106 protein-coding genes and 1 pseudogene (2 of these 107 only partly in view) are annotated in these 115,343 nt (G+C 63.4%); 24 read left to right on the top strand and 83 right to left on the bottom strand.

Annotation, left to right across the window (positions count from 1 at the left end):
• A protein-coding gene (locus AUR_RS13370) for an exo-alpha-sialidase (RefSeq protein WP_062095054.1) crosses the window boundary here: on the bottom strand, positions 1-1,509 show its 5' portion. It extends 1,464 nt beyond the left edge of the window; only the first 1,509 of its 2,973 coding nucleotides appear in the window; the start codon lies at positions 1,507-1,509; its stop codon lies off the left edge, out of view.
• A 234-nt stretch (positions 1,510-1,743) separates the two neighbouring features.
• Here AUR_RS13370 and AUR_RS13365 point away from each other — a divergent pair, with 234 nt between their 5' ends.
• Positions 1,744-2,679 (top strand): NAD(P)-dependent oxidoreductase, encoded by a 936-nt coding sequence (locus AUR_RS13365; protein ID WP_062095049.1) that lies wholly within the window; start codon positions 1,744-1,746, stop codon positions 2,677-2,679.
• A 71-nt stretch (positions 2,680-2,750) separates the two neighbouring features.
• Here the strand turns inward: AUR_RS13365 and AUR_RS13360 are convergent, their stop codons facing one another.
• Entirely contained in the window at positions 2,751-3,041 is a 291-nt protein-coding gene (locus tag AUR_RS13360; protein WP_021471672.1) for a DUF1540 domain-containing protein, read from the bottom strand.
• A gap of 161 nt (positions 3,042-3,202) precedes the next feature.
• The gene (locus AUR_RS13355; RefSeq protein ID WP_062095047.1) at positions 3,203-3,388 is read right to left on the bottom strand and encodes a hypothetical protein; all 186 of its coding nucleotides are present in this window, start codon (positions 3,386-3,388) and stop codon (positions 3,203-3,205) included.
• A gap of 284 nt (positions 3,389-3,672) precedes the next feature.
• Here AUR_RS13355 and purS point away from each other — a divergent pair, with 284 nt between their 5' ends.
• Genes purS through purL form a run of 3 tightly spaced genes read left to right on the top strand, consistent with a single transcriptional unit; the run spans position 3,673 to position 7,002 of the window.
• Positions 3,673-3,924, top strand: a complete 252-nt coding sequence (purS, locus tag AUR_RS13350; RefSeq protein ID WP_011773385.1) for a phosphoribosylformylglycinamidine synthase subunit PurS — start codon at positions 3,673-3,675, stop codon at positions 3,922-3,924.
• Between the two features lies 1 nt (position 3,925).
• A complete protein-coding gene (gene purQ / locus AUR_RS13345; RefSeq protein WP_062095045.1) occupies positions 3,926-4,696 on the top strand; it encodes a phosphoribosylformylglycinamidine synthase subunit PurQ in 771 nt (256 codons plus the stop codon).
• Positions 4,693-7,002: a phosphoribosylformylglycinamidine synthase subunit PurL gene (gene purL / locus AUR_RS13340; protein ID WP_021471675.1), complete on the top strand. Its 2,310-nt coding sequence runs from the start codon at positions 4,693-4,695 to the stop codon at positions 7,000-7,002. The genes purQ and purL overlap by 4 nt, the downstream gene beginning before the upstream one ends.
• Before the next feature lie 45 nt (positions 7,003-7,047).
• Here the strand turns inward: purL and AUR_RS13335 are convergent, their stop codons facing one another.
• The 3 genes from AUR_RS13335 to AUR_RS13325 are packed head-to-tail and all read right to left on the bottom strand — an operon-like array spanning position 7,048 to position 10,054.
• Complete coding sequence (locus AUR_RS13335; protein WP_021471676.1) at positions 7,048-8,379, bottom strand: putative bifunctional diguanylate cyclase/phosphodiesterase; 1,332 nt, start codon at positions 8,377-8,379, stop codon at positions 7,048-7,050.
• A complete protein-coding gene (locus AUR_RS13330; RefSeq protein ID WP_021471677.1) occupies positions 8,376-8,879 on the bottom strand; it encodes a hypothetical protein in 504 nt (167 codons plus the stop codon). Before AUR_RS13330 ends, AUR_RS13335 begins: the two co-directional genes overlap by 4 nt.
• Entirely contained in the window at positions 8,876-10,054 is a 1,179-nt protein-coding gene (locus AUR_RS13325) for a GGDEF domain-containing protein (protein WP_021471678.1), read from the bottom strand. The genes AUR_RS13330 and AUR_RS13325 overlap by 4 nt, the downstream gene beginning before the upstream one ends.
• A 214-nt stretch (positions 10,055-10,268) precedes the next feature.
• Here AUR_RS13325 and AUR_RS13320 point away from each other — a divergent pair, with 214 nt between their 5' ends.
• On the top strand, positions 10,269-10,562 hold the full coding sequence (locus AUR_RS13320; protein WP_021471679.1) for a DUF503 domain-containing protein: 294 nt from the start codon (positions 10,269-10,271) through the stop codon (positions 10,560-10,562).
• On the opposite strand, the gene AUR_RS13315 is transcribed toward AUR_RS13320, so the two are convergent.
• The 15 genes from AUR_RS13315 to AUR_RS13240 form a co-directional block, all read right to left on the bottom strand.
• Complete coding sequence (locus tag AUR_RS13315; protein WP_021471680.1) at positions 10,563-10,883, bottom strand: putative quinol monooxygenase; 321 nt, start codon at positions 10,881-10,883, stop codon at positions 10,563-10,565. It lies immediately after the preceding gene.
• Between the two features lie 138 nt (positions 10,884-11,021).
• Positions 11,022-11,915: a carbohydrate ABC transporter permease gene (locus AUR_RS13310; RefSeq protein WP_021471681.1), complete on the bottom strand. Its 894-nt coding sequence runs from the start codon at positions 11,913-11,915 to the stop codon at positions 11,022-11,024.
• Complete coding sequence (locus AUR_RS13305; protein WP_021471682.1) at positions 11,915-12,946, bottom strand: carbohydrate ABC transporter permease; 1,032 nt, start codon at positions 12,944-12,946, stop codon at positions 11,915-11,917. Before AUR_RS13305 ends, AUR_RS13310 begins: the two co-directional genes overlap by 1 nt.
• On the bottom strand, positions 12,943-14,352 hold the full coding sequence (gene ngcE / locus AUR_RS13300; protein WP_021471683.1) for an N-acetylglucosamine/diacetylchitobiose ABC transporter substrate-binding protein: 1,410 nt from the start codon (positions 14,350-14,352) through the stop codon (positions 12,943-12,945). Before ngcE ends, AUR_RS13305 begins: the two co-directional genes overlap by 4 nt.
• 177 nt (positions 14,353-14,529) lie before the next feature.
• Positions 14,530-14,925 carry an MmcQ/YjbR family DNA-binding protein gene (locus AUR_RS13295; protein WP_021471684.1) on the bottom strand — a complete coding sequence of 132 codons (396 nt, stop codon included), beginning with the start codon at positions 14,923-14,925 and terminating at the stop codon, positions 14,530-14,532.
• 38 nt (positions 14,926-14,963) lie between these two features.
• Positions 14,964-15,827: a polysaccharide deacetylase family protein gene (locus tag AUR_RS13290; protein ID WP_241650923.1), complete on the bottom strand. Its 864-nt coding sequence runs from the start codon at positions 15,825-15,827 to the stop codon at positions 14,964-14,966.
• 83 nt (positions 15,828-15,910) lie between these two features.
• Entirely contained in the window at positions 15,911-16,336 is a 426-nt protein-coding gene (locus AUR_RS13285; RefSeq protein ID WP_062095040.1) for a CoA-binding protein, read from the bottom strand.
• Between the two features lie 60 nt (positions 16,337-16,396).
• Positions 16,397-17,224, bottom strand: coding sequence for a hypothetical protein (locus AUR_RS13280; RefSeq protein WP_062095038.1), 828 nt, complete (start codon positions 17,222-17,224; stop codon positions 16,397-16,399).
• On the bottom strand, positions 17,221-17,775 hold the full coding sequence (locus AUR_RS13275; RefSeq protein ID WP_021471688.1) for an RNA polymerase sigma factor: 555 nt from the start codon (positions 17,773-17,775) through the stop codon (positions 17,221-17,223). The genes AUR_RS13280 and AUR_RS13275 overlap by 4 nt, the downstream gene beginning before the upstream one ends.
• Positions 17,776-18,230: 455 nt before the next feature.
• Complete coding sequence (locus AUR_RS13270; RefSeq protein WP_062095036.1) at positions 18,231-19,649, bottom strand: MFS transporter; 1,419 nt, start codon at positions 19,647-19,649, stop codon at positions 18,231-18,233.
• A 508-nt stretch (positions 19,650-20,157) separates the two neighbouring features.
• The gene (locus AUR_RS13260) at positions 20,158-21,237 is read right to left on the bottom strand and encodes a LacI family DNA-binding transcriptional regulator (RefSeq protein WP_082694485.1); all 1,080 of its coding nucleotides are present in this window, start codon (positions 21,235-21,237) and stop codon (positions 20,158-20,160) included.
• Between the two features lie 38 nt (positions 21,238-21,275).
• On the bottom strand, positions 21,276-22,181 hold the full coding sequence (locus tag AUR_RS13255) for a carbohydrate ABC transporter permease (RefSeq protein WP_062095035.1): 906 nt from the start codon (positions 22,179-22,181) through the stop codon (positions 21,276-21,278).
• Positions 22,178-23,059, bottom strand: a complete 882-nt coding sequence (locus AUR_RS13250) for a carbohydrate ABC transporter permease (RefSeq protein ID WP_021471692.1) — start codon at positions 23,057-23,059, stop codon at positions 22,178-22,180. The genes AUR_RS13255 and AUR_RS13250 overlap by 4 nt, the downstream gene beginning before the upstream one ends.
• Before the next feature lie 64 nt (positions 23,060-23,123).
• Positions 23,124-24,461 (bottom strand): ABC transporter substrate-binding protein, encoded by a 1,338-nt coding sequence (locus AUR_RS13245; protein ID WP_069696298.1) that lies wholly within the window; start codon positions 24,459-24,461, stop codon positions 23,124-23,126.
• A 47-nt stretch (positions 24,462-24,508) separates the two neighbouring features.
• Positions 24,509-25,954 carry a glycoside hydrolase family protein gene (locus AUR_RS13240; RefSeq protein WP_021471694.1) on the bottom strand — a complete coding sequence of 482 codons (1,446 nt, stop codon included), beginning with the start codon at positions 25,952-25,954 and terminating at the stop codon, positions 24,509-24,511.
• Positions 25,955-26,190: 236 nt separating this feature from the next.
• On the opposite strand from AUR_RS13240, the gene AUR_RS13235 reads away from it, so the two are divergent.
• Complete coding sequence (locus tag AUR_RS13235; protein WP_062095031.1) at positions 26,191-27,750, top strand: glycoside hydrolase family 32 protein; 1,560 nt, start codon at positions 26,191-26,193, stop codon at positions 27,748-27,750.
• A 15-nt stretch (positions 27,751-27,765) separates the two neighbouring features.
• Here the strand turns inward: AUR_RS13235 and AUR_RS13230 are convergent, their stop codons facing one another.
• From AUR_RS13230 to ilvD, 3 genes are all read right to left on the bottom strand, one after another.
• A complete protein-coding gene (locus AUR_RS13230) occupies positions 27,766-27,999 on the bottom strand; it encodes a DUF6480 family protein (RefSeq protein WP_021471696.1) in 234 nt (77 codons plus the stop codon).
• 102 nt (positions 28,000-28,101) lie between these two features.
• Entirely contained in the window at positions 28,102-29,022 is a 921-nt protein-coding gene (locus AUR_RS13225; RefSeq protein ID WP_062095029.1) for an NADP-dependent oxidoreductase, read from the bottom strand.
• Positions 29,023-29,059: 37 nt separating this feature from the next.
• Positions 29,060-30,922: a dihydroxy-acid dehydratase gene (gene ilvD / locus AUR_RS13220; protein WP_021471698.1), complete on the bottom strand. Its 1,863-nt coding sequence runs from the start codon at positions 30,920-30,922 to the stop codon at positions 29,060-29,062.
• Positions 30,923-31,008: 86 nt separating this feature from the next.
• On the opposite strand from ilvD, the gene AUR_RS13215 reads away from it, so the two are divergent.
• Positions 31,009-31,836, top strand: a complete 828-nt coding sequence (locus tag AUR_RS13215; RefSeq protein ID WP_062095027.1) for a helix-turn-helix transcriptional regulator — start codon at positions 31,009-31,011, stop codon at positions 31,834-31,836.
• A gap of 48 nt (positions 31,837-31,884) precedes the next feature.
• Here the strand turns inward: AUR_RS13215 and AUR_RS13210 are convergent, their stop codons facing one another.
• Complete coding sequence (locus AUR_RS13210; protein WP_241650922.1) at positions 31,885-33,300, bottom strand: MFS transporter; 1,416 nt, start codon at positions 33,298-33,300, stop codon at positions 31,885-31,887.
• Positions 33,301-33,426: 126 nt separating this feature from the next.
• Here AUR_RS13210 and AUR_RS13205 point away from each other — a divergent pair, with 126 nt between their 5' ends.
• Positions 33,427-33,966 (top strand): hypothetical protein, encoded by a 540-nt coding sequence (locus AUR_RS13205; protein ID WP_031216292.1) that lies wholly within the window; start codon positions 33,427-33,429, stop codon positions 33,964-33,966.
• On the opposite strand, the gene AUR_RS13200 is transcribed toward AUR_RS13205, so the two are convergent.
• The 3 genes from AUR_RS13200 to AUR_RS13190 all read right to left on the bottom strand — a co-directional run bounded on the left by AUR_RS13200 (position 33,963) and on the right by AUR_RS13190 (position 35,906).
• Positions 33,963-34,703, bottom strand: a complete 741-nt coding sequence (locus tag AUR_RS13200) for a GAF and ANTAR domain-containing protein (protein WP_062095025.1) — start codon at positions 34,701-34,703, stop codon at positions 33,963-33,965. The two genes, AUR_RS13205 and AUR_RS13200, sit on opposite strands and share 4 nt — an antisense overlap.
• A gap of 65 nt (positions 34,704-34,768) precedes the next feature.
• The gene (locus AUR_RS13195; protein WP_021471703.1) at positions 34,769-35,278 is read right to left on the bottom strand and encodes a hypothetical protein; all 510 of its coding nucleotides are present in this window, start codon (positions 35,276-35,278) and stop codon (positions 34,769-34,771) included.
• Positions 35,279-35,396: 118 nt separating this feature from the next.
• A complete protein-coding gene (locus tag AUR_RS13190; RefSeq protein WP_021471704.1) occupies positions 35,397-35,906 on the bottom strand; it encodes a MarR family winged helix-turn-helix transcriptional regulator in 510 nt (169 codons plus the stop codon).
• A gap of 183 nt (positions 35,907-36,089) precedes the next feature.
• On the opposite strand from AUR_RS13190, the gene AUR_RS13185 reads away from it, so the two are divergent.
• A complete protein-coding gene (locus tag AUR_RS13185; protein ID WP_021471705.1) occupies positions 36,090-37,454 on the top strand; it encodes an MFS transporter in 1,365 nt (454 codons plus the stop codon).
• Positions 37,455-37,540: 86 nt separating this feature from the next.
• Here the strand turns inward: AUR_RS13185 and AUR_RS13180 are convergent, their stop codons facing one another.
• Entirely contained in the window at positions 37,541-38,635 is a 1,095-nt protein-coding gene (locus AUR_RS13180) for a LacI family DNA-binding transcriptional regulator (RefSeq protein WP_021471706.1), read from the bottom strand.
• Positions 38,636-38,856: 221 nt separating this feature from the next.
• On the opposite strand from AUR_RS13180, the gene AUR_RS13175 reads away from it, so the two are divergent.
• The 5 genes from AUR_RS13175 to AUR_RS13155 all read left to right on the top strand — a co-directional run bounded on the left by AUR_RS13175 (position 38,857) and on the right by AUR_RS13155 (position 43,544).
• Positions 38,857-39,681 carry an ABC transporter substrate-binding protein gene (locus tag AUR_RS13175; protein WP_062098984.1) on the top strand — a complete coding sequence of 275 codons (825 nt, stop codon included), beginning with the start codon at positions 38,857-38,859 and terminating at the stop codon, positions 39,679-39,681.
• Between the two features lie 85 nt (positions 39,682-39,766).
• Positions 39,767-40,555 carry an amino acid ABC transporter permease gene (locus AUR_RS13170; RefSeq protein WP_021471708.1) on the top strand — a complete coding sequence of 263 codons (789 nt, stop codon included), beginning with the start codon at positions 39,767-39,769 and terminating at the stop codon, positions 40,553-40,555.
• Complete coding sequence (locus tag AUR_RS13165) at positions 40,552-41,349, top strand: amino acid ABC transporter ATP-binding protein (protein ID WP_021471709.1); 798 nt, start codon at positions 40,552-40,554, stop codon at positions 41,347-41,349. Before AUR_RS13170 ends, AUR_RS13165 begins: the two co-directional genes overlap by 4 nt.
• A complete protein-coding gene (locus AUR_RS13160; RefSeq protein ID WP_062095022.1) occupies positions 41,349-42,392 on the top strand; it encodes a Gfo/Idh/MocA family protein in 1,044 nt (347 codons plus the stop codon). The genes AUR_RS13165 and AUR_RS13160 overlap by 1 nt, the downstream gene beginning before the upstream one ends.
• 39 nt (positions 42,393-42,431) lie before the next feature.
• Complete coding sequence (locus AUR_RS13155; RefSeq protein ID WP_062095020.1) at positions 42,432-43,544, top strand: NAD(P)/FAD-dependent oxidoreductase; 1,113 nt, start codon at positions 42,432-42,434, stop codon at positions 43,542-43,544.
• 85 nt (positions 43,545-43,629) lie between these two features.
• Here AUR_RS13155 and AUR_RS13150 read toward each other — a convergent pair whose 3' ends face one another.
• From AUR_RS13150 to AUR_RS13115, 8 genes are all read right to left on the bottom strand, one after another.
• Positions 43,630-44,058, bottom strand: a complete 429-nt coding sequence (locus tag AUR_RS13150) for a hypothetical protein (protein ID WP_128397176.1) — start codon at positions 44,056-44,058, stop codon at positions 43,630-43,632.
• A gap of 81 nt (positions 44,059-44,139) precedes the next feature.
• Positions 44,140-45,291 carry an App1 family protein gene (locus AUR_RS13145; RefSeq protein WP_021471713.1) on the bottom strand — a complete coding sequence of 384 codons (1,152 nt, stop codon included), beginning with the start codon at positions 45,289-45,291 and terminating at the stop codon, positions 44,140-44,142.
• 66 nt (positions 45,292-45,357) lie between these two features.
• Positions 45,358-46,620 (bottom strand): MFS transporter, encoded by a 1,263-nt coding sequence (locus AUR_RS13140; protein WP_062095016.1) that lies wholly within the window; start codon positions 46,618-46,620, stop codon positions 45,358-45,360.
• Positions 46,617-47,123 carry a MarR family winged helix-turn-helix transcriptional regulator gene (locus tag AUR_RS13135; protein ID WP_375338539.1) on the bottom strand — a complete coding sequence of 169 codons (507 nt, stop codon included), beginning with the start codon at positions 47,121-47,123 and terminating at the stop codon, positions 46,617-46,619. Before AUR_RS13135 ends, AUR_RS13140 begins: the two co-directional genes overlap by 4 nt.
• Positions 47,124-47,222: 99 nt before the next feature.
• Positions 47,223-48,104 (bottom strand): SMP-30/gluconolactonase/LRE family protein, encoded by an 882-nt coding sequence (locus AUR_RS13130; RefSeq protein WP_062095014.1) that lies wholly within the window; start codon positions 48,102-48,104, stop codon positions 47,223-47,225.
• Positions 48,105-48,129: 25 nt separating this feature from the next.
• A complete protein-coding gene (locus tag AUR_RS13125; protein WP_062095011.1) occupies positions 48,130-49,611 on the bottom strand; it encodes an MFS transporter in 1,482 nt (493 codons plus the stop codon).
• 176 nt (positions 49,612-49,787) lie between these two features.
• Positions 49,788-50,039 (bottom strand): hypothetical protein, encoded by a 252-nt coding sequence (locus AUR_RS13120; protein ID WP_021471718.1) that lies wholly within the window; start codon positions 50,037-50,039, stop codon positions 49,788-49,790.
• Positions 50,040-50,208: 169 nt separating this feature from the next.
• Positions 50,209-51,498, bottom strand: a complete 1,290-nt coding sequence (locus AUR_RS13115; RefSeq protein ID WP_062095009.1) for an adenylosuccinate synthase — start codon at positions 51,496-51,498, stop codon at positions 50,209-50,211.
• Between the two features lie 349 nt (positions 51,499-51,847).
• Between AUR_RS13115 and AUR_RS13110 the strand changes: the two genes are divergently transcribed.
• Entirely contained in the window at positions 51,848-52,480 is a 633-nt protein-coding gene (locus AUR_RS13110; RefSeq protein ID WP_021471720.1) for a uracil-DNA glycosylase family protein, read from the top strand.
• A gap of 150 nt (positions 52,481-52,630) precedes the next feature.
• Here AUR_RS13110 and AUR_RS13105 read toward each other — a convergent pair whose 3' ends face one another.
• The 5 genes from AUR_RS13105 to AUR_RS13085 all read right to left on the bottom strand — a co-directional run bounded on the left by AUR_RS13105 (position 52,631) and on the right by AUR_RS13085 (position 57,134).
• Positions 52,631-53,053, bottom strand: a complete 423-nt coding sequence (locus tag AUR_RS13105; protein ID WP_021471721.1) for a DUF3151 domain-containing protein — start codon at positions 53,051-53,053, stop codon at positions 52,631-52,633.
• Positions 53,053-54,072: a class II fructose-bisphosphate aldolase gene (fbaA, locus tag AUR_RS13100; RefSeq protein WP_021471722.1), complete on the bottom strand. Its 1,020-nt coding sequence runs from the start codon at positions 54,070-54,072 to the stop codon at positions 53,053-53,055. The genes AUR_RS13105 and fbaA overlap by 1 nt, the downstream gene beginning before the upstream one ends.
• Positions 54,073-54,259: 187 nt before the next feature.
• Complete coding sequence (locus tag AUR_RS13095) at positions 54,260-55,087, bottom strand: hypothetical protein (RefSeq protein WP_241650921.1); 828 nt, start codon at positions 55,085-55,087, stop codon at positions 54,260-54,262.
• Between the two features lie 237 nt (positions 55,088-55,324).
• Positions 55,325-56,008: a TrmH family RNA methyltransferase gene (locus tag AUR_RS13090; RefSeq protein ID WP_062095005.1), complete on the bottom strand. Its 684-nt coding sequence runs from the start codon at positions 56,006-56,008 to the stop codon at positions 55,325-55,327.
• 31 nt (positions 56,009-56,039) lie between these two features.
• On the bottom strand, positions 56,040-57,134 hold the full coding sequence (locus AUR_RS13085) for a hypothetical protein (protein ID WP_062095002.1): 1,095 nt from the start codon (positions 57,132-57,134) through the stop codon (positions 56,040-56,042).
• A gap of 202 nt (positions 57,135-57,336) precedes the next feature.
• Here AUR_RS13085 and AUR_RS13080 point away from each other — a divergent pair, with 202 nt between their 5' ends.
• A complete protein-coding gene (locus AUR_RS13080) occupies positions 57,337-58,167 on the top strand; it encodes an HAD-IIA family hydrolase (RefSeq protein ID WP_031216301.1) in 831 nt (276 codons plus the stop codon).
• Positions 58,168-58,176: 9 nt separating this feature from the next.
• Entirely contained in the window at positions 58,177-58,917 is a 741-nt protein-coding gene (locus AUR_RS13075) for a tyrosine-protein phosphatase (protein WP_021471727.1), read from the top strand.
• A gap of 81 nt (positions 58,918-58,998) precedes the next feature.
• Here AUR_RS13075 and AUR_RS13070 read toward each other — a convergent pair whose 3' ends face one another.
• From AUR_RS13070 to AUR_RS13005, 14 genes are all read right to left on the bottom strand, one after another.
• Entirely contained in the window at positions 58,999-60,147 is a 1,149-nt protein-coding gene (locus AUR_RS13070; RefSeq protein ID WP_128397174.1) for an alpha/beta hydrolase family protein, read from the bottom strand.
• Positions 60,148-60,277: 130 nt separating this feature from the next.
• Positions 60,278-60,709: a type II toxin-antitoxin system VapC family toxin gene (locus tag AUR_RS13065; RefSeq protein ID WP_062094998.1), complete on the bottom strand. Its 432-nt coding sequence runs from the start codon at positions 60,707-60,709 to the stop codon at positions 60,278-60,280.
• Positions 60,710-61,079: 370 nt separating this feature from the next.
• Complete coding sequence (gene pyrE / locus AUR_RS13060) at positions 61,080-61,652, bottom strand: orotate phosphoribosyltransferase (RefSeq protein ID WP_062094996.1); 573 nt, start codon at positions 61,650-61,652, stop codon at positions 61,080-61,082.
• Between the two features lie 56 nt (positions 61,653-61,708).
• Complete coding sequence (locus AUR_RS13055; RefSeq protein WP_062094994.1) at positions 61,709-63,982, bottom strand: gluconokinase, GntK/IdnK-type; 2,274 nt, start codon at positions 63,980-63,982, stop codon at positions 61,709-61,711.
• The gene (gene manD, locus AUR_RS13050; RefSeq protein WP_062094992.1) at positions 63,972-65,201 is read right to left on the bottom strand and encodes a D-mannonate dehydratase ManD; all 1,230 of its coding nucleotides are present in this window, start codon (positions 65,199-65,201) and stop codon (positions 63,972-63,974) included. Before manD ends, AUR_RS13055 begins: the two co-directional genes overlap by 11 nt.
• Before the next feature lie 216 nt (positions 65,202-65,417).
• Positions 65,418-66,914: a glucuronide transporter gene (gene uidB / locus AUR_RS13045; protein ID WP_082694486.1), complete on the bottom strand. Its 1,497-nt coding sequence runs from the start codon at positions 66,912-66,914 to the stop codon at positions 65,418-65,420.
• 278 nt (positions 66,915-67,192) lie between these two features.
• The gene (locus AUR_RS13040; RefSeq protein WP_062094990.1) at positions 67,193-68,578 is read right to left on the bottom strand and encodes a mannitol dehydrogenase family protein; all 1,386 of its coding nucleotides are present in this window, start codon (positions 68,576-68,578) and stop codon (positions 67,193-67,195) included.
• The gene (gene uxaC, locus AUR_RS13035; RefSeq protein WP_128397173.1) at positions 68,575-69,975 is read right to left on the bottom strand and encodes a glucuronate isomerase; all 1,401 of its coding nucleotides are present in this window, start codon (positions 69,973-69,975) and stop codon (positions 68,575-68,577) included. The genes AUR_RS13040 and uxaC overlap by 4 nt, the downstream gene beginning before the upstream one ends.
• A 113-nt stretch (positions 69,976-70,088) precedes the next feature.
• Positions 70,089-71,135, bottom strand: coding sequence for a LacI family DNA-binding transcriptional regulator (locus AUR_RS13030; protein WP_031216309.1), 1,047 nt, complete (start codon positions 71,133-71,135; stop codon positions 70,089-70,091).
• Between the two features lie 167 nt (positions 71,136-71,302).
• Complete coding sequence (locus AUR_RS13025; RefSeq protein ID WP_062094984.1) at positions 71,303-71,812, bottom strand: flavin reductase family protein; 510 nt, start codon at positions 71,810-71,812, stop codon at positions 71,303-71,305.
• 45 nt (positions 71,813-71,857) lie between these two features.
• The gene (locus AUR_RS13020; RefSeq protein WP_062094981.1) at positions 71,858-73,216 is read right to left on the bottom strand and encodes a GMC family oxidoreductase; all 1,359 of its coding nucleotides are present in this window, start codon (positions 73,214-73,216) and stop codon (positions 71,858-71,860) included.
• A gap of 121 nt (positions 73,217-73,337) precedes the next feature.
• Entirely contained in the window at positions 73,338-74,513 is a 1,176-nt protein-coding gene (locus AUR_RS13015) for an ABC transporter ATP-binding protein (protein ID WP_128397172.1), read from the bottom strand.
• Positions 74,514-74,531: 18 nt separating this feature from the next.
• A complete protein-coding gene (locus AUR_RS13010) occupies positions 74,532-76,370 on the bottom strand; it encodes an ABC transporter permease (RefSeq protein ID WP_164888682.1) in 1,839 nt (612 codons plus the stop codon).
• Positions 76,371-76,454: 84 nt separating this feature from the next.
• Positions 76,455-77,687, bottom strand: a complete 1,233-nt coding sequence (locus AUR_RS13005; protein WP_082694488.1) for a cytochrome P450 — start codon at positions 77,685-77,687, stop codon at positions 76,455-76,457.
• 279 nt (positions 77,688-77,966) lie between these two features.
• On the opposite strand from AUR_RS13005, the gene AUR_RS13000 reads away from it, so the two are divergent.
• Positions 77,967-78,557: a PadR family transcriptional regulator gene (locus AUR_RS13000; RefSeq protein WP_062094975.1), complete on the top strand. Its 591-nt coding sequence runs from the start codon at positions 77,967-77,969 to the stop codon at positions 78,555-78,557.
• An 87-nt stretch (positions 78,558-78,644) separates the two neighbouring features.
• Here AUR_RS13000 and AUR_RS12995 read toward each other — a convergent pair whose 3' ends face one another.
• Together AUR_RS12995 and AUR_RS12990 are read right to left on the bottom strand one after the other, a co-directional pair.
• Complete coding sequence (locus AUR_RS12995; RefSeq protein ID WP_062159993.1) at positions 78,645-79,901, bottom strand: acyl-CoA dehydrogenase family protein; 1,257 nt, start codon at positions 79,899-79,901, stop codon at positions 78,645-78,647.
• 52 nt (positions 79,902-79,953) lie between these two features.
• A complete protein-coding gene (locus AUR_RS12990) occupies positions 79,954-81,099 on the bottom strand; it encodes a WD40/YVTN/BNR-like repeat-containing protein (RefSeq protein WP_062094971.1) in 1,146 nt (381 codons plus the stop codon).
• A gap of 404 nt (positions 81,100-81,503) precedes the next feature.
• On the opposite strand from AUR_RS12990, the gene AUR_RS12985 reads away from it, so the two are divergent.
• Positions 81,504-82,739: a multidrug effflux MFS transporter gene (locus tag AUR_RS12985; RefSeq protein WP_062094969.1), complete on the top strand. Its 1,236-nt coding sequence runs from the start codon at positions 81,504-81,506 to the stop codon at positions 82,737-82,739.
• A gap of 443 nt (positions 82,740-83,182) precedes the next feature.
• Here AUR_RS12985 and AUR_RS12980 read toward each other — a convergent pair whose 3' ends face one another.
• On the bottom strand, positions 83,183-84,232 hold the full coding sequence (locus AUR_RS12980) for an extracellular solute-binding protein (protein WP_062094967.1): 1,050 nt from the start codon (positions 84,230-84,232) through the stop codon (positions 83,183-83,185).
• 567 nt (positions 84,233-84,799) lie between these two features.
• Here AUR_RS12980 and AUR_RS20740 point away from each other — a divergent pair.
• From AUR_RS20740 to AUR_RS12965, 4 genes and pseudogenes are all read left to right on the top strand, one after another.
• Positions 84,800-85,285 (top strand): annotated as a pseudogene (locus tag AUR_RS20740) (NAD(P)-dependent oxidoreductase); the annotation flags it as partial.
• On the top strand, positions 85,286-85,732 hold the full coding sequence (locus AUR_RS20735) for an NAD-binding protein (protein ID WP_263884862.1): 447 nt from the start codon (positions 85,286-85,288) through the stop codon (positions 85,730-85,732).
• The gene (locus tag AUR_RS12970) at positions 85,729-87,201 is read left to right on the top strand and encodes an aldehyde dehydrogenase family protein (RefSeq protein WP_062094963.1); all 1,473 of its coding nucleotides are present in this window, start codon (positions 85,729-85,731) and stop codon (positions 87,199-87,201) included. Before AUR_RS20735 ends, AUR_RS12970 begins: the two co-directional genes overlap by 4 nt.
• 122 nt (positions 87,202-87,323) lie before the next feature.
• Positions 87,324-88,775, top strand: coding sequence for an MmgE/PrpD family protein (locus AUR_RS12965; RefSeq protein ID WP_062094961.1), 1,452 nt, complete (start codon positions 87,324-87,326; stop codon positions 88,773-88,775).
• Positions 88,776-88,837: 62 nt separating this feature from the next.
• On the opposite strand, the gene AUR_RS12960 is transcribed toward AUR_RS12965, so the two are convergent.
• From AUR_RS12960 to AUR_RS12845, 24 genes are all read right to left on the bottom strand, one after another.
• The gene (locus AUR_RS12960) at positions 88,838-89,749 is read right to left on the bottom strand and encodes an SAM-dependent methyltransferase (protein ID WP_062094959.1); all 912 of its coding nucleotides are present in this window, start codon (positions 89,747-89,749) and stop codon (positions 88,838-88,840) included.
• A gap of 113 nt (positions 89,750-89,862) precedes the next feature.
• Positions 89,863-91,449: a GMC family oxidoreductase gene (locus tag AUR_RS12955; protein WP_062094957.1), complete on the bottom strand. Its 1,587-nt coding sequence runs from the start codon at positions 91,447-91,449 to the stop codon at positions 89,863-89,865.
• Positions 91,450-91,456: 7 nt separating this feature from the next.
• Positions 91,457-92,920 carry an aldehyde dehydrogenase family protein gene (locus AUR_RS12950; protein ID WP_062094956.1) on the bottom strand — a complete coding sequence of 488 codons (1,464 nt, stop codon included), beginning with the start codon at positions 92,918-92,920 and terminating at the stop codon, positions 91,457-91,459.
• Between the two features lie 205 nt (positions 92,921-93,125).
• Positions 93,126-94,157: an ABC transporter substrate-binding protein gene (locus AUR_RS12945; RefSeq protein WP_062094954.1), complete on the bottom strand. Its 1,032-nt coding sequence runs from the start codon at positions 94,155-94,157 to the stop codon at positions 93,126-93,128.
• Between the two features lie 59 nt (positions 94,158-94,216).
• Positions 94,217-95,002: a D-glutamate cyclase family protein gene (locus AUR_RS12940; protein WP_164888681.1), complete on the bottom strand. Its 786-nt coding sequence runs from the start codon at positions 95,000-95,002 to the stop codon at positions 94,217-94,219.
• Complete coding sequence (locus AUR_RS12935) at positions 94,999-96,606, bottom strand: FAD-binding protein (RefSeq protein ID WP_206616246.1); 1,608 nt, start codon at positions 96,604-96,606, stop codon at positions 94,999-95,001. The genes AUR_RS12940 and AUR_RS12935 overlap by 4 nt, the downstream gene beginning before the upstream one ends.
• 50 nt (positions 96,607-96,656) lie before the next feature.
• On the bottom strand, positions 96,657-97,820 hold the full coding sequence (locus AUR_RS12930; protein ID WP_082694490.1) for a zinc-dependent alcohol dehydrogenase: 1,164 nt from the start codon (positions 97,818-97,820) through the stop codon (positions 96,657-96,659).
• The gene (locus AUR_RS12925; RefSeq protein ID WP_062094951.1) at positions 97,810-98,007 is read right to left on the bottom strand and encodes a DUF4177 domain-containing protein; all 198 of its coding nucleotides are present in this window, start codon (positions 98,005-98,007) and stop codon (positions 97,810-97,812) included. Before AUR_RS12925 ends, AUR_RS12930 begins: the two co-directional genes overlap by 11 nt.
• 77 nt (positions 98,008-98,084) lie before the next feature.
• Positions 98,085-99,359 carry a Rieske 2Fe-2S domain-containing protein gene (locus tag AUR_RS12920; protein ID WP_062094950.1) on the bottom strand — a complete coding sequence of 425 codons (1,275 nt, stop codon included), beginning with the start codon at positions 99,357-99,359 and terminating at the stop codon, positions 98,085-98,087.
• Between the two features lie 105 nt (positions 99,360-99,464).
• The gene (locus AUR_RS12915; RefSeq protein WP_062094949.1) at positions 99,465-100,493 is read right to left on the bottom strand and encodes an amidohydrolase family protein; all 1,029 of its coding nucleotides are present in this window, start codon (positions 100,491-100,493) and stop codon (positions 99,465-99,467) included.
• A 29-nt stretch (positions 100,494-100,522) separates the two neighbouring features.
• Positions 100,523-101,521 (bottom strand): PDR/VanB family oxidoreductase, encoded by a 999-nt coding sequence (locus tag AUR_RS12910; protein WP_082694491.1) that lies wholly within the window; start codon positions 101,519-101,521, stop codon positions 100,523-100,525.
• A gap of 11 nt (positions 101,522-101,532) precedes the next feature.
• Entirely contained in the window at positions 101,533-102,186 is a 654-nt protein-coding gene (locus tag AUR_RS12905) for an RraA family protein (protein WP_128397170.1), read from the bottom strand.
• Between the two features lie 173 nt (positions 102,187-102,359).
• Positions 102,360-103,352 (bottom strand): substrate-binding domain-containing protein, encoded by a 993-nt coding sequence (locus AUR_RS12900; protein ID WP_128397169.1) that lies wholly within the window; start codon positions 103,350-103,352, stop codon positions 102,360-102,362.
• Positions 103,353-103,418: 66 nt separating this feature from the next.
• Entirely contained in the window at positions 103,419-104,228 is an 810-nt protein-coding gene (locus tag AUR_RS12895; RefSeq protein ID WP_062094945.1) for an enoyl-CoA hydratase/isomerase family protein, read from the bottom strand.
• A gap of 50 nt (positions 104,229-104,278) precedes the next feature.
• Positions 104,279-106,462, bottom strand: coding sequence for a xanthine dehydrogenase family protein molybdopterin-binding subunit (locus tag AUR_RS12890; protein WP_062094943.1), 2,184 nt, complete (start codon positions 106,460-106,462; stop codon positions 104,279-104,281).
• Complete coding sequence (locus AUR_RS12885; RefSeq protein ID WP_062094941.1) at positions 106,459-107,346, bottom strand: FAD binding domain-containing protein; 888 nt, start codon at positions 107,344-107,346, stop codon at positions 106,459-106,461. Before AUR_RS12885 ends, AUR_RS12890 begins: the two co-directional genes overlap by 4 nt.
• On the bottom strand, positions 107,343-107,822 hold the full coding sequence (locus tag AUR_RS12880) for a (2Fe-2S)-binding protein (protein ID WP_062094939.1): 480 nt from the start codon (positions 107,820-107,822) through the stop codon (positions 107,343-107,345). Before AUR_RS12880 ends, AUR_RS12885 begins: the two co-directional genes overlap by 4 nt.
• Positions 107,823-107,824: 2 nt before the next feature.
• Complete coding sequence (locus AUR_RS12875; RefSeq protein WP_062094937.1) at positions 107,825-108,466, bottom strand: enoyl-CoA hydratase/isomerase family protein; 642 nt, start codon at positions 108,464-108,466, stop codon at positions 107,825-107,827.
• A gap of 48 nt (positions 108,467-108,514) precedes the next feature.
• A complete protein-coding gene (locus tag AUR_RS12870) occupies positions 108,515-110,677 on the bottom strand; it encodes an acetate--CoA ligase family protein (RefSeq protein WP_062094935.1) in 2,163 nt (720 codons plus the stop codon).
• A 46-nt stretch (positions 110,678-110,723) separates the two neighbouring features.
• Positions 110,724-111,770, bottom strand: a complete 1,047-nt coding sequence (locus tag AUR_RS12865) for an ABC transporter substrate-binding protein (RefSeq protein WP_062094933.1) — start codon at positions 111,768-111,770, stop codon at positions 110,724-110,726.
• A 77-nt stretch (positions 111,771-111,847) separates the two neighbouring features.
• Positions 111,848-112,726: a class III extradiol dioxygenase family protein gene (locus AUR_RS12860; protein ID WP_062094931.1), complete on the bottom strand. Its 879-nt coding sequence runs from the start codon at positions 112,724-112,726 to the stop codon at positions 111,848-111,850.
• Positions 112,719-113,090: a protocatechuate 4,5-dioxygenase subunit alpha gene (ligA, locus tag AUR_RS12855; RefSeq protein ID WP_062094929.1), complete on the bottom strand. Its 372-nt coding sequence runs from the start codon at positions 113,088-113,090 to the stop codon at positions 112,719-112,721. The genes AUR_RS12860 and ligA overlap by 8 nt, the downstream gene beginning before the upstream one ends.
• 2 nt (positions 113,091-113,092) lie before the next feature.
• Entirely contained in the window at positions 113,093-113,794 is a 702-nt protein-coding gene (locus tag AUR_RS12850) for an RraA family protein (protein WP_082694493.1), read from the bottom strand.
• Positions 113,791-114,519, bottom strand: a complete 729-nt coding sequence (locus AUR_RS12845) for an RraA family protein (RefSeq protein ID WP_206616244.1) — start codon at positions 114,517-114,519, stop codon at positions 113,791-113,793. The genes AUR_RS12850 and AUR_RS12845 overlap by 4 nt, the downstream gene beginning before the upstream one ends.
• A gap of 200 nt (positions 114,520-114,719) precedes the next feature.
• On the opposite strand from AUR_RS12845, the gene AUR_RS12840 reads away from it, so the two are divergent.
• Positions 114,720-115,343 carry the 5' portion of a PucR family transcriptional regulator gene (locus AUR_RS12840; protein WP_062094924.1) on the top strand. 603 nt of this gene lie beyond the right edge of the window, so only the first 624 of its 1,227 coding nucleotides appear in the window; the start codon lies at positions 114,720-114,722; the stop codon falls past the right edge of the window.

The raw sequence follows: 115,343 nt of genomic DNA, 5'->3' as shown, positions 1-115,343 counted from the left end.
GAGGCTGCGCGGGCCACTGGCGTCCGCCGGTGCGGTCAGTGCAACGGTCACGGTGACGGACGCGCCGGGGGCGACGTCGGGCACGGGCACCGTGGTGGCAGACCACCCCGACGGCGTATAGACAGTTGCGGTCGCGCCGGAAAGCGTGGTTGCTTCCTGGTTAGTGACGGTCACCGGAACCTCCTGCGTTGCGCTCGGGGCGATGTTGACTGCCGGTACTGCCAAGGGAGCGCAGACGTAGTTCAACCACGCGTCGTCGAAGGTGGCGAAGGGCATGTTGTCCGTGTAGTTGCCCTCGTAGAGGACGCCGAACTTTCCGTCCGCCAGGCGGGTCACTGTTGAGTAGGCCGAGAAGCCGGAACGGATGGTGCGGACGCCCGGCCAGGTTTCGCCGTCGTCACAGGAGACCCGGGCCGAGACGTTTTCGCGGCCGGTCTTGGAGTTTGCGTTGGTGAAGATCAGTTTCTTCGCGTCTGCGGAGCCCTGCGCCGCGTTGGGGAACATGCGGGCGATTGCACCGTTGTTGGCAGGGTCCGGCAATTCCGTGTCCTGGCTGACGGGGCCGTACGTGGCTCCGCCGTCCGTGGAGACGGCCACCTTGCGGTAGCCCCGGTTGGCGTTGTCCCGGGAGTTGAGCAGGACCCGACCGTCGGACAGTTCCACAGTCTTGTTCTCGTCCATCCGGTCGCCCACGTTGGCACCCTTGTGCCACGTGACGCCGTGATCGTCTGAATAGACGCTGTAGGCCTGGATCTTGTTGCTTCCGTCAGCTTGCCGCACGTCGCCGGCGTACTGCTGGATGAGACGGCCCTTGTGCGGGCCGTATTTGAGCTGGATGCCCTCACCGGAGGAGGCAAAGTTGGAGCGGACGTCGCCGGCTGCCGGGTTGGTCTTGCTGGTACCCGGCTTGGTGACGGAGGTGATGAGGCGGGGCTGGCTCCATGTCACGCCGGCGTCGGAAGACTCGATGACGGCGGAGGAAATGACGTTCCGGTCCGCGTCGTCGTTGCCGAACTGACTGCCGCCAAAGCCTTGGTCCTTCGAGTACACGAAGAAAGCGAAGACCTTGTTGGCTTCCGCGTCGTAGATGTACGAGGGATCGCTGTAGCCGTATCGAGGGCCGCTGGCATCGGCGACGTGGCCTGCGGCGATCACTTGGACCGGCCCCCAGGTCTTGCCACCGTCCGTGCTTCGGCGCTGGACGATCGAGTTCGGGTTCGGGGCGTCCGCCGCCGAACCCGGGCGACCGTCCCACGCTGCAAGGACCACGTCGTTGCCAAGGTAGGTAAGCGCGGGAATCCGGTAGAAGAAATTCGCCGCCGTGCGGTCGGCCGCCAGATTGGTTTCAGAGAAGCTGCCCGGTGGAAGCGTGGGCGAATTGGGCGGAGTGGGGGCCGCCTGGGCGGGCAGTCCCAAGCCGGCCAGCAAGCCGATGCTGACCGCGCAGGTCAGTACGCCGGTTGCGGCTCTTCGGACTAGCGATGGTGCGGAGGTGCTGTTGGATCTCAAATCCGTGTTCCTTCCTCTTTCCGCTCACTGCGGAGGTGCTGGTGGATCATTCGCGCAGACTAGATACCTCGTATTACGTGCCACGTCGAACGTCCTACAACCATAAAGTGCTGGCCGTCACATTGCTAGCGATGACGCTGAATCAAGTTTTTGTCCGCCAAAGCAGATAACGTCGAGCACAAGCCCTCCACCAGAGCAAAGACCATGACCCGCGAGCAGTAACGGAGTTCCGCCTTGAAGATCCTCGTCCCCAATACCATCGAGCTGGACCTCGGAACTTCGGGCGAAGAGGTCGCGTCCTACCAAGTGGACCAACCGATTCCGGACGAACACATCGACGCCGAGGTCCTGGTGACGTGGCAGAACACCAGCGGCAACCTGGAGGACGCTGCCCGGCGGCTCACAAACCTGCGGCTCGTCCAGACGTTGGCAGCCGGCCCCGATTCGGTGCTCGCAGCCGGGTTCCCGGACAATGTGCAGGTCACCTCAGGCCGCTCGCTCCACGACGGTCCGGTGGCGGAACACGCACTGGCATTGGTGCTGGCAGCCGTGCGCCGCTTGGACGTGCTGTTCGAAGGGCAGAAGTCGGCACTCTGGGACCGGGAGTACAACGCGGCCCAGTCCGCCCCGGACACAGAACAGCTCTACACGCTCGACGGCGCCAAAGTCACCATTTGGGGGTTCGGCTCGATCGCAGGACGCCTCGCTCCCCTGCTGGCCGCGCTGGGTGCGGAGGTCACCGGCGTCGCGAACTCTGCGGGCGAGCGCTACGGCTTTCCCGTGGTCGCAACCGGGGATCTCCCCGGGGTCCTGGCCACAACGGACGTGCTCATTTCCATCCTCCCGGCCACCCCCGAGACGGAAAATTCGCTGAACGAAGAGATTCTGGATGCCCTGCCGGATACGGCTGTGTTCGTGAATGTAGGACGCGGCGCCACCGTGGACGAAGACGCCCTGCTGGCCGCCCTTCGCGATGGCCGCCTCCGCGCAGCGGCAGTGGACGTCACCAAGACAGAGCCCCTGCCGGCCGGGTCGGAACTATGGTCCGCACCCAACTTGATCATCACTCCGCACGTCGCCGGGAACCGGCCCAAGGGCGGGTCAGCCCTCGTATTGTCGAACATCGCAGCGCTCCGCGAGCGCCGTGAGCTGAAGAACCTGGTTCGCTGATTCAACCCTGCGTTTGACGCAAAAAGAGCGGGCGCGCCCGGCAAGGGCGCACCCGCTCTTTTGACGAAGGATCACGTGTGCTCGTACGTCAGGCAGTCCGCGGAATCTGCGCCGGGTCCCACCTTCACGTCGTGTGCTTCACACATGAGGTTGTTGTTATGCACGCATTCGGAACGTTGGCAGGCGCCGACGTGGGCGAGGACCTTTGGAAGTCCACCCATGGCGTTCGTGTCAATGAACGTGGCGCAGGAAGCGTGGTCCTGGGTGCCACCGATGGTGATGCCGAATGCCGTGCATCCGTCATGATTGAATCCGCAACTGCCAACGCTACAGGCGGATACTTCTGCAATGTGGTCCGTCATTGTTCCTCCTGGTCGGGTCTTGGTGGCCCCGGCAAGGGACCGGCGTGTAGGACCTAAACTACGCCGGAATCCAAGAGTTTAACCCGTTGCATTAGCGCATTTGTACGTTCGCTATTACTGCGGTGCGCTACCCGTAAGCCGCCGGTGCTGCCCGACGGACATTATTTGCCTGGCGTCCTGATCGCCCGGCTGATCCGTTCCCGCGTCTCCTTGTCCAGTGCAGTGGTGACCCGCTGGCTTCGTGCAGCCTTGTCTGCCTTGATTCTTTGGAGGACCATGCGCCCCAGCCCGGCAAAGACTGCGGCACCCACAATGCCCAACACCATCGACTTCGGTTTCTCAGCCATGCCGCCATCCTAGTGACGCCCGGCACCTGCTGCCATACCGCCGTCGGGCCCTCCAACGCAGGGAATTTCCACCGAAACGGCCCGGGCTCCTCGCGCAATTGCGCTGAATAGGGTATGCGCGCGACTCCCGGTAGGATAGATGTGCAAGCTCGCGGAGCGCCCCCACACCGTTTCAGGACACCGTTTTCAGGACACAGTTCGAACGCGGCTGACCGGCGTGAGACGGCACCCTCCGCGGCAGCCTTATTTAAAGGTTCACCCAACTCACGCACAGGAGTTACCGGATGCCCCGGATCGTCGTTGACGTCATGCCCAAGCCCGAGATTCTGGACCCCCAGGGGAAAGCCATTGTGGGTGCACTGCCCCGCCTTGGCTTCAACAGCTTCAGCGCAGTCCGCCAAGGCAAGCGCTTCGAACTGACGGTTGACGGCGAGGTGACCGACGCTATCCTGGCCCAGGCCCGTGAAGCTGCCGAGACTCTGCTCTCCAACCCTGTCATCGAAGACGTAGTCAACGTCGAGGTCGTCGAGGCCTGACATGACTTCAATCCCCCTGATTGGCGAGGCGGTGGCTGTCGCCGCGGAACCCCGCTTGGCAGGCGCCAAGATCGGCGTCGTCACCTTCCCCGGTACCTTGGACGACCGCGACGCCGCCCGTGCAGTTCGGCTTGCAGGCGGCACGGCGGTGTCGCTTTGGCACGCAGACGAAAGCCTCGGTGACGTTGACGCCGTCATCATTCCCGGCGGTTTCTCCTACGGCGACTACCTGCGCGCCGGTGCCATTTCGCGTTTCGCGCCGCTGATGTCCAAGATCATCGATGCCGCGAACTCCGATGCAAAGCTGCCGGTCCTCGGTATTTGCAATGGTTTCCAGATCCTGACCGAATCGCACTTGCTGCCCGGCTCCATGATCAAGAACGACCACCTGAAGTTCATCTGCCGCGACCAGGTGCTGCGCGTCGAAAACGCCAACACTGCCTGGACCCTGGACTACCGGCATGGCCAGGAAATCACTGTGCCGCTGAAGAACCAGGACGGCCAGTACATCGCCGACGAGAAGACCCTCGACGCCCTTGAAGCCGAGGGCCGCGTCGTCTTCCGCTACGTGGGCTTCAACCCGAACGGCTCCCGCCGTGACATCGCCGGGATCTCCAGCGCCGCCGGCAACGTGGTGGGCCTCATGCCGCACCCCGAGCACGCCGTTGAGGCCGGCTTTGGTCCCGAAGCGCTCGATGGAGCAGCGTCCGACACCGACGGACTCGGTTTCTTCACCTCCGTACTGACCAAGATTGTGGGAGGCGACAAGTGACCACGGAAACCACCAAGAAGTTCAACATCGATACCGTTGAAAACGCCGCCAAGACCCCGGACACGGAACTCCCGTGGGCCGAACTGGGCCTGAAGCAGAACGAATTCGACGAGATCGTCAAGGTCCTCGGCCGCCGCCCCACCGGTGCCGAGCTCGCCATGTACTCCGTCATGTGGAGCGAGCACTGCTCCTACAAGTCTTCCAAGAACCACCTCCGCCAGTTCGGCGAGAAGGTCACGGAGGAAATGAAGAAGGACATGCTGGTGGGCATCGGCGAGAACGCCGGCGTGACCAACCTCGGCGACGGCTGGGCCGTGACCTTCAAGATCGAGTCCCACAACTCGCCGTCGTTCGTTGAGCCCTACCAGGGCGCTGCTACCGGCATCGGCGGCATTGTCCGCGACATCATCTCCATGGGTGCCCGCCCCGTAGCCGTCATGGATCCGCTCCGCTTCGGCGCGATCGACCACCCGGACACCGCACGCGTCATGCACGGCGCCGTTGCCGGCATCGGTGGCTACGGCAACTGCCTCGGCCTGCCGAACATCGGCGGCGAAATGGTCTTCGACTCCGTCTACCAGGGCAACCCGCTGGTGAACGCGCTGGCTGTCGGTGTCATGCGCCACGAGGACATCCGCCTGGCCAACGCCTCCGGCAAGGGCAACAAGGTTGTCCTCTTCGGCGCCCGCACCGGTGGCGACGGAATCGGTGGCGCTTCGGTGCTCGCATCGGAGTCCTTCGACGACTCCAAGCCGTCCAAGCGCCCCGCAGTCCAGGTTGGCGACCCCTTCGCGGAGAAGGTGCTCATCGAGTGCTGCCTCGAACTTTTCAAGGGTTCCCTGGTGGAGGGCATCCAGGACCTCGGCGCCGCGGGCATCTCCTGTGCCACGTCCGAGCTCGCTTCCAACGGCGACGGCGGCATGCAGGTTGAACTGACGTCCGTCCTGCTGCGCGACCCCACGCTGACCCCGGGCGAGATCCTCATGTCCGAGTCCCAGGAACGCATGATGGCAATCGTCACGCCGGAGAACGTGGAAGCGTTCGAGGCCGTGATGGACAAGTGGGCCGTGGAGTACTCCTGGTTGGGTGAAGTGACCGATACCGGCCGCCTCATCATCACCTGGGAAGGCGAAGTAATCGTCGACGTCGATCCCCGCACCGTTGCGCACGACGGCCCGGTCTACGACCGCCCGTTCGCCCGCCCGGAGTGGCAGGACTCGGTCCAGGCCAACGCCTTCACGGGTTCCGTTGAAGACGCCAACCGTCCGTCCGCTCCCTCGGAGCTGGCAGCGGCGGTCACCGAGCTGGTTTCCTCCCCGAACATGTGCAGCAAGTCCTGGATCACCAAGCAGTACGACCGCTATGTTGGCGGCAACACTGCCATGGCGTTCCCGGATGACGCCGGCGTGGTCCGCGTTGACGAGGAAACCGGCCTGGGCGTGGCCCTGGCCACCGACGCCAACGGCCGCTACACCTACCTGGACCCCTACAAGGGCGCACAGTTGGCACTGGCCGAGGCCTACCGCAACGTCGCCACTTCCGGTGCCGTTCCGATGGCCGTGAGCGACTGCCTTAACTTCGGCTCCCCGGAGGACCCGGACGTCATGTGGCAGCTCGCCGAAGCCATTCGCGGCCTCTCCGATGCCTGCATGGAGTTGGGCGTCCCGGTGACCGGCGGCAACGTCTCCCTGTACAACCAGACCGGCACCACACCGATCCATCCCTCCCCCGTGGTGGCAGTCCTGGGCAAGCTCGACGACGTCGCCCGCCGTACGCCGTCGGGCTGGCGCGAGGACGGGCAGGCCATCTACCTGCTGGGCACCACCGCGGCTGAGCTGGATGGTTCCGAATGGTCCAACCTGCGCGGACACCTCGGTGGCCAGCCCCCGAAGGTCGACCTGGCAGCTGAGCGCCAGCTTGGTGAGATCCTCATCAACGCGTCCCGCGACGGCATGGTTGATGCCGCACACGACCTCTCCGAAGGTGGCCTCGCAGCCGCACTCGTGGAGTCCTCGCTGCGTTACGGCGTCGGTGCCCGCATCGCGCTGGAAGAACTCATGGAACGCGACGGTGTGGACCTCTTCACCGCGCTGTTCTCCGAGTCCCAGGCACGTGCGATCGTGTCCGTTCCGCGCTCCGAGGAAGTCCGATTCAAGGACATGTGCACGGCCCGCGGTTTCGCGCACCTCCGGATCGGCGTCGTGGACGCGGCCGGTGGAAAGCTGGAGATCAACGGCGTGGACGAGCTCTCCTTGGAGGCCCTCCGCGAAGCCCACGAAGGCACTCTGCCGAAGTACTTCGGCTAGCACCCGAAAAACGCGGGACCACTCATGTGGTCCCGCGTTTTGCGTTTAAGCGGGCCAGGTTTCCTGCCGCTTCAGCTGTGCCGTGAACTCGGTCCCGGAAACCGGGCGGCCAAAGTAATAGCCCTGCCCGCTGGTGCAACCGATGCTCCGCAGCGCTTCGGCCTGTTCGGCGGTCTCTATTCCCTCCCAGATGCCGTCGAGTCCGCAGGAGCGGATCACGTTCTGAATGGCGGCGAGGAACTGCAACTGGGTGTCGTCCTTACCCAGGTCGCGGACGAACTCCCGGTCCACTTTGACGTGGTCCACCGGCAGCTTGCGTAGGTAGCCGATGGATGAGTATCCGGTGCCGAAGTCATCTATCTCAAGGCCCACACCCAGCCGGTGGAGGCTCATCAGCGTGTAGCGGTCCAGTTCGTTGTTCTGGATGATGGCGCTTTCTGTCAGCTCCAGCACCAGCGACTCCGGCGGAAGGCCTGCCGTGGACAGGGCTTCCCGGACATCATCGACGAACTCCAGGCTCTGCAGATCCGGTGCCGATACGTTGATCCGCATGGAGAAATCGTGGTGTGCGGTGGCCGGGTCGCGCCGCCACGCGGCAAGCTGGGCCACGGAATTGCGCAGCACCCAACGGCCCAGTTCCGCAATCAAACCCGTGGCCTCGGCAACGGGAATGAACTTGTCCGGCATGATGAGTCCACGTTCGGGATGGTTCCACCGCACCAAGGCCTCGCTGCCTTGGAGCCGGCCGGTAGCCAGCTCCACAATCGGCTGGTAGAAGAGCACAAGCTGGTCCGACCCGATGGCATGACCCAGCTCGCTGACGATCTGCCGCTCGAGTTGGCGCGCCAGCAGGGTGGCAGGATCGAACGTCCTGACCTTGTTCCGGCCCTCGGCTTTGGACTCCCCCAGGGCAAGGTCTGCTTCCATCAGCAGCTCGGCAGGGGTGCGGCTGGGATCGGCGGTCCTCAACCCCATGCTCGCTGTGCAGCGCACGTTCGCGCTGCCGAGATTGATCTCGGGTTCGACCGCAGCCAGGATGCGGTTCCCCGCGGACACGGCCCGGGCCAGCGGTGTTGCCGGCAAAAGGATTCCGAACTCGTCGCCGCCCAGGCGGGTGACGACGTCGTTCTCCTGCACTGCCGCCCTGATACGCGAGGCGACGGTCTGCAGGATAAGGTCCGCGGCGGCGTGGCCAACCGAGCTTTTGACGGCTTTGAACCCGTCCAGGTTCAGCAGCAGCAGGGCAGCCGGCGATGTTCCGTTTGACGCGGCCGCTTGGGCATCCCGCAAGGCGTCCTCGAGCACCAGCCGGTTGCCGAGGCCCGTTATAGGGTCGGTTTCAGGGTGGTGGCTCGCGGCCGTGCGGGGTTGTTTCAAGAGAGGTCCAGGTACCGCAAAGTGTCGTCAACCACGGACTTCGGCTTGGCGACCGGGTTGTTCCGTTCGTCAAGGAACAAACGGTAGGAAGCGATGTCCAGCTTCCCGTCGGGCTGCGCGGGTGTCCCGGCGCGGTAGACCTGAGGCAGCCAGGAGCGTCCGAGGATGGCTTCGACCCATGCGTCGCATTCCCCCAGGGGCAGCGGGACCCGGGTTCCCGTGGTGCGCCGGTGGCCTGCGATCGAGAGAGTGATGCAGCTTCCTTGCAGCCCCTTGTCCGCCGTGAGCCAGGCGAGTCCCTGAACATCTGCGACGATGGTCAGGTTGGCGCTGGCATCCTCTACGGAGTGGACGGGATTCATCCGCACCGAGCGCCTGGCCGTGTTGAGGGTGGTGGACGTGCCGGCCTGGTAGGGCGGGCTGGTGATGTCCTGACGGAACGCGGCCAGTTCCTGGTTGTGCTGGATCTGGATCTTGGTGGTCAGCTGGTTGATGGTCATGATCGTGCCTCATCCGCGATAGTTGCCGCCTCAAGGCGGTTGGCTCCGACAATCCGGTTCCTGCCCTGCGCTTTGGCGCTGTAAAGGGCTGCGTCCGCAACTTCGATCATGAAGGTGAGGTCTGCGGTAGCTGGAGTGCTGGATGTGACTCCGTAGCTGACCGTGGGGAAAGCGCCGCCTCCGGGCACTTCCATGGTGGCCATCCGTTTGCTTATTTCGAGGGCAATGTCTTCTGCCCTTTTCTGCGTGGCACCAGGCAGGAAGAGGACAAACTCTTCCCCGCCGTAGCGCCCCACCAGGTCCGTGGACCTGACGCTTTCCCGGCAGGCCTCCGCGAAGGCCTTCAGTGCTGCATCTCCCGCGCGGTGGCCGTGTTCGTCATTGACGGCTTTGAAGTGGTCCAAGTCGGCAAGGACGACGGCGGCACCCGAACCACTGGCGCGCAGGCGCTTGAGCTCCGCCCCTGCCAGGTCCATGAAGGTTCCCCGGTTGAGGAGCCCGGTGAGGTGGTCGCGGCTGGCCCGTTCGCGGAGCCCCCTGATCAGTTGATCGTTGCTGAGCGTCGTCATGGTGAACGAGGCGGCGACCAGCAGGACAGTGGTCACCAGGCCCAGCGGTCCTGCACCGAAATAGCCTTTGAACAGGGTGCTGTCAGGACCATGAGTCACGTAGAAGATAAACCGCGCAAAGAAGTACAGGGTGGCGAACCAGGCAACGATCGACATCGCCTTGGATATTTGTGGATGGGTGGGCTTGAAGTGCCAGAGATCCCTGGCTGCCAGACCAACACCAACCGTGATCATGGCCAGATACACTGCGCCACCCGACCAGATGTTGTTTGCCGGGTCCTCCAGGGTGGAAGCGACCCCCGTGACCAGGGGCCCCAAAGCCAGCAGCCAGGGGGCTGCCCTGAGGTCGCGCAAGGTCCTGGCGCCTGCCCAGATGCTGAACGCACCGGCTACCACCAGCACGTTGCCGAGGGGGTTGGCCCACACCTGGTGCGGAGTTCCGTTCAGCAGGAAGCCGGCATTGCCGAGCATGAATTCGAAGAGGGCCAGCGCCCACCACCCCGTGTAGGGGGACCTGGTCTTGCCGTAGGAGGCTGAGAACAGCAGGAAAAGCGTGAGGGTAACGACTCCAAGGGACATCCTGGCGGAAAACGCATCGAGTATCACGGTTCGCTCCTGCCATTGGGTCCCCCGCAAATCTCCACCATGGCTGGATGCTTGTCAAAGCAGGTTTCTTCCGTGCTGCCGCGCAATGTGCCCATGCTGCTCGTCTCCCCCCGTGGATGATCGTGACTCCAGTGTGATCCGGCTCGCTCAACCTCCTCGCGGCATTCCCTCAAGATTCGATCAAGATCGCCGCCTGCGCCTGTTTAATGGGCGTATGTGGATTGGGTGGGTCGAATTCGATGTGCTGCTGGGCGATGTTCACAGCCTCAAGGAGAAGCGCTCGCTTGTGCGCCCGGTGGTGGCTGAGCTGAAGCGGCGCTTTGACGTATCGGCCTCGGAGACCGGGCTTCAGGACCAGCACCGCCGGGCATTGATTGGCGCGGCACTGGTGGCTCCGGACCACGGGCACCTCAGGGAAGTACTCGACGCCGTGGAACGGTTCGTCGCTGCCCGGCCCGAGCTTGAGCTGCTCAGCGCCAGGCAGCGGGAAATCCACAGCGAGGACTAGCTAGTCGATGGTCAGCTCGCCCATGCGGTCCCAGCCGCTGCCTTCGAGCTGGCGGCTGATGATGTGCGGGGTTTCGGCGAGGGCCTGGGGCATGTCAGCCATCGCCTTCTTGAAGTGCGCGCTGTTCACGTGGGCCTCGGCGGCGTCGTCCTGGAACGCTTCCACCAGGACGAACTCGTTCGGGTCTTCCACGCTGCGGGACCAGTCGAACCACAGATTGCCCGGTTCTTCGCGCGTGGCCTGGGTAAAGTCGGCCACCAGGTCCAGCCAACGCTCCGACCAGTCGGGTTTCACCTTGAATTTGACCACAATGAAAATCATGTAATTCGGCCTTTCGATCACTTGCCGGGACTGTACTGCCCCGGCACCGGTTGCCGTTCCATCCTTTCAGAGTTAAAGCCCGACGGCGGCCCGCACCGAAAGGCGCGCACCGCCGTCGTACGTCCCGCCTGGCCGGGGCTATTTCATGGTTCCCTGCGACACCGAACCCTGGAGCTGGCGTTGGAAGATGACATACACGATCAGCACCGGCACCACGGTGACAGTGACCGCCGCGAACAAGGCGCCGAAGTCCACCGCATACCCCATCTGCCCGGCGAAAGCCGCGAGGCCTTGGGACAGCACGCGCGGTCCGGCCGCATTGATGGAGACCGGGATGAGGAACTGGTTCCACAGGCCAAGGAAGTTGAAGATCGCAACGGAGGCAAGGCCCGGCTTGGCCATGGGAAGCATGACCTGGAAGAAGGTCCGCCACTCGCCCGCCCCGTCCAGGGCCGCGGCCTCCGTGATCTCGTGGGGTAGGGACTTGAAAAAGGAGAACAGGAAGAACACCGTGAACGGCAGGGCAAAGCCGACGTACACGAGGATCAACCCGGGCAGTGTATTGAGCAGCCCGATGTTCCGCATGACGAAGAACAACGGGACCATGGCCAGGAAGATCGGAAACGTCAGCCCGGCGAGCATCAGGTAGTAGATGGCCCTGCTGCCGAAGAAGACATACCTTGCCAGGACGTAGGCACACATGGCTCCAAGCACCATGACGATCACCAACGCGCCGCCCACCACGATCACCGAGTTCAGGAAGTAGCTTCCAATCCCGGCATCGCTCCAGGCTTTGACGTAGTTGTCGAAACGCCACTCGGACGGCAGGGCGAACGGAGAAGCGAAGATCTCGCTGGAGGTCTTGAACGATGACATCACCGTCCACAGGAGCGGCAGGATGACGATGAGTGACCATATGGTCAGGGCGGTGTGGGAAATGGCCCCCACCACTTTGTCGCCGGGAGTTGTTGCGGGTGTCCGCGGCTGGAAGTGCAGGGACTTCCTTTCCGGCATAACTGTCTTGGTGGACATCAGTTGCTCACATCCTTGTCGCCGCCGGTCAGCTTGTTAACAGCGAACACCAGCCCGGAGAAGATCAGGGTGGTGATTGCCAGGACCACGCCCATGGCGCTGGCGAGCCCGAACTGGCCCTTGCTGAACGCCGTGAAGAACAGCTGTTGGGACATGACAAGCGTCGAGTTGTCCGGCCCGCCGCCCGAGTTGAGGGCCGCCATATACACGAAAGCGTCCAGCGCCAGGATGCCCATGTAGATGTAGGCGGTCTGGATGTTGTCGCGGATCAGCGGGATGGTCACGGACACCGCCGTCCGGAACCTCCCGGCGCCGTCGATGCGGGCAGCTTCGAACAGTTCGGCGGGAATGCCCTTGATGCCGGCCACGAACAGCACCATGTAGAACCCCACGAAGCCCCACACGATCACGAACATGGTGGCGATCATGGCTGTGTCCTTGTTCCCCAGCCAGGCGAAGTCCTTGAACTGCTCCATGCCCAGCCCGGTGAGGATCCCGTTCAGCAAGCCGCCGGAAGGATCGTAGATCTGTCCCCACATGATGCCGATGGCGATGGCAGGAATCGTGTAAGGGAAGAAAGAAACCACGCGGTAGAAACTGGAGTTCCGCAAGCCCTTGATCTGGCCCTTGCTGCTGCCGCCCACCGTGACCATCGTCGCCAGGACGAGGCTCAGGACAATGGTGATGATGGGCAGGAAGATGACCAGGAGGATGTTGTTCCCCATGGCCTTCATGAAGATATCGTCCGTGAAAATTTTGGCGTAATTGTCCAGCCCGATGAAGTTTTGGTTCGGCGAGAAGCCGGACCAGTCCGTCAGGGAGTAGCCAAAGGCCTGGATGAACGGCCAGATCACGAACAGGATATAGATAGCGAGCGGCAGGCCCAGGAAGACGAGGAAGAAGCTGGCCTTGTCCCACGTCAGGGGCTTGCGCCGCCGCTTGGCGGAAGCCGGCGGCGGAGGAGCCATGGCCGGAACGACGGCGGCCAAACCGTCGCCGCTCCGGCTCTGCTGTGGTTCCACTACGGTCACTTCACTTCAATCTTCTTGACCGAGCTGTCGTTGCGGACTTTGTCCGTGATGCTCTGCAGGGACGACGTCAGCGTGGCAACGTCCGACTTGCCGTCGAGGAAGGTGTTCCACACAACCAGCTGGTCCTTGTTGGTTCCGTAGAGGTCGATGAAGTTCCAGGTGTAGATGTTCTCGCCGGCATCGCTCAGGAGTTTGGTCTGGGACACCAGGGCCGTTGAACCAAAGCCGTCCTCGGGGACAGTGTCCTTGACGATCGTGGGGGCGAGCTTGGTCTTCGCGAAGTTGGTGGCGGCTTCCTTGGAGAGCATGACGCGGAGCAGTTCCTTGCCGCCGGCCACGTTCTTGCCCTGCGACGGGACGATGTACGGTTCACCGGCCGCGCTGTGCAAGGACTCGTAGGGCATTTTGGGGCTGGAACTCACTGCGGGAACGGGCGCCCCCGTCATCTTGAAGTCAGCCTTGGTCTGGTCCTTCATCTCGTTCTCAATCCAGGAACCGGACGGGTAGAACACTGCCTCCTGTGCGTTGCTCCACTGCGCCTGAGCTGCCGTGAACTGGGTGCCGGACCCGCCGGGCTTAAAGAAGCCTGCCTTCACGATCTTGTCCATGGCCGTGAACACGGACTGGACGGCCGGATGGGACCAGCAATCGGCTTTAAGGTTTTCCAAGGCGAGCCGAACCTCGTCGCCGCCTTCCTTGATGGCCGAGGCGATTGCCATCTCCTGGTAGTACGTGGCGGCTTCCTTGCCCCACACAAACAGGTACTTGCCCTTGGCCTTGGCCTGCTCGCCCAAGGCATACATCTCATCCCAGGTCTTGGGCACGGTCCAACCGTTCTCCTTCAGGAGGGAATCGGAGTACCACATCGCGTAGACCGTCAGGACGTAGTTCAGGGCGGCCAGTTTGCCGTCGAAAGTGCCGGGTGCGAGCACACCGGTGTAGAGGGTGTCCTTGATGACCTTGCCCTCCAGGTTCTTGGCCTCCACAACGCTGGTGAGGTCTTCGAGCTGGGCAAGGATGGTGCTGAAGCCGATTGCCTTGGCACCGGAGTTGTCGATCAGGTCCGGCGGGTTGCCGCCGACGAAGCGTGGCTGCAGTTCCTGCGCAATGTCCGTTGACGGGGCGATCTTCGCCGTGGAACCGGCGTGTGCAGATTCAAACGCCTTACCGGCAAATTCAACGTAGTCGATGCCGTAGCCACCCTTGAAAATGACTGCGTCAACGGTGGATTTGTCCGCCATCCCGAACGGGTTGGTGTCCGACACTGTGCCGGAAGGACCAGCCGTGGTTCCCCCTCCGCCGGCTGCACAGGACGCGATGGTGCCGCCCATCGGGACGAGCACAGCTGCAGCAAGTGCTCCGCGCAGGAATCCGCGGCGGCCAAGGGACTGGTGCTGAATGGTCATTTTCATACCCCTTAAGTGACTCATATAGGCCGACTCAGGCGTCTGGGGCACCATTGAGCCGACAGTCTGGGTTGACGCCCTACAGCACCAACCTTCGTGTGACATACTTCACTAAGAGTGATTGGAAATCAATATTTCCCCGTAGTTTCGATCAACTTTTGTCAAAGTGTGATCTTTTTAGAGCAGTCCCGCCCATCCGAGTTGCTCCCGTTGCCGCCGGCTCAGGCTCGCCACCACCAGGTCGTAGGAGTCCTCCACCATGTCCCGGATCATGTCGTCCGGGAGCCCGCCGTCCAACCGCACGCCGTTCCAGTGCCTCTTGTTCAGATGCCAGGCGCCGGTGATTTCAGGATGGGCAGCGCGCAACTGCTCGGCAAGCGCAGGCTCGCACTTGAGGCTGACGGACCAGTTGCCGGGATCCATGGCCGACAGGGCAAACATCTTGGCCTCGTGGCGTACGCCACCGGACACCGCAGCCCTCACCTTGAAGACGGACAACTCCGGGCCGAACGGGAAGTCTTCAAAAGCACCCGGAAAGCCGAGGCAGATCTCACGGAGGCGTGGCACGTCCATGATTCGAGGGTACCGCTGCCGGCGTCCCGGACCATCAGCTACGCGACGCCCAGGAAGTCCTCCAGCAACACCACTTCCAACCCCGCCGCGAGCTGGGCAGCACGGAAAGCGGCCAGGTCAGCGGCGAACTCCGCCCGGAAATGCATCAGCACAATATCCCCCGGGCGTAGGGAATTTCCTACCTGGTAGTCCATCTTTCCCGCGTTGGCTTTCGCTTCCCACGTGACGATCGCCTTCATGCCGGCATCCGCCACAGCCTGGCGCATCACGTTTGAATAGGCGCCGCCCGGGGGACGGAAAAGCGTTGGGCGCCGCCCGTACTGCTTCAGCGCGTACTCCTGCATGCCCACCATGTCGGCGAGCTGCTGCTGATAACCCCACTGCCGAACCATGTTGATGTTGTGCGTGACCGTGTGGTTTTCCACCAGGCTGCCCTGGGCCTTGAAGGCGTCAAAGAAGGCGGGGTTCTCGGCGATGGTGTCCTTGGTAAGGAACAGCGAGGCCGGGTAGTCGTACTCAGCCATGAGCTTCACGGATTCAGGGCTCTTGATGTTGCCGTCGTCAATCGTCAGGAAGACCACCGGATGCTGCGTAGGAATCCTGGTGATCACGGGAGCCAGGCCACCCACTACTGGCGGCAGTTGGTAGTCGGGGATGAAGCTGCGGCGAATGCGCTTGGAGGGCTTCGGCGTCGCGGTTGGAGCGGGGGTGCCCGACGGCGGCACCTCACCGGCCGCCGCCATCGCTCCGTTGCCGGCCGGCCCCGCCGGCGAGGCGGACGCACTACCGGGCGGCAGCTCCGGCGTCGTACTTTCCCCTGCGCTGCACGCCGATAGTCCAGCGACTACCGACGCCCCGAAGGCCCCGAGGACGGCCCTCCTGCCGGGCGAGAAAAATGGCACAGCGGAAGGCTGCTTCGGCACGTTATCCCCCATGGATTAGTGAATGGTCAAGCTGCAGGGTAGCAGCAGAACCGGCGCGCGCCTTACAGGCCGTAATGCCAGCCTTCACGTGCCGGGCAGGAGTTGACCACGACGTCGAGCCCTGCGTCCCGGGCGCGCTGGCAGGCATCGTCGTCAAAGACTCCCAACTGGAGCCAGACCGCCTTGGCGCCCACCGCGATGGCCTCGTCAATGACGGCGCCCACGCGCCCGGAGTTCACGAAACAATCCACGACGTCTATGGGGTGCTTATCAGCGGGAATATCGGCGAGGGATTTGTAGCCCTTTTCGCCGTGGACATCCTCGCCCTTGAGATTGACCGGAATGATTTCCATGCCCATCTTGTCCCGCACGTAAAGGGAGACGTCGTAAGCGGAGCGCCATTCGTTGCTACTGAGCCCCACGATCGCCCAAGTGCCTTTTGTTCGCATCAACCGCTCCACCACGGCCGGATCGTTCACATGCATCATTCACCAAGCCTACCCCCCACCTTCAGGAGCGCCTCGGGCCGAATTTTGTTCATGCTGGGGTTATTTCCTCGAAACGGCAGGTGCTTGCCTCAGGAGCTTTTCGGCGGTGCCCCAGGGGTTGGCAATGTCGATTCCCGGGGTCTTGCCGGGCTTGCCGATATTGCCGGGTGCCGTCCAGCGTGCGTCCCCTGGCTTCCCCTTCTGGCTGGTGCCGACGCCCTGGTCGATTTTGCTGTTGTGCGCGTCCTTGGCTGCCTGGTTAGCCACAGCAGGAAGGTCTTTTGAACCAGGAGTCGTTCCCTGGGCCTGGTCATCCGGGGCCCGGTCGGCCCGAGCCTGCTTCGGCGCGGCCTGCGTCGGCGCGGTGGATTGCTGGGGTGCTGTTGTTCGGGGAGCTTCGGGCAGGGCGGATGGGCTACTCGACCCGCCGCTCCCGGCAAGGCTTCCGCCCGGTACGTTTTCTTCCGTGGGTGCAGGCTCTGTGATGACCCTCGGGGCGTCAGGGCGGGGCAATTCCCGAGGTGCTGCGTCCCCCTGCCGGGACGGGTTTCCGAAGAGCCCGCTGATAATGGTGGGAGTCTTCGTGAAACCGGAACTGGCGGCAGCCACACCGCTGACGCCCAGTCCCATGGCGGCAACAACCGCAACGCCGGCGAGGGCGGCGCGATGCTTACGCTGCCAACGTCGCTTGGTAAGCTGGTCATGCGGCCCGGCCAATATCGCTGCCAGTTCGGGACCCGGGGCGGGAGCGGGAAGGTTCCCGAGCGTCCGCAGGGAAAGAAGTACCGCCCGCATGTCAGCGTCATCGGAGAGATCCGCCTCGAGCAAGAGCTCGTCAACGGCAGCTGTGCTCTCCGATTCCCTGGATGGCCTGTCCCTGTATGTCATGGCGACACATATTCCTTTACTACCGAGTGCTCACGGAGCGTAATCAGCGCCCGCCGCTGCAGTTGTTTGACTGCTCCGGCGGACTTCCCCATGATGTCGGCCACCTGCTCAACCGTCAGTCCAGCCACGATCCGAAGTGCCAGGACCTCCCTTTGATCTCCTCCAAGGTGGTCAAGCAACCGGAGGAGTTCCTGCGGAGCCAACCGGTCCATCGCCTCGGACTCGGCCGAAACTGATTCCCTGGTGTCCCGTTCCGGTTCGAACTCGTGCTGTTCCGGAGTCCGGCTCTGCCTTCGATGCTCGTCAACCATGCGGGCGTGTGCCACCGAGAACACGAAAGTCCGTAGCCCGTCGGCTCCCCCGCTGAGGTCATCAAGCCGGGGCAACACAGCCAGGAACACGTCCTGGGTGACAGCTTCCGGGTCGGATACACCCTTGGCCGTCAGGTACCCGAGCACCGGGCCGGCGTAGGCCTGGTACACGGCGCCGAACAGTGCCGAGCTGTTGCCCCTGAGCGCATGGAGCGCTTCGTCGGTCAATGCGTCGGTCACTGAAGAGACTTTCGATCGGCGGCAGGTCCTTGGCTGGAAGCCGGATCATCCGCATCTGCTCAGCGAACGATCCTCACCTAGGGTATCTGCTCGTCCGGGTGCCCAGTAGGGCGGGCCCGGCATGTCGTCAGGAACCTTCCGATTCCCGGATCTGCGTGGTCGGAAAGTCCCTTGGACAAAAGGAAGGACCGGGCTGGAACATGATGGGGGACAAATTCCAGCTCGGCCCTTTCAAAGACGTAATCGTCGGGGCACCCCAAAGGGTTACGCGGGGTTCACATTTTTTTGGAAAAGTTTTTTGGCGCGCTGTTCGCGGGCACCTCAACCCGTGCCGTACCCGAACCCGCCCGGCGCACCTGTAGCACCTGTAGCACCTGGTGCGCCCCGCGCGAACGGTGGCGACGTGTGTGCTCAGGGGGTGCGCCGGGCGCGAAGGGCTGCGACAAAAGGAGTATCTAGCCCTCCTTTGCTGCCCTCTCCTGCACAGCTTTCTCCCGGTAGGACTCCGTGACGCGCCTGTACACAGGGGTAAGGAAGGCCAGGAGTGAAGCGACAATCATGACGACGCCGGCCACCAGGAAGACCAGGGCGATGCCACGTGACGTTCCTTCGCCCAGGAGCGGTGCCAGTTGGGCAGAGCCTTCCTCCGAACGGGCGTACGGGATGATCCAGAACTGGGCGATGGGGGCAATGATGAATGCCGTGATGGGTGCGGCAGCCGACTCGAAGGCCATGGCAAACCCGAACACCCTTCCCTGCCGCGGCAAGGGGACCACTTGCTGGATGACGGTCTGTTCAGCAGCTTCCACAATGGGTACCAGGGCCAGGTACAACCAGATGCCCAGGACGTACAGCCACGGCCACTCGCGAATGGTGAAGAGTGCCCCCAGGAGTCCCATGACGGCGACGGCAATCAGCATGGTCTTGAGCGGGTTGGCGCCAAGGCCGAACTTGCCCACCAACGCGCCGCCCACAATGAAGCCGGTAGCACCGACGGCAAAGAAGGTGCCCCAGAGCTCCACCGGGAACATCTCGAGGCCATACGGATCCATCAGCGCCATGTACACGCCACCAACGAAGTTGTTGAAGGTGGAGAAGATGATTAAGGCGAAGAGACCCGCAATGGCAAGCACGGCGGCATAGGAGCCCCGAAGGTCGAAACTGCCCTTCGCGTCGGTCGCGGCCGGTCTACGTTCTTCCGGCATGCGCAGGGTCAGCAGGTGCACGTAGGCGAGCGCCGTGAACCCCAGGGCCACCACGATCGTCCATCCCATTCCCAGCAGCCCGACGGACAGGCCGGAAAGCACGGAGGTGACGATGAACATCAGCCCCTGCACCATGCCCACCAAACCGTTGGCGTTGGCCCGGCGGTCGGGTTCGATGAGGATGGTGACCGTGGTGGACAGGGCAATGTTGCGCATGTTCTCCACCACCGCGCCGATGAGGATGATCAGCGTGAACGCCCAGAACCAAGGTTGTCCGAGGTCCAGCAACGACGCTGTGGGCACCAGGAGGTACACGACGCCGGAGACAGTGAACATGATCAGCGTAAAGGCGGCGGCGAAACGCATTACGGTCAGCTTGCGGTAGCGGTCCACAAAGGTGCCGAAGCTGATGCTGGAAAGGGCAATGAGCAGCATGTAGGCACCACCCACTACGCCCGTGGCAATGACGTTGCGGGTTTCCAGGTAGACCCAGAACGTCAGCGCAAACCACAGGTAGCTGGTGGTGATGTTGGCCGCAGCGGTGTTGACCAGGATTCCCATGAAGGTCCTGGAGCGCTCCGCCGGCGTGCGGAGTGTCAGATCAATGTCTCCGGGCGCTGCTGCCTCGTGGTCGGCGACGTCACCGGCCGGTGTGTGCTCGTGATCCATTCTCTCCCGCCCCGATGCATGCGTGTTCCCCTCACTGAAAACGCGCGGTAACACCAGCATCTGCCGGTTCTCGGGGACCGGTCAAGGGGTTTCCCGCACCGCTGCCATGGCCTCGCGCTTTACAGAGGCGTAGGCTGGCCCTCCAGCAAGAGGACCGAAAACAACGAGTTCCAGGAGAGATGATGACCCTTCCTCCACAGCATGAACCCGATCCGTTCCCGCCCGAGCCCGGGCCCACCCAGCCGCCGTCGGAGCCCGGCCCGGTACAGCCGCCGCCGGACCCGACGCACCCGTTCCCTCCACCCATGCCGGACCCGGGTCCGGAGCCAGGCCCCCTGCCCATTCCGGATCCCGGGCCGGCTGCTCCCCCGCCCCATCCGGATCCCACATTCGGGGAACCGCCGGTGACATAGGAAGGCGGCAGTGAAACTGAAGTGAAGCGCGACGGCGGCTGGTCACCTTGGGTGACCAGCCGCCGTCGTGCGTTGTGAACCTGTGGCTGGCGGGACTAAGCCTTCGACGGCACGGCCACCGAGGCGCGTTCGATCGCAGGGCATTCGATTTTGAGGGCTGAGTCCACCGGCGCTTCATCCAGGCCGAGCAGGAGCCGCACGCCCGCCGCGCCGAGTTCATAATGCGGCAAGGATACGGTGGAGAGCGGTGGCCGGAGGTGGGCGGCGATGACTTCCTGGTTGTCGAAGCCCACTACGGCGATGTCGTCCGGAATGGACAGTCCTTGCTCCCGGAGGCCGTCGTAGAGACCCATGGCCATGCGGTCGTTGTAGCAGTAGACGGCGGAGACGCCGCGTTTCAGCAGTTCCGCCGTGGCGCCGTAGCCGCCTTCCTGGTCCGGGTACGCCTCAAGGACGAGGTCAGGATCGAAGGCGATTCCGGCCGCTTCCAACGCAGCCCTGTAGCCCTCCAACCGCCCGTCCCTGGCCGGGGCCGGAGTGGTGGCGTTGATGAAGGCGATGCGCCGGTGTCCACCACGGATGAGGATTTCGGTGGCCGATTGTCCGCCCTGGGCTTCGTCAGGCACCACTGCCCGTGCCGCGCCGGGCACGGGCGAGAAGCAGTTGACAAGCACGAAGTCTGCTTCGCGGAGCGTCTCCGGAATGTCGGTGGTCCGGTGGAACCAGGTGGAGTACAGGATGCCGCGGACCTTGTACTCCAGCATCATGTTGATGGCGTCGTTCTCGAGGTCGAGGTTGCCCTCGGTGTTGGCGATCAACAGGGCGTAACCGTGTTTCCAGGCCTCGTCCTGTGCTCCGTGGATGATTTGTCCGGCGAAGGGCGTGGTGGCGACACCATCGGCCACCAGTCCGATGAACTTCGAGGTTCCGCTCACCAGGGTCTTGGCCATGGCATTGGGGCGGTAACCAAGGGTGCGGATGGCCGTTTTGACGCGTTCCCGGGTTTCCTCCGCGATGCGGGCGTTCTTCTTTTTGTTGATGACCAGGGAGACCGTGGCGGTGGAAACGCCTGCAGCTTCTGCTACTTCGCGGAGGGTCACCGGATGTGCGCGGCTGGTTCCGACAGGAGCGTCGGGGGTTGCCGGCGTGCCTGGATCTTTCTCCTGCGAAATCATCTGCCCTCCATCAGGAGTATATCCATGCATTGCAGGCGTCATCCCTTGTTCGCCCCGCTCTCCAAGCCCTGGATCATGGCTTTGTTCAGGACGAGGAACACCAGGAGCAGCGGCGTGATGGTGACGCAGACAGCGGCGAAGGTGGCGGTCCAGTCCACCTTGCCCATGGCGCCGATGTAGTTCTGCAGACCGAGTGGGATGGTCTTCAGCTCTTCGGAGAGGACGAACGTGTTGGCGAAGATGAAGTCGTTCCAAATGAAGATGCTGTTGACCAGCACCACCGTAACCACTGTGTTCAAGGACAACGGCAACGTGATGAGGCCGAAGATCCGGTACGGCCCGGCGCCGTCGAGGGACGCAGCCTCATAGGTTTCGCGCGGGATGTATTCGAAGAAGGAGGAAAACAGGTAAATGGACATCGGCAGGGCAAACCCGGCCAGCGGAATAATCATCGACTGGTACGTATCCAGCAGGTTCACCGCTGAGTAATCAATGAACAACGGAACCAAAGCGATCTGTACCGGGACGATGATGCCGATCAGGAACAGGCCGCGGACGAAGCTGCTGAACCTGAATCCGAGGACCTGGATGGCATAGGCGGCCATCATGCCGAAGAGAACGATCAGCACGTTGGCGCCCATGGTCACGATGAAGCTGTTGAGGATGTTCCTGCCAAGGTCTCCGGTCTGGAACGCCCGGGCATAGTTGTCCCAGGTCAGCGCGCCCGGCAAGGCGAACGGATCGCCCGTCGCGAAGTCGTGCTCGGTCCGCAAACTGGTAAGGAACAGCCAGGCCAGTGGGTAAACCTGGACGATCACGATCAGCATGATCAGCACCCGGGAGAGCGTCCGGTACAGGTTCGGCTTGCGCCGCCGTCGTGTTGGAACCGGCGACGGCGGTTTGGTGGCCGTCGGTCGGGAGGCAGGTGCTGTCTGGGCGATCATGAGTCAGCCTTCCGCTTGAGCATGAACAGAATGAGGCCGACGGCCACCAGGCACTCGATCACGATGAATACCGAGATGGTGCTGGCATAGCCGAAGTCGGTACTGGTGAAGGCGGTCTTGTACATGTAGGTGGTCAGCAGCTCGGACGATTGGCCGGGGCCGCCGTTGGTCATGAGGTAGGGAATGTCGAAGCCGCGCAGCCCGTAGGTGGTGGCCATGATGGTGGTGGTGATCCACACCGGACGGATGTACGGGAAGCGGATCTTGGTGAAGAGAGTCCACCGCGAGGCCCCGTCCAGGACCGCGGCTTCCTCGAGCTCCTTGGGGACGGCAATCAAGGCCGCGTAGATGATCAGCATGTAGAGGCCCGTGAACCGCCACCCTTCCGGGGCAGAAACTGCGGCCAGGACGGTGTTCACGTCGGACAACCATGCCTTTTCCAGGCTGCCCAGCCCGATCCAGTGCAACAGCTGATTTAGCAGGCCGACCGGATCGATCGAGTAGATACGGACAAAGAGGAAGGCGATGGCCACGGTGGAGATGACGGCAGGGAGAAGGTAGAGCGTCTTGATGAGTTCCCTGCCCCGCGTCAGTGACAGCAGCAGGCTCGCCACGACCAGCGCTCCGCCGAGCTGGAGCACCAGGCAGATGGCCAGGTAGATCAGTGCGTTCCCGAAGGACCGCCAGAAAATGTCGTCCGCCGTCAGCATCCGGATGTAGTTTTCGAGACCCACGAACTCCATGTCGCTGATGCCGTTCCAGGAGAAGAAGCTCAGGAACAGGGACTGGAGGATCGGGAAGAGCACTGCCGCGCCGTAGAGAAGCAACGGCGGAAGCAGGAAGACCAGGACTGAGGTCTTGGACCTGTTGGGAAGCATGGTGTGGCCTTTCGGGCGGGGAACCGGCCGGTCCCCCGCCGCTGGGATCTATGTGCAGAACTGCTTACTTGAAGAACTTCGGCGCGTTCTGCGCGATGGTCTGGTCCATGGTGCTGGTGAACTGCTCGGGCGTGATGTTCCCTTGCACCAGGAGCACGAGTTCCTGCTGGAGCCTTCCGTTGGTGGTTGGGTCCAGCTGCGTGTCCCACGGCATGGCCTGCTTCGACCCCAGGTCACTGGCAGCGTCCAAGGCCTTCTTGTACAACGGCGTGGCGTTGGCCGGGACGGTGGTTTCCACGTTGGTGGTGGGTGACAGTGCGCCGGTGGCTGCGTATTCCGCCGGGTACTTCTGCAGGGCGAATTTCAGGAAGTCGCTGACCAGCGGATCGTAGGTCTTGGAGTTCACGGCCATGCCGATGCCGGAGGGGGAAACATACTCATTGGCGGCCGTCACGGAATTCGCGGTGGTGGGCAGTGTGAAGAAGTCGATGTCGTTCCGCACGGCGGGGTTCAGTTTGTCGGTTGCCAGGCTGGGAAGCTCCCACGTGCCGATGTTGTACATGGCAGCCTGCCCGGACGTGAACTGGTTTTGCGCGTCTGAGTAGCCTTGGGCTGAGAAGCCGTCCTGGAAGCATTTGGCCTTGCCCAGCCCGGACATCCAGTTCACGGCTTTCTGCCCGGCGGGATCGCTGAACTTGGCTTCGCCCTTCTTGAGCTTCTGCACGAAGTCGGGGCCGGCCTCCCGGAAGGGCTGGTAGGCCACGTACCTCTCCAGCGGCCACTGGTCCTGCCCGTCGATAGCGATCGGGGTGATCCCGGCGTTCCGCAGTGCCGTGCACATGGCCGGAATGTCGTCGAGCGACGTCGGCACGGAAACTCCTGCTTTCTCCAGCAGGGCTTTGTTGTACCAGATGAATTCGAGCTCGAACTGGAACGGAATCATGTACAGCGAACCGTCGTCGAAGCGTTGGTAGTCCAAGGCTCCCGGACGGTAATCGTCGTAGAGGTCCAGGGATTTGAGCAGCTTGTCAGCGTCAAGCATCTTGCCCTGCTTGGCCAACTGCTGCGCGAACGGGGTGGCATCGGTGTCGAACAGTTCCGGAAGCTTGTTGGCTGCGGCCAGGGTCTCGAGTTTTTGGATGTAGGAAGGGCGGTCCGGGGTGGTGATGAGGTTCAAGGAGAACCCGGGGTGGTCCTTGGCGTAGTCATCGGCCAGTTTCTTCATGATGTTGATGACTGCGCCGTCGGCGGGCCTGGACAGCAGCCAGGAGATTTCCCGGGGTTTGACCTCGCCGGTGGGGCTCACGTCGGTGGGGTTGCCGGCGCCGCCTCCCCCTGCGCAGGCCGTCAGTGCCAGAGCTGCTGCAGCAGCGACCGCCGCGGCGCGGAATAGCTTCTTCATGGGGATTTGTCTCCCTTGACTCGTTGGGTATGGGACGGGGATGTGAATCAGTTGTCAGTCCGTTGGCGGACGTCGAATTCGACGACGGTGGCGGAACCTTCACCGGCAAAAATTCCGATGCGCCCGCTGGGGCGGTCATAGATCCTTGCGCTCAGCGCCACCTGGCGGTCGACGACGGCGACGCACAGGTCGCCGTCGACTATCACCTCGAGCGTGTGCTCGCCCGGGGCGAGGTGGCAGGGCCGTTCCAGCTCGACGTCGTAAGGGACGTCGCCGGAGACGTGCCACTGCGCGTCGCCGGTCAGCTCGCGCGGCCAGCGGTCGAAGACGAGGCGCCCGCGCCGCGGCTCCAGCCGGAGAACATAGGACGCGTCGCCGTCGTCGCTGGAACGGAGCAGGAGCCCGCATTCGGTGGTGTCGGGGGCGATGTCCAGGACTGCTTTGGCGTAGAAACGGGAGGGCAGGTCCGCCGTGGAAATGATCGCGGAGTAGCTGTCAGGCGCACTCAATTCAGCCGGAAGTGCCTCGGCCAGCGATACCGGGACTTCTACCCAGAAACTGTCCACCAGTTCATCGGCGAACCCGAAGCCGAGCGTCCCGTCCGGGTTTTGGCGGGCTTCCAGGACGGACATGGTGCCCGCCCACTGCCACGGACCGTCGTCGCGGTTTCCTTCCTTGCTGGCGATCCATCCGAAGAAGAAGCGGCGGCCGTCGCGGCAAGCGCTCTTGGAGGCGTAGAACGCGCGCCCATCGATGCTGTCCAGGGCCGGAACTTCCCAGGGTCCGTCCGGGCTCTTGGCCATGCGGTAGCGGGTAGTGAAGGACTCCGAGAACTCGGAGTACACCAGGTACCACCAGTCACCCCACTGGAAGACGTCCGGGCATTCGTGGGTGATGTAGCGTCGGGGATCCCAGAACGGATCGGTGTACTCCCAGGTCACCAGGTCAGTGGAAACGCATTGGGCAATCACTCCACGACGGCGGTCCGGACCGGTTGCGTGCCGGGCGGCGACCAGCATGCGCCACACAGGCCGCGCCGGATCGGACTCGTCCCGGAAGACGAAGGGATCGCGCCAATCGCCGGATTCGTACCCTTCCGGAGCGCCGAACGTATCCTCCGGGTGCTTGGTCCAGGTGCGCATCCCGTCGCTGCTGGTTGCGCGCATGACCAGCTGGAGCGGCAGCCCGTCCGGACCCAGCCGGTGCGGGTTCTGGCCTGTGTAGAAGAGGTGGTGGGTGCCGTCGTCGTCAACCACCACGCTGCCCGTGTAGGCGTTGAAGTCCGGCTCCTGCGTGCTGCCGTGCTGCAGCGCAGCACCGTGATACTCGAACTGGGTGAGGTCCTTGGTGGTGACCAGGTGCCAGGACGTACCCGGTTTGGGGGTAACCCGCTCCTCGTGGAGGTAGAAGAGCCAGAACTCTCCGTCTTTCTCGAAAGGGATAAGGTCCCCTACCCACGCACCTTCGGGTTGGAAGAACACTGAGCGTTTCATCTGCGCTGACCTACATTCTGCTAAAGCGTTTGATCACGATGAAGGTAGCTCTGCGGAGCTCCGTTGGTCAAGCGTTTTAGCAAGAAAAATAATAATTGCGCTAAAACGCTTGACCATCCCTCGCGGATGAGGTTAGTGTCCCTTCCATCCGCCGCGTCCTTTGACGCCTTCCGCTGCCGTTTTTGTGCAGCCACCACCGCGGTCTCAACCAATGAATGCTTGAGAGGAACCACTTCATGACCCTCGAATTCTCACGACGGGCAGTCCTGCAAGGAACCGGTGCCGGCGCTTTGGCGCTCCTGATGTCCGGCACTGCCGTTGGAGCCTCGCACGCTTCACCGTCGTTGCGGGCCGTTTACCACATGACGCCGCCCTCAGGATGGCTGTGTGATCCGCAAAGACCCGTCTACACCAACGGCGCGTACCAGCTCTACTACCTGCACTCGGATATCAACAACGGCCAGGGTGGCTGGGACCACGCGACCACCACGGACGGTGTTTCGTTCACCCACCACGGAACCGTGCTCCCGCTGACACCGAATTTTCCCGTATGGTCCGGTTCCGCCGTGATCGACTCAGCCAACACGGCAGGCTTTGGTGCGGGAGCCGTCGTCGTACTGGCCACCAAGCCGACCGAGGGCATCCGCAAGTACCAGGAGCAGTACCTCTACTGGTCGGTCGACGGCGGGTATACGTTCACTTCCCTGCAGGATCCCGTGATCGTCAACACCGACGGCCGGACGGCCGTCACTGCGGCGGAGATCGAAAACGCCGAATGGTTCCGTGATCCAAAGATCCACTGGGATGCCGCGCGCGGGGAATGGGTGTGCGTAATTGGCCGGGCACGGTACGCCGCGTTCTACACCTCCGCGAATCTCCGTGATTGGCAGTGGCGGTCCAACTTCGATTACCCGAACCACGCACTCGGGGGCATCGAATGTCCGGACCTCTTCGAGATGACCGCCGACGACGGCACCCGGCATTGGATTTTCGCGGCCAGTATGGACGCCTACAGCATCGGGCTGCCCATGACCTACGCATACTGGACAGGCAACTGGAACGGCACGGAATTCCTGGCGGACGATCTGACCCCGCAGTGGCTTGACTGGGGCTGGGACTGGTACGCGGCAGTGACTTGGCCATCCTTGGATGCGCCGGAAACCAAACGGCTCGCCACAGCGTGGATGAACAACTGGAAGTACGCCGCGCGCGATGTTCCCACGGACGCCACTGACGGCTACAACGGCCAGAACTCCATCACCCGGGAGCTTACTTTGGAACGCCAGGGCGGAGGCTGGTACGCCCTCCTTAGCAGTCCCGTCTCTTCGCTGAGCGGCTATGTTACCGGCACCACGAGCATTCCGGACCACACCGTCAACGGCAGCTTCGTAGTGCCGTGGAACGGGCGCGCCTACGAGCTGGAGCTGGACATTGCGTGGGAAACCGCCGCGAACGTCGGGGTGTCAGTGGGGCGGTCCGCCGACGGATCCCGGCACACCAACATCGGCAAGTACGGCGGTGACCTATATGTTGACCGCGCTCCATCCGACCTGGCCGGCTATTCGCTGGCCCCCTACACCCGGGCGGCCGCCCCGATCGATGCAAACGCGAAGTCTGTGCATCTGCGCATCTTCGTGGACACCCAAAGCGTGGAGGTATTCGTCAATGCCGGCCACACGGTTTTGTCGCAACAAGTGCACTTCGACGACGGCGACACGGGCATTTCCTTCTACGCCGACGGCGGCCCGGCGACGTTCTCCGGCATCACCATCAAGGAGTTCGGGAATCCAATCTGAGCGCGGGTGATCCAATCAGTCAAAGAACCCCACGATGTAGCCAATGAAGTAGAGCAACGACATCAGGACCACGACGCCGATCACGGCGATCCAGAAGACCTGCGTGGATTTCCTGGTTCCGTGTTCCTCGTGCCCCTGCGGTCCGGCAGTGGAGGCTTCCCCGGGCGGGGTTTCTCCCGGAGGAACTCCCCCGCCGGGCTCCAGGCCTGTGATGTTCTCTTCGTACGGATCCGGATTGGCGCCTGACATTGGTTCTCCCTTGCTGCAGCTTGGGCTGGGTACGGCTTACGTTGTCCCGTACCCAGCCCTGCAGCAGTCAAAACACCCGGACTTTGCCGGAATGGTCCGCAATCAGTCCACGGAAAGCACGATTTTGCCGCGGGTGTGGCCTTCCATGTTCAGCCTGAAAGCATCCGCGGCCTCTGCCAAGGCGAAGACCTTGGCCACCTCGACGCGGAACTTTTTGTCATCAACCAAGTCGGCCAGTTCCTGCAGGTCGGCACCCACAGGGCTTACCCACATCCACGTACCGCCGTGCTCCTCGACGTCGCTGTCCGCGATCGAGGCGTGTCGTCCGCCGTCGGCCAGTACCTGCAGAGTCGCCTCGAGGTTTCCACCCGCGAAATCAGCAACAACGTCCACCCCGTCCGGGCTCAGCGCCCGGACCCGCCCGGCAAGTCCTTCACCGTAAGCCACCGGCTCGGCACCCAAGGACCGCAGGAACCCGTGGTTCTTCTCCGACGCAGTAGCGATGACCCTGGCACCCCAGGAGGCGGCGATCTGGATGCCCAAGGAACCAACGCCACCGGAGCCGCCGTGGATCAGGACGGTCTCCCCGGCCTTCACTTCCAAGCGCCGCAACACTTGGAACGCCGTCAACCCGGCCAGCGGAAGCCCCGCGGACTCGTTCCAGTCCAGGGACTTCGGCTTGCGGGCCAGGAGCCGCTCGGGCAGGGCAATGTACTCGGCGAAGCTGCCGCCGTGAACAAAATCCTTCCGGCCGTACGCAATCACTTCATCTCCCGGAGCGAACTTCCGCGAATCAATTCCCACCGACTCGACGACGCCCGCTACGTCCCACCCCGGAATCGCCGGGAACTGGAGGTCCATTACACCGTCGAGGTAACCGGCCATGATCTTCCAGTCCACGGGATTGACCGAAGCTGCCTTGACCTTGACCAGGGCCATTCCCGGCCCGACCTTCGGTTGTGGCTGTTCCGTCATCTCGAGGACATCCGGATTTCCGTATTTGCTGTAGGTGATTGCTTTCATGGTTAGTGCCAACGGGTGGGGCGGCGCGGGTATTCCGCTAGAGGTTTTCCACCAGCGAGACGTCGCGCACTGCGCCCTTGTCCGCGGACAGAGCCATCGCGGCGTAGGCACGCAGGGCCGGGGATACCTGGCGGTCCCGGTTCTTGGGCTTGAAGCCTCCGTTGACCAGCAGCTTTTCGCGGCGTTCGGCGAGGATCTCCTCGGACACCTGCAGCTGCAAAGAGCGCTGCGTGATATCGATGCTGATGATGTCACCGTTCTCGACCAAGGCGATGTCGCCGCCGGAAGCGGCTTCCGGGGAGATGTGGCCGATCGACAGCCCGGACGTGCCGCCCGAGAAACGTCCGTCGGTGATGAGGGCGCACTTCTTGCCGAGGCCACGGCCCTTGAGGAACGACGTCGGGTACAGCATTTCCTGCATGCCCGGACCGCCGCGGGGGCCTTCGTAGCGGATGACCACCACGTCGCCTTCCTTGACCGTCTTGTTCAGGATCATCTCCACTGCTTCGTCCTGGGACTCGCAGACAATTGCCGGTCCTTCGAACTTCCAGATGGACTCGTCCACGCCGGCGGTCTTCACGACGGCGCCGTCCACGGCAATGTTGCCGCGCAGCACAGCCAGGCCGCCGTCCTTGGAATAGGCGTGTTCCACCGAGCGGATGCAGCCACCCTCGGCGTCAGTGTCCAGGGAGGTCCATTCGTTCGACTGAGAGAACGCCGTGGAGGAGCGTACGCCACCGGGCGCCGCGTGCCACAGCGCCTTTGCCTCCTCGGTGGCCTTGCCGCCGCGGATGTCCCAGTCATCCAGCCAGCCATCCAGGTCTGCGGAGTGTACGGAGTGCACGTTCTTGTGCAGGAGACCGCCGCGGTTCAGCTCGCCCAGCAGAGCGGGGATGCCGCCGGCCCGGTGGACGTCTTCCATGTAATAGGTCTTGTTCCCGGCAACGTTCGGGGCCACCTTGGCCAGGCAAGGCACCTGGCGGGACTTGGCATCCATCTCGGCCAGGCCGTAGTTCACGCCCGCTTCCTGGGCTGCGGCCAGGAGGTGGAGGATGGTGTTGGTGGAGCCGCCCATGGAGATATCCAGGGCCATGGCGTTGTCAAAAGCCTCGGCGGTGGCGATGTTGCGCGGCAGTACAGAGTCGTCGTCGCCGTCGTAATAGCGCTTCACGAGCTCGACGATCGTGGCACCGGCCTTCTCGTAAAGGGCTTTGCGGGCTGTGTGTGTGGCGAGCACGGAGCCGTTGCCGGGCAAGGCAAGCCCGATTGCCTCGGCGAGGCAGTTCATGGAGTTGGCCGTGAACATACCGGAGCAGGAGCCGCACGTGGGGCAGGCGTTTTCCTCGATGAGGTTGATGTCTTCATCGGAGATGGACTCATCAACGGCGTCGGCGATGGCGTTCACCAGGTCCAGGGAGCGCACGGAACCGTCGGTCAGGGTCACGCGGCCGGCCTCCATGGGGCCACCGGACACGAAGACAACAGGGATGTTCAGGCGCAATGCTGCCATGAGCATACCCGGGGTGATCTTGTCGCAGTTGGAGATACAGACCAGGGCGTCGGCGCAGTGCGCGTTGACCATGTACTCCACGGAGTCGGCAATCAGGTCGCGGGACGGCAGGGAGTAGAGCATGCCTGAGTGGCCCATCGCGATGCCGTCGTCCACGGCGATGGTGTTGAATTCGCGGGGTACTGCGCCGGCGGCGAGGATCGCATCAGAGACGATGCGGCCCACGGGGGCGAGGTGGGTGTGACCCGGAACGAACTCAGTGAAGGAGTTGGCCACGGCGATGATCGGCTTTCCGATATCCGAGTTGGCGACGCCGGAGGCACGCAGCAGTGCGCGGGCTCCAGCCATATTGCGGCCATGGGTAACTGTCTTTGAACGAAGTGCAGGCATGTCTACCATCCTGCTGTTGTTCCAGGACCGGCGGAAGACGGTGCTGCTACTAGTAGTGAAAGTACCAGAGTAATAGTGTTGAGTTCGTGAAAGACGAGAGGCGCAAGGAACTGGGACTCTTCCTCAGGACCCGCCGCAACCAAGCCCTTCGTTCGGACTACGGCCTGCCGCCGGTGGGGCGTTCCCGCGAGCGCGGCCTTCGACGGGAAGAGATCGCGTTCCTCTCCGGCGTCAGTGTTACTTGGTACACATGGCTGGAGCAGGGCCGGGACATCAGTCCCTCGCGGCAGGTTCTTGAATCCATTGCGAGGGCCCTTCATCTCTCCAACACTGGACTCAGCTACGTGCTTTCCTTGGGCGGCTATTCTTCTGCACTGCCAAAGGGACCCGTCGCGGCCGACGCTCCCGCCCATGTGCAGCGCCTTTTGGACGCCTTGGACCCCAACCCCTCCTACGCTTTGTCCCCGGATTGGGGAATTGCCGGCTGGAATCGGGCGTACGAGGCGCTGTATCCCAATATCGGCACGTTTGACGCCTCGGACCGGAACCTGCTGTGGCTGGTCTTCACCGACCCCTTCATCCGCGATCTTCTCCCCGATTGGGACGTCACCAGCAAGCGGTTCCTGGCAGAATTCAGGGCTGAAACAGGGCAACGCCTAGGCGACCCGGATGTCGCGTACCAGGTTGGCCGGCTCAAGGAAGCCAGCCCGGAGTTTCAGGAGAGCTGGGACCGGTACGACATTCTGGGCTTCGAATCCCGGGAGCGCCAGTTTCACCACCCCGCCGTCGGCGTCCTGCACATGGAGCACCACCAGGTCTCGCCGTCGGACAGGCCTGACCTGCACATAGTCGTCTACACGCCGGCACCGGGGAGCGACGCCGGCGCGCAGATGAAGCGGCTGATGGAAAGCTAAGCTACGCCGTTTGCGCGGTGTCAACTGCTCTTCCCGGCCTGGCAGCCACTACCTGCCAGGCGGGGCTGCGAGGTGTTCGTTGTCCAGCTGAGACGTTTCGGGGGTCGCATTCCTTCCAGCCGTTATTCTCCCCAGGATCAGCACCAGTGCCAGTGCTACGAGCACGGGTATGCAAACAGAGAAAACATTGGTGCCGGTGTCTGCGCCAAGGCCAATGAGCATCCCGCCGAATATGGGACCCACCACCGATCCGAGCCTGCCCAAGGAAGCTGCCCATCCCACGCCCGCGGTAACAGTTGCTTGAGGGTATAGAGTCACCGCCACAGCCGCCTGGCCGATCATGCCGGCTTGGAGCCCAAGTCCGACGCCACCGAAAACAATCAGCAACAACGCCTTGTCCGGACCGAGGAATGCGGAAATCACCAGGAACACGACAGCTGCGGCCGAAGTGCAGGCCAAGACTGAAGTCATCCGGCGGCGACGTGATCCGAGAAGCAGCACACCGGCGCCCACAATGCTACCTACACCCAAGGCCGCCGATCCCAACGGGGCCATGCCAGGTCCAAAGCCGTAGCTGGTGAGCAGCGTGGGCAGCCACGATGAGAACACGTAGTAAACAGCGAATATCAGGAATGAGAATGACCACAGCAGAAGCGTCTTGCTCCGTACGGGTTTATCGAAAAGGCGGGACACTGCGGCGTGATGCTTGGCCTCGGAATGATTTGCGGGCGTGATCGACTCATGTCGGCCCGATAGTCCGATCCACAAAAACGGCAGGAGTACACCCGAAGCAATGGCTCCGAGGATGAACACCCACCCCCACCCGAGCGCACTGATAACCACGCCACCTGCGAGGCCGGCGATCAGGGCCCCAAACGAAATACCCGTCATCACCACCACCGCGATCGATTGGCGCAAACGCAATGGATTGGTGGCGGTGGCATGTGATACAGCCGCGGGCAGCACCGCACCCAACCCCAGGCCTGTCAGGAATCGGAGGATCGTCAGCTCCACTATTGAACCTGACCACGCTGTCAACAGCGAGCCAATCGTGAAGAGCGCAACGGCGGAAAAGATGACATTGCGAGTGCCCAGTTTTGCCACCAGGCGCCCCACCGCCATATAGCCAATGGCAACCCCCGCACTGGTTAGAGCCAGGGCCGGGGTGAAATGGGCGGGCTCAACCCCCCACGCCTTTGACATGGATGGGATGGACACCCCCAACGCGACAGTATCGAATCCATCAAGCACTACAGCGGCAAATGTTAGGCAAAGTACCCACCAGTTAGGTTTGACCTCATCCTGCATCACGTGTTCTCTCGTTGTGTCCATGGGCATCCTTAGAGTTTCGAGGGCTTCGAAGATGAAGCAAGGCATCACAGCGGTAATCCCGGAGCCGCATTCACAGAATGCCTTGGTGCAAAATATCTTAGCAGTGTGATTCTTTGAAGTGATGGATTTCACGCTTCAGCGTTTCTCATCACGCGAGCGGTTCGGGGGCTGGAAAGAAAGTACTAAGTCTGCTTACTATGTTGGCGTGCTGTTGATCGGCACACCCGCATCTTTCCCACGGAAGCAAGGACGGTCATCATGGCAGGAAATCTCTTGGCCCGCTCGATTCATGATCTGACAGCAGCGGCATGGTTCGGAGGATCCCTCATGGGAGCCATCGGCTTGAACGGCGCCGCCGCCGAGGCCACCGATCCCGCCGAACGGACACGCCTTTCCAGCAAGGGCTGGATGAAGTGGGCACCCATCCAGACCGCAGCCTTCTCCGCACACCTGTTGTCCGACCTCGCGATTGCCTGGGAAAACAAGGGACGGATCGCCAAGCAGGACAGCGTGGCGGGGGACACGGTCCTGAAGACCGCGGTCACCGTAGCCGGCGCCGCGGTCACACTCTACGCAGGCATCCTCGGCAAGAAGGTTGACAAACTGGCCGACGAGGGCGCCCGGGGCGCAACCGAGCCGCGGCCGGATGCATCAGATGAGCTGAAGGCAGCCCAGAAACAGCTGAAAGCGCTCCAGTGGGCCATCCCCGCTTTTGCAGGCTGGGTCATCGTACTTGGCGCCAAGCACGGCGAGATGCAGCGGCCTAAGAATGTGCTCGCCGGGCTGGTGCAGCACTAGTCATCAAAGTGCGTCCTCGCTTCTTCGATGTTGCCCGCGAGACTGCGGAGCATGTCGCGGGCAACATCGTGAAGCTTCTGGTTGCGGTTTTGGGACGCCCGCAGCATCACCGCAAAGGCTTCTTCCTGCGAACACCGGTTTTGTGACATAACGATGCCTGTTGCGAGGTCGATGACCGTCCTGCGCTCCATGGCTGCTTTCAAGTCCTTCGCCAAAAGATCCGCTGTAGCTATACGCAGCGCCAACCTCAAGGCCTGGCTCGCCATGTCAGCGAAAGTCACCGCTTCTTCGATGATCCCCTCCGTAAAGAGGTCGGCGACGTCGGAGAAGAAATTCAGTCCTGCGGAGGCATCATCGCCCAGTTCCATCGGCACGCCGAGCGCACTGCGTGCACCGGCGACAGTCAGGTTGCGCGCATACTCCGGCCATCGAGTCTCAGTGGCCGCGTCGATCACCACTACAGGCACACCGGTCCTCAAAGCCTCCATGCACGGGCCGTCGTCGAGCCTCTGTTCAATCCCGTCAAGCAGGATGGCGTCATCACTGCTGCCGGCTATTGTTGCTGCCCGCTTCCGGCGGTGCAGCGTCACTGCGCACTCGACCTGCACGCCAGTGGCCCGCGTTAGGGCCCGTGCAGCGTACTTGGTGGTTCCATTCAAGAAACCCTTGAGGTCTTCCTTGCCGTCAATCAACTGATGAAGGCGTTGGAAATCTTCATTCTGCTCGTCGGTTTCCACAGCATTGATCCTAGAAGCAACAAACTGAAATCGCCATTGGATAGGCGAGTATCCTTGTAGTCCTGCTAGCCCAGGAGTTCCTTGAGGTCAGGTTCGGTCAAGCCTGAAGCCAATTGGAGGTCCCGGCCCTCAACACCGGCCAAGGTGGCCTGCCGGACCGCATGACCCAGCGACTCTTTTGCAGAGTCCATCTCCCATTGCAGCGACTCCACCAGGGCAGCAGCCGTCCAGACGCTGCCCACGAAATCACTGGCCTCCGCGTCCATCCGGAAACCGCAGGAGCACGCCCAAGCCGGCCAGACCTCACCATCGGAGCGACCGCTCGTGACGGGCCCGGGCGACACCGAGAGGGACATTGCGGCTCCACAGTGCATGGGACTTCCGGCCGCCGGGACGTGGCCCATCTCAGCCATTTGGCTCAGCCCCGCCTCGCGAACCAGACTGGAACCGACCTCGGCAGCAGGCTCCGCGCCGGAAACGTTCGAAGATTCCGTCAACGTTTCCACCTCGGCAGCTTGCTCCGCCAAGGAAACCAGTTCGATGACACCGTCCACGGCGTCGCCACCTTCATTCATTGGGCGTTCGTTCGCACCGGGGCCATGCAGTACTGCTGTCATAACAACCACCCAATCTCGCTAAGCTGCAAAGTAACTCGATAAACTAGTTATATTGCTTTTTTAGCTGGGTGTCCATTCAGGATTTACGAAGCTCCGCAACGCCGAGCTTGCCCACCCCTTCGGCGAGCCTGCCCAGGAAGGATGCAACCGCCTCCGCCTCGTCCGGGGTCAGGGAGTCAGCTTCAGCGGCTATGAGGTCACTCAACGCAGCAAGTGCGGGGTACGGCTCAAGAGCGAGGGAAACCGGACGCAGAATAACCGAACGGCGATCACTCGGATGCCTTTCGCGTCGAATGTGGCCCGAGGCTTCAAGCCGGTCGATCAGCATAGTGGTGGCCGCAGACGTAATGCCCAGACGCTCACTCAAGTCGCGGGGGCTGACAGCCAGCCCCTCCTTTTCGGCGTCGAAGACGATCTGGAGGGCAACGATGTCCGTATCTCCAACGCCGCTCTGCGAGCGATTGCGACGACGCCATTCATTAATGGCGCGCTGAAGGTCATGAAGGGAGGCCACCGCATGCGCGCCCGTCACCTTCTGGTTTCCAAGGTCGAACCAGTCTTCCTGAAAAACACTTCGCGGGTCCATGTCCACTTTCCTAGCTAGCCGTGTATTTCGCGAATCAAGGTTTATCCGGTTTAACGAGGTTACACGGAATCCGGGGGGCCGGTTGCCGGGAGTCCACCTTTTGACGTAACGCAGATCACGAACTATGATTTATGAATCGATTCAACCGCAGCATCCTTGCCAATGACGACTAAGGAGATCCACGTGAGCGTCATGCACCGAAGGGAAACAATTCCCACCCCGGGAGACACCCCGATCGACACCACCCCGGGCCGGAAAGATCCCAAGAAGGCCGCGATGAGCGGTTGGATCGGAAGCGCCCTGGAGTACTACGACTTCGCCTTGTACTCCCTGGCAGCCACACTCCTCTTCCCCACCATCTTCTTCCCCACGGAGAACCCGACCGTGGGCATCATCGCCTCCCTTGCCACCTACGCCGTCGGCTATGTTTCACGGCCGCTCGGAGCCGTAGTCCTGGGCGCTTATGGCGACAAGCAAGGGCGCAAGAAGGTTCTGGTCTTCGCCATGCTGCTCATGGGCTTCGCGACCTTCGCCGTGGGCCTGCTTCCCACCTATGGACAGGTTGGACTCCTTGCGCCGCTGCTGCTGGTGATCCTGCGCCTCATCCAGGGCTTCGCGGTAGCCGGCGAACTCGGCGGCGCAAGCGCCATGATTGTGGAGCACTCCCCTGATGGGAAACGCGGCTTCTTCGCCAGCTTCAGCCTCCAAGGCACCCAGGTGGGCTCCATCCTTGCCACGGCAGTCCTGATTCCGCTGGCTGCCTTGCTTCCCGAAGAGCAGTTCCACTCCTGGGGTTGGCGCCTGCCGTTCCTTCTGAGCGCCTTAGTGATCGTGGCGGGCTACGTCATTCGCCGCCGCGTGCAGGAGCCTCCCGCCTACGTGGCGCAGTCAGGCGACGCGACAGCCAAGCGCCGCTTCCCGTTGGTTGACCTGCTCCGCACGCACCCGTGGGTACTGGTCCGATGCATCGCGATGACCTTTACCAACGTGATCGGCATGGCAACCCTCATCTTCGGTGTCTCCTACGCAACGCAAAAGGGCTACGGCATCGGGTTCTCCAGCAGCGAGTTCCTGTGGGTCACCCTGGCCGCCAACGTCGCCGCCGTCGTCACCATTCCGCTCTTCGGCGCACTGTCCGACCGCATCGGCCGCCGAACCCTCATGGTTGCCGGCGGACTCGCGGGCGGCCTGCTCACCATGGGCTACCTGTATGCGATCCAGCTGGGCAGCCTGCCGCTGGTCTTCGTTTGCGTCGTTATTGTCCAGGGCATCTTCTTCCAGATGTGGAACGGCACGTTCGCCACGTTCTTCCAGGAGCAGTTCCCCATGCGGATCCGTGTCACTGGTTTCGCTGTCTCCCAGAACATCGGACTCATGATTGCCTCGTTCTTCCCGAGCCTCTTCACCGCAATCGCCCCTCCGGGTTCCAGCAACATCCCCATGGTCATCGGATTGACCACACTGGGCATCTGCGCTGTTGCCGCCGTCGCCACGATGCTTTCCGCCGATACCAAGGGCAAGACCCTTGAGGACCTCGAAGCCCGGTAACCAGGAAGCCCAGTAACAAAGAGGTCCGCTGACAAAGCCATCGGTGTGGAAGCAAAAGCTGCTTCCACACCGATGGCGCTGCCCGTTCAACCAAGGGACAGAGTCCCCTCCAAAGCCGTTCGGGGAGCTCCAACTGATCCGCGCTGGATGAGCCGCGGGTGCAGCTCCGGGCCGGATGCCGCCGCTGGCCTCCCCTCAATTTTCCGGATCAGCGCCGAGGCAGCAGCCCTGCCCATCTCATACACCGGCTGGGCGATCACGGTGAGCGGCGGAGAGATGAGCCGGGTCCAAGCGAAGTCGTCGTACATGATGAAGGAGATGTCATCCGGAATCCGGAGGCCTGATTCCTGGATTGCTTCAACAACACTGAGTGCGATCAGGCCGTCTGAGGCGATGATGGCCGTGGCGGGGTCCGGACCGGTGACCAGATCGCGGGCAACGGCCTTGATGGACCCGGCGTCCCCGGCGTTGAGGCGGACCAAGTCAGCGGGGAAAGGGAGCGCCTGCTCTTGGAACGCACGGCGCATACCGTCCACGCGGTCCGCGATCTGCGAAGACTCCAGCGCCATTCCCTCCCGGTAGGGCTGCTCCGATTTGAGGGTGGAAACGAACGCTATCCGCAGGTGGCCGAGCCCGATGAGTTGCTTGGTGGATTCATAGGAAACCGGACCCATATCCACGGCGAAGGTCTCAACCTCCAACCCCTCCGCCGCCCTGTCCAGGAGGACCAGCGGACGCCCGGACTCCTGGACCTCCCGGAGGTGCGGAAAATCCGTGGAGGAAGCGGGCGCGACGATCAGTCCGTCCACTCGTTTGTCCAGCAGTACACGGACGGCATCCACTTCGGCCTGCTTCTCCTCGTCGGTGTTGATGAGGATGACGTTGTAACCACTCTTTTTTGCCGTGTCCGTGATGCCGCGGGTGGCGAGGCCGAAGTGCGGGTTTTCGATGTCACCTACCACCACCCCAAGGGTGTTCGAGCGTCCCGTGTTCATGCTCCGGGCCAACTCGTTGGGACGGTAGCCGAGCTCTTCGGCAGCTGCAAGGACACGCTCGCGGACGTCATCGCTGACGGCTCCATAGTTCCCCAAAGCACGCGCTGCTTGTGCTTTGGACACTTTCGCGGCCTTGGCGACGTCGGCAACCGTTACGTCCCGCCGTCGGGATCCTTCAGTGCTCATGTTCACCTTTCACGGGGGTGTTGACGCGGCTTTGTGAGTTCCGCTACATTCGTTCAAACGATGTGAGTCCGGTCTCAATTTTAGGCGGTGAGACCGGACTCAACAAGACTCAACATCGAGCAAGATCTCCCGGCTGCCTCCGACAGCACCGCATCCCTCCCACGATTGGACACGCTGTGATCAAACTGAAGTTCCGCCCCGCTGCGTTCGCAGCCGCAGCAATGGCGGCCGTCATTGCCCTCTCCGGCTGCGGAGGCTCCTCCGCGGGGAGCTCCCCTTCCGCCGACAACCCCTACGGCCTGATCGAACCCGGCACCATCCGGGTCGCAAGCCTTGGCGACTCAAAGCCTTACACCTTCACCGACAGCTCCGGAAACTTCACGGGGTTCGATGTTGAACTCTTCAAGGACGTCGCACATCACGCCGGAGTGGACAACGTAGTCTTCACCGGACAGGACTTCTCCGGGCTGCTCGCCGCCGTCGCCAACGGCCAATTCGACGTCGGAGTCGCAGCAATCGGCATTACCGACAAGCGCAAGGAAACGGTCGACTTCTCCGAGGGCTACCTGGCCGGCTACCTCACGGTCATCACCACCAAGACCTCGGGCATCAAGGACGTTGACGGGCTCAACGGCAAGCGCCTCGGCGTAGTCCAGGGAACGCTCCAGGAAGCCTACGCGGTGAAGAACTTCACTTCCTCGCAGCTGGTCCGCTTCCCCGACAACAACACGGCCATCTCGGCAGTGAACAGCGGAGCAGTGGACGCGCACTTCCTGGACTACGAAGCCGCCAAGTCCTACCAGGACCAATTTGGCCTGGTCAGCGCCGCGGACATCCCTTCCTTCGATGCCCCTGCCGGTTTTGCGATCGCCAAGAACAAGCCGGAGTTCAAGGAGGCCCTGAACAAGGGGCTCGCCGAAGCCATGGAAGACGGCACGTGGAAGAAGCTCTACCAGAAGTGGTTCCCGGGATCTCCCATGCCGGAGCAGTACCTGCCCAAGGCAGAGCAGACTTCCAGCCCTTCCCCGGCTGCCAGCAGCAAGTAATCCAACAGGGCGGGCCGCCACGATGCACCCTACCGGCGGCCCGCCCGGCAGAAACACAAATCCAACTACCGACTGAGAGCATTCAATGGATTGGCTCAATACCATCAGCCGCACGTTCTTCGACTTCAACGCCATGGTCGAAGTACTGCCCCAACTCCTCGGAGTTGGCCTCCTCAACACCCTCATCATCTCCATCGCAGCCACCATCCTTGGCGTCGTGATGGGCATGGTGGTGGCCGTCATGGGCATCTCACGCTCAAAGTGGCTCCGCATTCCCGCACGGATCTACACCGACCTGTTCCGCGGCCTGCCCGCCATCCTCACCATCCTCCTGATCGGGCAGGGATTCGCCCGTTTGAGCCAATCGGTCTTCGGGCCCTCCCCCTACCCCCTGGGCATCATCGCCCTGAGCCTCATCGCCAGTGCCTACATCGGGGAAATCTTCCGCGCCGGCATCCTGAGCGTGGACAAGGGCCAAGGCGAAGCCTGCCGCGCCCTGGGCATGAGCTACAGCAAGTCCATGGCCTTGGTTGTGGTGCCGCAAGGTGTGCGCCGCGTACTCCCTGCCTTGGTGAACCAGTTCATCGCCATCGTGAAGGACTCCTCCCTGGTGTACTTCCTGGGGCTGCTGGTCAGCGAGCGCGAATTGTTCAGGGTTGGCCAGGACGCCGCAGTGCTGTCCGGCAATCTCTCACCACTGGTCATGGCAGGCATCTTCTACTTGGTGATCACAGTGCCGCTGACCCACCTCGTCAACTACTTCGACAACAAGTTCCGGACCGGCCGCCGTCGTCCCACAGCCCCGACCAGCGGCCTGAAGGAAGTCAAGGAACTCGACGCGGCTTCGCCGCTCATCTCCGGGAGCAACACGTGAACCTCACCAGCAGCACCAGCGCCGGCACCAGCAAAAGCGCCACCACCGCGCCGGACATCGAAAAGTTCCACGGTTCCAGCCTGGAACTGCGAAGCCTGACCATGGCCTACGGCGATGTGGACGTCCTCCGCAATGTCAGCCTTACAGTCGCGCCGGGAACCACCACCTGCATCATCGGCCCCTCCGGCTCCGGCAAGTCCACCCTCCTGCGGGGCGTGAACCGCCTGCATGAGCCGAAGAGCGGCGATGTCCTCTTGGCCGGAGAAAGCGCTCTGCAGGTCAAACCGGACATTCTCCGGGCCCGGATCGGCATGGTGTTCCAGCACTTCAACCTTTTTCCTGACCATACGGCGTTGGACAACGTGGCCTTGGCGCTCTGGAGCGTCAAGGGCATGTCCAAGGCGGAGGCCAGGGAACGGGCGCGGCGCCGGCTTGCCGAAGTAGGCCTGGCTGAACGTGCGGACCACCGTCCGAGGGACCTTTCCGGCGGCCAGCAGCAGCGCGTCGCCATTGCCCGCGCGTTGGCCATGGAACCCGAGGTGATGCTTTTCGACGAAGCAACCAGCGCCCTGGACCCGGAGCTGGTCAAAGGCGTCCTGAACCTGATGGCCGGACTTGGACGACGCGGTATGACCATGCTGGTGGTCACCCATGAGATGAACTTCGCCCGCAAGGTTGCGGACCAGGTGGTGTTCATGGACGAAGGAGAAGTTGTGGAGATGGGCCCGCCCACTGAACTGTTCGACAACCCGCGCAGCGAACGCCTGCAGCGGTTCCTTTCGGAAGTCCTGTGATGGGCGCCGCGATTAACGCACCTATCCGCACCGCCGTCGTCGGGTTCGGCGTCTCCGGCAAGGTTTTCCACGCACCGCTGATTGCGGCGGACCCTGCCTATTCGCTGGATGTGATCGTGACGGCGGATCCCCGGCGCGCTGCGGAGGCAGCACGGCTCTACCCGGAAGCACGGATCGTCGGGACGTCTGAGGAATTGTTCGCCTTGTCCGGGCAGCTGGACCTGATGGTCCTCGGAACCCCGCCACTGACCCATATGGAACTCGGGGCTACGGCAATCGCGCATGGGCTCAACCTGGTGGTGGACAAGCCCTTTGTCACCACAGCGGCCCACGGCGAGGAGCTGCTGGCACGGGCGTCCGACGCCGGGGTGCAGCTGACGGTCTTCCAGAACCGCCGGTGGGACGCCGACTTCCTGACGCTGCGGAAGCTGCTGGACGAGGGAGCCCTCGGAGAAGTCCGCACTTTTGAGTCCCGGTTCGAGTGGTGGCGCCCGGAAGGCTTCGGCAATTGGCGTGACTCGGCAACGCTGGCCGAAGGCGGCGGAATCCTCCATGACCTCGGAGCGCACGTGATCGACCAAGCCATCCAGCTGTTCGGCCCCGTTGCGGAGAGCTACGGCGAAACTGCCAACCACGGCCCGCATCCAGAGGCCGCCGACACTGAAGCTTTTGTGTCCCTGCGGCACGAATCGGGCGTCCGGTCCCGGCTGTGGATGAACGGCATGGCCGCCCAAGTGGGCCCCCGCTTCCATGTGCTTGGCTCAAAGGCCGGGTACACCAAGTGGGGACTGGACGGTCAGGAACCCGCCCTGGCAGCGGGCGTCACGCCGTCGGACCCTTCCTACGGAAGCGAACCCCAGGAGTCTTGGGGGCTTCTGGGAGTGGACGGCTCCGCCGCGCCTGTTCCGCCCGAAAAGGGCAGCTACCCGCGGTTCTATTCCGAACTCGCCGCTGCGCTGCGCGGCCGCGGCCCACTGCCTGTCCAGGCTGCTGAAGCCCTTGAGACCCTGCGGGTCATCGAGTCAATCCACGCCTACGCCTGACCCCGCAAGTTTTCCAACCTTGAGATGAAAGGGAGAACCATGTCCTCCACCAAGCACGTTGCCGTCATCGGAGGCGGCATCCTGGGTGTTTCCACCGCTGTCCACCTGCTCCGCGGGGGCGCTTCGGTCACCCTGTTGACCGAACAGGGCCTGGCCAGCGAAGCCACCGGACGCTCATTGTCCTGGCTCAATTCGGCCGGCGAGCGCTCAACGCCGTACCACCAGCTGCGCGTGGCGGGCGTGGACCGCTACCGCACCCTGTTCGCGGCCGACCCCACCCGTGAATGGTTGCAGTTCGGCGGGGGCCTCATGTGGAACGCCGCCGGTCACAAGGAAGCCACCGAGGCACGCCACGCCTACGAGGAGTCGATCGGCTACGACTCGAAGCTCCTGGCACCGGAAGACATCGCCAAGGTCACCCCTGGCATCGATTCCGGCGCCGTTCCTGAGAACGCCATCTTCAACCCCGGTGAGGGGTGGGTCAGCCTCCCGGACCTGGTTAATTTCCTCATGGAGGAGTTCCACTCCTTGGGCGGCCGGCTGGTCCTTAACGCGGGCAAGGTTTCGGTGACGGTCGACGGCGGCAAGGCCGCCGGCGTCGAAACCTCCGGCGGTGCCACCTACGCAGCGGACGCGGTCCTCGTGGCGTGCGGCGCGGCTACTCCCGGCGTGGTGAAGCCCCTCGGGGTGGAAATCCCCAATGGTTCGCCCGTGTCCATGCTGGTTGTCACCAAACCGGTGGAGCACCGCGTGACCGCCGTAATGAACACCCCCCGCGCGGCGGTGCGTCCCAACCCCGGCCGGACGTTCGCGCTGGACCATGACTGGTACGAGGAGCACATTACCGAGCACGCCGACGGTTCCTTCACTATCCCGGATGACATCGTCCAGGAACTGGCGGATGAATCGTCCAAGCTGATCGACGGCAATCCGGAGTTGAGGCCTGCGTCGTGGAGGATCGGCTACAAGCCGATCCCGGGCGACGGCGAACCGGTGTTCGGCGAACTGGGACAGGTGCCCGGCTGCTTTGTTGCGTTCACGCACTCGGGGGCGACGCTGGGGCTGATCGCCGGCGAGTTGCTCTCCGGGGAGATCCTGACGGGCCGGAAGCACCCGATGCTGGCCACGTTCCGCCCGGGCCGCTTCTCCTAGGGCGGTTGTTCGCAGCTCATCCTGACCCGGACTCGATATGAAAGGAGCCCCGGCAACGCGCCGGGGCTCCTTTCATGGTGTGTGCTTACGCCGGCAACTCCAGCCGGAACCCGCAGTCCATGCACTGCAGGACTTTGGTGCCGAGCCGAACGTCCAGCAGCACCAGCTCTTCCGCTCCAACAGGCTTGGCGGTGATGCTCCGCCGGACTTCGACGGGAATGGGAACCATGGGATCGCCACAATGAAGGTAGCTGTCTCCGAAAACAATCAGCCCTTCAAGGTTTTCCTTCGTGTTCAATTTCGAAGCCACTTCGCGCAAGGGAGTGAAGTGGGACTGGGCAAGGCCGCAGTCGGCGCAGGTGTAAGCAACAGCCACCAACAGGCCGACGTTGTGCGCGTGGACCGAATCAATGGAGTGCAGCACCAGATGCTCGTCCGATTGGCAGCGGGAGCACCACATGCGCTCTCCCTGGGGCAGGGACATTCCGTCCGATAAACCGTCTGCCTTTCCCATCGCCTCCACCTCCATAAAGTAAGTATCCTTACTAAATGATAGCGCAGAAGTGAAGCGGACGGCAGTACTGCGGCACAAGGACTAGTCGGCGCCTCCCGGGACGTCCTCGCCCGGCAGCTCTGTTGGCCGTGGGCCGCTGGTAATGATGCCGAGCTCTTCCAGCTGGTCGGACATACCCGCACCGTCGGGTGCATAGATCCACGGGACACCGGGGGTCGGTCCGGCGTCGGATGACCGGCCACCGGCAAGGACCGCCTCGCCGACTGACAGCTGCCTGATGGCGATGGCGCACACATTCTCCGGATGCCGCTGGGCGAACTCGGTGTAAATGGCAACGTCATGCTGGCCATCGTCGCCCACCAACAGCCATTTGATGTGCGGGAACTCCTCGGCCAGCCGTTCCAGGCTTCCCTCCTTGTGCTCCCTTCCGCTGCGGAACCACCGGTCCGTCGTGGGTCCCCAGTCCGTGAGCAGCTTAGGCCCGGCCGGATAAAGGTTGCGCGAGAGGAAGCGGGAAAGGGTAGGGGCTACGTTCCAAGCACCCGTGGACAAATACAACACCGGAGCTTCCGGAGCGCTCCGCACGATTCTCTCGTAGAGCACCGCCATGCCCGGAGTCGGGGTGCGGGCGTGCTCGTTGAGCACAAACGTGTTCCAAGCGGCCAGGAAGGGCCGGGGCAGGGCGGTCACCATCACGGTGTCGTCAATGTCGGAGATGAGTCCAAAATCAGCGTCGTCCGGAACGATCTGCACCGGAGCTTCCACAACGTCGGATTCGCCCGATTGGAGGCTTACCTTGTGCCAACCAGCCGCCAGGTTAGCGGGAATCCGGGCGTCCACCACTCCCCCGCGGTCCGCCTCGACGTCGTGGACTTCTCCGCCCACCGTGATGCGGACGGCAGCGTGCGCTACCGGCGCGCTAGTAAAGTTGCGCCAACCGCGCATCCCCTCCGTCAGGGGCCGCTTCGAGCCATTCCCCGAATTGCCGATGTCCCGTGGATCGCTTCGCACCACCCTGGCGAGCACGCGCACCCAGGACGTCGTTCCATACCCCGTATGCGGAACGACCGTCACTACGTGACCCCTCCGGATGGCGAGGCGGGTCTGGAACCGCAACCACGCGTCGTCGAGCCTTGCAGCCAAGTGGCGGCTGCCCTCCTTGACGGACGACGCCGGGTGGCCGGTTTCGAGGGAATCGGACGGTGTGCGCGGTGCCTGGGAACGTGAACGCATGGCTTTAGTCTGGCACGGGCAGGCGATGCGTTCCGTTACCCGGCTTCACTTTGGGGCTCGGCACGCCTAGGAAGCCTCGGCAGGGCGCCGCCGCGTCCACACGTTGCGGACGTGCTGCCGGAGGGTTTTCTCACTGCGGCGGCTGACCAGGATCACGCACGCCACACCGGTCACCAGGACCACCGCGCCGCCCGCCGCAACCGACCACCGTGCTCCGAATTCGGTACCGATCCATCCCATCAGGGGCGCCCCGATCGCCGTGCCGCCCTGCAGGATCGCAAGGTACAACGCGAGAACGCGGCCACGGAACTGTGGCTCCACGGACAGCTGGATGGTGGTGTTGCAGCTATTGAGGAATGTGATGGAGGCAAGGCCCACAGGAATCAGCACCACTGCGTAGACCCAGAAGCTTGGCGCGACGCTTGCTGCCAAGGTGAAGATGCCCAGGCTCAGGGCCCCTCCCAGCAGGAACCTCAACCGGGGACCCGAGCGCCTCGCTGCCAGCAACGCACCGGCCAGGGTTCCGATGGCCATAATGGATCCCAGCGCACCGAACTCCTCCGGGCCCATGCCGAACTCTGCTGTGGCCATCAGGGAGTTGGTCACCGGGAAGTTCATGCCGAAAGCGCCCAGCAGGCCCACCATCACCATGATCAGCGTGAGGTCAGGGCGTTGGCGCACATACTGCAGTCCGTCGAGGAACTGGTGCTTTCCGCGTGCCACCGGCGTGGCCGGCTCCAGTTGGGAGACCTTGACCCGGAGCAGGGAGATGATGACGGCAACGAAGCTCGCAGCATTGAGGATGAAGACCGGCCCGGTGCCGATCCACGCAATCAGGACGCCCGCGATCGCCGGACCGGTCAGGCGGGCGCTGTTGAAGGACGCCGAGTTGAGGGCTACGGCGTTGGAGAGCTTCTCCGGGCCGACGAGTTCTGAGACGAACGCTTGCCGGGCGGGAGCATCCATGGCTGCAGCCAGGCCCAAAGCGGCCGCGGCGATGTAGACGTGCCATAGTTCAGCCACTCCGGTGACCACCAGCAGTCCGACGATGAGTCCACAGATGCCCATGGCAGCCTGTGTCCACAGCAAGATGACGCGCTTGCGGTAGCGATCGGCGAGCACGCCGGCATAGGGACCGAACAACAGCATGGGAAGGAACTGCAGCGCCGTGGTGATGCCTACCGCCGTACCCGAATGGTCGGTGAGGATGGTCAGGACCAGCCAGTCCTGGGCCACGCGTTGCATCCACGTACCGATGTTGGAGACCAGCGCGCCGCCTGCCCAGACCCGGTAGTTGGGGTTTTCCAAGGCTTTGAACATGGCACTCACTTGGCACTCATCTCCTGCATGATGAGGGCCGCCCGGCTCAGCGTGAGCCGATCCTCTTCGCTAAGCCCGGCAACGCGCTGGGCAAGCCATGCCGTTCGCTGGCTGCGGGCCTCGGCAAGGGCTTCCCTTCCCGCTTGCGTGATGCTGACCTGCACCTGCCGGCCGTCGCCGGGATGCGCTTGCCGGGACACGAACCCCTGGTCCGTCAGCGCGTTGACGATGCGGGTCATCGAGGGCGCCTGGACGTGCTCACGCTCAGCGAGCTCCCTCAGCGTCTGCGATCCCGCACTGAGGTGGGCGAGCACGGTGTATTGACCCGGAGTGATGACGTCACCCGTGGCTTCGATGCGCAGGCGCCGGGACGTGCGCATCACAGCTGTTCGAAGGTCGATGGCAAGGAGATCCGGCTGGACGCCCGGATCGTTTATTGGATCGGCTGGTGCTATGGCTCCGGTCAAATGGGATCCGGTCGCGTTGGTTTCGCTCGCGTTGGTTCCGGTCAAGGGGAGGCGCCTCCTGAGGTCGGCATAATAGTTAGCAGTGCTAATTAGCTCCGCTAACTATTATGCTCCTCCCCTCAGCACCCTGTCCATGGAATGTGATCAGGCTTGCTTGCGACTGATCGTGCAGTCCGTCGTTCCCGTCCGAAGGCGGTAGAGCGAAGTGGTAGCCGTGATGTAGAGATCCTGCCCGTCGGGCCCGCCGAAGCAGAGGTTGGACACCTTCTCGGGAAGTTCGACGGCGGCCAGCAGACCGCCGTCTGGGGCGTAGACACGGACCGAGGCTCCACCGGACGTCCAGACCCTGCCCTCAACATCCACCCGGAAGCCATCCGAAGGCCGGTCGTCCTCCAGCTCGACGAACGTTCGTCCAGTTCCGCAGGTCCCGTCCTCAACGGGGTAGGCCGCAATGCGGTACGGCGATCCGCGGTCCGGGCCGGCGGTGTCCGCGACATAAAGGATCGACTCGTCCGGGGAAAATGCTAAACCGTTGGGATGGATCAAGTCGGTGACAACAGCGGTCAATTCAGGGGTGGCCGGGTCGAAGCGAAAAACATAACAACCGCCATACTCCTGATCGCCCTCATGGCCTTCCACAGTTCCGGGCAGAATGCCGTACGGCGGATCCGTGAACCACACCGCGCCGTCACTGGCCACCACAACATCGTTGGGCGAATTGAGCCGGTGCCTGCCGAACAAATCCACCAAAGGCGTCACCACGCCGTCGTGATCCCGTTCCACCCGCCGCCTCCCGTGGCTGCACTGGACGACGCTGCCGTCGCGGTCCAGGGTCCGTCCGTTGGTGAACTCGACGCCGGTGGCATACTCCCGGGTTTGGCCGGTTTCAGAGTGGAATTCGAGGATCCGGTTGTTGGGGATGTCGCTCCAGCGGACGGTTTGGGTTGCCGGGATCCAGACGGGCCCTTCTGCCCAAATAGTGCCCTCGAACAACTTCTCCACGGTGCCCGTGATCAGCTCTTCCACGCGGTGTCCTTCCAATGGTTTCGGTCTAGCGTTCCGACTCGGTTGCTTTCGCTCCAATATCCGCAGGCATTGAGTCACGGTCGGAGGCTTCCGCAGTTTGCCGGCCTTTCGCAGCTTCCCCTGGCATGGCCAGGACCGCGACGACGGTCAACGCAGCGCTGACGAGCACTGCAAAGAAAACTGCCGTCGAAGCCGCGCCGGTACTTTGCGGGTTGGGCCCGCCGCTACTGGCATAAATGGCGTTGGCAACGGCGCCGAAAACCGCGACGCCGATGGAACTGCCGATGGATCGGGCAAACAGGTTGGTGCCCGTGACCACGCCGCGCTCGTTCCACTCAACGCTCGTCTGGGCCGCGATGAGGCTCGGAGTAGCAACGAGCCCCAAACCCAGTCCCACCACGAAGCAGGCCGCTGCCACCAGCAGGACACTGGGGGAAGACGCCGTGAGGGCCAGGATTCCGGTGCCGGCAACCGTAATGAAGATCCCGATGATCGCCGTGTTCCGGAACCCGATACGGAGGTAGAAGCGGCCTGCCTGGGATGCACTGATGGGCCAACCAAGCGTCAGCGCCGCCAATGCCAGCCCGGCCAGGAGCGGCGAGGTGGAAAGGGCGCCTTCAAGGAACGTCGGCACGTACGTGGTGAGGCCAAGCATCACGGCACCGATCCCGAACGCGACCAACGCCGTCGTGGCCAGCAGCCTGCGGGAGACCACCCACGGCGGAAGGACCGGTTCCGCGGCCTTCCGCTCAACCAGCAGGAAGGCGGAGAAGAGGACGGCGCCGATGACGAAGACACCGATGCTGATAGGAGAGTTCCACGCCCAAGCCTGGCCTCCCTCGAGTGCGCCGAGAATGAGGAGGCTCAGTGCCGTGGTGAGGAGCGCAGCACCCAGGTAGTCGATCCGATGGTTGGTGCGATCGACGTTCTCGTGGAACGTCCGGACTAGCACCCAGCCCGCCAGGATGCACAGGGGAATGTTGATGAAGAAGATCCAGCGCCAGATCTCCAAGGATGCGAAGACGCCGCCGAGCGTTGGCCCCACCACGGAGGAAACGGCCCACACACTGGCAAGGTAGCCTTGGACCTTCGCCCGCTCGGCCAACGTGTAGATGTCGCCGGCAATCGTAATCGCCACCGGCTGCACCGCACCTGCGCCCAAGCCCTGCAGCACCCTGAAGCCGATGAGCGCGGGCATGCTCCACGCCAGGCCGCACAAGATGGAGCCGAGCAGGAAGAGCCCGATGCCGGCAAGGATAATCGGCTTCCGGCCCAGGACATCGGAGAGCTTCGCGTAGACCGGGACCGACACTGCCTGGGCCAGCAAGTACGCCGAAAACAGCCAAGGGAAAGAAGAGAAGCCGCCGATGTCTTCCACGATGGACGGGACCGCCGTAGCCACGATCGTTGCGTCAATGGCCACCAAGCCCGTAGCCAGCATCAGCGCAATGAGAATCGGTCCCCGTTTGGAACGGAAGCCGACACCGTCCTCGATCTCCGTGCTCATACCCCTTCAACCGTCCTCAACTCGTCGCGTCCGTGCTGGTGCTCCACAAGCGTGCTGGTTCCCCAAGAAGAGGTAACCCCGCGGGTGGCCGAATTAGTCCCGGGTTTGGAAATAAGAAAGACGGCCGCCAACGTGACGGCCGTCTTTTTAGGAGACAACGCTCTATTCGGGCAGGCTCAGTAGTTGTAACCGAAGCTGCCGATGTACTTCTGTTGATATTTGTTCCAATGGCACGCGGTAACATTGGTGACTTTGCCGCCATAAGCCTGAATCGCTGCACGGAGCTTCGTCGCGCATGCAGAGTTGGTGCTCTGGACTACCTGGTACGTGTTGTAGTCGGCGTGCGCCGGCGCGGCGAGCACCAACGTCCCTGCACCCAGAGAAAGCCCTACCGCCGCAGTTGCAAGGACAGTACGGAACTTCTTCATCTTTACCCCCTGTTTGGATTGCTCGTGCATTTCACCCTATTGGGGTCAGCCCGGGCCCGGAAATGGGCAGAAGTCCCCAAGGTACATGACACTCGCAACAGCGGCGGGCCGCCCCCAAGGTTCCTTTCGAACCCAAGGGCGACCCGCCGTCGTCGTAATTCAGCGAGGGTTAGTCGTTGATCAAGTCGTGGACAACGATCGTCTGGTCGCGGTCCGGGCCGACGCCGATGGCCGAGAAGCGCGTACCGGAGAGCTTCTCGAGGGCCAGCACGTAGTTGCGCGCGTTCTCGGGCAGGTCTTCCAGGGTGCGGGCGCCTGTGATGTCCTCGGTCCAGCCGTCGAAGTACTCGAAGATCGGCACCGCGTGGTGGAACTCGGTCTGCGTCATGGGCATCTCGTCATGGCGGACGCCGTCAACGTCGTAGGCCACGCAGACGGGAATCTGCTCGATGCCGGTCAGGACGTCCAGCTTGGTGACGAAGTAGTCCGTGAAACCGTTGACGCGGGAGGCATGGCGGGCCAGGACGGCGTCGTACCAGCCGCAGCGGCGCGGACGGCCGGTGTTCACACCGAACTCGCCACCGGTCTTCTGCAGGTAGACGCCCATCTCGTCAAAGAGCTCCGTGGGGAACGGGCCGGCGCCGACGCGGGTGGTGTACGCCTTGATGATGCCGATGGAGCGGGAGATCCTGGTGGGGCCGATGCCCGAGCCCACCGAGGCGCCGCCGGCCGTCGGGTTGGAGGAGGTCACGAACGGGTAGGTGCCGTGGTCCACGTCCAGGAACGTTGCCTGTCCGCCTTCCATGAGCACAACCTTGCCCTCATCCAAAGCGTTGTTGAGTTCGAAGGTGCTGTCGATCACCAACGGGCGCAGGCGCTCGGCGAAGGACAGGAAGTACTGAACGATCTCTTCGATCTCGATGTCCCGGCGGTTGTAGACCTTGACCAGGAGTTCGTTCTTCTGGCGGAGCGAACCTTCCACCTTCTGGCGGAGGATGGATTCGTCGAAGACGTCCTGGACGCGGATGCCCAGGCGGGCCACCTTGTCCATGTAGGCCGGGCCGATGCCGCGGCCCGTGGTGCCGATGGCGCGCTTGCCGAGGAAACGCTCGGTGACCTTGTCCAGCACCTGGTGGTACGGAGCCACGAGGTGGGCGTTCGCTGAGACGCGGAGGCGGGAGGTGTCTGCGCCGCGGGCTTCGAGGCCATCGATTTCCTGGAACAGGGCCTCGAGGTTCACCACGCAGCCGTTGCCAATAATCGGAATGGCGTTGGGGCTCAGGATGCCTGCGGGGAGGAGCTTGAGCTCGTACTTCTCGCCGCCCACCACCACGGTGTGCCCGGCGTTGTTGCCGCCGTTGGGCTTGACCACGTAGTCAACGCGGCCACCGAGCAGGTCGGTTGCTTTGCCTTTGCCTTCGTCGCCCCACTGGGCTCCTACGATCACGATTGCGGGCATGGGATCCTCCCCCATTCTTTCGGGCCGGGCCGCAGGGCCTGGCGCCGTACATGAGAACGCCCCGACAGTACTTGGCACAGCCTGCCGCGTACGGCGGCATACGCAAGAGGTTCGGGGCTCTTACCAGCCAAGTTTAGCCGATCAGCATACAAAGTCCGGCTTTAAGGGACACCCCGCGGCGCAGGCCGCCCCGTTGCGAACGGACGGCGCGCCGGTGGATATCACCGGTCGTCCAACAGTCCGGTAAGGTTAACCAGCCCCCACCAGCACCCTTTGAGCATCGGCAGCGGCATGCCCGCAGCCGACACTCTTGTGTGCGCGCTGTAACACCTAGGAGACCTAACTTCCGATGCAAGACCTGGCGACTGACTCACCCGAACAACTCCTCTGGAACCGCCGTTACGAAGACCACATCGCCGAGGTCAACTCGCTGTGCGATTCGCTCAAGGAACAGAAGCCCGGAAGCGAGGTCCTCTACATCGACCCCGCGCACAGCATCGACGACTGCCGCATCGTGAGCCTCTTCTCCAACCAGCGCACCACCTCCGGCGAGGGCTTCATCCGTCCCGGCGACGAGGAAGCCACCACCCGCATGCTCGGAATGCAGTGGCAGCTTGGCCTGCGTCCGGAGTACGTCATTCCGTGGAACGCTTACCCGTGGATCGAACCCAACGAGGAGCCGGGCAAGCTCACCCCCGCGAACATCACCGAAGGCCTCAAGCCCCTGCTGCGCCTCCTGCAGCTGCTCCCGCGCACTTCCGCGCTGGTGGCGCACGGCAATGAGGCCCACCGGCTTGCCGACCAGCTCATGAAGGCAGCTCCGGCCAGCATCGCCCGCCGTGGCTTCAAGACGTTCAAGGTCCGCTCCCTGGGCGGCCGTTCCTTCGCCGGAACCCCCGAACGCCAGCAGGAATACCTGGACGCCATCCACGCCGCCTACGCCGAGGCCATGGCACGCACGGGCATCCCCCGCAAGGCTTAGTCTCCCCTCCCCCAACTGACTGGCAGCAGGGGTTGTTCTCAGCGCTCAGAGCAACCGCTACTGCCAGCTACTTGGGCGGTTTAACGACGACGGCGACCCTCACCATGTAGGTGAGGGTCGCCGTCGTCGTTTGTACTTTGTTGACGCGCCTTAGCGGGCTTCCAAAGCCGCTTTCGCGTTCGGGTCCGAGTCGTTCAGGAACTTCTCGATCCGCTCCGGCTCGTCAGCCTCGCCAATTGCGGCAGCCGCCCGGCCCAGCGCGTACAGTGCGCGCAGGAAACCCTGGTTGGGCTCGTGCTCCCACGGGATAGGGCCTACTCCACGCCAACCGTTGCGGCGCAGGGCATCCAGCCCGCGGTGGTAACCGACACGGGCGAACGCGTAGGACTCGATGGTCCGGCCTTCATCCCATGCTTCCTCGGCGAGGATGGCCCACAACAGGGAGGACGTCGGATTCCGGGCAACCAGGTCCAACGCTTCCTTGCCGAGGGCGAGGTGCTGGTACACGTCGGTTTCGGCGGGCAGGAGGGTAGGCTCCGGCCCCATCAGGTTCTTGCGGAATTCGTCGGACATTAGAACGTCTTGCCGGCCGATCCGAGCTGCTGCGCGGCCTCGACGATGCGTGCTGCCATGCCGGCTTCGGCCGAAGCACCCCAGACGCGGGGGTCGTAGGTCTTCTTGTTGCCCAGCCCGCCGTCGACCTTGAGGACGCCGTCATAGTTGGAGAACATGTGGCCGGCCACAGGGCGGGTGAACGCGTACTGGGTATCGGTGTCGATGTTCATCTTGATCACGCCGAAGGAAACAGCGTCCGCGATTTCCTGCTCGGTGGAACCGGAACCGCCGTGGAAGACCAGGTCGAACGGGTTTTCCTTGCCGATCTTGGCGCCGACCTCGGACTGGATCTGCTTGAGCAGTTCCGGGCGGAGCTTGACGTTCCCCGGCTTGTACACGCCGTGGACATTGCCGAAGGTCAAGGCGGTCAGGTAGCGGCCGTTCTCGCCCGCACCCAGGGCTTCGATGGTGGCCAGGGCGTCCTCGGTGGTGGTGTAAAGCTTCTCGTTGATCTCGTTCTCCACACCGTCTTCTTCACCGCCGACCGTGCCGATTTCAACCTCGAGGATGATCTTCGCGGCAGCAGCGCGCTGCAGCAGCTCCCGGCCGATGCGCAGGTTGTCCGTGAGGGTCTCGTGGGAGCCGTCCCACATGTGCGAGTTGAAGATCGGGTCCTTGCCGGCCTTCACTGCTTCCTCGGAAGCGGCCAGCAGCGGCAGGACGAAACCTTCGAGCTTGTCCTGCGGGCAGTGGTCCGTGTGCAGGGCGATGTTGACGTTGTAGTTCTTGGCAACTTCACGGGCGAACGCTGCGAAGCCCAGCGAACCGGCCACCATGTCCTTCACCGAAGCGCCGGACCAGTAGGCTGCGCCACCGGTGGAAACCTGGATGATGCCGTCCGATTCGGCCTCGGCGAAACCGCGGATCGCAGCGTTCAGAGTCTGCGACGACGTCACGTTGACCGCAGGGAAGGCGAAGCCGCCGGCCTTTGCGCGATCGATCATCTCGGAGTAAATCTCTGGGGTTGCAATGGGCATGGTGACTCCTATGCTGAATTCGTCTGTGGGCGGGTAACCCTGGAGTAGACCGCTTACGGCTAGCACCATCCTAGCGACAACCGCCCGGGCGCCGTGTTTCGGGTCACTTGGGCTGGTAACACTTCCGCTTCGATGGCGCGAGATGGCATTTAATGGCAATCCCGACCATTGGGATTGCCATTAAATGTCATCTCGGTGCCCAGCCTCGGCTCAGGAGCGCGCGACGCACCTTGTGAACGACGGCGGGCCTGTCGCCTTCAAGGTCGCGTTTGGAAATCCGGACCTCCAGCCAGCCATGGGCCAGCGATTTTTCCTGGCGTTCGATGTCCCTCAGATGGTGCTCAGGGCCGCCATGGTGCCGCCCGTCGTATTGAAGGGAAATCTTATACTCCCGGTACGCTCCGTCAGGCCACAGCACAGCTTGCCCAAGGTGATTGCGCACCACAAGGTTCAACTCTGGCTCGGGAAGCTTCGCGTCGACCAGTGCCAGCCGCATGAGGGTTTCCGGAGCAGAATCAGCCCCCACACGGATGAGTTCCAAAGCTGCCCGGGCCGTTCGCACTCCCCGCATGCCCGGGTGGCGGCGCACGATCTGCTCCAGTTCATCAGTAGAGCATATGGCGGCTTTAGGAACAGGGAAGTCGGGACCGTGGGAGCACACCAGGTGGTCGCCGGCGGCAACGAGGTCTTCCACGTTCAGGACGGCGGCCAAGTCCAGCCATGTCCGCGCAGGCGAGGTGAGTCTGACGCCGTCGTACTCGACCGCCTCCTCGGGAAGAAGCGTGAGGAGGTGACCGACTACGTTGGTCCTCCGCGGAAAACTGAATCCCCTGCGTCGTGCGAGGTGGATGCGCCAATCACCACTGACGTTGGCAGGCAAAGGCATATCCCAGATCCTCGCCGCACTCAGCGAAGCCAGCACTGAGGTGTCATCCAGATCCGTATAAGCGCGCAGGGCGGCAGTTCCGGCGGCACCGGACGCGGCGGGCACGCGTATGCCGCGCGAAACAAGCACCAAATCCTTGGCATGGGTCCGCGACCGCGGTACGCCCGCCTTGTCCGAAGCGCGCACAGAGAATGAACCAGTTGTGAGATGTTCCGGTAGTTCTTTTCTGCGCATGCCCCATTCTGGCTACCCAAGCTGTGCCTCGATCGGGTTATCCACAGTTCGCACTGCTCACCCCGCGTCGAGATGGCACTTAATGACAATCCGCCCGCCCTGCATTGTCATCAAATGTCATCTCGGGGAGGGCTAGACGGGCTGGCTGAACACGTGGCGCCGGACCCACGCGTGCATGGCGATCGCGGCTGCGGATGCTGCGTTCATGGAACGCGTCGAGCCGAACTGCTCAATGGAAAGGGTTGCGACTGCGGCATCGTGCACCTCGGGGGTCAGGCCCGGCCCCTCCTGGCCAAACACGAGGACGCAATTCTTCGGGAGGTCGTAGGTCTCCAGCGGCACCGAATCCGGGAAGATATCGATCCCAATGATCGCCAGCCCCTCCCCCTTGGCCCACTCCACAAAGTCCTCCACCGTGGGGTGGTGCCGGACGTGCTGGTAGCGGTCGGTGACCATGGCACCGCGACGGTTCCACCGCCGTCGACCAATGATGTGGACCTCCTTGGCGAGGAAGGCATTGGCCGTACGGACGACGGTTCCGATGTTGAGGTCGTGCTGCCAGTTCTCAATGGCGATGTGGAAGGAGTGGCGCTTGGAATCCAGGTCCGCGACGATCGCTTCGTGCTTCCAGTACCTGTACTGGTCCACCACGTTGCGCCGGTCGCCGTCCCGCAGGAGGTCCGGGTCCCAATGGTCGCCTTCGGGCCACTCACCTTCCCAAGGCCCGACGCCGACCTCCGGTTTCGCCTCCGCCTCACCGTCGGTGGCGGCGCTTGCAGGGGTGGGCTCGGTTGCTTCGGGGGGAAGGTCAGTCACCCCTCAACTTTAGCTTCGCCCTTCGGCGCTCCTAACCGAGCTTCCACTTGTTGATGCGGTAAGAATTGGCCAGCTGCTGTATCAGTCCCGGGTGGGCGTCCCAGTACTCCTTGTGTCCGCTGACTCCGAGCATCTGCGGCGTTCCCCAGGGCGTGACCGAAAAGAGGTTGACGGCCTGGATCTCTTCACCGCGGGCGTTGGTGCACGTGAACCCAATGACTACAGCAGCGCCACGGCGGAATTCCCGGATCTCCGGCATGCTGGTTGTGAAGTCCGAGGCGCACTTATGGCCAACCAGGTTCTGCGGCAGCTCCGTTGCGGTCATGCCCTTGAACCTGGCTTCGATCTCCTCAATGGCGGCCTTTACCTTTGCCGGGTCCTTGCCGTATTTGCCCTCTTCGGACTCGGCGAAGAACGCGTAGGCGAGCGCAATTCCATCGCCGTCCGTTTCCGTTGTGCCTTGCGCCCTCTTCTGGATCTCAGCCCCCGTGGTGGGGTCCTTCGTGATGCCGAACGACTCATCGTGCGTCCACTCAGCCAAGTACTGGAAAGACGACTCCCCCGTGACCCACTTGCTGAACTGCGGGTCGCCGTCCGCGGGGACGTTGGACGGGCCATCGAAGCTTTCCCACACCGAAGGGAGGGCAATGGCGCCATCGGGCATGCCCGAGGCGTCCGAGTCCTCCGATGGTTCCTCTGCTGCAGCCTCGTCGCTGGCCGGCTGGTCGCTTGCGGGCGCCGATTCGGCCGGGGACGGCTCAACCGTCGACGTCGGATCCCCGGCGGCTACGGGCTTGGTCATCGAGGGGACCAGCCACGTGAAGACCACCACCAGGGCAATAATGACGACGACGGCGAGGCCACCGAGGATGAACAACAGCGGCTTCTTGTTGGGGTTGCGTTCGGGTTGGTTGCGTTCGGGTTGGTTGCCTCCGAATTGGTTGCCGTCGAACGGGGCGCCGGGTGCTGGATATCCGGGCTGCGCGGTGTAGTTGGGTTGGGCCGGCTGGCCGTGCTGGGCAGCGTTGGCCGCGTGCGGCGGCTGGGGAACGCCGTCGGGGTTGTACGGGGGCTGGGGAACGCCCTCCGGGTTGTACGGCGGCTGGGGTGTTCCGTTGTTGCTCATGCAAGGCCTTTCAAGCGCTGGGACCGGCCCCGGATTGCCTGAGCCCTCCCAACAGTAGGTAGGTCCAAGGTGTTGCGCGCAAGTCAAAACGGCTTTCACAGATGGGTACTTCTACCCACATAGAAAGATTCAAAGGTGTCTGGCCGCCCCAAAAATGGAAGACTGGGATGCAGTGAATGACCAACCCCAGCCGGAGGCGAATATGGCAGATGAAACCGTGCCCACCACAACCAAATCGGTGTACCGCAGCGGCAAGGAAATTGAGTGCTGGCTGACGGACATGGACGGCGTCCTGGTCCATGAAAACCAACCCATTCCCGGTGCTGCCGAACTTATCCAGCGCTGGGTTGATACCTCCAAGCGCTTCCTCGTGCTGACCAACAACTCCATCTTCACTCCCCGTGACCTCGCGGCGCGGCTGCGTGCCTCGGGCCTTGAGATCCCGGAAGAAAACATCTGGACGTCCGCCCTTGCCACCGCCCAGTTCCTGAAAGACCAAGTTCATTCCTCGGACTCCGGAAACCGCGCCTACACCATTGGCGAAGCAGGCCTCACAACCGCCCTGCACGAGGCCGGCTTCATCCTTACGGATACCGATCCCGATTTCGTGGTGCTCGGCGAAACCCGCACCTACTCCTTCGAAGCCATCACCATGGCCGTCCGCCACATCCTGGCCGGTGCCCGCTTCATCGCCACCAACCCGGATGCCACGGGTCCCTCCAAGGACGGCCCCCTTCCCGCGACCGGGGCAATAGCTGCCATGATTACCAAGGCGACGGGTCGTGAACCGTACATCGTAGGAAAACCGAATCCCATGATGTTCCGATCCGCCATGAACCAGATCGATGCCCATTCAGAGACCACTGCAATGATCGGCGATCGCATGGACACGGACATTGTTGCCGGCATGGAAGCAGGCCTGCATACGGTCCTGGTGCTGAGCGGCATCACCCAGCGCGAGGAAATCGTGTCCTTCCCGTTCAGGCCCAACCAAATCCTGAACTCGGTGGCCGATCTCAAGAGTCAGATCTAGGAGATCACCATGGCTGTGCTCAATCTGCGTCCCTTGGCTGGAGGCCGGATACTCAGGGGGAGCCAGCCCTTCGGCCTCGATGCTGCCGGCACTTCGAACTTCCTGGAGCAGCACGGGATCCAAGCCATCATGGACCTCCGCAGCGACCTCGAGCGCAGCATTGTGCCTTGGCTGGTGGATTCGGGCGCGGACGGCAGTGTTCCCCCTGCAGGGACGCCGTCCCGCGCCGGAACAGGGGCGCCGTCCCGCGTCGAAGTCATTCATAACCCGTTGGACCCTAATGCGGTGGCAGGGTCCTTGCAGGCAGTGGAAACACCCGAGGATCTGGGTGAGCTCTACCTGGGTTGGCTCCGGGTCCGCCCGCAGTGGGTGGCCGACGCCCTCCGGCCTGTGGCACAGGGCCGGCGCACACTGGTTCATTGCTCCCTGGGCAAGGATCGGACCGGGGTGGTCTCGGCAGTGGCGCTCATGGCTGCAGGCGCGTCGGATGAGGCCGTCGTGAACGATTACACCGCCACAACAGCAAACCTCCCCGACGTCTTGAAAGTCATGGCGGACACCTGGCGCTTGCACGTTCCGTCCACCCCGGCCCAGTACTTCAGTCCGGACCTCATGATCCTGCAAAGCCCGGAAGCGGCCATCCGGCATTTCCTGATGGGATTCGCCAGGGAATTCGGTGATGCCCGCGCCTTCCTCAATGAGGCCGGCCTGACCGCCGTCGAGGTTGAGAGGCTTCGCGACGGTTCCTGAGGCACGGCTCCCTTCAGATCAACCGGACCCAGCCCAACCGGAACAGCCCCAACCAGCCCAGCTCAGCCGACGCCGGTCACCTCAAGCCGGCCGGATGATGCGCCCGTCCGGCGTCCGGTAGGACGGTTCTTCGGGTGCCGGCGGTAACGGATCGAGCTGGTTCTGAATGTGCTCAATCAGCGGCCGGTAGACGTCGGGATTCCATTGGGGGCTGGCGTGGGCCGGCCGGGCGCCTGCGGTGCTCAGGATCGGAAGCTTCATGTTCTGCGCAAATACTTTGCTCCACCCGGCCCGTGCAGTGAGGTAGTTGACCGTCCCGTCGGCCGAGTTGCCCATGTACGCCATCTTGGCCGGACCCAGCTTCCCGACGAAGCGCAAGCCATCAAAGTGGTAAATGTAGGCAGATTCGGTCTGGATCAGAACGCTGGACGGCGCGATCGGAGAAAGCTGCTCGGCCGTTTGGTCGAGGATCTGCCGCCAGGAACGCTCATCTTTGTGAACCACCCGCTCCCCCAGCTCGTAGCCGCCGCGAAGTACCGAGGGAATCCTGAAACCGTTCTCGTAGAGGAACACCACACCGTCGAACCAGCTCTTATCCAACACGTCGGCACGGTTGAACGGGCTTGAATCGAGGACGATGAGTTCCGTCTCACCGCCATGCAACTCCAGGAGGCGGGCAGCCACTTGCGTCGCGAGCATTCCGCCGAAGCTGTGTCCGTAAAAATAGAGCTTCTCGAGGCCCAGCTCACGGACGTAGAGGATTACCTCGCGGACCACCTCGTCAACGTCCAGCCCCAGGTTGGAATATCCCACGGCAGCCAGGCGGCCCCGCTGGTGGAGCGCCGGACGCAACGAATTAAGGATCCACTGCGCTTCTTCCCAGCTGGTTTTGTAGCCCGGAAAGAGGATCCAGCTGGCTTTAGGGAAGTACAAATCGGAGAACTGATCCGGGATGCGGAGGATTTTTGGTGCGCGCCGCTCAGCCTGCACGTGGCGGGTGAAAAGCATGTCGCCCGCCAGGGCCGCCGACGCGCCCGCAGCCACCAGGAAGTTACGGCGGGACGACTTCTTCAGTCGGGCAGCGTAAGGCAGGATCCGGGCCCACGAACCCGGATCCTCCGCTGGCTCCGTCCCTGCCCCGGGCCCACGGCCCGGCTCAGGCTTGGCGGGCCGCGGGAGGTCTTCTTCCACTTCCGGCGGTACCGGAAGCTTCCCTACCTGAACGCCCACGCAGCCAGCATAGGCTTCGAACGCACTCCCTTACAGCCCTGTGGAAACCGCACCGCCGATGCCCTTAGGATGCGCCCTCGGAGGATTGCCCTCGTCCCTCCCGACCCGATGATTTTGCCTGCTTCTGCCCTTAACCGAAGATTTCTTTGAACGAGTATGCCGACGACCAATCCGGGTGTTGCTGAAGCCTGTTCAGGACGTCAGTCATGTTCTTATCCGACGTCATGACGACGGTCGCAGCCGCGGCAGAAGCCACATGTATAGCGTCAAGGGATTTGACGTGGAACGGAATTTCCATGGCCCGGTCCAGAATGGCACTGGAGATAGGCATCACTGTTATCTGCTTCAAGAAGAGATCGACCTGCGCGCCGAGGTTATGGTTGCCGTCCCTCACGGCTACACGTGCCGCCTCCAACTGCGTGAGTTTGCTGGTGCATAGCTGGTTCCAGAGGTCCGCTTGGTCAAGGTAATCCAAGAGCGATTGACGGGAGGGATGCTGAGGCGTAAGGAGCCGGATCAGTGAAGATGTGTCCAAATAGCATCCCGCGCTGACGATCGGCATCAGTAGCGCTCTCCTTCGCGCATTGCATGAAGGGTAGCCTCGGAGTCAAAGGTCACCGTGGATGCCATAACGACGTCCCTCGCCGACCGGCGCTGAGCCGTGACAGCTCGGTGGACGGCTTCAACTTCGTCGTGATTTCTCAGGACAGACGCCGGAACTACGTACGCCACGACGTCCCCGCGCCGGCCATAAGTTACAGGTATGACGTTGCCTTCGCGTACCTGCCGGAGGATCTCGCTGGACGAGTGATTAAACTCCCGGCTCGTGACGCTGTTTTTGACCTCCACAAAGAGTCCTTCCCGCTGCCCTGAGGTACTACTGTAGTACCTCAGGGCAGCGGGCGGCAACGTTTTTTGACGCGCCCGGACGCTTAGTCGAGTCCCAGCTCATCCTTGCCGAAAGCGAAGAGGTACGGGACACCCGTTTCGGCTTCGATCTTCTCTTTCGCGCCGGTGTCGCGGTCGACGATCACGGCAACGGCAACCACGTTGCCGCCGGCCTTGCGGACACCCTCGACGGCGGTCAGTGCGGATCCGCCCGTGGTGGAAGTGTCCTCGAGGACCACAACAGTGCGGCCTTCAACGGACGGACCTTCCACCTGGCGGCCCATGCCATAGGACTTCTGGGCCTTGCGGACCACGAAGGCGTCAACAGCGCGCCCGGCGTCGGCGGCTGCGTGCATCACAGCGGTACCGACGGGGTCGGCGCCCATGGTGAGGCCGCCGGCGCACTCAACCGGGATCCCGGCGTCGTCGATCATTGCCAACATGACCTGACCCACCAGTTTGGATGCCTCATGGTGGAGGGTGATCCGGCGCAGGTCGATGTAGTAGTCAGCTTCCTTGCCGCTGGAGAGGATCACCTTTCCGCGGACCACCGCCAGTTCTTTGATGAGTTCAAGAAGGCGGGCGCGGGCAACTGAGGTCTCAGGCGAGGAAGTCATGGCTTCTATTCTACGTAAGGCCGGGAGCAGGAAATCGAAGTGCTGCGAGCGGGAAATCAGAGCCGGGTGTCGAAGGAGTCACAGAACACGTTGTCGTTGAACGTCCCTTGGAACTCCGAGTTGCCTTGGATCTTGTGGATCGTCGCGCGGATGGCCTCCCTGGTTCCTGCGTGGGCGTGAATGGCGGTTTTCACCATGGGCACGTCGATCAGGTGGTTGGGCTGGTTCAGCGAGACGAACACAGTGGGAACTTCCGTGGCGTACCAGGGGATTTCGGCTGCCATGGGTGATGACCACTTGATGCGGATGGCCGCTTCCTGCGCGAACCCCTTGACGTTGGCAAAGACGAAGGCAGCGTCGTAGCGTTCAGAGTAATCCGCCGTGGCTTCCTCTGAGAGGACCCGCATGAAGTTCATCCCGGTCTCCCCCGCGGCTGAACGCTGCTCAGCCGTTTTGAACACGTCAACCGAGAAGCCCGCAGCTTCGAGTTCCTCCTTCACGGTGTCCAGGTAGGCGAGCGGGTCAGCACGGGTGAAGTCCGCACCTCCGGAGATCCCGTAGAGCCGGATACGTTTGTGGGTTTCGGGCCTGATCGGGAGGTTGTTCGCGGTGTCTTTGACCAGGGTGACGGTCTTGTCCGCGATCTCGGCGGCCGCAGCCTTATGGGCTTCACTTCCGATGACCGACAGCGCATCCGCCGACGGAACCAGGGATTCACGGGAAGCCGTGTGCAGCCCAAGGCTCGCCTTGATGCCGAGAATCCTCCGGAGCGCATCCTGCAATCGCTCCTCGGTGATGACGCCGGACTTGTAGCCGTCCAGCATGAATTGGAAGTCCTCCTCCGGGTTACGGAAGAAGAGGAACATGTCGCAACCGGCAGCGATCGTCGCAGGTACCAGGTCCCGGCGCTTCATGGCCTGGGTCAGGCCAACCATCAGCGAGGCGTCGGTGAGCACCAGGCCGTTGAAGCCCAGTTCACCGCGGAGCAGGTCCTGCAGCAGCTCAGGGGCAAGGGTGGCGGGACGGATTTCGGAATCAGTCATTCCGGGCCGGAAGTGTCGCGACACCTCCGGGGCTCCGATGTGTCCCACCATGATCGACTGCACGCCGTGCCCGATCATTTCGCGGTACACGTGACCGTACGTCCGGCTCCATTCCTCGTAGCCCAGCGTGTTGTATGAGGTGACCACGTGCTGGTCTCGCTCGTCGATGCCGTCGCCGGGGAAATGCTTCATCGCGCAGACGGTGGGTGATTCGCTGATGCCGTCGAAGTACTCCTTGGCACGCTCCACCACCATCTCCGGAGTATTGCCGAAGGCACGGGTGGAGATGACAGTGTTCCGCCAGTTGTAGTGGATGTCCACGATCGGCGCGAACGCCCAGTTGCAGCCAAGGGCGGCGGTTTCGACGCCGGCAACCCGGCCCATCTGCCGCGCGATCCCTTTGTCAGGGTGCGAACCAGCCTGCAGGTGCGTTGAAACGAAAGTGCCGTCGTCGCAACTTCCAGCGCCGCCCATCTCCGGGTTGGAGGCGACCAGCAGCGGAATCCGGGTCTTCGACTGTGCGTACCTGATGTGCTTCTGCACCGCACCGGAGGGGCCTGGCCTGTACCGCATGCCGCCCACATGGTATTTCTCCAGCACCTCGTCGAGGTACTCCGGGGAGTAGTCGTTGTTGTGGTTGATGAAGAGCTGCCCGATCTTTTCCTCCAGCGACATTGTGCCGATGGTGGATTCCACCCACTGGACAGCGGCGTCATCCAGGTTGAAGGGGGCGGCTTTCAGGTCCACTGGGAACCGGGCCGCGGCGTCCTGGATATTGCCGCCCTGGGCTCCGAGCAGAAACTCCGCGGCGCGGTCCACGATCTGGTCCACGGGATTTTCGATGTCCACCATTACTCCGTCTTCGTCGGATTGGAGATGTTCAAGGGTAGCCAGTTGTGAGTCCAGGAGGGAGGTTGGCATGAAGTGGCCGGGGCGGTTGTTCATGCGTTCATTGAGGAGTTCGCGTGTGCCGTGCAGGTGCACGAATGCCACGGTCGGGTCGCCTTCGCGGATGATGTCGCGGTAGGCGCGCTTGAGCGCACTGCACGCGATCACCAGGGCCGCGTCCGACGTCGAGAATCGCCTGCCGATTTCGGCCAGCCAGGGTGCCCGGTCGGCGTCGTTCAGGGGTGTGCCGGCGGCCATCTTGTCGATGTTCGCCTGCGGGTGGAGGGAGTCGCCGTCCAGGAACTCGGCGCCGAGCCGTTCGGCCAAGGCCGCACCGACGGTGCTCTTGCCGCACCCGGCGACGCCCATGACCACCACGTGAATCGGTTTACCAGTCATGAACGGTGCCGTCCACGAGGCGGTTGTAGGGCAGGTAGGCCTGCTGGTACGGGTAGGCCGCGGCGGCTTCTTCGTTGAATTCGACGCCGATGCCGGGGTTGTCGCCCGGGTGCAGGTAGCCGTCCTTGAAGGTCATGGACTGTTGGAAGACCTCGTTGGTCTTGTCCGAGTGCTGCATGTATTCCTGGATGCCGTAGTTGTGGATGGCCAGGCCCACATGCAGCTGCGCGGCGAAGCCCACCGGGGAGATGTCCGTGGGCCCGTGGAAGCCGGACTTGATCTGGTACTGCGCGGCGAAGTCCATGACCTTCTTCAACGGGCTGATGCCACCGAAGTGGGTGGACGCGGCACGGACGTAGTCGATCAGCTGTTCCTTGATCAGGGTCTGGTAGTCCCACACGGTGTTGAAGATTTCACCGATGGCCAGCGGGGTGGTGGTGTGCTGGCGGACCAAGCGCAGGCCCTCCTGGTTCTCGGCCGGGGTGCAGTCCTCGAGCCAGAACAGGTCATACGGTTCCAGGGCCTTGCCGAGCTTGGCGGCCTGAATCGGGGTCATGCGGTGGTGGCCATCGTGCAGCAACGGGATTTCGGGGCCGAACTCGTTCCGCACGGCTTCGAAGACGGTGGGCAGGTGGCGCAGGTAGGCGCGGGTGTCCCAGTCCTCCTCCAGCGGGAAGTTGCCCCGGCCTGCAGGTTCGTAATCGTAGCGCTCCCCCGAGGCCTGGGCCTGCGCGGCAACACCGTACACGGCCTTGATCCCCGGGACGGCGGTCTGGATACGGATGGACTTGTACCCAAGTTCCAGGTGCTCGCGCACGGAGTCGAACAGCGAAGGGATGTCCGAACCGGAGGCGTGGCCGTAGGCGCGGAGCCCGTTGCGCGAGGCGCCGCCCAGGAGCTGGTAGACCGGCATGCCGGCCATCTTGCCCTTGATATCCCACAACGCCATATCGACGGCGGCAATCGCGGCCATGGTCACGGGGCCGCGGCGCCAGTACGAGGACCGGTACAGGAACTGCCAGGTGTCCTCGATCCGGTGCGGGTCCTTCCCGATCAGCAACTGGGCCACGTGCTCCTTCAAGTACGCGGCGACGGCGAGTTCCCGGCCGTTCAGCGTGGCATCACCGATACCGGTCACACCGTCCTCGGTGGTGATCCGCAGGGTGACGAAGTTACGGGACGGGCTGGTCACAAAGACATCAGCAGCAATGATTTTCACAGCTTTTCCTTTCGGGACAGTGCTGGTGGCGAACGAAGGGTTAGCTCTCGGCGGAAAGCAGGGGTGTAAGTGCCGGGATCTCACCCCTCGGCGAAGTTGAAACGAGTCTAGGATGATTGCGCGCTTTTGGCAATCGGTTGCCAAGTCGCGCGGGATGGAGAGTGGAGTCGGGGCAGGGCACCAGTTGACGCGGCTACCAGCTGACGCGGATCCCGACTAACGCGACCCCTGGCTGAGCGAGCCTTTGCCGCGGGATGCTTGCACGGATTCCGGCGCGGGGGCTTCCACGCTGCCAATGGCCCCGTCCGCGCCGCGCCCGGGCACCGGACCGCCGTCGTCGTGGGCTTCTTCAGCGCCGCCCTCCTGCGGACGGCGACCCTCCTGGACGGCCCGCCGCGCTTTGATCTCGTTGACGATTTGGGCATGCATGGCGTCGGTCAGCTTGTACTTGGCCATAACGGCGATGGCGAGGATCACCATGATGGCAGGCAGCGCACCGGCGGCGAACTGGATTCCCTGCAGGGCCTCCGGGCTTTGGGTGGCGCCGGACTTGTAACCGCCCATGGCGAGGGCGTAGGCAGCGAGGGCGCCACCAACAGCCTGCCCGGTCTTGCGGGTGAAGGAGAACAGCGCGTAAGTGATGCCTTCGGTACGGACACCGGTCTTCCACTCACCGTATTCAACAGTGTCAGCCTCAAGCGCCCACACCACGATGCTCACCGCCATCACGCCGAGCATGCTGACCAGCAGGCCGGAAAAACCGATCCAGGTCAGGGCTGCCGGGGTGAAGAAGATCATGGCACCGCCTACTGCGCTGAGCGCACCTGCTGCGACGTATACCGCCTTCTTGCCGAACCTGTGCACCAGCTTGGGCATGAACGCTGCGAGGACGAACGTCATCACCAGTTGAACGATGGACATCACGGCATACAGGTCCAGCCGGCCGAGAACATCGCGGAGGTAGTACAGCTGGACCGAGGAGAGCGCCATGTATCCCGTGAGGAACAGGAACGAGCTCAGGCAGAGCATCAACAGTGGACGGTTGGTCTTCAGCGTGTCCATGCTCTGCTTGAAGGAAACCTTGGGGACCGTCCGGTGGACCCGCTCTTTGGCGGTGGCGAACGTGAAGAAGTAGAGGGCTGCGCCTATCACCACGAAGATCAACGTGATGGTGGTGAAGGTTCCTTGCAGGTCGGCCCCGGGCTTGATCAACGGTGCCACGAAGATACCCAGAGCGGAACCTACCAGCAGCGCACCCACCATGCGGGCTGAGCCAAGCTTGGCACGGTCGCCCGGGTCTTGGGTCATCGCCCCGGCCAGAGACCCGTAGGGGATGTTCACCAAGGAGTATGCCAGGCCCAGCGCCGCATACGTGACGTAGGCGTAGAGCAGAGTTCCGGTTTCCCCAAGCTGCGGCACCGAGAAGGTGGCCACGCTCAGGAGAAGCAAGGGAATGGAACCGAACATGATGAACGGCCGGAATTTGCCGAAGCGCTTGCTGTAGGTGCGATCCACGAGCCGGCCGGCAAACACGTCAGCGAAGGCGTCGAAGATCCTCACGACCAGGAGCAAAGTGCCCGCAGCGGCAGCAGATATGCCGGCGACGTCCGTGTAGTAGACGAGGAGGAACATGGTGGCCGTGGTGAAGGCCAGATTATTCGCGGCATCGCCGGCGCCATAGCCGAGGATGCTGAGCTTGCTGAGCTTTTTCAATGCGGGCTCCTTTACCCTTCGCGTCATTGCGGACCGGACGTACTCTGAGCAGTGCTTTGGCGACTGGAGTGGCGAACCCGGATTGTGCAGCTGTTGTAATTCTAGTCACGTTGGCAAGAGTTTGGCAATCGGTTGCCGCAAATTTCCTTGAGCTGTTTTCCTGAGGGCCGACGCACAAGAAAGCCCGGGCGGGCAGGGAATACCCCCGCCCGCCCGGGCAAATTCTTCGGCGTGGCCAAACCCGCGAACGGCGCGGGACCGGCCCGGAAGACCTGCTGCTAGGCCGCGGTGCCGGACCGGACTCCACCTGCGCCGGCTGCGGCCGCAGCAGTTGGAGCACCATCCAGCAAAGGTCCGCTAAGCCCGTGCACAAGCTGCACAACGTCGCCGTCACGGGCCAACTCGTCATCCAAAAGGGCAAGCAGTGCCTGGGTCCGCGCAGCGCCGGACAGCAGGTCCGCCTGGGCGATCGCTTCCGATTGCGGGTCCTGCCCGCCGGGATGCGCGGCCACATACGCCGACCACGCAGCGATCATCCGCGCCGCCGCAGCACCCGTGCGGCCATCGCCGCGCTCGGCCCGGAGCACCGGCACCGCACGCATGCGGAGTTTGGTGCTGCCATCCACACCAATCTGGGCAAGGTGGTGGGCGATCCGCGAGTTGCCGAAGCGTTCCAGCAACGCGGTCCGGTACTCCGGCACCTGCAATTCTTCTCCGGGCAGATGACGGGCCGCCTCGTCCCAGAACTCTTCGACGGCCTGCCGGCACGCTGTGTCTTCCAATGCCTCGGCCACGGTGGCGTGGCCCCGGAGTTGCCCGGCGTAGGCGAGGATCGAGTGGGCGCCGTTGAGGAGCCACAGCTTGCGGTTCTCATACGGTTCAATGTCTTCCACGAACACCGCTCCGGCATCTTCCCAACGCGGCCTACCTGCCGGGAAGTCCCCGGACAAAACCCAGTTATGGAAAGGCTCCGTGACCACGGGCGCGTCATCGAGGTAGCCGCAGGACTCGGCCACCAAGGCCACGTCTTCGGGAGTGGTCCGGGGTGTGATGCGGTCAACGGAGGTGCTGACGAAGCTGACGTTCGCGCCGATCCATTCGGCCAGCCCGGCATCAACCTCGCGGGCCAGGGAAAGCACCCCGTTCCGGGCTACGTTTCCGTTGTCCGAGAGGTTGTCGCAACTGACGACGGCGAGCGGCCCGGCGTCGTGGTCCTTACGGGCGGCGAGGCCCGCGACCAAGCGGCCGACCGGCGTCGTGGGTTCACCTCCGGACAGCAGGACGGGCAAGTCCGCGGCGCCCAATCCGTACGCCGCCTCGGTGATGGTCAAAGTCACCACGGCGGTGGAAGGAGCGGCGAGGAGGTCAAGGAAGCGGGCCACATCAGCACCGTCGACGGCTTCGACGATGCTGCCCACCACTTCAAAGGAGTCCCCGGCGTCGGAGCGTTCCACGACGGTGAACAGGCCATCCTGGGCGGCCAGGACAGTTGCCGCGTCGGGCCTGCGTCCGGTGAACGAAGCGATGCCCCACTCCCCTGCATCGCCGGCGTGCTGGGTGTACCAGGCTTGGTGGGAGCGGTGGAAAGCGCCGAGGCCCAAGTGCACGATGCGTACTGGCGCCGCCGGGGTGGTGCGGCTCAGCCGCGCGCGTGGAGTGCTCATAGTTTGAACACCCGGCGTGGGGAGCCGTCGACGATGTCGAGGATGAGCTCGTGGGCACGGTCTTCGGAAACCCTGTGTTCGGCCACCAGGCGGGCAAGGAAGGAAGCTTCGATCCTGCGTGAGGCGTCATGCCGGGCGGGGATGGAGCAGAAAGCGCGGGTGTCGTCGATAAAACCGGACGAACGCGAGAAGCCTGCTGTCTCGGTGACGGCGGAGCGGAAGCGCAGCATGGCATCCGGCGCGTCCAGGAACCACCACGGGGCACCAAGGTAGACCGAGGGGTAAAAGCCCGCCAGCGGCGCGAGTTCCCGGGAGAAGACAGTCTCATCCAAAGTGAACAACACCAGGTGGAAGTCCTTGGCCGTGCCGAAATCCTGCAGCAGGGGCCGGATCCCTTCGGTGTAATTGATGGCGAACGGGATGTCGTGGCCGGTGTCCGCGCCGAAGGCCTCGAACGTCGGCTGATGGTGGTTGCGGTAGGAACCCGGGTGGATGGTCATGACCAATCCGTCTTCCACGGACATCCGTGCCATCTGGTACATCATGTGGGCCTCGAACGCATCGCGGTCCGCGGCTGTGGCCTTGCCGGCGCGTGCCTTCTCGAAGAGCGCTTCCGCGTCGGCTTGATCCAGCTTCAGGGTTGCCGGCGTCCGCACGCCATGGTCCGCGGACACGGCACCGTGGTCCACAAAATAGCGACGGCGGTTTTCCAAAGCGGCGATGTAGCCGGCGTAGCCAGTGCCGCCGTCTCCGGCGGTTTCGATCAGGCGCTCAACGTTGGCGGCCCAGGCAGGGTGGGCAACGTTCAAATACGCGTCCGGGCGGAACGTCGGCAGGACGCGGCCGTTGAAGCTGGCGTCGGCGGTCAGCGCCTTGTGGCTGGCCAGGTCATCCAGGGGATCGTCCGTGGTGGCAAGGACCTCGATGTTGAAGTCCTTGAAAAGCTGCCGCGGACGGAAGTCCGGTTCGGTGAGCTTGGCCGAAATAGCGTCATAGCTTGCATCGGCGGACATCCCGGAGAGGTCGGCACCAAGCTTGAAAACCTGTTCGAACTGGGTCCGGAGCCAGTAACCGGAGGCCGTTCCCTCAAAAAGGGGCCAGGCTTCAACGAACCTGCGCCAGACTCCGCGCGAGTCCTGGGAGTCGCTGGCATGAAGCTGATCCATGGGCACCCCGTCGGCGTGGATCAGGCGGGTGACGTAATGGTCCGGGCTCACCAGCAATGCAGCGGGATCCGGGAACGGAGTGTTCTGCTCGATGACAGCGGCGTCAACGTGGCCATGGGGAGAAATGATGGGCAGGTCCTGGACGCGCTCCAGCAAGGACCGCGCAATGCTGCGGGTCCCGGGATCAGCGGGCAGGAGCCGGTCAGGATGGGCTGCAAGGGACTGTGACATAGGTCAATCTTCGGTTTCCCGATGAGGTTTTGTCAACCGGTTGCCAAAAATTGCCACTCGATTGCACCGAGCATTGCCTGAGGTCTGCAGGGGCCCTGCATCGCGGAAAAGAGTTAGCTAAGCAACCTGCCGCTGGAACCCCGCACCACGAGTTCCGTCTCGACGCTCACCGGGCCGGCCGGCGCGTCGTGGCCATGCAGCACGTCAAGCAGGATGGTCACAGCGCGGGTGCCGCACTCGCGCAGCGGGGACCGCACGGTGGTCAGCGCCGGCGTGGTGAAGTCCGCGCCAAAGATGTCATCGAATCCCACGATGCTGATCTGGTCCGGAACCTGCATCCCACCGGCTTGGAGTTCCTGCATGAGGCCAATGGCCAGGAGGTCGTTGTAGGTGATGACCGCCGTCGCACTGCTGTCCAGGACGTCGCGCGCTACTTTCCTGCCGCCGTCGACGGTCGGTTTGGACGATTCCAAGCGAACGGCGCTCAACTTGGACCACTCGCAGGCGGCTTTGACACCCTCCCAGCGCCGGGCAGTCATCCATGATTGCTGCGGCCCCGCGACGTAGGCGATGTGCTCGTGACCGTTGGCAGCCAGGCTCCTGACAGCCTCCCCGATGCCCTTGTTGACGTCAGGAACCACGCAGGGGACGCCCTCTATCTCGCGGTTGATGACCACCACAGGTTTGTCCCCGGCCAAGGACCGGATGTTGTCGTCGTCCATGCGCGGACTGGCGAGGATGAGGCCATCCACTGTGCTCAGCAAGCGCCGGGCGGCAGTGACTTCGGTTTCCGGCGACTCCGAGGACTCTGCGAGGACCAGCGTGTAGTCGCGTGCAGCGCCGGTGGTTTCCGCTCCGCGGATGATGTCAAAGAACGTGGGGTTGGTGATGTCCGCGACGATTAGTCCGATGGTCTGCGTCCGCCCCGTGGGGAGCGCCCGGGCAAAGGGGTTGACCTGGTAGTTCAGTTCAGCAGCCGCATCTTCGATGATCTTCTGCGTCTTGGCGCTGACCCTGCCCGGCTTGCTGAGGGCGCGCGAAACAGTGGAAGGATTGACGCCCGCCAGCTTGGCGATGTCGTAGATGGTGGGTGAGGACTTCTCTCCGCGTCCGCGCTTGGCAGGGGCAGTGGAGGTTCCGGTGTTCGTCGCTTCAGTCACCGCTCCATCGTAGTGCGGTTTGGCAACAAAAAGCAGGACGGTTGCCAAAAACGCTCTCTCACCTTCCGTCCCGATGAGCCGGCTCCTCTCTCGATTTCTTGAAGAAAGTGATAGAGCGTCGCCCAAAACGGGCTGTTATGTGAGAGAGCATCGGAGGGGGCGGGCGGTCAGGCCCACGGCGCGAAGGTCCGGCGCAAGTAACCCAGTGGCACCTGCCCGGTATGGGATGCCTGCCGCACGCGGCCAATGACAATGACATGGTCGCCTGCGGGGATGGTCTGTTCCACGTCGCAATCGGCATACGCCACAGCATCGTCCACCAGCAGGGGGTTGCCCAGGATGCCGGGCTCGGTGCCAAAGTCTGAGCACAGGGCGGTATCGCGGCGGGCAAAGGCGAGCGCCGCGCGGGAACCGTTGCCGGCCAGGATGTTGACCCCGAACGATCCCCGCTTCAGCACCGGTTCCACCGCCCGGGAACCAACCGCAAGGCTGATCATGATCAAGGGCGGATCGATGGAGATTGAGGCGAAGGCGTTGACAGTCATTCCGCCAGGTCCCGTGCGGGGGTCCTGCCACGTCACTACCGTGACACCCGTGGGGAAGCTTCCCACGAAGGATTTAAACGACTCCGGGCTGATTTCGGTGGCCGTCAACGACGGCGCGAATTCGATACTCAAGATAGCTCCTTCTGTGAAAAGCTGACTATCGCAGTATTGCACTAGTTAAGGCTTCTTGCCTACCCCTTGCAGGGAAATACCTTCAGCGACCATCCGGGCCACCTTTCGTGCGATCGCCACGTCGGTCAGGAGCGGCGCTGCCCGCACCAACGTGGGTGAGATGGAGGAGTCGGCAACCCTAAGGCCCCGTACGCCCCGCACGCGACCGGAACCATCCACGACGACGGCAGGGTCGCCGTCGCTCCCCATGCGACAGCCGCCGGCGTAGTCCCCCATGGGCTCCACCACCGACCTGAGCCAGCCGTCGAGGTCCTCGGACGGCCGATCCAGGACCCATGCGTCCCCAGCGGCGTCCTGGGGCTCCCGGAGACAGCCTGCCAGGCTCGGCCGGGCCGCCAAGTCGCTCAGATGGCGGTACAGGAGCCGGAAACGGTAGCCGTCCAGGGAATCGGAGAGCATGCCTGCGTCCACCCAGGGTGCGGCGACGGGATCGGGACCGGCTACCTGGACGGTGCCGCGGGAGAAAACCTGTGCCAGGGCGCCTGTGAGACCGCCTTGGCCGTTTGCCATTCCTGTTCCGTTAACCGTCCACGCCATCAAGTCGCCGCTTGCCGTGCCTTCCAATCCCGTGTTCCAACGAGCCAGCATCCCTCCGGGGGAATTTTCCTCAGGTCCGCCGGATACAGCTGTGCCTTCAGTGGCAGCCACCATGCGCAACTGCGGGTGCACCTGCAGCCCCTGTCCCACCGGCAAGTCGAGGACGGGCCTGATGCCCACTGAGTCGAGATAGTCGGCGGGGCCGATACCGCTGCGCTGGAGGATACCGGGCGTCGCCACTCCCCCGGCGCAGAGAAAGACTTCCTTGGCCTCCACGTCCTGCCATGCACTGTTGGCCAGGACCCGAACGCCCACGGCCTGGTAGCCGTCCAGGAGCACCCGATCCACGGCTTCCACCTGCAGCGTCTCGATGCCGGCCACTGAATCCAAACCGCCCCATGCCAGAGGTGAGACACCGAGGACGCCCGGGGCGTTATGGTCCGGAGCCCACGGATGGCCTTTCTCCACCGCTGCACTACGGAAGCCCCGGTCCAGGGCCGTCCACCGCTCCTCCGGAGAGCGCCACAGTCTCAGGGGACCGCTGCTTCCGTGATAGCGCAGGGAACCGAACTCCCGGTCGGCTTCACACTGTTTGAAGTGCGGCAACACTGCCTCGGGAGCCCACTCCACGGCACCTGCAGCGACCCACCCGTCGAACTCCAGGACGTGGGGACGAACGGCCGGGGCCGCGCCACCCTGCGCGTCCCGGCAGTCCAGCAAGAGGACTGACCGCTCACCGTCGCCTCCGAGGTCCCGCGCCAGAGCCACTCCGGCGGACGTGGCTCCTACTACAACGAAGTCCCACATGCGGCTCTCCTTTAAGTCTCAGGCCCCGAGGCCCGGGGTTTGATGTGCATTTAGCAGCTACGTGTTAAAAGGCCGCGGGGGCGGCCCGCACCGGACCGCCCCCGCATCTGCCTGCCAAGCCCTAGCGCTCGAAGACGTGAACCTTTTCAGGCGCGACGCTGATCCAGGCCTCCGTGCCATGCTCCTGCTCCTTGCCGTGCCAAACGCGGTAGACCTTGTGATTGTGGGTCACTACCTGTTCAGCGTGACTGCCGGAGAACAGCTCCATCCGGAAGGTGGCCTTCAAGGCGTTGACCGTGCCGGGACGTTCCGGGGACAGGTGACCGTGCTCGGGCCGGAAGATGGCCACTACCTCATCGCCCTTGGCGAACTCGCCGTGCAGGCGCTCGCTGCGGATCACGCCGAGCGGCGTTTCGATCTCCAGGCCCGTAGCGTCAACAGCGACGACGGTCCCCTCAAGTTCGTTGGTGGAGCCGATGAACGTCGCCACGTAGCGGGAAGCCGGGTTCTGGTACACCTCGCGGGGTGATGCCACCTGGGCAACCTTCCCCTTCTCCAGGACCGCGATCTTGGTACCCAGTTCCATGGCGTCTTCCTGGTCGTGGGTGACGTACACAGCAGCGAAACCGAAGCGGTTCTGCAGGGCAGCAAGTTCGATGCGCAGATCTTTGCGGACCTTGGCGTCAACGTTGGACAACGGCTCATCGAAGAGCACCAGCGCGTCGCCGCTGACCAAGGCACGGGCGAGGGCCACGCGCTGCTGCTGACCGCCACTGATGTGGTTGGGGAACTGTCCGATGATTTCATCGATGCCCACCAGCTTGGCAATGCGGTGGACGTCTTCCTCGATCTGGGCCTTCCGGATCTTGCGGTTGCGCAGCGGGTAGGCGATGTTGTCGAACACGGACATGTTGGGCCACAGCGCATAGGACTGGAAAACCATGCTCAGGGTGCGCTGTTGCGCGGAGAGCTCAATGCGGTCCACGGAGCTGTAGACCGTTTTGCCATCGATATCGATGCGGCCTGAGTCCGGCTGCTCAAGGCCGGCGATGCAACGGAGCAAGGTGGTCTTGCCGCAGCCGCTGGGGCCCAGCAGCACGAGGAACTCACCAGCGCGCACGGAGAGGCTGACGCCGTCGACGGCGGGGACCGCCGCTCCGTTGGCACGTACGAAGAACTTCGAGACGTTGCTGATGGTGAGGACTTCGCGGCTCTCGTGCGACACGGTCACTTCAGGGGCAGGTGCCGCGGCCTCGTGGGCCTTGGTGTTCATAACCGCCATCTGGGGGGTTGTCATGATGATCTCCAGGTTCTTCTAGCGCAGGTTTGCAGGACGGCGACGACGTGATGCCTTGGGGGCCTGGGTCCAGCGGGAGGACCAGCGGCCAAACCAGACTGCCGCCAGAACGGTGACTGTGGACACGACGGCGAGGATCGACGCAAGGACCGAAAGGTCCGTGTATGAGCCGTAGCGGCTCAGCTCCAGCATTTGGAAGCCGATCACGGGGTTGTTTGCTCCGGCGAGGAGCGAAGACGCAGTCAGGTCGGACAGGACCCTGACGAACACCAGCGCCCACGCGCCCACCAAGGCAGGAATCATCAGCGGGAGGATGACGCGGAAGAACGTCTTGCTCTCCGAAGCTCCGGAGATGCGCGAGGATTCGGTCAGTTCCCCGCCGACGCCGGCAACTGCTGCGTCAGCCGAGATGGATGCGTTCGGAAGGCAGAGTGCGCAGTATGCCATCAGCAGCAGGAAGGTGGTGCCGCTCAGGTAGAACGGCGGGCCCGTGAAGAGCAGCACCATGCCCACTACGATCACCAGGGCGCCCAGGGTTGCCGGCAGCTTGATTCCGACGTCGATCACGCGGCCGAAGACCCGGCCCGAGCGGGCGACAAAGAGGGAAACGATGGCGGCAACCACCACAACGATCGTGGCGGCCACGAGGCCCAGGGTAAAGCTGTTCGTCAGGCCCTTCATGGCGTAGGAGTCCGTGAAGATCTTCTCGAAATGCTGGAAACCGAACGATCCCCAATCGATGTTCTGGCGCCACGAGCCGGTCAGCGCCACGGTGAGCAGCGCCAGGCACGGCAACACAGTGGTGAGCAGGACGTAAGCGACCATCCCGCCGCGGGCAACGCCGCGCCACTTGCCCAGGCGCATCGGCGTCGAACGCGTTCCCTTGCCGCCCACGGTGGCGAACTTGTTCGAGCGAAGGATCTTGGACTGGAGCAGCCAGGCACCCAGGACCACGACGGAAATGATGAGGGAGAGTCCCACGGCCACGCCCTGCTTGGGCGGGTAGGAGAACACCAGCAGGTTGACGATGCGCTGGGAGAGCAGGGAGATGTCCGCGCCGGTTCCGATCATGGACGGGATGTCCACAGTGGCGAACGCAACCCAAACCCAAAGCAATGCGCCTGCCGCCACAGCCGGGAGGACAGCGGGGAGCGTGACCTTGAAGAGCGTGCGGAGGGTGCTGGCACCGGTCACGCGGCTCTGCTCCTCGAGGTTGGCGTCCAGCACACGGAGCGCGGGGGCGATCATCATGTAGGTGAAGGCGACGCCGTACACGGTGAAGACCAGGATCAGGCCACCCCAGCTGTAGATGTCCATGAAGGGCGAGGCGTCCGGAACACCGAAGAATTCCATCATCTTGACCCAGGCGCCGTTGATGTAACCGCCGGTGGGTGCGAGCAGCAGGATCCAGCCCACTGAACCGGCCACCGGGGGCAGGAGGAACGGAATCATGGGCAGCAAGTCAGAGAAAAGGCCCATGCGCGCATCGGTGCGCTCATTCAGCCAGGCGAGCGTGCCGCCAATCAGGACTGCGAACACCGTGCTGGCCAGGACGACGATCACGGTGCTGCCCACCAGGCCCAGGATGTCCTGTCCGAGCGTCTCCTCAAGCGGGGCCAGCGTGATCTGTCCGTTAACGACGAAAAGCCGCATCAAGACAGAGCCCAATGGCACCACCGTCAGGGCAATGAAGCCGACGGCGATCACCAGGGAGATGATGTTAAAGGGAGAGAACTTCTTGCCCCCCGGCTTGCGGGACGCCTTGCGACGCCGGGAACCCGGCGTCGGGCCACCGGGGGTCTGGGACCCACCTGGTGGCGGCGCCTTGTCCTCACGGACAGTAATCGTGGAAGTCACAGCTGACATCCGCCTTTCAAAATTTCTACCGCTTTGCAGAATGGATTGCCTTGGGGCCCGTGGTCCGGGGACGAGGCATGTACGTCAGTTCACCGAAACCAAATTGTCCGGTGTGGCCTCCGTCAGCTCGGGAGCTGCGATGTCGACGTGAATATGCCGGGAGGCACGGAACGGCCAGTGCTCCCGCTCGATCTCGGCCGTCAATGTAAAGTTGCCGGTTCCCTTGATGACTGACTCAAGGGCTGCAAGCACCACTGCGCGGGCGATGGTCTTACCGGGGCAGGCATGGAGGCCGGCGCCGAAGGTCAGGTGCGGGTTGGGAGTCCGTCCGATCCGGAATTCATCCGGGTTTTCGAAAACTTCAGGATCCCGGTTGGCGGCGGGGAATACGAGTGCAATCGGTTCCTTGTCCTTGAACAGCTTGCCCTTGTATTCGAAGTCGCCGGCCGAGGTGCGGGCAAAGCCCAGCTGCGGCATGTCCAAGCGCAGGAATTCCTCCAGCGCTTCCGGAATCAGCTCGGGATTCCGGCGCAGCGTGTCCTGGAGGGCGACGTCCTCCACCAGGCGCGTGAGCATGTTGCCCAGGCTGTGGGAGGTAGCCAGCCAAACAATGACGAAGGGCTGGCGGACAGCGCCGAGAAGTTTTTCCTCATCAAGCGGACGGCCATGCGGACGTGCTTGGAGAAGTGCAGTAACAAGGTCCGTCTCAGGGTCACGCGGATTGGCTTTGCGGTCCTCGACGAGGTCGGTTGCCACCTTCATGAGGGCAACATGTGCTTCTGAAACCGTGCCCTGCTCGCGCTTCTGCCCGCCTTCCATGTACTGGTGCAGCCAGCGGTCCAGGTCCTTGGGGTCCACGCCCTCCATGCCGTAGAAACGGGTCAGCGTGTAAGCCATCAGGGGACCGGCGTAGTCACGCTCAAGATCTGCCGTGCCGCGGGCGACCATGCCGGCCACCAGTTCCTCGGCATGTGCGCGGACCTCGGGGGCCAGCCGGTCACCGAGCGGACCGTTGAAGACCGGGAGCATCGCTTCGCGGAAGTCCGTGTGCTCGGGCTGGTCTGCGTGCATTAGGGGCCTGGTCTTGCCGGCCATGCCACCCGGGACAATGTGGGTAACCGAGTTGAGGAACTGCTTGTGGTTCTTTGCCAGCGCTACGACGTCGGAACGCTTGGTCACGGCCCAGAAGCCGCCCCAGCGGTCAGAGCGCGCAATCGGGGCTTCGTCACGCAGTTTGTGGAGGACGCTGTGCGGGTCCTGAATGAACTCCGGGGACATGGGGTCAAAGTCCACCATGTTGTCTTGACTATCGCTCATGCTCACGCCTTTGTTTGCAATGTGATGTGAAACACGTCTGACACTAACGCACAAGTGCAACTCTTACAAGAGATTTCTTGACAGTTGACATTTATGGCCAAGCGGACGGTTCGGCGCCAACCGCAAATTCCGCGAATAATCGGGGACCTTGACCCTCAAAGCGGAACACCACCATACTGGCGGCAACTGAGTTTGGACTATTGAGGGACAAACTAATCCACTTGTGGAATGCTGGGGTAGATACCCTGGTCCCTCAAAGCGAATTGAGAAGGTATGTCAATGTCGATTCCCGCTGAATCCCGGCGGCCCAGTGTGCTGGGGCACGCCATTCTGCAGCTGCTGACCCGCAATGCTGCAAGCGGATACGACCTCAAGAAGAGGTTCTTTTCCTCAGTCGGCCACGGGTGGCACGCCTATGACACGCAGATCTATCGGGAGCTTAAGTCGCTGGAGGCGGCCGGATTCGTCAGCGGCAAAGTGGCCCAAGGGCGTTCCGGCCCCCAGCGCAGGCTTTACACCATCACCGAGGAAGGACGCGAGTCCCTCCGCGAATGGCTGACCTCTGATTTGGACCTCACCAAGGTCAAGGACGAACTGAGCCTGCGCGTCTGGACGGCGGACCTGTTCCCTCCCGGGACGTTCGAAGAGTTCATCATCCAGGCGCGGGACCAGTGGCAGGCATCGCTCGAGCACCAGAAGACCTCGCTGCGCGTACTGCGGGAGGAATACGGTTCAGCAGACGGCTGGGCTCCCGACGAGGTTTTCGGGCGTCAGCTTGCCATCGACAACATCATCGCCGTCACGGAAGCAAAGATCGCCTGGGCAGAGCGCACCTTGAAGGTGATCAGCAGCCGCAACGCGCTGCAGTAGCCGCCGTCGAACACGCACAAAAGAGCCGACCGGCGCAACAGCACCGGTCGGCTCTTTCGCAAACGGCGAGGAGGGACCGCCGTCGTCCTATTTGCCTGCCGCAGCAGCCCCCGGACCCGGCTTTGCAGCGCCGGGACCGCCCAACGCTTCCAGACCTGCAACGGCGCGGCCATAGGCTACTGCCGCGAGGTCCCAGGTAAAGGCGACGTGCTGCGACGCTGCGTTGACATCACGCCACCACCGCTGCATTTCGCCGGACAGGTAGACTCCGCTGCCACCGCTGGCCTGGTAGAGCGTGTTGGCGGCGTCCCGGCACTGCTGGATCGCGAAGGCCAGGTTCCTGGACCTCGTGGCCTTTTCCAGCCGGGTGAAGGTGGTGCCGGGGAGGGCGTCATCGGCGGTTGCCGCATCACGGAGGAGAAGGGCGCGGGCAGCGTCGATCTTCGCCCCTGCCTCCGCTATGCGGGCAAACGCCGTAGCGTTACCGGCCTGGGCTACCGGCGGCAATGCAGCCACCCTGTTGGTGGTCGCTTCCACGAAAGCATTCAGCGCTCCCATGGCCGCACCGATGGGTGCACCCGCCAAGGACAAGGGCCAGACCGTGTCATACGGGAGCGTGTAATGCCCCGCCTGATGCAACGCTGCACCAGGCGCCCGGCCGGCGCCAAGGTCGCTGAAGCGGACGGCGCGGTGTGCCGGGATGAAGGCGTCCTTCACCACCAGTGACTTGCTGCCGGTCCCCTTGAGCCCCACCGCATGCCAATCGTCGATGATCTCGATGTCGGTGGCCGGGATCAGGAAGTACCAGGGTTCCGCGGAACCGTCGTCCTCGGTGACCTGTCCCCCGACCAACACCCAATTGGAATGGTCGATGCCGCTGCAGAACCGGCCCGTCCCGCCTTGCCAGCGGAATCCCCCGTCGACGCGCTGCGGGGCGTTGCCACCCAGACGAATCAACGACGCGATGAGCGAGCGCGGATCTTCAAACACCTCTTCCTGGGCTTGCTCCGGGAACAGCGCAGCCAACCACGTGTGGCCTGCCAGCACGCCGTAAACCCACCCGGTGGACGTGCACGCGGATGCCAGCTCCGCCTGCACCTCCAGCATGGTGCCGAAGCCCAGTTCGGATCCGCCCCAACGTCGCGGCGTCACCATCCCGAACAATCCGGAGTCCATGATTTCGGCAATGCTCTGCTCGGGGACTGACCGCAGTTCTTCGGTCAGTGCCGTTCGCTCGGCAATACTGATCTTCAGCGCCCGGGCGGCCTCCAGGGCCGCCTCACGGGAAGCCAGAACCTGGGGCAGGGACCGGACCACCTCCGCGCTTTGTACTTGAGTTGTCATTCACTTGCCTTTCATAAGATGCAAGGTCGCGGTCCGACGACCAATGCAGTGGCTAGAAACCGGCGCGGGCCAGTTCTTCGATGCGCAGCCGTTCTTCCTTGGGCAGGAACCACCGGTAGTGGTGGACCTTTGACACCGGAGGAAGGTTGGTAGCCACTTCGGTCCAGTTGCCGCCGCGGTCCGCGCTGTAATAGACCTCGCCTGTGGCGGTTCCGCAGAACAGCTCGACGCCGTCCGGATGCGAAGCGAGCGACATGGCCTCGATGTTGCCCTTGAGCGGCTGCGGCAGCCCGTTGGAGACCTCGTACCAGTTTTTGCCGCCGTCGTCGCTGCGGATGACACCGGCGTTGGAGGTTCCCTCCTGCTGGTCAACCCAGGTCCGCGGCGGGTTGCCGGCTCCTGCGATGAAAATCGTGTCTTCGTTGTGCGGATCGATGGCCATCGCGTCCGGGTAGCCGAGACGGTCCTGGCGGGTCTGGATGTGCTCCCAGTTTTCACCTGCATCCGAGCTGAAGTAGATGCCCTCACCGCTGGCCAGGAACATTTCCTTGGGGTTGCGGTCCCGAATGACGATCCGGTGGGTGTCGTGGTACCAGAGGTCATTGGGCGACTCGTAGGAAGCAAGCTCGTTGAAGCTTTGTCCGGCGTCGGTGGTCTTCAGCAGCGCGCCCTGCTCCACGCAGACATAGAAGGTGTCCGGGTCCGAGGGATGCCAGGCCACGTTCTTGGCGTGAGCCAGATGAGGCGGCGGCGGGAACGTCCACTTCTCGGTGCCGGGAACCTTGTTCAGTGCCGGCAGCTTGGTCCAGTTCAGCCCGAGGTCGTCACTGAAGTACAACGACGCCGGTTCCACACCCGCCAAAAGCCGGATGGCGCCGTCGCGGTTTTGCGCGGCGATGTGGAAGATGTGGTTCTCTTCGATGCCGTTCTGGCGCCGCTCCCAGGTTTCGCCCTTGTCGCCGCTGTACCAGAGGCCTCCTTGCCCATGGCCGCCGGCGAAGATCGAGCCGGTTGTTTCTTCAAAGAGGACGGAGCTGACGTGCACATCCTCAATGCTTCGCTTGACCTCCTTCCAGGGAAGATCGGCGGATTCGCGCTCAAAGTGGACGACTCCCCTGATGGTGCCGACGAGCATTTCGTCGGCGGGCTCGCCGGACTTCGAGATTGCGGCACCGTTTGGCGATAAACAAACAACCATTGGGACTCACCTCCTGTTGGCAAGGCACCTCCTGTGACTTGCATTACAAGACAGACTAATGAAATTATGTACTAGTCGCAAGAGGACGGTAACTCTTAAGCAAAAAACCGATTCAGGTCAGTAAATACGGGATAACGACGGCGGTGGCCCGGTTTTCCGGCGATCTCCCCAAGTGCCGGACCTGGCAGATGCACTAGAGGCCATGAGAGGCGTAGTCGGAGCGCTTCCCACTTGGCGGAGCTGTGAAGACAACGGATTCTTGCTGGGGCGTGGCGGAAACTCCGGCATATCGCACTGCATCCCCATTCTGACGTTCCACTACTCGCATAGTGACCTAGCCATTCCACCGAGACCCACCACGAGTTTGCGGAGCATTAGGCCCGCATCGCATAGAGGAGCAGGGCATGGAAAATCAGACAGAGCCCGCGCGGAAACCTTCCGAAGAGGAGGTCCCGCCACCCGCTCCCCGACCGGTCAATCTGCTGCTGCTTGGTCTTCTGACCGCTTTCGGGCCACTGTCCCTGGACCTCTACCTGCCGGCACTGCCCACACTGACGGCCAACCTGGCGGCGACGGATTCCGCAGGACAACTGACGCTGTCCGCATGCATGGTGGGACTCGCCCTGGGGCAGGTCATCGCGGGAACGCTCAGCGACCGGCTGGGACGCAAACCACCGCTCATCACCGGCTTGGCCGCCTACGTAGCATTGTCCCTGGCGTGCTCGCTCGCCCCCACCATCGAGATCGTCATCGTCTTGAGGCTCCTCCAGGGCATGGCCGGCGGCTCCAGCATGGTGATCGCCCGCGCCATAGTCCGCGACACCTACGGGCCAACCAACTCCGCCCGGGCATTTTCCCTCCTCATGCTTGCAGCCGGCGTCGCTCCCATTGCGGCGCCCGTCCTCGGCGGGCAACTCCTCCTGGTCACCTCGTGGCGGGGACTCTTCGCGGTGCTGGCGGTACTGGTAAGCGGTCTGTTGTTGGCTGCCATTTGGCGCGTGCCGGAATCACTACCCGTGGATCAGCGGCACAGCGGCGGGTTCGTCCGTTGGCTTCAGCAGGCCCGGTCAGTGTTCACCGATCCGGTGTTCTGCAGTACAGCCGCCGTGCAATGCCTCATGGGTGCAGGCATGTTCACTTTCATCGGCATGAGCGCATTCGTGTTCCAGGACCACTACGGCTTTGATGCCCAGTCTTACGGGCTGCTCTTCGCCGTGATCTCCGTGGGAATCGTGTCCTTCAGCCGGGTCAGTGCCTGGGCCGCCACCCGACGACGCCCCGTGGTGGTCATGGGTTGGGGAGTTTCCATTGCGTTGGTGGGGGCAATCGCCCAGTTCGTGGCGATCGCGTTGGGCGCACCCGCTTTGCTTGTGGCTGTCCCGCTGTTCCTGTGCATCTCCAGCGGCGGGCTCATCAGTCCCAACTGCCATGCCATGGCACTGCGGAACCAAGGCCAGAGATCCGGCACAGCCTCCGGACTCCTGGGACTCATCCAGTTCGGCGTGGGCGCCGCTACTGCACCGCTGGTGTCCCTGGCAGGAGCCACGGCATTTGCCATGGGCGCGGCTATGTTCACCTCCACCCTGCTCATGGCGGTCACGTACCTGTTTGCAGTGCGCAGGAGCGGACGCTTCGACTAATACCGCCACCTACAAGGGGGCAACTCACAGCCTGGCTTCCCGGCAATACCAGGGAGGCCGGGCTTCTTGTTGTGGCGAAGCGGCCGGCCTGGGCGACGGTTGGCGGACGTGAAGCTCGACGGCGGCGGAGCGGCTCCTGCCGTACGGTTCGGCAGCGGTGGTGATCACCGGGAGCCCGCACGAGAGCGGTGGTGAGCACCGGCGTCGTGCCCGACCCCTGCAGTCCGTTGAAGCCGGCGGTGGCGGCAGCCCGCCGTCGAACGTCGCCTTGGGGCGCTCACGCCATTCACCGTCTCGCCGCACAACGGAGGACTTCGGCACAACAGAGGTTTCCGCACAACACAAAGGCGGTGGCCACCTCGCAACGAGAATGTCCCGTTGTCCGGCGACCACCGCCTTGTTTGGTGGTTCACATGTGGTGAGTGAAGGCTGGAGGCCCGGCTTTACTTGCCGTAGGCGTCCATGATCTCCTTCTTCATTCCGTTGTAACGGTCTTTCTGTTCCTTGGTGACGATCTTAAAGTCGGCTGGAATCTTGTCCTCATCCCAGGCGGAGTAGGAGCCCGTGGCGGGGTTGGTGATGGTTTTCCCGCCTTCCTTGGTCATAAGGTAGTAGCTGAAGAGACGGGCGGTGTAGGGGTTCTTAGCCCGGGCCGAGATGCCCAGGACGTTCACCGGGTAGACGGACGGCGACAGGTTGGCGAAGCCCACGGGCTTGCCCGCCTTCTTCAGGCCTTCGACGTAGAACTGCCCGCTCTGGAGCGCGATCTCGCCATCACCGGCAGCCAGGGCTTCATGCAGGGGAACCAAGTTGGGGTAGGTACGGCTGGTTTGCGCACCCATCTTCTTGACGTAGTCAGCACCGTACTTGTCGTAAAGCTGGCCCCACATGACGAGGTTGTTCACGGACGAATCAACCGGGGTGTTGATCAGTTTGCCTTTCCATTTCGGATCCAGAAGGTCCTCCCAGGACTTTGGAACATCTTCAGGCTTGACCGAATTGGTGTTGTAGGCGATGCCCGCGTTCACGATCTGGACCACGGCAGTGCCGATTTCAGGCGCCTTCAAGTGCTTGGGGATGGTGTCCAGCAAATCGTAGAGGCCGGTATCCTCCATCTTGACGGCCTTGCCACTGCTGGTGAGGTCGCCAACGTAGAGCGGATCAGCGAGGACCAGCAGGTCGGCACTGGGCGCGTTGGCACTTGTCTCAGTGTCGAACCGGGTGGCGGCGTCATTGCCGCCGAGGCGCAGCGCTTGGACCTGGATGCCGTATTTCTCGGTAAACCCTGCCGTCATCGCCTTCATGTCCGGCTCCGTAAGGGAGGTGTAAATCAGCAGGCTCCCTTCCTTCTTGGCCGATTCGATGAGGCTGTCCAGGTTGGATACCTTCTGGTTGGCCGCAGCTGCGGCAGCGGCACCTTGATCTTGGGGGGCGCCGCAGCCTGCAAGCAGGAAGGTAGCGGCAACCGCCGTAGCCAGGATTTTATTCTTCATTGAACACTCTCTCGCTTTGGACTTTCACTTCTCTGTGGAAAGCACGGTGGGAACTTCATGGAGCGAACGACTTGTGGGCTTATGTGGGAAACCGCTCCCTTTCGCCGGCTGTTCGCAACGGCACTTGGGGGTTTTGGGAAGCGGACTAAGGCCGCATACGGGGTAGATGAACCCCGGTACGAGCATTATGTGGATACTAGGGCACTGTTTCAGTAGAAGCAACAGGTTTTTTGACTGTGAACTTGAGCGCCTTGCACCCTAAGTAGGCTGATTTTTGGGATTCGACGAACGGTCGCCCCGGCCCCCGCCTTCGCGGAGCAGCAGTCACCCCACGTCAACGCGTTTTCAGCGAACTACTGGGCGCGAGAATATTTCCAGCTCAAGTCATGACTTTACCAAACTTATGCGATAGAGTCACCGGCAGTGATGCGCGTCACCTCAACCGGCCGACGATCCGTCACTTCAGCGCGACCGGGAAACGCCACCAAGTTCGCCAGCGCCGCCGCCCACATGCCGCAGCGGCTGAGATAAACCCCCAATAAAAAGCCTCCACAAACTCTCTCTACGAAATGGAATCGCACCATGAAAGTTGGATTTATCGGTCTGGGAAAAATGGGCTCCAACATGGCACTGCGCCTCTTGGACCAAGGTGAAGAACTGATTGTCACCGACGTCAACAAAGAAGCGGCAGCACCCGTCCTCGAATACGGCGTCACATGGGCGGACACCCCGGCCGCGGTTGCATCACAGACAGACATCATCCTGACCTCCCTGCCGGGACCGCCCGAGGTAGAGGCCGTGGCCCTCGGACCCGGCGGCATCATCGAGGGCATCCGGCAGGGATCCACGTATGTTGACGTCTCCACCAGCTCCCCCACCCTGATCCAGCGGATCGGCAAGGTTTTTGCCGAAAAGGGCGTCGGAGTCCTCGATGCGCCCGTCAGCGGCGGCTTCCAAAACTGCAGGGAGGGCTCACTCACGGTTCTTGTGGGCGGTGAAGAGGTGGACTACAAAGCCGCCCAGCCCGTCCTGCAGCATCTGGCCAAGGTGCTCATGCACGTCGGCCCGGCTGGCGCTGGCGCAGTGGCCAAGCTGGTCAACAACGCCACCGGCCTCACCACCCTCATCCTGCTCTCCGAGGTCATCAGCGCCGGCGTCAAGGCCGGCATCGACCACCAGACCCTCCTCAAAGTCCTGCAGAACGGCGCGTACGGCCAGGGCGCATTCCTCAAGCACATGCTCCCGAACATCGCTTTCAAGCACGCCTACGATCCGCCCACATTTGCCCTTGCCCTGGGACGCAAGGACCTGGCCCTCGCCACTGCAATGGCCCGCGAGCTCAACGTGCCGATGCCAATGGTGAACCTCGCAGAACAGGCAGCCGTTGAACTCATGGCCCGCGGTCTTGGGCACATCGACTCAACCAGCATCTTCAGCCTGCAGGAATTCAGGAGCGGTGCAAAGCTGCACGACGACGACGCCCAGGAGATCCAGCTGTGACCCAGACCCTCGCCGATGTCCGGACTTTCGAGCTGTTCATCGGCGGAACCTACCGTCCCGCTTCCGGCGGCACGTACGAGGTCATCAATCCCTCCACCGAGGAGGTTGTCGGCTTGGCGCCGGAAGCAACGCCCGACGACGTCCGGTCGGCTGTGGATGCTGCCCGCGCCGCCCAGCCGGGCTGGGCCGCGCTCCCCCAGTCCGAGCGGGTCAGGTTGCTTGAAGCGCTGGCCTCGCGGCTCGAAGAAGAACGTGGGACGTTGGCGCCGCTCCTGGCCGCTGAAATGGGGGCGGCCGTCAAAGGCACTGCCGGCATGAACGTCGACATGGCCGCGAAGGCCTTCCGCGTCACCGCAAAGCTCGGCCAGCAGGAGCTGGGAGAAACGTACAGTCCGCGGCCCGGTATCAAGGACCGGACGCTCTTCGGCGTCACAAAGCTCAAACCCGTGGGTGTGGTTGCCATCATCACGGCGTACAACGCGCCTTACGTCAATTTCTCGAGCATGGCAGGCCCGGCGCTGGTCTCCGGGAACACCGTGGTGGTCAAACCCGCTCCGCAGGACCCCCTGGGTGTGCTTGAACTTGGACGGATCGCCGTGGAAGCGGGCATTCCTGCAGGCGTGATCAACGTTATTAACGGTCGCGACCCCGGAATCGGCCGGGAGCTGGTTGGGAATCCGGGTGTTGACGGGGTGGGCTTCACCGGAAGTCCGGCAGTCGGCGTCGAAATCGCCCGGACCTGTGCGAAGTCGCTCAAGCCGGTCCTGCTGGAACTGGGCGGCAAAGGTGCCTGCCTGGTTTTGGACGATGCCGACCTTGACCGCGCCGTGGAGGTGCTGTCCCTGACGTGGACCTTCAACAGCGGGCAGATTTGCGGCGCACCGAGCCGCGCAATCGTGCACTCTTCCCTGAAAGAAGCGCTGGTTGCCCGTCTGACGAAGGTGGCCGAGTCATTGAAGATCGGGCCCAGCGACGACCCCCAAGCCGTTATGGGGCCGGTCATCTCGGCCCAGCACAGGGACCGGGTTGAAGGGTTCATCGCCTCCGCAGTCGAGGAAGGCGCCACCGTGGCAACCGGGGGAAAGCGCCCGGACATCGAACCCGGCTTCTACGCGGCGCCGACCCTCATCACCGATTGCACCCCGGACATGAAGGTCATCCGCGAGGAAGTCTTTGGTCCCGTCATCGGATTGATGACGTTCGAGACGGACGACGAAGCTGTCGCGCTGGCTAACGACTCCGACTACGGGCTGGTGAACTACGTGGTCTCCCGGAATCTCGCGCGCGCGTCGGCTATAGCTGAACGCCTGGTGAGCGGCCTCGTGAACATCAACGGGTGGCAAGGCGGCGGCAACGGAATCGACGAGATGCCCTTTGGCGGGCGAAAGCTCAGCGGCTTTGGACGCAAGGGCGGACGCCATGCCATTGAGGCTTTCACCGAGCCGATGGGCATCACCGTCAATAGCTAGAAATTCAGAAACTGCCAAGGGGCCATCCGAAACCACCGGGATGGCCCCTTGTGCATTCCAGCAAGTGACTTGCGCATTCCAGCAAGGGACAGCTGCAGTTCGACAAAGGGATAGGCACGGTTTTGATCGACACCACAGAACGCCGCGACGCGGATTCGACAGCTTCAGCTTCGGCACAACCGGGTTCCCCCATAACGCAACAGCTGGCTGCGTTCCTCACCGACCCGGACCTCTCGTTTCCGGAGGCGGTAGCCACCAAGGTCAAGCTTCACATCCTGGACACCTTGGGCTGCCAGGTTGCCTTCGCATCGCTGCCTTGGTCCAGGGAGGTCCAAAGGTATGCGGTCACGGACCGACCCGAGGGACCGGCCAACCTCGCTTATTACGGCACCCCGGTGCCGGTAGAGATCGCCGCTTTCGCCAATGCGGGTTTCGGCCACGGCTTCGAAATGGATGACACCGAGATGCGCACGGCCAGCCACCCGGGAGTCGTCGTGGTTCCCGCGGCGTTGGCCACCGGCCAGGCCAGGGCCGCTTCAGGCTCAGACTTCCTCAAGGCCGTGACAGTGGGTTACGAGGTGATGATCCGTGTAGGCCTGGGGAGCGTCGGCATGATGCGGCGGGGCTTCCACACCACGGCTGTTACCGGGGTGTTCGGCGCTACTGCCGCTTCGGCGTCGGTCATGCGCGTTTCCGCCGACCAAGCGGCCCACGGTTTGGGAATCGCGGCCAGCAAGGCTTCCGGGATCACCGAGTATTCAGCCTCGGGTGGATCAGTGAAGAGAATCCACGCCGGTTTTGCTGCCCAGGCCGGTGTCGAATCCATGGCCATGGCCGGGTTCGGGGTCACAGCACCAACCGCTGCTTTGGAAGGCCCCCGTGGACTTCTGGCCGCGGTATCCGACACCGTGGACACGGAAGTGGTTACCCGCGGCCTCGGCGTGGATTACGAACTTCTCACCACGGGACTGAAACCCTACTGCTGCTGCGCCGGGCAGCACGCCGTGATCGACGCCGTGATCGAACTCCTTGCAACGGCGCCGGGCGTGGACCCCTCTGCAGTACGAAGGATCCGGGTCCTGCAGAATTCCCGCGAAGTGGATGTCGTAGGCCGAATTGTGGAGCCAAAGGACCTCACGGCTGCGCAGTTCAGCGCCGCGTTCGGAATCGGGCTCCGCTTGGTGAAAGGTGGCAACGGCTTCGGAGATTACCTTGGGGCTTCCCTCGACGACGAACAAATCCTCGAAGTAGCGCGGAAGGTGGTTTACGAACGGACGCCGGCAAATTCACCGCTCCCTGGTCACGGCCCCGCCCGAGTGACCTTTGAGATGCATGATGGATCCGAAATGGTGGCAACGGTGAGCCACGCGCGCGGAAGCACGGCCCGGCCTCTGGACGAAGAAGAGGTTGTCCGCAAATTCCGCAGCCTTGCCGAGGGACCTTTGGGAGAAAGATCAGCAGCGCAGGTCCAGGACATGGTCCTCAATCTGGAGAAGGTTCCGGACGTCAACGCACTTGCCGCCCTGCTCCAAGCACGGAAGGACCACGAGCCCTTGGACAGTCGAACCATTTAGGACAACCAAGACGCTGACGACGCCCAGGCCTTGGGACAGCCCATCCGGGAGACCAACAGCCACTAGTCATCAACGTCCAAGGAGATCCGGAACGCAGTGACGAACCCGCCACGGGTCTGCCCGGGGTCAGCACGCTCCGGTTGGAGGCGGTCCTCCGGGTCCAGTGAAAGCGTCCTGCCATACGCCGCACACAACTCCAGCACCGTGTGTTCGCTGCACTGCCAGTCCGCGGCACCGAGTACCTGCACAGGGTCCGGCGGATCGGCCCGGGCCAGTAACTGGTCCATCGGAAGCCCGGTCTGCCGGCTGTACTCGCCAATCTTCGCTTCGAATTCTTCGGTTCTGGGAAGAGGCACAGCTCGCTCGATCACGGCGCGGGATCCCTGCGATGACAAAGCTATGACCTCGGTGAGTACCGCCATCTGGGCAGCAGAATCGAGGTAAGGGAGCACGCCTTCAAGGACCCAGGTGGTGGGCTGGCCAGGGTCAAAGCCGGAGGCCAGGAGCAACGCACGCCAAGGCTGGGTAAGGTCTGCGTCTATGGAGATGAGTTCAGAGGCCGGCGCAGCCCGAGCCCCCTCCAGTACGCCGGCCTTGAAGGCCAGGACGCTGGCATGGTCGATCTCATAGACCCGGCTGCCTGGCGGCCAGGTCAGCCGGTGCGAGCGGGTGTCGAGCCCAGCACCCAGAATCACGGTCTGCACCTTCGGCCCCGAGAGAAGGAAGTCGTCAATGAATCTGGTCCGCACACCGATGTAGATGGACGCTAGAAGGAGCGGATGCTGCAGAGACGAAACAGCCGACAGCTCTGAAGGCCACGCCGTCGGAAAGTCCACGTGGGAGTGGGCCTCCTTCACCAGAAGCGCAGCAAACGGGTCCTTGATCAGCGGGTCAGGCCGGGAAGTCTCCATCGCGCGGCCCGCCGCCACCGCCAGTGCGGTCAATGACACACCTTGGTCCTCGAACTCAGTCATAGGTCCCCGTTCATGGATGTCCTGAAGGGGAGCCTACCCCCGGGGAAACCCAATAAGTGGTACAGCTACGCGCTTACCTTCGTGAGCCGCGCCTACCAGCTCACCGCAACTGCTTACCAGCTCACCGCAACAGACTCCGCCGGACGCGCGTCCCCGGCCTTGGCGAGCAGCAGGTCCGCCGCCCGCTCACCGAGCATGATGGTGGCCAGGTTGGTGTTGGCGCGCGTCACCGTCGGCAGGATTGAAGCATCCACGACGTGCAGACCCTCCAGGCCCAGTACCGCGCAGCGCTCGTCCACCACGGTGTCCGGGTCGTCCGCGGAACCCATCTTGCAAGAACCCGCCGCATGCGCCGTGTCCTGCACCATGGACACCAAACGCGCATCAAGCTCGGGCCCGTCCAAATCAAGATCCACGGTGTTGCCCTGTGGATCCCTGACCGTTTCCACTATGTTGCTTAGCGAAGGCTGGCGCAGGAAGCGGCCAAGGCTCCGGTACAGTTCCCGAAAACGGATCAGGTCCCGCTCGTCGGAGAGGAAGTTCATCTCCAGCCGGGCCGGTGCCGTGGGGTCCGCGGACGTTATGTGGACCGTGCCGCGCGAGAAGACTTGGTTAAGGACGCCCAGCAGTGAAGCAGGCCTCGAACCGGGAACCTCCGGGGTGGGACTGATGTTGATTCCACACGCCATGACGTCTCCGGGCCCCGCCCCGGCCATGCCGGTGCTCCACCGGGCCATGGTGTTCGAACGCTGCCCGGCGTCGGACGCCTTGGCTCCCGGCTTCAAACCGAGGCCCAGCAACATGCCCTGATGGTCCTGCACGGATTCACCCGCCGGAAGGTCCACCACGGTCCGGATTCCCAAGGCCGACAGCACCTTGCGGGGGCCGATGCCGGAGCGTTGCAGGATGCCCGGACTCAACGGCGTGCCTGCGGACAAGATGACGGTAGAGGCCCGGTACTCGCGGACTTCTCCGCCCACAAGGGCGCTCACCCCAACGGCGCGGTTTCCCTCCAACAACACCTTGTCCACCAGCACCCCGCCATGGATCCGGAGCTTGCCTGTGGCACGGCCCGGTTGGAGGTAGGCCTCGCCGGTACTGACCCGGATCCCGTCCACGATGTTCGCCGCGAACGGTGAGACACCCCAGGCGCCGGGAGCATTGTGGTCGTCGGCCCACGGCAGCCCGGTACCTTGGGCGGCGGCTACGAAAGCCTCGTCCATGGTGCCCCAGCCGGAAGCAGCAAACCTTCGCACCGGCGTCGGGCCTGAATCACCGTGGTACGGAAGATGACCGTAGTCGAGGTCCGTTTCCAGGCGGTTGAAGTACGGCGCTACGTCTGCACCGCTCCATCCCGCCAGGCCCCAGGAGTCGAATTCCTCCAACGGCGGCCGGATCGCGTAGCAACCGTTGACGAGGGAACTGCCGCCCCCTCCACGCCCCCTCAGGTACCGGGCGGGTTCACGTTCTGGCCGTGCCCGCATCTCCAATCCCCGCCAGTAGTAGTCGGGCAGGACGTTGTAGGCATCAAAGTTGAATGAGCCCGTGGCATAGCGCAGGCGTTCGTCCAAGGCGCCGTCGGCACCCCAGTCAATCCCGGCTTCCAAGAGCAGCACCTCGGCTCCCGCCTCGGCCAAACGGCCTGCGAGCGCCGCGCCTGCGGATCCTGCGCCGACAATCAGGTAATCAGTGTTTTCCATGTTGCTCCTATGACCACACGACGCAGTGGAGTTCCGTCATTTCTTCAAGCCCTGCCTGCCCGCCTTCGCGTCCGATTCCGCTCATCTTGACGCCGCCGCGGGGCAGGTCCAGCTTCATGGACGTGGTGTTGATTTGGATGGTTCCGGCTTGCAACTGTCCGGCTACCTGGTAGGCGCGGGCGGTGTCGCGGCTGTAGATGTAACTGGAGAGGCCGAAATCCGAATCGTTGGCGATGGCCACGGCCTCGTCCTGCGTGGAGAAGGGGATGACGGAGACTACCGGGCCGAAGATTTCTTCCCTTGCCACGCGCATCTGGTTGGTGCAGTTGGCGATCAGGGTGGGGGCAACAAAGAAGCCCCGGTCGATGTCCGGCCGCGTTCCTCCTGCGGCGATGCTGGCCCCTTCTCCCCTTGCGCTGTCCACCAGGGTTTCAATGCGCTGGCGTTGCGCACCCGAGATGACGGGGCCTGCCACGGTGTCCGGGTCGAAGGGCGATCCCACCGGGACTGCACGGGCAACTGCTTCAAGGCGTTCCAGGACTTCCTCGTACACAGACCGGTGCACGATGGCGCGCGTAGGGGCGGAGCAGATCTGTCCTGTATTAACAGTCCAAGTATTTGAAATGCCCTTGACGGCTGCTTCGAGGTCGGCGTCTTCGAAGACGATGCAGGCGCCTTTGCCGCCGAGTTCGAGCACCATGCGCTTCATGGTTTGCGAACCGGCCGCGTAGACCGCCCGGCCAACGGCGGTGCTGCCGGTGAAGCTGACGAGGTCCACATCGCGTGACCGGGTCAGTGTTGCCCCGACTTCCGGGTCTGAGGCTGTCACGAGGTTTGCGACGCCGGGCGGCATTCCTGCTTCTTCGAAGATCTTGAAGAGTTCGATCACGGCGAGCGGGTTTTGCGGGGCAGGTTTGAGGACAACGGTGTTGCCCATGGCAAGGGCCTGGGCGGACTTCATGGACGCACCGAAGAGGGGTCCGTTGAAAGGGATGAGGGCTGCGACGACGCCTACCGGGCGGCGTTGGATCTGCCCGTTGAGCAGTTCCACCGTTCCGTCGGGTTTGGGAGTCAGCTGGGGAGGCGTTGATACGTCCAGGTTGCGGACGGTGGCCTCGGCGGCTGTGGTGAACCATTCGTTGGCCCGGGCGCCAAAGCCGCCGGCCATTGCGCGGGTGAAGCCGCCTTCCCGCATGGTGAGTTCGATCAGCATGTCGGCCCGCTCGGTGACGAGGTGCGCCACCCTGGTGAAGATTTCCGCACGCCGTTCCGGTTTCATGGCTGCCCACCCGGGTTGTGCCGCGCGGGCGGCAGCTGCGGCTTCCGCGGCGTCCTGGGCGGTTGCTTCGGCTACTGTGCCGACGATTTCTTCGGTGGTTGGGTCCATTACCTCTACGTGACCGTTTTCTCCGGGGCGCCATTGCCCGTTGATGTACAGTCCCTCCTGCGTTTCGACCAAGGTCTCGCTCATGTACTTCCTCTCGTTGGTTTTACCGGGAAGCCGCGCAGGTCAGGGCATCATTGCTCATTGAGATGTGGCGCGGATCACTAGCATCCACTCTAACGAATAAATGCGGTAATGTCAGTGGGTTAAGGCGAAGGATTCGGGGCATGCGAAAGCCGGGGCCGCCGCTCCTGCGACGACCCCGGCTTTCGCGATATGGCCAGCGGTAAGACTAGCCCTTGAACTGGGCCGCGATCTTCTCCTGCCGCGACTGGACGTCCTTGATCTCGTCGGCGCTGGGCACCTTGAAATCGGCCGGAACATCCTTGTCGTAGGGCGAGAAGACGCCGGCGCCCGCAGTAATGGTGGCCACGCCTTCTTCGCTTAGCAGGTACTCCGTGAGCAGGCGGGCAGCAGCCGGATGCTCAGCGGCCGTGGCTACACCCACTGCCTGCGCAGGATAGTAGTTCGGGGAAAGCGATCCGAAGCCCAAGGGCTTACCGCCGGCTTTTTGGGCCATGGCATAGAATTCAGGACTGGGCAGCGCGATTTGGCCTTCACCGGCAGCCAGTGCCTCGTGCATCGGGACCAGGTTGGGGTAGTAACGCGCCACCTGCCCGCCCAGCTTTTTCAAGAAGTCCTCACCCTGCGACTTGGCCACGATGTCCCACGTGAGAACGTTCGCCAGGGAAGCATCAGGGCTGACCATGAGGATCTTGCCCTTCCACTTGGGGTCCAGCAGGTCCTCCCACGACGTCGGTACGTCCTTTGCGTCAACCAAGTCGCTGTTGTAGGCGAGGCCATTGTTGGTAATGGTGAGTACCGCGGTTTTTTCCTTCTCCAGCAACATGTCCTTGGGGAAGTCCGGGACGAACTTGAGCACGCCCGTCTGATCCAGCGGCGTGATGATTCCCTTGTCGGTTGCGGTGCCAAAGTAGGAGGTGTCGTTCACAAGAACAACGTCGGCCGTCTTCGCCTTGGCGGCGGACTCGGAGTCGAAGCGGTTCATCGCGTCCGTACCGCCCAGGCGGACATCCTCGACGTCGATCTTGTACTTGGCTTCGAAGCCGGCCACCAGTTTGACCAGGTCGGGTTCCAGAAGGCTGGTGTACAGCCTGACGCTACCTTCGGCCTCGGCGGCGGTGACGAGGTCCTGGAGGGTGGCGTAATCAGTGGTCTGTGCCTGGCTTGAGGCCTGGTTTGGCGCCCCACACGCGGTGAGCCCCAATGCCAGGACAGCAGACAGAACAAGTGCCTTGCGCATGCTGGTGTTCCTTTCAAAGTTCCCGGTCCACGGAGAAACGGACCGGGAAGGACGAATTTCTAGAAGACTGCTGTTTCTTCCACCCTGCGGTCGGTGATGAGCATGTAAGGAGGATCGAAGGTGATCATCAGGTCCGGCTTGGCGGCCTGGGCAGCCAGTACCGCGGTGGCACTGCACGCCCAGAACACGGGAAGTTCATCTGCACCCAAAGTTGGTGCCGGTCCGAAGTCCGGAGCGGAAAGGTCCTTGAGGCCCAGCTTGGCGGGATCCCCGAAGTGGACCGGTCCGCCGTGGGTGGCCGGAAACCGCGAGGTTACCTGGATGGCGCGGATAGCGTTGGCGGTATCCATGGGCCGCATGGTGACTGCCAGGTTGGTGCTGAAGTTTCCTACGGCGGTGGTGGGAATTCCGGTGGTGTACACGCGTCCTTCGCCGCGGACCACCCCGGCCTGCGTCAAAGCATGTTCAAAGGTGAGGGAACAGCCCAGGTAGAACGCCACCATGTCCTCCCGCCACAGGTCCTTGACGTCCGAGGCCCGGCCGACCAGTTCGCCGTCGCGCCAGATCCGGTAGCTGTGGAGCTCGCTGCGGATGTCCCCACCGGGAGCGAGTGGCCCGGGATCGGGATCGCCGGGGGCACCCATGTGCAGCAGTCCGGCAGCCTTGGAATTGAGCTGGCAGAACTTCAGGAAATCTGCGGCATGGGAACCGGGCAGGATGACCACCGACGACTGGGTGTAGCCCTGCGGAATGGTACCGAGGTTCCCGTCCCAGCGCCCTGCGGCGATTTCGGCGCGCAGTTCGCGGGGGTGGGTGAAGAGCGGCGGTGCCATAAGCGTGTTCATACTGCGCTGCCTCCGATTCCGGCCAAAGCCCTTTGGTTGTCCCACGGCAACAATTGAGCGGCGTCCTTGGCTGCAAGCTGCCCGGAGATAAGGAACTCCGCGATGTCGCCCATGGAGTTGTAATACGGCCCCCACAAGGATCCGCATTCACCGATGGCGTACAGCCGGCCGATCTCCCGATCCCGGTGGTCCAGGACCCGCTGGGATGCATTGTGCTTGGGGCCGCCGTGGGTGTTGACGAACGTCGGGAGCATGGGTCCCACTGCGTAGTACGGGCCTTCACCCAGTTCCACGCGGTAGTCCGCGCGCCCGAACTCGTCCGGTTCCCCGTCCGCGATGCGGCGGTTGTACTCTGCCACCGTGCTTTCCAGCACTTCCGGGTCCAGGTGGCCGCCCCGGTACGCCCCGGGAACCTCGGCGAATGCACACTTGACGGCGAGTTCGGCCAAGGTGTCCGCCTTGAGGACCCAGCCATTCCCGAGTTCGGCAAGGTTGTCCTCGCTCCACGCCGGTGTGCGTGAATTGAGCGTGGTCATGACGGCTCCGGCGTTGAAGGCTTTGGCGTCCATGATCTGGAAGGCCGGAACGTGGTTGAACTCTGCTGACTCCACGTCCACGCTGAACCAGCTCTCCCGGTTTGAGTAGCCGTGATGGACGTCCCCGGTTTCGGTGGTCTCGTTGTGGAACCGCCGGGCGTTCTTGTCCACCCAGATGATTCCGCCGCCATCTTTGAAAGCCGGGGCCCTGTGCCCGAAGCCGGACATCCGCATGAAGTCGTAGGTCACGTAGACCCTGCCCGGTTCCACCTCAACACCCCAATACAGCGGGCCGGACACCGAGTTCATGTGCCAGAGCTGCGCACCGGCCCCCTGGGCCAGCTCGATTCCATCGCCGGTCAGCTGCGGGCTGCCGAGGAACAGGACAGGGCAGTGCGTGAGATATTGGCGGCGCATGCGTTCGTTGAACTCGAAGCCTCCCGTTGCCAACACGGTTGCTTTCCGCCCCGCGATGTTCACCATCGAACCGTCGGCTGTCCGGGCGGTGACGCCCAGGATTTCTTTGGTTACCGGATGCTGGATCAAGTCCACCACGCGGGTTGAATGCTGGATGGTGGCACCCCGCGCTTCCGCGAGCGCGGCAATGGACTCGTAGAGGGCGGCACCTCCCGGAGCCTTGATGACGCTCAGGCCCAGCAAGCCTTCGGCTCCCGGGGCACCGGGGTACTCGGGGAAGAATCCGTCCGCCCTGAACGGCTGTGGGTCTTCTTTCATGTCGAAGCCCAATTGAGCCTGAAAGTCAGGAATGTCCTTCATGCCCTGGATGAACGCATCCAGAACGTCTCCTTCGGTCTGGCCGGCACACATCCAGTCCAAGTACTGCTTGGCTTTGACGTCATCCACCGGGTATGTGAGCAGCGATCCCGCGACGCACACGGAATTTCCGCCACCCTGTTCGGCCTTTTCCAAGACCAGGACATCTTCGCCCAGCCCGGCGGCGGTGGCTGCGAACGTCGCCCCCGCACCGCCGTAGCCCACCACCAGGAGGTCCGCTTCCCGGTCCCAGCGCGGTGGGCGCCAGCCGGTCTCTTGCATGTTGTCGTTCACCGTTGAACTCCTCATTGTTGGGTGGTTGCGGTCCGGTTTTCCGCGCATGCTTACGGCACGATGGTTGCGTGCAAAATCGGATTCGAGTCCCATCCGCCGGTTGCGCGGAGCGCGGCGTCAACGTCGTCCAGCCCCCCGACGAAGTTCGACATCTTCTCAAGAGGATACTTGCCTGAAGCAATGAGACGCAGTGCCCATTCGACGGATTCGAAGCTGTGGCCACGGACGGCTTGCAGGTCCAGATGCTTGCGCGAGAGTTTCCATACGGGAAAGTTGCGCAGGGGCGTCCGGGATGCGGCGGCCATAATGATCCGGCCGCGCTTGGCAACCATGTCGATGGCCAATCCCAACGTTTCATCCGTCCCGGCGGCGGCGTCGATGACCAAATTCGCGCCGACGCCGTTGCTCAGATCCAGGACCGCCGCCACGGCGTCGTCCGGGTTGGGGCCGTCAACCACCAGCGTGGCATCCGCCCCGAACAGCCGCGCGACCTCCAGACGCTGCTGGTCGCGTTCCAAGCCAATCACGACGACGGTCCCCGCGCCTGCCTCACGGGCGGCCAAAAGACTGCCGATGCCGGCCTGGCCGGGACCCATGATGACCACGCAGTCACCCGGCCGGGTGCCGCCGTCGAGGTATGCCCATTGATAGCCGTTGCCCAGCGGCAGGCCCAGGGTAGCGAGGACGGGAGACACGCCGTCGGGCACTTCGTGCGGCACCGAATTGGGATGCACGTACATCACTTCCGCGTACCCGCCCCACAGTCCGTGGCCGACGTCGATCCCGGTGGAACCGAAGCGCAAAGCGTCCGGGTTGGCCGAGGTATCGGAGGCCAGGCAGGACCTGAACTCCGAGCTGCGGCAGAAGGCGCAGTGGCCGCACGGCAGATACTCCTCCAGGAGTACCCGGTCCCCGTCGCCCACGCCCCAGCGTGCCGCTGCCAGCTCCCCGACCGAAAACAGCGTACCGACGTTCTCGTGCCCCATGATCCTGGGCGGCAGGTCCCGCCCGTAGGAATCCACATCCGAACCGCAGACGCCCGCCGCTTCGATCCGCAGCAGCGCAGCATCCGCATCAACCTTCGGAAGCGGGAAGCTGCGGAGTTCGTTCCGTTGGGCGTCCACGGTCACCGATGCACGGACCAAGGATCGGTCAGGCCCGACGGCGGCCGGCCGCCCGGCGGTGACGACGGCGGCCGATGGTTCAGGCCGCATGGTTCTTGGCGCGGGCAAAGACCAGGAGCAGGTAGCCGGTGGTGGAGGAGTTGTAGATGATCGGCTGGATGTTTTCCAGCGACCAACCTTCGGCGTCGTGCTTGTCCAGCTCTTCCTGGACTTTGGTGGCCACCGATTCAGGCGTGTATCCGGTGGCCCGGACCTCTACGACGTGATGTTCCTGCATTGTGGGTACTACTCCTTTAAGCTTCGTTGGCACTGGTGCGGTTGCTTGCGTTGACACCGGCGGTCATTTCCGGCCGCTCACCACTGTGCGAGCGTCATCTTTTCGGCTGCTTCACGCCAGTCGGTGCCGTGCGGCACCAGGGCGTCCGCGCCACGGATGTCGCGGTAGGTTTCCGGCTCGGTACCGAGGGGAGCCTTGCCCGCTTCCATGTCGTCCATCAGCTTGAGCAGCATCCGCCGGCAGGCCAACACAGCGCGGTCCGTGCTTCCCAGGGCCTCGGTGCTGCGGTCCACGATGGGACCCATGCCTTCCTGGATGGCGTAGTCCTGGGTGTTGACGCCCTCGATGCCGGTGAAGGTCTTGGTGCGCTGGACTTCACGGTCAATGAAGTAGTCGTTGGACTGGTTGCGCTTGAGCCAGTAGGTGCCGGGAATGCGCTCGGGGATGCCGCGGCCCATTTCGGACTCGTGTGCTGCCCACCATTCGTCGGTGATGGGGTAATCCAGGTTCGCGGAAGCCAAGGTGTTGTAGACCATGACGTTCTCGTCATCGATGGGGACCCAGATGTGGCCGTAGAAACCGGGCATTTCCGGCGTCTTGCCGTCCAGGCCCACCAGGAAGCCGCGGCATTGCTGTGACGGCAGGAGGTACTGGTAGATGCGGAGGTACGTGGTCTCGTCGCCCACGTTGCGTTCGGAGGCGTAGCGGAAACCGTAATCGGTGAAGTCCACGTCCAACTTGGGGTGACGGTCGAGGTTGCGCAGCAGGCGCGGGTTCTCAAGGTCGTTGTTGTGAGCGAAGGAAGAGTGTGCGGTGTCGATGCCGCCCTCGATTGCCTGCAGGAAATTGCAATGCTCACCGGACTTGGAAACGCGGCGGTGGGTCTCCGGCGCCCGCATCCATTCCTGGTCCGGCACCTCCGGAGTGTGCTCCTGCGGACCCATGTAGGTCCACACGATGCCTGCGGCCTCGTACGTGGGGTACGCCTTCATGCTGACGCGGTAGCGGAACTTGCTGTCCGGCTGTTCGGTTGGCATGTCCACGCAGTTGCCCAGGGTGTCAAACTTCCAGCCGTGGTAAACGCAGCGCAGGCCGCATTCCTCGTTACGGGCAAAGAACATGGGAGCTTTGCGGTGCGGGCAGAATGCGTCAACCAGGCCAACGGCGCCGGAGCTGTCACGGTAGGCAATCAGGTCCTCGCCCAGGATACGGACCCGTACCTGGGGCGAATCGGGTGTGGGAATTTCCTCGCTCAGGCAAGCGGGGATCCAGTAGCGGCGGAAGAGTTCGCCCATCGGCGTTCCCGGACCTACGCGGGTGAGACGTTCGTTGAGTTCTGGGGTGATGCGCACAGAGGCCTCCTGGGGGATGCAGCAATGAAGGAAATCGAGAGAAGTGGAATTACTGAAGTTCCTGGCGGAACACGCAGCGGAAGAACGGCGCCGGGGCGCTGGCCGCTAGAGCCGCTTGTAGAGCGAGCGCGCGTTGTCTTCCAGGATGAGGGAACGGTCGCCGGGGGTCAGCCAGTCAAAGCCGTTGATCAGGGGAAGAAGATCGTCGTAGCTGCGGCCGGTATCCGGGTTGATCGGAGATCCGCTGCCGGGGACCTCCGTGCCGAACAGCACCTTGCCGGGGCCCACGAGCTTGATGAGCAGCTCCAGGGACGGCCCGGAATGCACCAAAGAGTCGAAGTGCAGCCGGGAGAGCGATTCGTCGAAGCTTTCGATGGCAACGTCGCTCTTTTCCTTGGAATCGTACGACTCCACCTCGGTGTTCTCGAGGTAGCGCGCGGAACGCCAGCGCCCAATCTGGTAGGGTACGGAACCGCCGCCGTGGCTCATGATGAGCTTGAGGTCCGGGAAGTCGCGGAGGGCACGGGATTCGGCAAGCGAAATGACGCTGCGGCTGGACTCGGTAATCATGTGCTCGCTGTAGGACTCACGCCAGCTCTTGCAGCCGGCCGAGTGGACCAGGCCCGGGACGTTGAGCTCCACCATCTTCTCGAACAGCGGGTACCACCACTCATGTCCGATCCGCGGAATACGCAGTTCCTGGCCCTCAGCGGGATCGGGATTGATGAGCACGCCCACAAAGCCAAGTTCCTCGACACAGCGTTCCAGTTCCTCCACCCATGCTTCGGGGGAAGTGCCTACAGCCTGAGGGAGCGCCGCAACACCCCGGAACCGCTCGGGGAAAGCAGCAACCTGGTCAGCAACTGCGTTGTTGGTGGCGCGGGTCCACCAGTTGACGATGTCCGCCGGCTCCTCCGAATGCATCAGTTGGAACGGACGCGGAGAGATGAGCTGGATGTCGGTTCCGACGGCGTCGAGCAGGCCCACATGGCGCTCGGCGGCGGCCTGGACCTTGTCCTTGGGAAGCTTCACGCCGGAGCGCCCGTGGGCCCCGCGGCCGGCAAGAAGGATGGAACGGTAGGCGTAGAGTTCGGCCGGTGACGAAACATGGCCGTGAATATCGATGACTGTCATGGGGACTCCTTCCCTGGCAATGCAGGGGGCTAAAGGTCGAGGACGATTTTGGGGCCCTTGGCACGGGACACGCAGGGGAACATCGATTCGTTCGCCTCACGTTCAGCCTTGCTAAGGATTTGGTCGCGGTGTTCGATCTCGCCGAACAGGACCCGGGTTTCACACGTTCCGCAGAATCCTTCTTCGCAGGATGAGGGCATGTCCGGGCGGACCTTGCGAATGGCTTCGAGGACGCTTTCTTCCGGCAGCACCTCAATGGTGGTGCCCGTGCGCTCCAGCGTGACTTCAAAGGCACCGGCTGCGCTCTCCGCCGGAGCGTCGGTTGCCGGGGGCTTGGGTGCGGCGCCAAAGCGTTCAAAGTGCACTTGGTCAGCGACTCCGAGGGCTTCCGCCTTGGCCAGGACTGCGCTGAGCAATCCTTCCGGCCCGCAGCAGTAGATTGCAGTGGATTCATCAACCCGGGAGAACGCCTCATCAAGGTCAAGGATGCCCGCGGTGTCCTGCGGAACCAGCGTCACGTTCTTCTCCCCCAGCATGGCCAGCTCCTCCCGGAACGCCATGGAATCCAGCGTTCTGCCGCCGTAGAAGAGATGCCAGGGTTTCCTGTCCCGCAGTTCCTGCACCATCGCAAGGATCGGGGTGATGCCGATGCCGCCGGCGATGAACACATAGTTCGAGGCGTAGGCCAGCTCAAAGCGGTTCCGCGGTCCCCGCACTTTCAACACGCGGCCCGTGAGTACGGTGTCGTGGATTTCCGCCGAACCTCCGCGCCCTGCCGGGTCCCGCAGCACCGCTACTTTGTACCGGCAGCTGTCGTTCGGGTTTCCGCACAGCGAGTACTGGCGGACCAGCCCGGAGGGAAGCTCAATTTCCAGGTGCGCGCCGGGCGTCCATGCCGGGAGATCCTTGCCCTCCGGATGCACGAAGGTCAGGGAATGCACACCGTCGGCTTCCCACTTCACGTGGCGGACCCGCAATTCCATCAGGGCCTCTGCGACCGCGTCCTTTTCCAGTGTCTGCATGCTCATGATGAACTCCCTTACGCAACCGGGGTCTGAAGCCGGTGGTAACCGGCGCGCTCGCGGGCTTGGCGCAAAGCCGCGCCTTGCTGGATTTCCGCCCTGATGGTGTCCTCGGTGAGCTGGATCCGCTCCGCTACCTCGATGACTTCCTCCGCTCGGGCAGCCGGAACCACCACCACGCCGTTGATGTCGCCGCGCAGCAAGTCGCCGGGGCGGACGGTTACACCCCCGATGATCACGGGGACGCCGATGGCCTCAAGCTGGACGCGGTCCTTGCCGGTCCGCATCCAATTGCCGCGGGTAAAGAGCGGGTGATCGAACTCCAGCGCCCGATCCAGGTCCCGGCAGACGCCGTCGATGACTGTTCCGGCCACACCGTTCTTCTTGGCCACCGTGGTCATCAGGTCTCCCCAGACCGTTGCATCGAGGCGTCCCGCGTTGTCGATCACCGCTACGTCGTCCGGACCGAGATCGTCCACGAAGTCCCCCACCGTGCCGCCCAGTTCGTTGGCCGGCACGTACTTGATGCAGAACGCCTTGCCCGCCAGGTTGAAGCTCCGGTCCAGCGGCATGATCCCCGCACACTGGCCGACGATGCCCAGTTTGTCCAAGGCATCACTTACTGCCGGTGTATCCAAAACCGCGAGCCGCTGAATCAGTTCCTTGCTCATGTGGCGTGGTCCTATCTTTGCCGGGCGGCCTCATCATCGAGGCCCCAAATCCGTGACTTCAATCACTACTAACTGAGAAGTGCGTCACTCATGATGCTATGGGAGCGTTCTATAGAATGCAACAGGTTTTTGCGGGTTTCCGCGGATATTTCAGGCTCCGCCGATGCAGGGCACTAGAACTGGAGGGTTTGCTTGGCAAAGACCTCGCGAACGTCCACCTCTTCAGGCAGCAGCCCTTGCTCCACCAAGTAGCGCGAGGCGGCCTGGAGCGCGGCAGCTGCGCCCTGGAAGCCATAAGGTACGGGATCGCCGTAAACAGCCTGATCCACGGCCTTTCCATCGACGATTCCAGCCGTCTCATAGAGGCCGAACAGTTCGACGGCGCGCGCCAGGGTGGCGCGCTTTGCTTGTTCGAACGTCGAGTAAAGATTGAGTACAACCCACGGGTGCTGCTCAACAAGTTCTCTACGTACCACCACGCAGTGATTGATAGGCAGCAGGCCATGAGCTGCGAGGTAGCGCTGACCTTCAGCCCGGGCATCCGCGAAGAGCGGTACGACGTCGGCGCTACGGTCAGCGGCGCCCGTGGAACGGTCGATCAGGTTGTTCTCCGTCAGGTGCACAAAGGACGCGTCCAGCTCGCCGCGGCCCATCATGCCCGCCAGCGTTTCCCCCGGCTGGACGTAGCTGAAGTCGACTCCGGGAGGAGGCGTGAACCCCGTTGAACCGCCATGGCTGAGCTCGGCAGGCCGCTCCATGAACCATTTCATGTCGCCGGGCAACACACCGAAGTCATGCTGCAGGACGGACCGCGACCACAGCGCGGACGTCTGCTGATACTCGGGCACGCCCACACGTTTGCCGCGGAGATCCGCCGGGGTCTCAATGCCCGCCCCGCGCCGCACCACGATGCTGGTGTGGAAGAAGCGCCTCGTGGTGAACACCGGCAGCGCCACCCAGTCACGGTTCCCCTGTGCCCAACCAATCAGGAGGGTTGCCAGCGACATCTCGGAAACGTCGAAGTCGCCGAACTTGAGTTGCCGCCAGAACATCTCCGAAGGATGGACGTAGCTCAAATGCCAGTCGATTCCCTCGGGCTGAAGCCCGGACAACGGCGTAGTCATGGCATTGCGGGACAGACAGGCACTGATCCTGAGTCGACTCATTGTTTTCTCTCCAAACTGGAAGCCGGCACGGTACCGCAGGGCACCGTGCCGGCCGGGCAAAGGATGCTAGGCGTTGCGGACGTATTCCTTGTTGGTGCCGCCCTTTTGGGACTTCAGGTAGCCCTCCACGTCACCCAAAGGATCGATCGACATGCGCATGCGGGCAGCCACCATGTCATCGGAGAACATTGCGTGGTTCAGCGGCAGGTGCTCATCCAGGTGCATGGCGATCTTTCCGTGCGCCAGGACGGTGGCGTTGCGGCTGCCGAGTTCCTTGGCGATCTGGTAAGCCTCCGTGTCAAGCTCCGCGGCCGGAGCTGAGAGCGTGGTCAAGCCCATCTTCTCGGCCTCGAGGCCGTTGATGTTGCGGCCCAGAAGCTGCAGGAGCACGGCCTTCTTCCGTGGAATGCCGGACTTGACCACCTGTGCCGTCACGCCCTGGCCGAAGCTTCCGCGGAGCACCTCCGGCATGCCCATCTGCGCGTCCTCAGCGGCGATCACAACGTCGTGGGCCAGCATGAGGGAGAACCCGCCGCCGAGGCAGTAGCCGTGGACGGAGGCAACGGTCAGCTTGGGGTAGTCACTCACAGCGAGCGTCATGCGTGCGGGCGTCTTCCACTTTGCCCAGTCATACAGTGGGCGGTATTCGGCGCGGAATGCCTTCAGGTAGTGCAGGTCCATGCCCGAGCAGAAGGACGGGCCGTTGGCACGGGTCAGCACAACCTGGATGCCGTCGTCGTCGCGGACTTCTTCAAGTGCAGCGATGTAGCCGTCAAGGATGTCGCCGTCCAGCGCGTTGTGCTTCTCAGGGCGGTTCAGCGTGATGACGGCTACTTTGTCGTCGTAACGCTTTTCCAGCAGTACTTTCTCAGTCATGGTGTTCTCCTTGCGTTGTATGGAACTTATGAGGATTTGAAGTGGCTTCCCTAGCGCGATGCCACAGCCAGGGAAGCCTTTTTCCTGATGCCGTCAAGAACCCGTTCGGCACTCAACGGAAGCGTTGTCAATCGCACTCCCACGGCGTCGTCAATGGCGTTGGCCACGGCGGCGGGTACTCCGATGTTGACGAGTTCCCCTACGGCCCGGACGCCGGTGAGTCCGTGCACCGGAAGCTCGCTTTGGTCCACGAAGTACAAGGCGAGCTCGGGGACGTCCACGCCGGAGGCGATCTTGTAGTCATTGAACGAGTCCAGCTCGATGCGGCCGTCCTGCGGGCGGAGATCCTCGAAAAGCGTCTGGCTCAGCCCGTAGACGAAACCGCCTTCCAATTGGCCGCGCAGCCCCACCGGGTTCAGCACCGGCCCCACGTTGACCGCGAGCACCGCTCGCCGCGCACGGATGATTCCCGTGTCGGGTTCGACGGCGACCTGGACCGCCAACGCGCCATGCGCATGTCCCAGCCCCTCCACTTCGTCGCGGCCCACGGAACCCTGGCCTTCCACCACGACTTCCGCGGCGCCCAGGGACTCCAGTGCGTCGGCGATCCAATAACGGGTGTCCTGGACCGGCGACGGCGTACTCACCTGAAGCGCGTCGAGCAGCTTGGCGGCGGCGTCGTCACAGGCTCGTCCGACGACGACGGTCACGCGGCTTGCGCCGGCGCCCAGGTCGACCAGCCCGCTGTCAGTCCCCCGCCCCTTGACCTCCAGGTGCGAGCTTTCCAGGCCAAGGCGGGTGGCCACGAGCTTGCCGAACGTTTCGAAACTGCCCGCGCCCTGGTCCGGAACGGCAAGTTCCAGCACCACGCGGTGGCCGTTGGCCGTGAGCCGGACAGTAGAGTCACCAGGGCCCGCACTGCGATGGAAGAGCGAGTATCCCGTCCCGATCACCGTGTGGCCGTCCACTTCGCCGCCCCGCTTCCACAGGGCTGACTCGCAGCGGACCTTTTCAAGGAGTTTCCTGGAGATGCCCAGCCGTGCATGGCGTCCCTTGAACTCCAAAGGATCTTCGCCGCGTTGCCGGGCGATCATCTCCAAGTGGGACTCGGAAGCGAAGATCGTCTGGAATTCCCCCGGGGAGCGGACATGCGATCCGGGAAGCGTCGTGGTGTACGCGCCGATGGCACTTTCGTCCAGGTGTCCGACGTCGTAAGCGCCCAGCGGCAACCCCAGCATGGGGAGGATGCCCTTGGGCATCGGCTTCGGCGCTACGAAAGCGCCGCCGTCGAGGACGAAACGCGATTGGTGGGCGTGGATGCGGCCGTCGGCCAGGCCGGTACGCAGTGTCAGTGAGCCGGCGTGGCGGCCCCCGGTGGCCCCGAGGGTCTCGGCGAAGGACAGACGACCCCGGACAGGGCGGCCGGTGCGGGCGGACAGGAAGTAACAGATGGCTTCCACGAACGGGTTGCCCTTGGAACCGAAGTCTCCCCCGATCTTCACCGGTCGGATCTCGAAGTCCTCCTCCGGCCTGCCGGCAAGCGCCGCGAGGTCCCGCCGCAACTTGTAGGGCTCCTTGTGCGAAGCGTGCACGATCACCCGGTCGCCGCTCGCGTCCACCAACGCGCCATGGGTCTCCATGGGAGCCGAGGAACTGCGCTGCCATGTGAAGGTGTTCTCGAAGACCTCGTCGCACTCGGCGAACGCAGCCTCAGGATCGCCGATGACGCGGGCGTCTTCGCCCTGGACGTTGTGGTGGCTGCGGACGGGAACAGCGTTGAGGTACTCCGCGTAGGCGGGATGGATCGCCTCGGCCGTTTCGGACAACGATTCCTCCGGGCTCAGCAGCGGAGCACGCTCTGCGTATTCCACCGAGATGAGTCCTGCTGCCCGCCTGGCGGTTTCCAGGTCATCAGCTGCGACGGCGGCCACCGGCTGCCCGGCGAAGACCACCTTGTGGACGGCGAACACCGGATAGTCCCGGGTGAACCGGCCAAAGCGTCGCTCGCCGATGTCTCCGGCGTGGAGTACAGCCCGGACACCGGGAACGGCGATCGCTTTGGACGTGTCGATGCCCAGGATGTCCGCGTGCGGATACGGAGAGCGCAGGACAGCCATGTGAAGTGCATCCGCCGGGATGTCCTGGGCGAAGAGCGCGCGGCCCGTGACGCGCTCATGCGCGTCCGACGTGCCGTGCCCCTCCGGCGCGCGGCCGGTGTACTCAGCGCCGCTCATAGGGCGCAGCTTTCGGCGCGGGCGGGCGTCGCGGTTCGCATCATGGCCCGGTTCAGGGCAACCCTTACGAGGTCCCGCTTGTACATGGCGCTGCCGCGGTGGTTTGAGCAAGGCCTGATGTCCGCGGCGAGGACATCAGCTACTTCTTCGATCAGTTCGGGTGCCACCCGGCCGTTTGCGTCGATGTCAGCGCCCTCCAGCAGGCCGGCCGCCCGTTGCGTGTGGACGTGGGTGTCCGCGGCACCCACCAGGATGCGCGGCCGGGTGATGCGGCCGTTGCTTGCCTCGAAACCTACTGCGAGCGAGAGCGTGGCGTAGTCGTCAAGGGAGTTGGTTTGAAGCTTGCACCACCCGATGCGGGTCCCGACCGGGCGCGCCGGGACGTTGACGCTGCAGAGCAGTTCACCCGGTTTCAGGACGGTGGCGAAGGATCCCGTGGCGAAGTCCGCAACCGGAACCGTCCGCCTGCCGGCGCTCGACTCGAGCACTACCTCCGCGCCCAGGGCCCCCAGCAGCGGCGCCGGATCGTGCCGCGGATCCGCGTAAGCCAGGTTGCCGCCCAAGGTGCCAACTGCCCGCACACGGACGTTTCCGACGTCGGCGAACATCTCCCGCAGTTGCGGCTCATGGGCGGCAATCCGTTCGTCGCGGAGCAGTTGCCCGTGCGTTGACAACGCCCCGATGGAGAAGCCCCCGGCAGGCGCGGCGGTAACCCCGCGCAGCCCGTCGATGCTTGCCAGGGAAACGATCGATGCGGGGTCGATTTGTCCCTTTGTCAACGCCATGGTGAAGGCAACGCCGCCGGCCAATGCGTAGGCGCCGGGTGCTTCCAGGAGTCCGCAGGCCTCGGCGATGGTGTCCGGTGTGGCATAGGTGGTGCTCATTGTGCGGCCTTTCGAAGAGCACGGTGGATACCGTAGTAGCCGGTGCAACGGCAGGATGTACCGGCCATTTCAAGGGCGATGTCCGCCGTCTCCATCTGGCAGACATCGTGTTTCTCCAGGAGCGCGGTGCCCATGACCAGCTGGCCCGAGGTACAGAAGCCGCACTGGAATCCGCCTTCCTCTTTGAAGGCTTCCTGCAGGCGGGAGCAGGCCGGGCGGGCCGACAGTTCTTCGATGGTGGTCACCGTGCGGCCTTGGGCCTGCAGCGCCAGCATGTGGCAGGCGGCCACCGGTTCGCCGTCGAGCATGACGGAGCAGACTCCGCAGAAGCCAACCTCGCAACCAACCTTGGTGCCGGTCAGTTCCAGGTCCTCCCGGATGAAGTCCACCAGCCGACGCCTGGCAGGCACCTGGGCGTTGACCTCGGTGCCGTTGACGGTCAGGTTCAATGGGTAGAGCCGCTGCGGAGCCTGCATTGTCACGCCGTCCTGGTTTCCAGTCGCGAGGTCCAGGAACGGCGGCCGTTCTCCAGTGCCTCGACGTTGATCTGTGCCAGTGCCTGGGCTTCCCGCGTTGCGGTCTCCAGTGCGGTGCCGGGATCGACGACCGCTTCGATGAGCCCAAGGTCCAGTGCCTGCTGGGCCGGAACGCGTTCACCGGTCATGGCCAGGCGCAGTGCCTTGCGTGGCCCGATGATTTCGGCAAGCGCCGCGACGATGGGCCGCGGGAACCGTCCGTGCAGGAACTCGGGGATGGAGAGCCAGGCCGAGCTGGACATGATGACCCTGGGGCAGGTGCTCAGCAGGTGCAGCGCCGCACCCAAAGCGGGACCTTCGACGGCGGCGAACCAGATGAGCGGTGAATCCTCGAAGGCCTGGATGAGGCGGACCCCTGCCGGCGGGACGCCGGGGATGCGCTTGGCTTTCAGGTCTCCGCCGGCGCAGAACACCGGGCCTTGGGCGTCGAGGACGCCCACCTTGATGCCGGCCGCGGCGAACTCGTCGAGTGCTGCGATGGCTTGGTCGACGATGTCCTGAGTCATGGCGTTGCGGCGGGCGGGGTCTGCCAGCGTGAGGTAGCCGACGCCGTCTTCGATGCGGTGGTTGACGAACTTTTCCATGGTTTCTTCCTGGTCTGGTCTGGGAGTGCGGGCGTCTGGTCCGGGCGCTTAGCGGGCCGCGAGGACGATGAGTGCGTCCAGGGCGATGACCCTGTCTTTGGAGACGTTCAGCGGGTTGATGTCGATGGCCTCGATCAGGCCGTCAAGATCAACGGCCAAGCGGCCCAGGCCCTGGATTGCCGCGAGCACGCCCTCGTGGTCCAGGGAGGATCCGCGGAAGCCCGTCACCAGGGTTCCGGCCTTGGTCCGGGCCAGGACTTCGGAGGCGGTCTCGCGGTTGAAGGGCGGGAGGCCAACAGCGACGTCGTCGAAGAGTTCCACGGTGACGCCGCCCGAGCCGACGGCGACGACGGGTCCGGCCTCGGCGTCCTGGGCGAGGCCGAGCATCAGCTCGGTACCTCCGGAGACGAATTCAGCCACCAGCACCTCCAGGGCGGCATCGGGCTGGACTGCCGCAAGGTTCTTCTGCAGCTGCGCGAAGCCTTCACGGACCGCTTCCTCATCCTTGAGGTTGAGCAGCACGCCGCCGATGTCCGACTTGTGGGTCAAGGTCTCCGAGCTGATTTTCAGCACCACCGGGTAGCCGATCTGACCTGCGGCGATGACAGCTGCTTCGACGTTGCCGGCCCGCAGTTCCGAGGTGGTGGGAATGCCGTACTCGCGGAGCAACGCCTTGGAATCGAACTCGGAGAGGCTCACGGCTTCTCCGGCCACGGCCTTGGCGCTGAGCTCGGCCCGGATACGTGCGGCTTCGGGGTGCGGCTCATGGCCCGGACGGGTACGGGCGGAGGCTCCGGCGCGGCCGGCCTTGGTGATCACCGAGAGTGCGCGGCTGGCTTCCTGCAGCACGTAGATGCCGGGAAGTTCCTTGCGGACGGCGCGGGCGTGGTCGGTCAGCGAGTAGGAAGAGAGGGACATGGAACCAACGGGCTTGCCCAGCGGGTTCTCACCCGAGGTCATGGCCGACAGGTTGCGCAGGTACTTTTCTTCGCGGATCTTGTGCGGGCCGCGCGGCAGCTCTTCCTGCACCAGCACCACGTCGATGTTGGGGTCGGCTGCCATGAGACGGACACACTTCTCGTAGATCTCCGGATTGGACAGGCCCGGGAAGCCCGAGTCCAGCGGATTGCCTACGGAAGATCCGGCGCCCAGGATGGCGTCCAAGGCCTCCACCGTGGCGGGGTCGAGCTTCGGGAACGTGATTCCCTGGGCGGAGGCATAGTCCATGAGGAGGTCTTTCAGGCCACCCGAGTGGGATACAACGCCGATGCGCGGGCCAGGCAGCGTGCCTGCGTTGAGAAGCAGCTCGATGGCGTCCACCAGTTCGTCCTGGGTGTGGACCACTACGACGCCGAGCTCCGCGGCCAACGCTTCGAAGGCGCGCAAGGAACCGACCACGGAACCGGTGTGGGCCAGTGCGGCCTTGCGGCCTTCGGGCGAAGCACCAACCTTGAGGACCACAAGGCGCTTGCCCTGTTCCCGGACCAGTTCGGCAGCTTCGCGGAAAGCCTCGACGTCCTTGATCGATTCGATGAAGCAGCCAATCACCTCGGTGCGCTCATCGGTGGCCAGGTGCTTGATGTACTCAGCGCAGCTGAGCGACATTTCCGAACCCGAAGCCACCAAGGTGGAGGGTTCCACGCCGCGGTCCATCAGGGCCTCGTAGGTAAACATGAGGACACCGCCGCTCTGGCCGACCAGCGCGACTTTTGAGCCGCCGTCGGACCCTGTGCGGGCCAGGGCGATGGTCATGACTGCCGAGTCGAGGCGGAACAGTCCGCCGAAGTTCGGGCCGGCGATGGGAATGTCCGTTTCCGCGGCGATGGCACGGATCTCGGCGCCGAGGGCCAGGCCTGCAGGGTCTCCGCCTTCGCCGAAGCCGACGGCATGGATGGCGATGGCACGGGCCTCCGCAGCGATGGCTTCACGCAAAGCGGCGGGAACCATGGCTGCGGGGACGGAGATGATCACGTGTCCCGGACGTTCGGGAACGTCGGCGATGGACTTGAAACAGGGGACGCCCCAGAGTTCTTCGCGGCGGGGGTTCACCGGGTAGACCTTGCCGGAGAAACCCAGCCTGGTCAGGTCCTTGTGTGCCTTGTCAGTGGGGCCGCGGTCGGAGGCGCCAATGATCACGACGTTCTCCGGGGAGAAGAGGGACGTCAAGTCGGAGGCTACAAGGCCTTTGGTATCGAGCAATTCGGTGCTCATCATTTTTCCTTAGCTGTTCAGGGAAGCGGGTCCGTGGAACTACCCGCTATTTGTTGTTTTTCAGTGATTCGAGGGCCTTGGCCCGGAAGGTGTCATCCACGTAGTCGCTGGACGGTATGACCTTTTCCGTGACTTTTGCTGCCACCAGGTAGTCCTGGAAGGCGGAGACGGATTCCTCGTCGAACACTCCGTCCGTCTTCACGGTGGGAAGCTCCACGTTGGCCCAGTCCGCGGGGTCGGTCATGCTGGTGTACTTGGTGAGGATCTTGACAACTTCGTCCCGGTTTCCGCCGGCCAACGCGTTGTCGTAGAACTCCAGCGCCCGCAGGGTGGCCGCGGAGAACGCGGTGACGGCTTCGGGATCGGACTTGACAATGTTTTCCGAGGCCTGGAGCCAGGTGGGGAAGCCGGAGGCAACCTTCCCGACGCCGGCGGCCTGTACCGCGATTCCCTTGGCGACGGCCACGGAAGCCAGCGGTTCAAACATCCAGGCAGCGTCCACCTTCTTGTTGGACAGGGCGGACAGCATGTCCGGCAGGCCCATCACGGTGAACTGGCTGGCGGCAGGGTCGCCGCCGGCAGCCTTAATGGCCGACTTGGCGAAGTACTCGCTGCTGGTGGACGGCCCAACGATTGCCACACTGGCCCCGGCAAGGTCGCCGGCACCCTTGCCGGCGTCCGCCAGGTCCTTGCGGATGAGAAGGCCGGGAATGCTGGTGTTCGGCGAGTACACGTTGGTGGCCAGGATGACAGGATCCTTAATGCCCGACGCCGCTGCGTTGAAGAACGTTGCGTTGGGCTGGCCAGTACCGAACTGGACACCGTTGGAGACAAGGAGGGCGGGAATGTCCGCCGAGGACTTGACCGGGACCAGTTCCACGTCCAAGCCGGCCTCGGCGAAGTACCCCTTCTCCAAGGCGACGTACAACGGGATGTCGGCGGCCGCGGAAAGTGACGCCACTTTGACCTTGGCGTGCTTGGCAGGCGCGGCACCGGCTTCGCCGCTTCCCGCAGACGCGCAACCGGTCAGTGCCAGCAAGCCCATCGCTGCTGCGACCGCCCCAAGGCGCAGGCCAAGGAATGACTTTTTCATGATGTGCTAAGTCCTTTCAGACAACCAGTTCATTCACAGACGGCTAGCAGGTGCGCCGCCCACGCGTGACGCCGGTACTACCGACCTGCGGTTTGCAGCGCGTCGGCCTTCTTGACCGAGGCTGCGTTTTGCATCGCAACCACACCGGCGGCGGTGTTTGCCACGGGGATGACATAGCCGCTCAGGCCGGTTTCGACGTCGTCGTCGAGTGCGCCGCGCATGATCAGCCACATCACCAGTTCGGCACCTTCGGAACCGGCCAGGTTGATGTATTCCGGGTTGCTCAGGGAAGCCAGGCTCTCCGGGGAGTTAGCGATCTCCGAGAGGAACCTCCGGTCGAAATCGGGGTTGATGTGCCCTGCGCGCTCGCCCTGCAGCTGGTGGCTCATGCCGCCGGTGCCGATGACGGCGACCCGGACATCTTTCGGGTAGGAACGCAACGCCCGGCCAATGGCCCGTCCCAGCTCGTAGCAGCGCTGCGCACTGGGGGTCGGCTGCTGGACGACGTTCACAGCCAGGGGAATGACCTTGACGGGCCATGCTTCCGGGGTGCCGAACAGCACCTTCATGGGCGTCGAGAAACCGTGGTCGACATCAAGGCTCTGGCAGACCGTCAGGTCGAAACCTTCCGGGACTACCGAGTCGATGATGTGCCAGGAGAGGTCAGCGTCTCCCGGGTACTCAGGCAGCGGAGGGCGTCCGAACCCTTCATCGGCCGGCAGGTAAGACTCCGCCGCGCCAATCGCGAAGGTGGGAACCAGATCGAAGGAGAATGATGCGCCGTGATCGTTGTAGATGACCACCAGAACATCGGGCTTGGTTTCCGAAAGCCAGCTTCCGACGTCGGTGAATGCCTTCATCAACGGGTTGGTGTCCTTCCCCGTGGCGGCGGCGTCCACTGCGGGACCGAGTGCCGGAACGTGCGATATGCCGATTCCTGCGACGATTTCAGCCATTGGGCTGTCTCCCTCCGTTGCTCATCATTTCCTTGAACTCTTCGGCGCTTGTTCCGGTCATGGCCGCCAGCACCTGCTGGACGGTCAGTCCGTCCATCACGCCGATCTTGTAGGCGAAGTAGATGTTTCCGCCGTGCTTGATCATGCTGAGCCAGTCGCGGGTCCGGACGGCCTCCCGCTGCTCTTCGGTGAGGCCGAAGCGTTCCATGAAGGCCTCGGGGTCGGACTGGAAGGCCTGGCGTTCTGCGGGGCTGTTCAGGGCTGCGCTCATCTTGTTGAGCGGGTAGCCCATGCGGGAGCGCCGTCCGTCAAAAACGTAGGTTCCGGGGATTTGGTCGAAACTCAGGGGCGTTTCCTGTGCCATTGTCAGAGGCCTCCTTCTGTTCGGGATTGACCTGTTAGGTAGTCGCGGGGCTGGTCGGAATCGCGCAGTGGAGAACCGAGGGCACGGAAACCGTAGACATCCACCGTGAGTTCGCCGTTGCGCAGCCGTTCCATGTAGGTGTCTTCCTTGGCCACTCGCTCCCGTGCGGCCTCGATGACGCGGGACACATCGGCGGCGGGGATGACGCACACGCCGTCGCGGTCCGCTACCACCAGGTCTCCGCGGGCCACCACCCGGCCACGCAGGGTGACGTGCCGTCCCACGGTTCCCGGCCACTGCTTTTCGGTTCCGCGGATGGAGATCGAGGTGGAAAAGGCGGGAAAGCCGAGCGCGGCGAGTTCGCGGGTATCCCGGACCCCGCCGTCAATCACCAGTCCGGCGATGCCACGGGCCTGCGCCGCTACAGCCATGACCTCGCCCCAGTAGCCGAACTCTCCCCCGCCGGCGTCCACCATCAGGACGTCCCCGGGCTCGGCGTCGGCCACCCCCCAATGGAGCGCGAGGTTGTCCCCGAGGCGGGCGGATACCGGGAGTGCGCGGCCCACGATCTGGGCTCCGTCCCAGGAAGGGCGGAAGGCTGCGTCCAGGTAAAGGTCGTTCTTGGATGCCTCGTAGAGAGTTGCCGATCCCATGGCTAGAAGTTCGACGGCGTCGATGTCCAGGACTCCCGCTTCGACGCTCATGCGGATGCTCCTGCTTCTGCCACAACTGCGGGGAACCGGGAATCGTGCATGACCTCTGCGACGTTCATGCCGGACCGTACGGCCTGGGACATTCCCGCTTCGCGCTCGGCGATCCGTTCGGCAAGCTCGATCACGCGCTCTGCCTCGGCTGCCGGAACGAAGACCACGCCGTTCCAGTCTGCTATCACCAGATCACCGGAGAACACGGGCACTCCGCAGACCTGGATCGGCTGGTCCATCGATTCCTGGACGATCCGTCCGCGGGCACTCACCGGAACGGCCGTCCTGGCGAAGAGCGGCAGCCCCACGGCTTCGGATTCCTGCACGTCGCGGCAGGCGCCGTCAATAATGACACCGGCGATTCCACGCTGCTTTGCCGCTTCCGCCAGCAGGCCACCCCAGCACGAGACGTCGGTGCGGCCGTGGTTGTCGATGACCACAACGTCGCCCGGATCGGCCTTGGCCACCAGCGGAGTAGCGATGTGCGTGGTGGGCCCGGACCCCGACTTGGGTGCTGCTTTGACAGTGCGAACGCGTCCTGCGGCAGGTTCACGCGGCGTCCACCGGGCCGTCAGTCCGGTAACAGCGCCCTGCAGCCCCAAGGTGTCCAATGCATCCGAGACCGCGCAACTGTCCAACGCCCGCAGCCGGTCCATCAGCTGCGCTTCGAAGGCCTCCGGCGCCGCAGTTGCGACTTCCGCTTCCAGCATTTGATCAAACTCCATCCACCACATCGTGTGACGGGAACCACATCGTTTCCGCCTGACATCGACTCTACCTAACTAGTGCGTTATTGAGAATCGCACTTGTGTGGCAAACTATGAGGCAGATCTCCTACACAGTGTCGGAGTCCCTGGCGGTTTCGGTGGCTGGAGCACCTTTTTCGCCGCCATCTTGGTCAATGAGTCGTACAAAGGAGTACGGAATGTTTGTGGATGCAATCGTGCAGGAACTCTTCACCCAGCTGCGGGCGCCCCTGATTGTGCTGGATGCGGACATGGAACTCGTGGCGCACAGCATCCACCAGGACGTGGAGCATGACGCAGCCCAAGTGGCGATGATCGTCTCCCGCAGGGGCACCACCGGGGCCATCGAAAGCCTGGAGCGGTACCGCGTCAAATACTCAACCGAACCCGTAAGAATACCGGGAAAGGACGGCGGGCCGGGACACGTCGTCGTAACCCTCCGCAGCTCGGGAACCGTCACCGGCTACCTTTCTTTCCCCGACCGGTTCGGACCGGCCATCCCGGCTGACACCCTGCGGGCGATCACCTCGGCCGCCGCTCAGTTAGGCGAGGGCCTGTGGGAGAAATCGCTCGATCGGCGTCGCGGAAGAGAACATGTGCGGCAGTTGATCGAAGGTGTTTTGGGGCGTGACCAACATTTGCGGGACTATGCCGTCCGCGAGATTGCAGGAGGGCACCTGCTGCTGCCGGCGCAGCATTACTCCACGTTGGTCCTGGCCGTGCGGCCCGGCAGGAACGGCTCCGGGAGTTCGCCGCACATGCCCCTGCAGCAAGCCCTGAACCGGATTGCCCCGGCCGGATCC

Origin of the sequence: Paenarthrobacter ureafaciens, assembly GCF_004028095.1 — a bacterium.
GTDB classification, from domain to species: Bacteria; Actinomycetota; Actinomycetes; order Actinomycetales; family Micrococcaceae; genus Arthrobacter; species Arthrobacter ureafaciens.
Note: the sequence above shows the minus strand (reverse complement) of the source record. Positions and strands in the feature narration are given on the sequence as shown.

Coding starts and splice junctions, on each gene's coding strand:
- AUR_RS13360 (WP_021471672.1), bottom strand. CDS start 3,041: ATGACGGACCACATTGCAGAAGTATCCGCCTGTAGCGTTGGCAGTTGC.
- AUR_RS13355 (WP_062095047.1), bottom strand. CDS start 3,388: ATGGCTGAGAAACCGAAGTCGATGGTGTTGGGCATTGTGGGTGCCGCA.
- purS (WP_011773385.1), top strand. CDS start 3,673: ATGCCCCGGATCGTCGTTGACGTCATGCCCAAGCCCGAGATTCTGGAC.
- purQ (WP_062095045.1), top strand. CDS start 3,926: ATGACTTCAATCCCCCTGATTGGCGAGGCGGTGGCTGTCGCCGCGGAA.
- AUR_RS13330 (WP_021471677.1), bottom strand. CDS start 8,879: ATGACCATCAACCAGCTGACCACCAAGATCCAGATCCAGCACAACCAG.
- AUR_RS13320 (WP_021471679.1), top strand. CDS start 10,269: ATGTGGATTGGGTGGGTCGAATTCGATGTGCTGCTGGGCGATGTTCAC.
- AUR_RS13315 (WP_021471680.1), bottom strand. CDS start 10,883: ATGATTTTCATTGTGGTCAAATTCAAGGTGAAACCCGACTGGTCGGAG.
- AUR_RS13310 (WP_021471681.1), bottom strand. CDS start 11,915: ATGTCCACCAAGACAGTTATGCCGGAAAGGAAGTCCCTGCACTTCCAG.
- ngcE (WP_021471683.1), bottom strand. CDS start 14,352: ATGACCATTCAGCACCAGTCCCTTGGCCGCCGCGGATTCCTGCGCGGA.
- AUR_RS13295 (WP_021471684.1), bottom strand. CDS start 14,925: ATGGACGTGCCACGCCTCCGTGAGATCTGCCTCGGCTTTCCGGGTGCT.
- AUR_RS13285 (WP_062095040.1), bottom strand. CDS start 16,336: ATGATGCATGTGAACGATCCGGCCGTGGTGGAGCGGTTGATGCGAACA.
- AUR_RS13280 (WP_062095038.1), bottom strand. CDS start 17,224: ATGACATACAGGGACAGGCCATCCAGGGAATCGGAGAGCACAGCTGCC.
- AUR_RS13270 (WP_062095036.1), bottom strand. CDS start 19,649: ATGGATCACGAGCACACACCGGCCGGTGACGTCGCCGACCACGAGGCA.
- AUR_RS13260 (WP_082694485.1), bottom strand. CDS start 21,237: ATGATTTCGCAGGAGAAAGATCCAGGCACGCCGGCAACCCCCGACGCT.
- AUR_RS13255 (WP_062095035.1), bottom strand. CDS start 22,181: ATGATCGCCCAGACAGCACCTGCCTCCCGACCGACGGCCACCAAACCG.
- AUR_RS13250 (WP_021471692.1), bottom strand. CDS start 23,059: ATGCTTCCCAACAGGTCCAAGACCTCAGTCCTGGTCTTCCTGCTTCCG.
- AUR_RS13245 (WP_069696298.1), bottom strand. CDS start 24,461: ATGAAGAAGCTATTCCGCGCCGCGGCGGTCGCTGCTGCAGCAGCTCTG.
- AUR_RS13240 (WP_021471694.1), bottom strand. CDS start 25,954: ATGAAACGCTCAGTGTTCTTCCAACCCGAAGGTGCGTGGGTAGGGGAC.
- AUR_RS13235 (WP_062095031.1), top strand. CDS start 26,191: ATGACCCTCGAATTCTCACGACGGGCAGTCCTGCAAGGAACCGGTGCC.
- AUR_RS13230 (WP_021471696.1), bottom strand. CDS start 27,999: ATGTCAGGCGCCAATCCGGATCCGTACGAAGAGAACATCACAGGCCTG.
- AUR_RS13225 (WP_062095029.1), bottom strand. CDS start 29,022: ATGAAAGCAATCACCTACAGCAAATACGGAAATCCGGATGTCCTCGAG.
- ilvD (WP_021471698.1), bottom strand. CDS start 30,922: ATGCCTGCACTTCGTTCAAAGACAGTTACCCATGGCCGCAATATGGCT.
- AUR_RS13205 (WP_031216292.1), top strand. CDS start 33,427: ATGGCAGGAAATCTCTTGGCCCGCTCGATTCATGATCTGACAGCAGCG.
- AUR_RS13195 (WP_021471703.1), bottom strand. CDS start 35,278: ATGAATGAAGGTGGCGACGCCGTGGACGGTGTCATCGAACTGGTTTCC.
- AUR_RS13190 (WP_021471704.1), bottom strand. CDS start 35,906: ATGGACCCGCGAAGTGTTTTTCAGGAAGACTGGTTCGACCTTGGAAAC.
- AUR_RS13180 (WP_021471706.1), bottom strand. CDS start 38,635: ATGAGCACTGAAGGATCCCGACGGCGGGACGTAACGGTTGCCGACGTC.
- AUR_RS13175 (WP_062098984.1), top strand. CDS start 38,857: ATGGCGGCCGTCATTGCCCTCTCCGGCTGCGGAGGCTCCTCCGCGGGG.
- AUR_RS13170 (WP_021471708.1), top strand. CDS start 39,767: ATGGATTGGCTCAATACCATCAGCCGCACGTTCTTCGACTTCAACGCC.
- AUR_RS13160 (WP_062095022.1), top strand. CDS start 41,349: ATGGGCGCCGCGATTAACGCACCTATCCGCACCGCCGTCGTCGGGTTC.
- AUR_RS13155 (WP_062095020.1), top strand. CDS start 42,432: ATGTCCTCCACCAAGCACGTTGCCGTCATCGGAGGCGGCATCCTGGGT.
- AUR_RS13150 (WP_128397176.1), bottom strand. CDS start 44,058: ATGGGAAAGGCAGACGGTTTATCGGACGGAATGTCCCTGCCCCAGGGA.
- AUR_RS13145 (WP_021471713.1), bottom strand. CDS start 45,291: ATGCGTTCACGTTCCCAGGCACCGCGCACACCGTCCGATTCCCTCGAA.
- AUR_RS13125 (WP_062095011.1), bottom strand. CDS start 49,611: ATGAGCACGGAGATCGAGGACGGTGTCGGCTTCCGTTCCAAACGGGGA.
- AUR_RS13120 (WP_021471718.1), bottom strand. CDS start 50,039: ATGAAGAAGTTCCGTACTGTCCTTGCAACTGCGGCGGTAGGGCTTTCT.
- AUR_RS13115 (WP_062095009.1), bottom strand. CDS start 51,498: ATGCCCGCAATCGTGATCGTAGGAGCCCAGTGGGGCGACGAAGGCAAA.
- AUR_RS13110 (WP_021471720.1), top strand. CDS start 51,848: ATGCAAGACCTGGCGACTGACTCACCCGAACAACTCCTCTGGAACCGC.
- AUR_RS13105 (WP_021471721.1), bottom strand. CDS start 53,053: ATGTCCGACGAATTCCGCAAGAACCTGATGGGGCCGGAGCCTACCCTC.
- fbaA (WP_021471722.1), bottom strand. CDS start 54,072: ATGCCCATTGCAACCCCAGAGATTTACTCCGAGATGATCGATCGCGCA.
- AUR_RS13085 (WP_062095002.1), bottom strand. CDS start 57,134: ATGAGCAACAACGGAACACCCCAGCCGCCGTACAACCCGGAGGGCGTT.
- AUR_RS13080 (WP_031216301.1), top strand. CDS start 57,337: ATGGCAGATGAAACCGTGCCCACCACAACCAAATCGGTGTACCGCAGC.
- AUR_RS13075 (WP_021471727.1), top strand. CDS start 58,177: ATGGCTGTGCTCAATCTGCGTCCCTTGGCTGGAGGCCGGATACTCAGG.
- AUR_RS13065 (WP_062094998.1), bottom strand. CDS start 60,709: ATGCCGATCGTCAGCGCGGGATGCTATTTGGACACATCTTCACTGATC.
- pyrE (WP_062094996.1), bottom strand. CDS start 61,652: ATGACTTCCTCGCCTGAGACCTCAGTTGCCCGCGCCCGCCTTCTTGAA.
- AUR_RS13055 (WP_062094994.1), bottom strand. CDS start 63,982: ATGACTGGTAAACCGATTCACGTGGTGGTCATGGGCGTCGCCGGGTGC.
- AUR_RS13040 (WP_062094990.1), bottom strand. CDS start 68,578: ATGAGCACTCCACGCGCGCGGCTGAGCCGCACCACCCCGGCGGCGCCA.
- uxaC (WP_128397173.1), bottom strand. CDS start 69,975: ATGTCACAGTCCCTTGCAGCCCATCCTGACCGGCTCCTGCCCGCTGAT.
- AUR_RS13020 (WP_062094981.1), bottom strand. CDS start 73,216: ATGTGGGACTTCGTTGTAGTAGGAGCCACGTCCGCCGGAGTGGCTCTG.
- AUR_RS13015 (WP_128397172.1), bottom strand. CDS start 74,513: ATGACAACCCCCCAGATGGCGGTTATGAACACCAAGGCCCACGAGGCC.
- AUR_RS13005 (WP_082694488.1), bottom strand. CDS start 77,687: ATGAGCGATAGTCAAGACAACATGGTGGACTTTGACCCCATGTCCCCG.
- AUR_RS13000 (WP_062094975.1), top strand. CDS start 77,967: ATGTCGATTCCCGCTGAATCCCGGCGGCCCAGTGTGCTGGGGCACGCC.
- AUR_RS12995 (WP_062159993.1), bottom strand. CDS start 79,901: ATGACAACTCAAGTACAAAGCGCGGAGGTGGTCCGGTCCCTGCCCCAG.
- AUR_RS12990 (WP_062094971.1), bottom strand. CDS start 81,099: ATGGTTGTTTGTTTATCGCCAAACGGTGCCGCAATCTCGAAGTCCGGC.
- AUR_RS12985 (WP_062094969.1), top strand. CDS start 81,504: ATGGAAAATCAGACAGAGCCCGCGCGGAAACCTTCCGAAGAGGAGGTC.
- AUR_RS12980 (WP_062094967.1), bottom strand. CDS start 84,232: ATGAAGAATAAAATCCTGGCTACGGCGGTTGCCGCTACCTTCCTGCTT.
- AUR_RS20735 (WP_263884862.1), top strand. CDS start 85,286: ATGCACGTCGGCCCGGCTGGCGCTGGCGCAGTGGCCAAGCTGGTCAAC.
- AUR_RS12960 (WP_062094959.1), bottom strand. CDS start 89,749: ATGACTGAGTTCGAGGACCAAGGTGTGTCATTGACCGCACTGGCGGTG.
- AUR_RS12955 (WP_062094957.1), bottom strand. CDS start 91,449: ATGGAAAACACTGATTACCTGATTGTCGGCGCAGGATCCGCAGGCGCG.
- AUR_RS12950 (WP_062094956.1), bottom strand. CDS start 92,920: ATGAGCGAGACCTTGGTCGAAACGCAGGAGGGACTGTACATCAACGGG.
- AUR_RS12945 (WP_062094954.1), bottom strand. CDS start 94,157: ATGCGCAAGGCACTTGTTCTGTCTGCTGTCCTGGCATTGGGGCTCACC.
- AUR_RS12940 (WP_164888681.1), bottom strand. CDS start 95,002: ATGAACACGCTTATGGCACCGCCGCTCTTCACCCACCCCCGCGAACTG.
- AUR_RS12930 (WP_082694490.1), bottom strand. CDS start 97,820: ATGCGGCCTGAACCATCGGCCGCCGTCGTCACCGCCGGGCGGCCGGCC.
- AUR_RS12925 (WP_062094951.1), bottom strand. CDS start 98,007: ATGCAGGAACATCACGTCGTAGAGGTCCGGGCCACCGGATACACGCCT.
- AUR_RS12915 (WP_062094949.1), bottom strand. CDS start 100,493: ATGACAGTCATCGATATTCACGGCCATGTTTCGTCACCGGCCGAACTC.
- AUR_RS12910 (WP_082694491.1), bottom strand. CDS start 101,521: ATGAGCATGCAGACACTGGAAAAGGACGCGGTCGCAGAGGCCCTGATG.
- AUR_RS12905 (WP_128397170.1), bottom strand. CDS start 102,186: ATGAGCAAGGAACTGATTCAGCGGCTCGCGGTTTTGGATACACCGGCA.
- AUR_RS12900 (WP_128397169.1), bottom strand. CDS start 103,352: ATGAGTCGACTCAGGATCAGTGCCTGTCTGTCCCGCAATGCCATGACT.
- AUR_RS12895 (WP_062094945.1), bottom strand. CDS start 104,228: ATGACTGAGAAAGTACTGCTGGAAAAGCGTTACGACGACAAAGTAGCC.
- AUR_RS12890 (WP_062094943.1), bottom strand. CDS start 106,462: ATGAGCGGCGCTGAGTACACCGGCCGCGCGCCGGAGGGGCACGGCACG.
- AUR_RS12885 (WP_062094941.1), bottom strand. CDS start 107,346: ATGAGCACCACCTATGCCACACCGGACACCATCGCCGAGGCCTGCGGA.
- AUR_RS12880 (WP_062094939.1), bottom strand. CDS start 107,822: ATGCAGGCTCCGCAGCGGCTCTACCCATTGAACCTGACCGTCAACGGC.
- AUR_RS12875 (WP_062094937.1), bottom strand. CDS start 108,466: ATGGAAAAGTTCGTCAACCACCGCATCGAAGACGGCGTCGGCTACCTC.
- AUR_RS12870 (WP_062094935.1), bottom strand. CDS start 110,677: ATGAGCACCGAATTGCTCGATACCAAAGGCCTTGTAGCCTCCGACTTG.
- AUR_RS12865 (WP_062094933.1), bottom strand. CDS start 111,770: ATGAAAAAGTCATTCCTTGGCCTGCGCCTTGGGGCGGTCGCAGCAGCG.
- AUR_RS12860 (WP_062094931.1), bottom strand. CDS start 112,726: ATGGCTGAAATCGTCGCAGGAATCGGCATATCGCACGTTCCGGCACTC.
- ligA (WP_062094929.1), bottom strand. CDS start 113,090: ATGGCACAGGAAACGCCCCTGAGTTTCGACCAAATCCCCGGAACCTAC.
- AUR_RS12850 (WP_082694493.1), bottom strand. CDS start 113,794: ATGAGCGTCGAAGCGGGAGTCCTGGACATCGACGCCGTCGAACTTCTA.
- AUR_RS12845 (WP_206616244.1), bottom strand. CDS start 114,519: ATGGAGTTTGATCAAATGCTGGAAGCGGAAGTCGCAACTGCGGCGCCG.